This window comes from Alcaligenes sp. (assembly GCF_050255915.1).
In the GTDB taxonomy this organism is placed as follows: domain Bacteria; phylum Pseudomonadota; class Gammaproteobacteria; order Burkholderiales; family Burkholderiaceae_B; genus Alcaligenes; species Alcaligenes aquatilis.
In genome coordinates this window covers 115,343-228,050 of the sequence record NZ_JBFWIQ010000006.1, presented here as the reverse complement: position 1 = coordinate 228,050, position 112,708 = coordinate 115,343, and the positions used below count along the sequence as shown (strand labels likewise).

The following is a 112,708-nucleotide window of genomic DNA, read 5'->3' as shown; positions in this document are numbered from 1 at the left end:
CCGGACACGGCCCAGCGTGCCCGGGTGATTGGCGGCTGGTCCTCCTTCAGCGCACTGGCCCTGGTGCTGGGCCCGATTCTGGGCGGTGTGCTGGTTGATGTGGCCGACTGGCCTGCGATCTTCAGCCTGAACCTGCCACTGGGTCTGCTGACCTTGGGCTTGGGCCTGTGGGGCATTCAGGAATCGGCCAACCCCGAACACGCGGCCTTCGACCCGATCGGCCAGTTGCTAAGCGTTATCTGGCTCGGTTCCCTGACCTACGGCCTGATCAGCGCGGGTGAACAAGGCTGGCACGCCACCGAGACGCTACGCTCCCTGGGCGTGGCCGCGGTCACTTTCGTGACGTTTATCTATGCCCAAACCCGCGTCGCCCGCCCCTTGCTGCCGTTAAGCCTGTTTCGGGACTACCGCTTCAGCACCGCCAATATCGCCTCCTTTGTGCTGGGTTTTGCCGCCTACAGCAATGTGTTTTTCCTGTCTCTGTTCTTCCAGAACGCCTTAGGCTGGAGCGCAACCCAAACCGGCTGGGGGCTGGCCCCGCAGTTCATCAGCATGGCCGTGCTGGCCTCCCGTTTCGGTGCCTTAAGCCAACGCTTTGGCTTGAAGCTGATCCTGACTACGGGTTTTGGCCTGATGGCAGCCGGTTCCTGGTTCATGATGTTGTTGCAACCTAGCACTTCCTACTGGATGGCGGGTGTCGCTTTGGCCGTACTGGGCATAGGCATGGGCTTGTCTGTTCCGGCATGCAGTACCTTGGTCATGAATCTGGTGCCGCGTGAGCGTTCCGGCATGGCATCGGCCACTACCAACGCCATCCGCCAAACCGGCATGACCTTGGGCGTTGCCCTGCTGGCGTCCTTGATGAGCCAGGGCGCCGTCAGCTCTTTGTCCAGCCGCCTTGATCCGGTCAATCCCCTGCTGGAGCAGGCTCAGCACATCATTAGCTCCGGTCAGGTAAATCTGCCTGCCTCGGCCGATCCCGTGTTCTGGATGCACGCCATCCAGCACGCCTGGGCGGACGGCTTCCACCGCGTCATGTTCTGGGCCGGATTGCTGGCCGTCTTCAGTCTGATTCTGCTACTGCGTCTGCGTTTGCCTCGTGTGCAGGCAGCGCCTGCCGCTGCGGTGGAACTGCATTAAGCCCAGCTATGACAGACTGGATTTACAATAACGCATGGACAAATTACGACTGGATAAATGGCTCTGGGCAGCGCGCTTTTACAAGACGCGCAGCCTGGCTTCTGAGGAGATCACCAAAGGACGGGTTTTGCTGAATCAGCAAAGCACCAAGCCTGCCCGCGAAGTCTCCATTGGTGATGTGATTACCCTGCGCAAAGAAACACCGGCCATGGAAGTTCACGTCACCGCATTGAGCGGCGTGCGTGGCCCAGCCCCGGTTGCGCGCCAGTTGTATCAGGAAACGGAAGAAAGCAGCACACGGCGCGCCCAGGCCGCCGAACAACGCCGTCTGGCCCCCGAGCCTGCACTGGATTTTGATGCCGGGCGTCCGACCAAAAAAGATCGTCGTCAGATGCAGTTGCTGCGAGGTAAATAGACCGCTCGCTGCGCATACTTCGCACGACTGAAAAAGCCCTGCCACGCTGTCCTGCTTGGCAGGGCTTTTTTGTGAACCGCTCTTTTGGCGCGTCTATCAACCACGTTTCACAACGATCTGGACAGGAAGTAAAACCAACCACTGTTTGCCTTTTCCCCGCTGATCTTCCGACCTACTCAACAAGCCCCTGTGCTGCTGCTAAACAGCGTACAAAGCGTCTGCTTCCCGTCCTCCAAAAGATTTTCTTATCCTGCAAGCCCTCCCCCGAGAAGCTAGCCACGCACTCCAGAAATTCGTTTTTGATATATCAGATTACGAGTATATATATCAATTAAATCAAGGGTTTACACCATTGATTGCGTTTGCGACAAAAAGCTATAAATCTAAAACAATTACATGCAAACGCATTCAAAAAAGTGTGAGGAGACAGGAAAATGAAGATCACGGCCGTACGCGCCATTCCCTTGAACGTGCCTTTTCAGTTCGATAGCGCGGGCATCAAAAAACCCACGAATCTAGCCATCTGTCATGTCGAAATCGAGACCGATGAAGGCATCACCGGCTATGGACTGAGTGCCATTACCGAGGAGCACCCCGTTGCCAGCACCATCAACGATATTCTGGCCAGCGACCTGATCGGGCAAGACCCCTTGAACACCGAGCGCCTGTGGGACCGCATGTACTGGAACGTGTGCCCTCGGGGCCAGACAGGTTATGCCATGCACGCCATCTCGGCACTGGACATCGCTTTATGGGACATCAAGGGCAAAGCCTTGGGTTTGCCAGTGTGGAAACTGCTGGGCGGTGCTCGTGAAAAAGTCCCCGCCTACGCAACCTTCGGTTTTGCTTTCCTGGGCGAAGAAGAGTTGGTCAAGGTCGCTCAAGGCTGCGTGGATCAAGGCTTTCAGGGTTTGAAAATGGTAGTAGGCCATCATGGTCTGCAACGTCGCGACGAACCGCGTCCCCTGGCCGAGCTGATTCGTCAGGACATGCGCCGCATGAGCCTGGTACGCGAGGCCATTCCCGCCGACATGTCGCTATACATCGACGGTAACTGCAGCCTGGACTATGTGCATGCCAAAGCCATCGCCCGTCATGCCCGCGATCTGGACGTCGGTTTTTTTGAGGAACCCATTACCCAGAACGACACGGGCCGCCTGCGTGAACTGCGCCAAAGCACAGGCATCACCATTGCCGCTGGCCAGAACGAAGGCCAATCCTATCGCTTCCGTGATCTGCTGATGCAGCAAGCCGTGGACATTCTGCAACCCAACGTGCTGATTTCCGGCGGCTTCACCCAGTCCCGCAAGATCTTCGCCCTGGCAGAGAGCTTCAACGCTTCGGTCGCCAATGGCGGGGCTTTCCCCTCCCACAACGGTCACCTGCACTGCGGCCTGTTAAATGGCGGCGATGTGGAATGGCACCTGGCCGCCAGCGCCATGATGGCCGAGATCTACACCGGCCTGCCCCAGCCCGAACAAGGCTGGCTGCGCATGCCTGACGCCCCCGGCCTGGGGCTGACACCACGACAGGATCAAATCGACAAGCTGCGCAGCAACCCCGGCAGCCTGGGCTCTGGCAAAGGCTGAAACCAACAACTACCGAGGAGGTAAAAAAACATGAAACCCTGGTCCCGTGTTGTACTTGCCCTCAGTTTTATCTTTGCTGCCGCGCCCCAAAGCTGGGCAGCGCCCCCCGCCTGGGCCGAGCGCCCGGTGCGGCTGATCGTCCCCTCTGCCGCAGGCGGTTCGGGCGATACCCTGGCTCGTCCCCTGGCCGAAGCCTTGGGCACTGAAATAGATCAAACCGTGGTTGTAGAAAATAAAGGAGGCGTAGGCGGCGTGCTGGGTGCCAGCATGGTGGCCAACTCCAGCCCCGCAGACAATCAGCTTTTGTTTGGTGCCGTGCATCACATGATTGCACCTGCCGTGTTGAAGAACTTCCCCTACGACACCCGTAAAGACCTGAAAGCCGTCACCCTGATTGCCGCCATGCCCAATGTGCTGGTGGTGAACGCCAATTCACCCTATCGCAGCGTAGACGACCTGCTGGCCGCCGCCAAACAAGGGGCTGGCGTGAACTATGGCACCAGCGGCGTGGCCACCATGCTGCATCTGATGGCGGGCAAGCTGGAAAAGAGATCCGGCACCACCATGACCGCCGTGCATTACAAAGGCAGCGGTCCGGCAGTCATGGCGCTGATCAGTGGCGATCAGGTGGACTTTATGTTCGAGACCATGCCATCTGCGGTGGCGCAGATACGCAATGGCCGCTTGCGCGCCTTGGCGGTTTCCAGCCCCGAACGTGCCCCTGCCCTGCCGGATGTGCCGACCCTGAAGGAGCTGGGCATGGATGAAATCAGCGCCCAGACCTGGTACGGAATTTTCATGCAAGGGGACGTGCCGGACACCACCGTACAAAGCGTGGCAGACCGCATTCACCGGGCCTTGAATACCGACAAGATCAAGGAAATCTGGGAGGGGAACGGAGCAACTCTGGTCACCAATAGCCCAGCCGAGTTCACCGTGTATGTGGATCAGCAGTTGAACTATTGGGCCGACTCGGTCAGTGATCTGGGGCTGAGCAACTTCTAACTCTACAAGCGTCAATTCGCTTTAAGGGCTGCCACTGGCGGCCCTTTTTCTTGAGCCTGTCCTGCCCCTGCTGCTTCGCGTTATGCTGTGGCACCATCTACAGCGAACCCTAGCCATGTCCAGCCTGTTCCACCCCTTTGAAGGGCTTGCCGCCCAACTCTTACCCCACAGCAGCACCAGTCACAACGACGGCTCTCACGACCAATCGCACTTGCAACGGGTCTGGAAGAACGTCTGTGCGATTCAGGAAAAAGAAGGTGGGGATCTGCGGATTTTGCTGGCCGCAACGGTGCTGCACGATTGCGTTGCAGTGGAGAAAAGCTCGCCTTTGCGCTCTCGTGCATCCACCCTGTCGGCCGAACAAGCGCAGCATATTCTGGGGGCGATGGGCTGGTCCCAGCAAGACTGTGAAGCCGTCGGTCAAGCGATTCAAAGCCACAGTTTTTCAGCGAACATAGCGCCAGCCAGTCTGGAGGCCCGCATCTTGCAGGACGCAGACCGCCTGGATGCCATTGGTGCTTTAGGAATAGCTCGCTGCTTCTACACAGCGGGACGAATGGGATCCAGCTTGTATGAGCCGGAAGATCCACAAGCAGAACATCGCCCTCTGGATGACAAGCGCTACGCGCTGGATCACTTCCCGGCCAAATTATTCAAATTGGCCGAGGGTTTTCAGACAAAGCGTGGGCAAGCAATCGCGCGTGAACGACATGAACGAATGGAGCGGTTTGTAGAGGAAATGCTGGGGGAGCTGTAAGCCCTAGCTTCTTTCACAACTCCGTATATTTCTTGTTCGTCCCCCGCACCTTATCGGCGGGGTATTTCTGGGCGTTTTTCACCAGCTTGTTGGTGACCGCCTCATTCATATCCACCCCCAGAACGAAGGCCAGACGGCTCAGGTAGATCTGCACGTCAGCCAGCTCATCGCGCACAGCTTGGGCGGTTTTCGGATCGTTACCAACCTCGCGGGACTGGTCTTCTGTCAGCCATTGGAAGATTTCAATCAATTCGCCCACTTCGTTGGTCAGGGCCATGGCCAGATTTTTGGGGCTATGGAATTGGTCCCACTCACGCTCACGCGCAAACTGGGCAACGGCCTCGTTCAGGCCAGTCAAAGTCATCAGGGGGCGTTTTGAGTCTGTCATTCGGTACGTCACTTAAAAAATCTCAATCCAGCGACAGACTCACACAAGGGCCGGGGGATGGCAAGTCTGTTTACGATCTCGCCGCCGCTTTCAGGCTCATCATCAGGCGGTCCAGTGCATTGGCAAACTCGCGCCGGTCAGCCTGGCTAAAGGGGGCCGGGCCTCCGATATCCACGCCGGTGCTGCGCAGTTCTTCCATCATGTCGCGCATGGCCAGCCGCTCGCCGATGCTGTTGGCATCCAGACGTTCCCCTCTGGGGGTCAGGACCAGAGCTTTGCGCTCCAATACCTGTGCGGCCAGGGGAATGTCGGCAGTAATCACCAGGTCTCCGACGCTGGCATGCTGGACGATGTAATCGTCTGCCACGTCAAAGCCCCGTGCCACCTGCACCGCCCGCAGCCAGGGCGACGGCGGGGTACGTAACATCTGGTTGGCCACCAAGATCACGTGGCGGCTCCAACGTTGCCCGGCACGGTAAAGAATTTCTTTGATAACCACCGGACAGGCATCGGCATCGACCCAAATCTGCATGGATTACAGGTCCAGGGCTTGGGCCAGCAGGCGGTCAATCACTTCATGGGTCGATACGCCTTGCTCGGCAGCACGAGCCCGCACGGCATCAATAACAGGTTGAGTCAGCTTCACGGGAAAGGACACCAAACCAGCAGCCTGATCCAGGCGACGCTGTTCGCGCCGATCAGTTGCCGCAGAATCACCTGCAAAGCGTTGTGGCGTACCCGCTTTTTTTACATTGCTCAGCAGTTTGACGGCGCTGAGTTTTTCCATATCGGTGCGTTTCATGGGTTTTCTTTATAAGAATGGGCTGGTTCGCTCAAGGTAAGCGAACAATACGGCAACAAGACCGTTAGCCAGTATGGCTGGCATACTGCGCAGCTTGCGGGAAAATGTCCAGGTTTTTTATGTATACGCCCTGATAATCAAGGTATTAGCTTTTATAAGCAGGCCTGTTTCACCAGGAAAGAGACAAAAAAGCAGCCTCTTTATCGGGTGCCACATCAGTTTTAAGGGCTACTCAATGCTTGCCTGGCCCGTCAGCCTCAGAAACCGACAAGTCCGGCTCCTAATCAATAGCCACCAGTTACCAGAGCCCAGCATGCACAAAAAAACCCGCCGAGGCGGGTTTTTATTGGCCTGATCGTATCAGTCCTGACGTGCAGTCACTTCTACCAGGTGGTAGCCGAACTGAGTCTTGACGGGGCCTTGTACAACGCCAACAGGGGCGCTGAACACAACCTGATCGAACTCGGGCACCATTTGGCCACGGCCAAATGTTCCCAGCTCGCCGCCCATGCGGGCCGATGGGCAGCTGGAATTTTCCTTGGCCACCTGAGCAAAGTCAGAACCACCTTCGATAGCGGTTTTCAATTCGTTCGCTTTCTCTTCGGTGCTGACCAGAATGTGGCGTGCGGAGGCTTGTGCCATGGTGTACTCCTTTTTTAGAAAATCGTTTGAGCTTAACCCAGAACCATGCCGGAAGCGAAGCCCCCGGCCCTGGTTCTACACCTGCTGTTTCAATTTCAGGCTTAGGCAGCTTTCTTGCGCTTGGCCGCAGCAATGCCATGACCCAAAACAACGATCAGCAAGGCACCCGCCACTTCCGCAGCCAACTTGACCGTGGAGCTAGGCTCACCGAAGTACTCGATGTATTTAACATCTGTCACCAGCATGCCACCTGCAATCCAACCCAGCAAAGCGGCACCCAATGTCACAACCATAGGGAAACGGTCGATCAGTTTCAGCACCAAGGTGCTGCCCCAGATAATAATAGGCACACTCACGACCAGACCAAAGACAACCAGACCGATCTGATGATCCGGATCGGCAGTTTGAGCCGCACCCGCAATCGCGATCACATTGTCCAGACTCATTACAAAGTCGGCAATAATGATGGTCTTGATGGCTTTCCACAAGGTGGCACCACCCTCAACATTGCCGTGCCCATCTTCTTCAGGAATCAAGAGCTTGACGCCGATCCAGACCAGCAGCAAGGCACCGACCACTTTCAGATACGGTACGGCCAGCAAAGTCAGGGCAAAGGCAATCAGGACAACACGCAAGCCAATTGCACCGGCTGTGCCCCACAAAATACCTTTCACGCGCTGTTGGGCAGGCAAATTACGGCAAGCCAATGCAATAACCACGGCGTTATCGCCCCCCAGCAATATATCGATCAAAATGATCTGAAATACTGCCGCCCAACTTATCGTCTGCAAAAACTCCATCATAGGTAAGACCGCCTTTTTATATTGTTTGATTGAACGCTGACGACCATCTTGCAGAACTGTACAACGAAAAAATGACGGGCGTTGTACAAAACAAAAATGGCCTGATCCATTAAGGACACAGGCCATCTCTTTGTGGAGGATGCACCTTGCCCGTTAATGGCAAGGTCTTGCTTGCAACCCTGAGATTGCCCGGGCACCGGGAATACGTGAAAAACACAAATTACCGTGATGACGATGCGCCGGAAAGTAAGCTACTCCCCCTGATAGTTCGCAAGTATAACGATCTTGCGTGAAACAACAAAGCTTTTCGCCGGACATAGCGTTTTTTCGAGGCAAGTTCCGGATCGACGTTGCACGCTCGCGTCACGCTCTGGTCGATCTGATGGGTCGCTACGACTTCAGCAAGCAGTTGACAGCCACCTTGAACATCAACAATCTGTTCAAGCGCAAATATCTGAGCGCACTGGATCAGACCTTCTACACCGGCTATTACGACGCACCGCGTAATGCCATGCTGAACCTGCGTTACTCCTTCTAAGCTGCACAGGGCCAAATAGCAACAACGGCTCCCGAGCTCTGGCTTGCCTCCAGGCATCGGGAGTCGTGTTCAACAAGGCCACCCTGTTATTGCACAGCCGGGGTCAAAGGCATTTCAAGGCGCTTAAATCGCCCGTGTACGGAAAGCGCAGCTCTTCATAAGCGAAGGGCTGAAAGTGCACGGTCAGGCCGTCTGCATTGGGTAAGATCACCGCATAGCTGGCCGGCTCAAACGTGGACGTGGCCGCCCCTTCGCGTTCCAGATCCAGCTCGTGCTGGTGATTGGTGCCGCTGACCGTCACAAAATGCAGCCCATTCCACACGCCGCTGGCGCAGCGATGCACATGGCCGGAGAACAAATGCACGGGTGCGGGATGCGCTTTCAACACAGGCAAGAGCTCCGGCGCATTGCTCAAACGCAGCCAATCCATGGACGGGTACTGCAGGGCCGGCAAAGGATGGTGCGAAAACAGCATCACCGGCCCACTATGCGCGGCCAGTTCCTGCTGCAACCACTCCAGACGACGTGTACACAAATAGCCGTTGGTGTAGCCATCTTCCAAAGTATCCAGATAAATCAGACGCCAATCCCCCCTGGTGTCGGCATGCTGCACAAAGCCGGGCAAATCGGTTGCGGCCTGTGGAAACACGCTGTGAAACGCGCTGCGGCTGTCGTGGTTGCCCATCAACAAACGCACAGGTGGAATCAAGTCCTGCAGGCCTTCGCGCAGGCGCTCATAAGCACGTGGGTGACCGGCATGGGTCAGATCACCGGTCAGCACACACAAGTCTGCATCAGCATGATGGCGGTTCACGTGCTGCACACAGCGACGCAAGCGATCCAGAGGGTCCGAGCCAAACAACAGGCCATCGGGCGGGGTAATGTGCAGATCCGAAAACTGGATGATCTTCATCAGAATTCCTTAACGAATGCCGGCGCGTAAAAAGGCCTGCATGAACTGCTTTTGAAACAGCAGAAAGCCCAGCAACAGCGGCAAGATAGTCATTAATGTGGCGGCACTGATCAGAGAGATGCTGACACCACTTTCCGGTGCGCCAAACAGGGATAAACCCACTGTCAATGGCCGGGTGTGGTCAGAGCTGCTGATCACCAAGGGCCATAGAAAATTGTTCCAGTGCGTGGACACCGACACCAGGGCATACGCCAGGTACACAGGCTTGACCAGCGGCACATAAACACGCCAGAGCACACCCAGACGGCTGCACCCTTCCAGACGTGCCGCGTCCTCCAGCTCACGCGGCACTTGTTTGAAAGCCTGACGCAACAAGAACACACCAAAGGCACTGGCCATATAGGGCACACCCATGCCCCAGACCGTGTCCGTCCAGCCCAGCAAGGCCACCATGCGGTAGTTTTCGACAATCAGCACTTCGGGTAGGATGAACAACTGCAAAAGCAGCAGCATGAACAGAAACTGGCTGCCAAAGAAACGAAAGCGGGCAAAGGCGTACGCGGCCAAGGTACACAATACAAATTGACCGACCAGAATGGTCACGACCAGTACCGTGGTGTTGAAGATGTAGCGCAGCCAGGGCGCACGGTCCCAGGCGGCGGCAAAGTTATCCAAAGTCCAACCTGCGCTCCAGTCAAAACTCAAGGCGGCGGACGGGTCACGAAACGCAGCCCAGCACGCGTACAGCAAGGGAGCAATCCACAGCAAGGCCAAAGCGTGCGCCCCCACTGTGTCCAAAGATGGCAAACGCAGCGGGCGGCCAGGAGCAGTCAAAACGGTGTCCATGTTCATCACTGGTAATGCACGCGTCGTTCAGCGTAGCGGAATTGAAAAATAGCGACGGCGCCCAGCCCCAGCAAGAGCACAACCGTCAGAACGGCGGCGCTAGGCGTATCCATATAGGCAAAGGCGGTTTCCCAAATCCAGTACAGCATCAGCTTGGAGGCGTTATTGGGGCCACCTTTGGTCAAGATAAACAGGTGATCAACCAGCTTGACCGAGTTGATCAGCGCATTGATCAAAATGAACAAGGTTGTCGGTGCCAGCAAGGGCAGGAGTACGCGACGGCCATACTGCCAGCGCGTCGCCCCTTCCAGGCGGGCAGCATCACGCAGTTCGGGCGGAATGGTTTGCAAGGCCGCCAGATAGAAGATCATGAAAAAACCGGCCTCTTTCCAGATCGTCACCACCATGACTGCCCCCAAGGCGGTTTGAGGCTGGCCCAACCAATTGGTGGCCCCACCGCCAAACAGCTTGGCAATCTGGTCCAGCAAACCCAGATCCGGCGTGTAGAAAAACAGCCATAGGTTCGCAGCGGCAATCATGGGCAACATGGTGGGCGTGAAATACGCGCAGCGCACCCAGGCCCGCATACTCATGGCCCGGTTGGCCCACAAGGCCATCAACAAGGCCAGTGCCATGGATACCGGGATCACAATGGCGGCGTACCAAAGATTGTTCTTCAAAACCAACCAAAAGGTCGGGTCTGCCAGCATGGCATCGTAGTTATCCATGCCCACAAACTGGGCGGGACGACGAGCCGTACCTTTGCTCAACAGGCTGGACCAGAACGTGTGCAGCGCCGGGATAAAGGCAAACACGCTTAGCAGCACAAACAGCGGCGTCAACAAGAGGTAAGCAAATACCCACTCTTTACGCAGCACACGTAATGGTTCAGCCATTCCTGCACCTGCTTAGTTGAAAGGACGCAGCAGACGGTCTGCGGCAGTCTGGGCTTGATCCAACGCGTCCTTGGGCGTTTTGGCATTGGTCAACACGGCTTGCACGGCATTGGACAGCAGCTCACGAACACGTGCTGTCTCGTAAGTGGCAAACTCGGGCGAGGCCACGGCCAGTTGATCACGGGCGACCAGTGCCTGCGGGAAGGTTTTGGCGTATTCGACCAAGGCCGGCGTTTCGTAAGCGGCGGGGCTCACACCCACATAGCCCGTGGCCATGGACCACTTGGCAGCACGCTCGGGGGCCGTCATCCAGCGCACAAAATCCAGAGCCGCTTTTTTCTGCTCGTCGTTAGCGCCCTTGAACAGGTAGAAGTTGCCACCGCCAGTAGGCGAAGCGGCTTTTTCCTTGGCAGGCAGCATGGCAACGCCAAAGTCGAACTTGGCTTCATTCTTGACGGCTGTCAGGTTGCCCGTGGTGTGCCACATCATGGCCGTCTTGCCCTGAACAAAAGCCTGACGCAGCGTGCCCCATTCGATGGTGCCGGTGGGGCTGACTTTGTGCTTGTAGGCCAGGTCATGGAAGAACTGCAAGGCTTCTACCGACTTGGGGTCATTGAAATAGACCTGGGTGCCTTCTTCATTCATCAACTGACGGCCATTTTGCAAGGCCATGGCCTGGAACATCCAGTAGGGGTAGCCAGTCGAGGGGATCATCAAACCGTGGTGCTGATCGTTGGTCAGCTTCTGGGCGGTTTGCACCAACTCGTCCCAGGTTTTAGGTGCTTGATCGGGATTCAGGCCCGCTGCGCGGAACATATCCTTGTTATAGAACATGACGATGGTAGAGCGCTGGAACGGAATGCCCCAGACCTTGCCTTCCAAGGTGCCATTGGCCATCAAGGCAGGATAAAAGCTTTTCAGCCAATCCTGGCTGGAGGCGTCCTGGGCCACATCGCTAAAGGCTTCAACCAGACCTTGTTCCACCAGATCATGGGTGTCCAGTGCGCCCAATACAGACAACTGCACCGGCTCGCCTGCGCGCAGGGCCGACAAGGCGCGCACACGGGTTTCATCGTAGTTGCCGGAGTACACGGCCTTGACCGTGACTTCCGGATTTTGGGCCTGGTAGTCCTTGATCATGCCATCGACCACATCGGTCAATGGACCACCCACGGCAATGGGGTAATACATGGTCAATTCCACTGCGCTATGGGCAGTAGCGCCCAGGCTCATCAACAAGGCGCTGGAGGTAGCAAGCAAACAATTCTTCAACATGGGTAGACTCGCAGTACGTTTAGGGAAGAACAGCAACAGGAACAGCAGTCAGAGCATCCGCAGACGGTGTCGGCAGGCGAGCCCCGCTGTCCTGGTTAAAGTAAAAAGCGTGAACGGGATTCCAGCTCAAACCACAGCGAGCGCCCGCCTGGACGCTGCGGCTGTGCGGCGCGCGCACGATCAGGGTATGGCCGTCATCAAGCTGCACATACACATAGGCATCAGCCCCCTGAAACTCCTGATGCACTACGGTGGCGGCCACATGCTGTTCGCCCGCTTCGTGCAAATTCAGGTTTTCGGGGCGCACGCCCACCAGCACACGATGTGGCTGGTCGTACTGACGACGCGACGGCCACAGTTCCACGGGAACGTGGTCGCTGTGAATCATCATCATGGGCGGGCTGCCAATAAAACCGGCGGTAAAGACACTATTGGGCTGGCCGTACAAATCCTGGGCACTGCCCTGCTGCTCGATATTTCCAGCATTGAGCAACACCACGTGATCGGCCATGCCCATGGCTTCGGTCTGGTCATGAGTAACGTAGACCACGGTCAGACCCAGGCGCTGCTGCAAGGAGCGAATTTCATGGCGTACGGTATGGCGCAGCTTGGCATCCAGGTTCGAGAGTGGTTCGTCCATCAAACAGATGCGATGACCCGACACGATGCTGCGTGCCAGCGCCACACGTTGCCGCTGTCCGCCCGAGAGCTGACCCGGCTTGCGCTCTTCCAGCCCCTCCAGATTGGTCAAGGCCAAGGCTTCGCGCAGACGCTCTTTTTGTTGTTGACGATCGGCACGCCGTACTTGCAGACCGAACAGGATGTTGTCGGCCACATTCAGATGCGGGAACAAGGCGTAGGACTGGAACACCATGCTCAGGCCACGCTTGGCAGGCTCCATATAGGTGGCATCCTGACCATTGATCAAGAGACGACCCTGATCGGGTGTTTCCAACCCAGCAATGATGCGCAGCAAAGTGGATTTTCCGCAGCCCGACGGCCCCAGCAAGGCCGTGAACTTGCCTTCCTGAATGGACAGATCCATCTGCTTGAGCACGGCCTGCTCACCCCAGGCTTTGCCTATGCCTTGCAACTCGATAGCGGCGCGACTCATGCCTGCACCTCATCGGCAATCACCACCTGAACGCGCGCCGGAATCTGCTCGCGGTAAGGCTCGGGAATAGGCTGGTCACTGACCAGAATATCGACATCATCCAAAGAGCCGCTACGCACAGGCGCACGACGGCCAAACTTGGTGTGATCCAGCACCAGGATCCGCACCCGGCAATTACCGCGCAGGGCTTTGTGGCAATCGGACTCGGCCATATCAAAGTCCAGCAAGGCACCGTCCGAATCAAAGCCCCCTACCCCGGACACGCCAAAGTCGGCCTTGAAGCTGTTGAACAGGCGCTCGGCACCGGGGCCCAGAATTTCAGGATTGGGTTGACGCAGCTCACCGCCTGTCAGCACCACGCGGTGGCTCATATTGTGAGACAGGGCCAGGGCCGCGCTGATGTTATTGGTGACCACGGTTAAGTCACGATGATCGGCCAGCGCCAAGGCAACTTGTTCAGGAGTGGTGCCAAAACCCAGCAGCAGACTGGCACCGGGAGGAATCAGTTGGGCAACCGCTCGCCCGATACGGGCCTTGGCTTGCAAATGGGTAATGCGTCGCGTCTGAAAAGGCGCATTGCGCTCGACCACGTTCAGCTCGGCACCACCATGACGGCGGCGCACCAGATCGGCTTCATACAAGTGGTTCAGGTCGCGCCGTATGGTCTGGGGCGTCACCCCGAAATGTGCGGCCAAGCCATCGACTGACACGGCCCCTTGGGCGGCCAGCAAATCCACAATAATGCTTTGCCTGACAGATAGGTTCATAACACGGCATCTAGGTTTCGTTTGAATACCCGGCAGTGTAAGAACGCGACGTTACGACTCGGTGACGCTCAGATGAAAGTTTTATGACGCCAAAATGTTCATATGAACATTTTGGCGTCTGAACCGGGCAGCCTGGCTGCCCGGATGTCTTGCCTGCAAACGGCCTTACTCCATACCCTGCAGCAAGGCGCCCATTAACAACTCCGGACCATGACCATGATCCGTCGAGCCCGCCTCATGAGCCTGATGCTGCCACTCATTCAAAAAGCGGGAAATCATCTCTCCAGTCTGTAACTGGCTAAGCCGTTCGCCCTCTGAGGCTGCGCCCTGCTCATAGATCAGTTTGCCTCGCTTGATCGTCTGAATGACCTCCAGGGTCGACAACTGCTCGGGATCAACCGCTGTCGGATCCTGAGACAGAACCACAAAGTCCGCCAACTTACCCGGCTCAATCGAGCCTTTCTCCTTTTCCTCAAAATGCTGGTACGCCGGCCAGATCGTCATGGCTTTCAGTGCCGTTGGCACATCCACCCGCTGATCCGGGCCCAGGATGTCTCCGGATCGGGAACGACGCGTGACCGTGGCTGACAACACACGCATCGAATTCGGAAAGGCCACCGGGGCATCATGATGCGAAGAGAACATCAGGCCGTGCTCGCGCACCCAGCCAGTGGGAGAAATATTATCGGCATTGACCGGCCCCACCGTGCGGTCACGGTGCCAGTCCCCCCAGTAAAAGGTGTGCATGGGAAACAAGGACGGAAACACATCCAGCTCGGCAATGGTCGCCACCTGATCCCGACGCAAGAACTGCCCATGAATCAGTACTGCACGACGATCCTGCGGGCCGTATTTCTCGCGTGCGGTTTTAATTGCCGCCAGCAGCAGATCTGATGCTCCCTCGCCATTGGAGTGCGTCAGAATCTGTATTCCATTCTTAAACGCCCAATCCACCGATTCAAACACCTGATCAGGCGTTGCGGCCACGTAGCCCCGATAATCGGCACGGTAACCGGCAGGCGGGTTGTAGTAAGGACGATCACGATAGGCGGTAAAGCCTTGTGGCGAGCCATCAATGGTCAACTTGGCACCGGCCACCCGAAATCCGTCGGTGTACTCCCGCGATGCGTTGCGTAGAATAAAATCCCGATCCTGCAAGATATCCACATACGTGGCGACATCAATATCAATCTTGCCGGCCTTGGCTGCCGCTTGCATCAAAGGAACGATGCTGGAGGTTGCCCGCCCTTCCTGCCCGGTTGTATACCCATAGCGTTTGAGCAGATCGGTTCCGGCCACAAACAAAGCCTGAGCCTGCTCTGGCGTGAGCTTGCCCATCTGACTGGCCACCCCGGAGAAAAACGCCATTTCCTCCAGCACCCCATTCGGTTGCTGACTGCCCTCTTCCCGACGGATCACGCCACCCTCCGGATTAGGGGTCTGGGCCGTAATACCCGCCATTTCAAGTGCCTTGCTGTTCAACACCCCAATATGACTGGACTGGTGAATGATGACGATGGGCAATGACTCAGAGACCGCATCCAGATCATGACGGGTGGGATGCCGCTGCTCCGCCAATTGGGCATCGTCGTAGCCAAAACCCAGAATCAGCCCGACTTGCCGGGTCTGGCTTTGTTCATCAAGCCACTGCTTCAGCGTTTCCTGCAAACTCTTGATGTCTTTCACTTGGCCGTCGGGGGCCGCCAACAAATTGGCTGACATAGCTTGCACGCCAATCATGAACGCATGCCCATGCGCATCGACAAAACCCGGCAGCAATGCCTTGCCTTGCAAGTCAATCGTATCCGTCCCGGTGCCTTTGTAAGCCTGCATCGCCTGCAGTGTGCCTACATCCAGAATACGGCCATCTTTGATCGCCACCGCCTCTGCGGTCGGCTGATGATCGTTCATCGTCAGCACCGGCCCCCCCATCCAGATTTGATCAGCGACTTGCGCCGACCAGACCGGTGCACTCAGCAAGACGCTCCCGGCTAGGACATGTACTTTCAATCTGCGTTTGAACGACATGCGCTCCCCTTTTTTGCTTAGCAAAAGTTGTCGATTCTTTTAATTTGCCACAAAAAGCTACATACCGTCCTGCTTTATCTTCACGCAGCGACACATTCGATAGGCATCGAACACCCGCAATAAACCATCTGTTGCCATGACCCATTGCCTGAACAAGGTCACCCTAGAAAGCCTTCTCGCCCTCCCTCAAAGCGCAATACGGCCATGCCTTCACAACCGAACCATGAACGTATCAAACTCACGTAAAAAGGCCTGAGCGCGGTGCAATACCGGACTCAGGCCTTCGGACCTTGATGTTCAAACGGCCCAAGCTCTTGAGATCAGTTCAACAGCAAGGGTTTATAAAGCCAGTACAACCATTAAGAAGTTCGGATCCGTGTCCGCACCAGGTAAGCCCCGATCAGGATCAGCAAAAACGGCACTCCAAACAACAGGGTGTAATGGAAGATATCGATGAACCAGGTCGTCACCAAAATCGCCACAATGCCGATCAGACCCAACAAGGTGCCAATCGGATAGGCGGGCATACGAAAGCGTAGTTGCACACCATCCTGAGCCACACGACGGCGAAAGAACAGATGGGTCAGGAAAATCATGCCCCAGGTGAACAAGGCGCCAAACATGGACAAGGCAATCATCACCGGAAAGGCAGTTTCCGGATTGTAGGCATACACCACTGCAGCCACAGCCACACCACTGGCCGACAAGGCCAGCGCATTCAAAGGCACACCATTGCGAGCCACTTTACCCAGCGCCGCAGGCGCATCACCGGCACGCGACAGGCTGAACATCATGCGGGTCGAAATGTAGAGCATGCTGTTCATGGCCGACAAGGCCGCAATGATCACGATGAAGTTCAAGATGCTGTCGGCATAAGGGATGCCCACGGACTGCATCACCGTAATGAAAGGACTGGTGGTGCCCTCTGCAACCAGCACCTGCCAAGGCACCAGCATCACGATCAGAGACAAGGACAGCAGGTAGAAAATGATCAGGCGCCAGATCGTGGCCTTGAAGGCCTGGCGCACGGCTTGCTCGGGGTTTTCGGCCTCACCCGCCGCCACGGCAATCATCTCGATACTCAGATAACTGAAGATAGAAATAATCACACCCACCCACACCCCATACCAGCCATTGGGCATGAAACCACCCTGGCCGAACAGGTTTTCCTGCACCTGCGCGGGCTTGTAATAACCCGTCAACATACCGATGGCCAGCACGATGAACGCAATAATCGCAAACACCTTGATCAGGGCAAACCAATACTCCACCGAGCCAAACGCCTTGACGCTGTAAGCATTGACCGCAATCAGCACAGCCGAGAAAAAGACGATCCAGATCCAGGGCGAGACGTCCGGGAACCAGAACTTCATATAGTCCGCCACCGCCGTTACCTCGGTGCCCACCGCCAGAACAATGCAGGCCCAATAGCTATAGCGCACCAGAAACCCGGCCAGCGGATGAATGTAGAACTCCGCATAGGCCCCAAAGGAACCCGATGTGGGATGTTCCACGGTCATCTCGGCCAGGCAACCCATCAGGACCAGCGCGATAAAGCCGCCAATCACATAGCTCAACACCACACCGGGACCGGCAAAACCAATAGCAAATTTGCTGCCCAGGAACAAGCCGGTACCAATAGCGCCCCCGATCGCAATCATGCTCATTTGACGGGCGCTCAGTTTTTTATGCAGCCCGGCTTCGCGCGATTGAATTTGCTCAAATCGACTCATGTCTCCTCCTTATGATTATTTTTCTGTCGTCGTCATCAAGTCACCTTGGAGCGTGTTTTGTAAGCCGGCTTGTCCCATTCCTTATTCGCAAACACGGCCTTGATGTGTTGCACGGCCTGCCAGATATCCACAAACGACAAATACAAAGGCGTGATTCCAAAGCGCATGACTTCGGGCTCGCGGTAGTCCCCAATCACGCCACGGGCGATCAGGGCCTGGATGGCGGCATAGCCTTGCTCGTGCGCAAAGCTGACATGGCTGCCACGGTAGTGATGATCGCGTGGGGTCACCAGACGCAGGCCAAACTCGGCACATTCCTGCTCCACCAGAGCGATGAACAAGTCTGTCAGGGCCAGGGATTTACGGCGCACGGCTTGTAAATCGGTTTGCAGGAACACATCCACACCACAAGCGACCAGGCTCAAGGACACAATGGGCTGAGTCCCGCACAAAAAGCGCTCGATACCATTGGCCGCTTCGTACGAAGGGCTCATCGCAAAGGGGTGCTTATGCCCCCACCAGCCAGACAGAGGCTGGCTGATCTGGCTCATCAGCTCAGGGTTCACCCACAGCAGGGCCGGTGCGCCCGGACCGGCATTCAGGTACTTGTAGGTGCAGCCAATGGCAAAGTCCGAACCGCTGTCTTTAAGCTCGATCGGCAAGGCGCCCGCAGAGTGGCACAAGTCCCAGATCACCAGCCCCTGGTGCTCGTGCACCAGCCGGTTGGTCGCCTGCATATCGTGCAGGTAACCCGTACGGTAGTTCACGTGGGACAGCACGACCACGGCTGTTTCAGCATTGACCGCGGCTTGCAGCTCTGCCGGCTCATCAATCAGCTCCAGCCTATAGTCTTTGCCGAAGAAGGCGTTAAACCCTTCAATGATGTACAGATCGGTAGGGAAAGAGTCGCGCTCGGCCAGAATCACTTTCTTTTCCGGATGGCGTTCTTTTTGCAAATTGACGGCGGCAGCCAGCACCTTGAACAGGTTCACGGAGGTGCTGTCGCTCACGATGGTTTCGCCTTGACCGGCACCAATCAGGGGCGACATCTGATCGCCCAGACGCACCGGCAAGGTCCACCAGCCTGCCTTGTTCCAGCTATTGATCAGGTCGGTGCGCCATTCCTGGCCAATCACTTCCTGGGCGCGCTCCATGGCATGCCGGGGCATGGCCCCCAGGGAATTTCCGTCCAAATAAATCGTATTGGGCGGCAGGTCAAATTTGGCCTTAAAGGCAGCCAGCTCATCGGCTTGATCCCACTGCTCACATTGCGGCAAAGTAATCATGTTCATGCTCCTCGATTCTGCTTTTTACGTCATTTAGTCTAGCATCGAGGCCCTGGCGAATTATTCCAAATCAATCAGGATTATGCTTAAATCTGGAAGAAAATTCGATTCTAAAAACACATAAACATAGATAATTCTAAAACATGAGACTAGACGAGACAGACTTGAAAATCCTGCGCCTTTTGCAGGGCAACGGCAGGCTTAGCAACCAGGAGCTGGCTGACCTGATCGCCCTTTCTCCGTCCTCCTGCCACCGGCGGGTAAAGATTCTGGAGCAAGAGGGCTTGATCGAGAGCTACAGCGCCAATCTCAGTGCGAGCAAGCTGGGTTTTGCCATTGAGGCCTTTGTGGAAGTCAATATTGCGCAGCTCAACGAGAGCGAACATCAGTACCTGAGCAAGGCATTAGCCAACATGGATGAAGTGCTGCATGCCTACATCGTGACCGGGCAGGCGAACTACATGCTGCACATCCGCACGCGCAACTTCGAGACCTTCTCTAATTTTGTGGTCCACAAGCTCAACACGCTGCGCGGCGTCACCAAAATCCATTCACAGATTGTGCTGTCTTGCATCAAGGCCAAAGGGCAGCATTTGCCTGTGTAAACCGCAGTACCGACAAGGTCTGGGTTGGCACCAGCACCGGATTTCAGATGTAGTTCAATTTGAAGCGTCGTTTGAAATGCTCGCTGCGCCACCAGCCCTTGCCACTTTGCACCGGCTTGCCATCGGTATCGAACAAGTCGATACGCTGCACGATCACGGCCTGGTTTTCCTTGATCCACAACTGCTTGGCCATCTCCGCCGACGCATTGGCCATACTGATCTCCTCTTGGGCATGCTGGATGGGCACAGCCAGCACGCAGGTCAACATCTCCACCATGGTGCGTGTTTCCAGTTCCTGCACCGGGATGCGTTCGCCGATCGAGCGCAGCAAGTAGTTTTCCGCCCAATACAGAGGAACAGCCGACTTGTAGCGCACCGCCTGCAGCTTGTAGACCGGTTCATCGGACGCAAAGAACTCGGCAATCTCGGCAGGGGGGGCCACCAAGGACCAGTTGGCAATACGGGTGGTAGTGTCTTTGCCCAGTTGCACCAGATCATTGATGGAGCCTAACTCCCAGGAGCCCGTCTGTTTGCGCTCCAGCACAAAAGTGCCACGGCTGGCAAAGCGTTCAATCAAACCGTTGCGCGTCAGTATCGCCAGACCTTGGCGAACCGTAATTCGGCTGACGCCAAACATTTCGCCCAACTCCGCTTCGGTCGGCAAACGGTCCCCCGGTTTCAGACGACCGTTCTGGATATAACGGGTCAGCTTGTCGGCAAGCTGTTCATAAAGTGGCTTTGTACTCACTGTCTGATCTCGTTCTTATAGATGGCAAGGCGCTGCTGCTTGGCATCCCGATGCACTGCGTTCAGCAAGCATCAGGCCCGTTGCTTGGCGGCCCGCAAGCAACATCGTTTACGCCCGCTCCAAGAGCCCCTTGATCAAGAACATTTCAGCCTCATGCACACAAGAGATTTGCTCCCACGCGGCATCGCTCTGCGTCGCCAGCCTCCAGGTCAACAGGCTCACCACACATTTGTCCGCGCCCAGTTTAAGGACCTCTCCCGGAATCACACGCGACATGTTCCGAAACTGCATGCTTTCCTTGCTGGTGCCGACGTCGTAATCAACCTGGAAACGCTCGGTATCTACATTCAGACGCACATACGTGTCCTGACCGTTAAAGACCGATGTGCCCTTGAACAGGCCCGGCTCCACCTCAGTGCGATTGGCACTGCCCCAGGCCCACTGACCTTGCTGGATGCCATCGGACATGATGGCAAACGCGATTGGCGCGGACCGCTCAACCAGGATGCTGCTGGAATGACAATGTGGATCTTTCATTTACTGTCTCCTGTGGTGTTTGACTATTGTTATGACAATAGAGACATTGTCATGCCAATACTGACGTGAAGCCAGACGGGAAAACACGTAGGTACTCACTCACTCGTCCTGGGTAGCCCAAAAAACCACTCACTTTCCCGAAGGACAATCAGCGGTTGTAGAAGCAGGCGACACCTCAGGTCGGCAGAAGAACACCATCTGGCGCCCCAATTAATTGGGCGACACCCATTTCTGGGTAACGGCATGCAGCCCCCATGCAAGCGCAGGACAGGATATTGCTCTGCGATCAAGCCCAGCAAAGGCATTAACTCGGCAGGTTTCCCTGACTTATTTCCATTAATTGGTCAGACCATTCAATAAAGAAAAAACCAATTAGTCTTAAATTATTAGGGTAAACACTGAGATTCAAGCCAATAAACCCGTGGATACAATGCGCTCTACCCTTGACGATCTCAAGAAATGGTCAGACCAATTCGCTGACCTTCAGGTTCGCTTGCGTTACAAGCGCCTCCCCTTTGCTCCTGCGGAGATAGAACAAACATGCAACAAGCGTGGCTGCAGCAATACGATCCCACCGGCAATATCTGGCTGTCGGCACTGATCGCCCTTATTCCAATCATCTTTTTTTTCCTGGCCCTGACCAAGTTGCGCATGAAGGGCTATCTGGCGGGCACGATTACGGTGCTGCTGGCTCTGGGCGTTGCCCTGTTCTTCTACCGCATGCCGGTTTCTGCGGCGCTGGCCTCGGTGGTCTATGGCTTTTTCTATGGTCTGTGGCCCATTGCCTGGATCATTGTGGCCGCCGTTTTCCTGTACAAAATCTCGGTCAAGACTGGCCAATTCGACGTGATTCGTGCCTCCATCCTGTCCGTCACACCTGACCAGCGTCTACAGCTGATTCTGGTCGGTTTTTGCTTTGGCGCGTTCCTGGAAGGGGCGGCCGGTTTTGGTGCACCCGTTGCCATCACCGCGGCCTTGCTGGCAGGTTTGGGTTTCCGCCCCTTGTACGCTGCCGGTCTGTGCCTGATTGCGAACACCGCTCCGGTTGCTTTCGGTGCCATGGGTATTCCTATCATTGTGGCCGGTCAGGTATCGGGTATTGATCCCTTTGAAATCGGCCAGATGGCCGGTCGCCAGCTACCTTTCATGACTATCATCGTGCTGTTCTGGCTGATGGCCATCATGGACGGCTGGCGCGGCATCAAGGAAACCTGGCCTGCGGTGCTGGTCGGTGGTGGCTCCTTTGCGATTGTGCAGTTCCTGACGGCCAACTACATTGGCCCCGAACTGCCGGACATTACCTCGGCCCTGGTTTCCCTGGTCGTGCTGACCTTGTTCCTGAAAGTGTGGCAACCCAAACGCATCTTCCGTTTTGAGACGCAAGAAGGCACGGCCCCCCAGAACAAGACTGCCGAACAGGCCCCTGCAGCACTGACCACAGGCCGCATCCTCAAAGCCTGGTCGCCCTTCATCATCCTAACTGCCATGGTCACGATCTGGAGTGTGCAGCCCTTCAAAGTGCTGTTTGCCGCCAACGGCCCGCTGGCTTCGACCATCGTGAACATTCCCGTGCCCTTCCTGCACAATCTGGTCGAAAAAGCACCACCCGTGGTCGCCTCGGCCACACCCTATGGCGCGGTCTACGCCTTTAACTGGTTGTCTGCGACCGGCACGGCCATTTTGCTTGCCGCCTTGCTCACGATTATCTTCTTGCGCATGAAGCCCGCAAAAGCGGTCGAGACCTTGGGTGAAACCTTCAAGGAGCTGGCTGTACCTATCTATTCGATCGGTATGGTGCTGGCCTTCGCCTTTATCGCCAACTACTCGGGCCTGTCTGCCACCCTGGCACTGGCCCTGGCCCACACGGGCAAAGCCTTCACCTTCTTCTCGCCGTTTCTGGGCTGGATCGGTGTATTCCTGACCGGTTCCGACACGTCTGCCAACGCCTTGTTTGGTGCCTTGCAGGCAACCACGGCGCAGCAGTTGGGCCTACCTGAAGTGCTGATGGTGGCCGCCAATACCACTGGGGGCGTCACCGGCAAGATGATTTCGCCCCAATCCATTGCCATTGCCTGCGCCGCCGTGGGACTGGCTGGTAAAGAATCCGATCTGTTCCGTTTTACCGTCAAGCACAGCCTGGTCTTTGCTGTCCTTGTCGGCCTGCTGACGACCTTGCAAGCCTATGTGTTACCTTGGATGATCCCCTAAGGGCCCGCCCTCATCCTTTATCAGCAAGGTGCACAGACTCGCGCCTTGCTGATTTATCTTTTCGCTACTTTCAAGAACTATGCGCCTCTCTGATCACGTCGCCCAACAACTACTGGCGCTGATTCAATCCAGCGATTTCAAGGCAGGGCAACGTCTGCCCGCCGAGCGTACGCTGGCAGCTCAATTGAACGTGTCGCGTGCTTCGCTGCGCGAGGCCATTCAGCAACTGAACACCCAAGGCATTTTGCGCAGTCAGGTTGGCTCGGGCACCTACCTGACTTCCCAAACGTCTCAATGGACGCAGCGTTCTGTAGACCCGCTGGCCGCCTTGATGCTGTCCGATCCCCAGTACCGCTACGATGTGCTGGAAGCGCGCATTGCTCTGGAAAGCAGCACCACCTGGCACGCCGCCCTGCGCGCCTCCCCCGACGACAAAGACAAGATCCTGCAGTGCTTCGAGCAAATGATTCGCTACCAGCAAAGTGGCGACACCGAGCAATCTGCCCGGGCCGATGCCCAGTTTCACCTGGCCGTTGCCGAAGCCTCCCACAACCTGGTGCTGGTTCAGGTCATGCGAGGACTGTTCGACCTGGTGCTCAGCAGTGTGACCCAGAACCGGGACATCATCATGTTTGTGCACGACTCGCCCGAAACCATCACACATCTGACCGCGCAGCACGAGGCCCTGGTCAAAGCCATTATTGATGGCGATGCGGCCCGTGCTCGCCACGTTGTCAATGAACACCTTGGTTACGTACGCAACACCCTTATTCAGGCCGACGAAGATCTTGCTCGCCGCGAACGAGCCGCGCGCTTGCAGACACTGCCCTCGACCTTAACGGACTCCGCCCTGCCATGATTATTTCCTCCTCGACCGACTACCGGCGTGCCGCCCAAAAACGACTGCCTCCTTTCCTGTTCCACTACATTGACGGCGGTGCCTACGCCGAGCACACCCTGCGCCGCAATGTGGATGATCTGGCCAATGTCGCCCTGCGCCAGCGTGTGCTGAAAGACATGAGCCAGTTGGATACCAGCATTGAACTGTTTGGTGAAAAGCTGTCCATGCCGGTGGCCCTGTCCCCGGTGGGTCTGACCGGCATGTATGCGCGTCGAGGCGAAGTACAAGCGGCCCAGGCGGCCGATGCACACGGCATTCCCTTTACCATGTCCAGCGTGTCGGTCTGCCCGATCGAGGAGGTGGCCCCACGACTGACACGGCCCATGTGGTTTCAGTTGTATGTGCTCAAAGACCGTGGCTTCATGCGCAATGCGCTGGAACGGGCGCAAGCCGCTGGCTGCAGCACTCTGGTCTTTACCGTGGACATGCCCGTACCCGGCGCACGTTACCGTGATGCCCATTCAGGCATGAGCGGCCCGAACGCCGCCCTGCGCCGCTACGCACAGGCCGTCATGCACCCGCGCTGGGCCTGGGATGTGGGTCTACTGGGCCGTCCGCATGATCTGGGCAATATCTCGCGCTACTTGGGCAAGCCGACGGGCCTGGCCGACTATATGGGCTATCTGGGTGCGAACTTCGACCCTTCCATTTCCTGGAAAGACCTGGAATGGATACGCGAATTCTGGAAAGGTCCCATGGTCATCAAAGGCATTCTGGACCCCGATGACGCGCGCGATGCAGTACGTTTTGGTGCCGATGGCATCATCGTCTCGAACCACGGTGGCCGCCAGTTGGATGGCGTCCTGTCCTCGGCCCGCGCCCTGCCCGCCATTGCCGATGCCGTCAAAGGCCAGATCAAGATTCTGGCGGACTCTGGTGTACGCAGCGGGCTGGACGTGGTGCGCATGATTGCCCTGGGTGCCGATGCTGCCATGCTGGGCCGCGCCTACATCTATGCACTGGCCGCCGCCGGACAATCCGGCGTCGATCACCTGCTTGGCCTGATTGAAAAAGAAATTCGGGTCGCCATGACGCTGACCAGTGTCAGCAGTATTTCCCAGATCAGCTCTGACCTGCTTGTACAGGAGTCTTGACCATGTCAGTTTCCACCGGCGCTGCGGATTTGTTGCAGCAATTGCGCGCTATTGTCGGCAACCCCCACGTCCTGACGGACGACCGCAGCACGCGTCGTTACCGCAAGGGCCACCGTACGGGTGAAGGCAAGGTGTTGGCCGTAGTGCGGCCTGGAACGCTGCTGGAACAATGGCGCAGCCTGCAAGCCGCTGTCGCTGCCGATTGCATCGTGATCATGCAAGCGGCCAATACCGGACTGACGGGCGGCTCCACCCCCGACGGTGACGACTACGACCGTGACATCGTGCTGATGAACACCATGCGCCTACAAGGCATACAGGTCATTAACGATGGCGAGCAGGTTGTCTGCCTACCCGGTGCCACGCTCGATCGTCTGGAACAGACCCTGGCCCCGCTGGAACGTGAACCCCATTCGGTGATTGGCTCCTCGTGTATCGGTGCGTCTGTGCTGGGCGGTGTTTGCAACAACTCCGGCGGTGCACTGGTGCGACGCGGCCCGGCCTACACGGAATTGACGTTGTACGCGCAAGTGCTGGACGATGGCACCTTGCAACTGGTCAATCACCTGGGCATCCATCTGGGGGATACCCCGGAAGAAATTCTGAGCCGCCTGGAACAAGGCAAGTACAGTGTCGCGGACATCATCAACGACCCGGAACGCAAGGCCAGCGACCCACGCTACGCCGAAGCTGTGCGCGATGTGGATGCCCAGACCCCAGCCCGTTTCAATGCCGACCCTTCACGCCTTTACGAAGCCTCCGGCTCGGCCGGCAAGCTGTGCATTTTTGCCGTACGTCTGGATACCTTCCCCAAAGAGGCCAGTACCGTTTTCTACATCGGCACCAACGACCCGGACGAGCTGACTGCCGTACGTCGCCACCTGCTGACGGACCTGCCCCGCCTGCCTATTGCGGGCGAGTACATCCATCGCACCGCCTACGATATTGGCGAACAATACGGCAAAGACACCTTCTTGCTGATCGACCGTTTTGGTACGGCCAAAGTGCCGTCCGCCTTCGCTATGAAAAGCCGTATCGATGGTTTTTTTGAACGCTTTGGCTGGCGCGGCGTCACCGATCGCGTGATCCAGGCAATCATGAACCGCCTGCCCAGCCACCTGCCGCCGCGTATGCGTGAATGGCGTGATCGCTTCGAGCACCACCTGCTGCTGCGCGTCTCCAACGACACCGCCCAGGCCACGCGCGAATTTCTAAGTCAGCAATTTGAAGGCAGCCAGCAAGGTGCCTATTTCGAGTGTGATGCTGAAGAAGGCCGCAAAGCCTTTCTGCATCGCTTTGCCATTGCCGGTGCCGCCATCCGCTACCGTGAGTCGCACCCCAACAGCGTGGAAGATATTGTGGCGCTGGACATTGCCTTGCGCCGCAACGACAAGGAATGGGTGGAGCAACTGCCGGACGATATGGAAAAAGACATCGTCCACAAACTCTACTACGGCCACTTCCTGTGCCACGTGTTCCACCAGGACTACATCGTCAAAAAAGGCGTGGTTCCTCTGGATATGGAACACCGCATGTGGAAGCTGCTGGATGAACGCCGTGCCGAGTACCCGGCCGAGCACAATGTGGGCCACCTGTATATCGCCAAACCTGCCCTGGCCGGGTTTTACCGCGAGCTGGACCCGACCAACACCTTCAACCCCGGTATCGGCCACACTTCGCGTCGCAAGTGGTGGACAGTTTGCTGCGGCGGCAAGCACGACTAAAGACCGCCTTTTCTTGAAGGCACCCACAGGCTGCCAGCCACTCTTTTTCTTGTCCTGCAGCCTGTCTCTTTCATGCCCCCTTCGTTGAGACCCGCAAGTCGCTGGCCTGCCCAACGGGCAAGCCTTACTCACTACACGGTAACCGTCACTGTGGCGGGAGCAGGAATAACGGTTGGCTGACCGAACTCGGTCGAAACCAAGTTTCTATTCCAAGCAACACAGCAGATGGATATCTTCCGGGTCCAGCTCAAACAAACGGGCATCAGGCTCTGGCGCGATTTCAAAACCATGCGCCCTATAGAAATCCACCGTATTCACTGAAGGCGTGGCCGAGGCATAGACCGCCTTCGCACCCCATTCCACAGCCTGTTTCTTGGCCTGATCCAGCAGCCATACGCCCATGCCCTGCCCTCGCAAGGACTGGCTGACGTGCAGAAAGAAAAGTTGACGCCAATCGCCTTGTGGCCCCAAAGGCAAGCTGTCCAGACCCACAGCAGCCAGCAAAGTCTCCCCCTTGAATACGCCCATGAACCAGGCGCCGCGATGAAAGGCGTCCTCATGTTCAGGGTGATATTTTTCCGGATCGCCCTCCGGCCAGCCGCGCAGATCAATATCAGCCGCTTGCTTGTGCAACACGCCATTACGCAACTCGTACAAGCCGTCAATTCGCTCGCTACGGTCTATGGACCACAGCAGGTTCAGTTCGGATTCTTGAAGGGGACGAAACGTGCAGCCGTCAGGCAGAGAAAGAGAGGAGTCAGGCACAGTATTCCATGCAGATGATGGGATAAAACAAGAGTTAAAACGCATAAGGCTCGATAGTAAACAATCGCCACAGGCGCTGCTATGCAGACATGGCCTGCTCAAGGCGTAAAAAACACACTCACATGCAGGTTCTGCACCTTCACTCCGCGTTTAAGCACCATACCGACAGCCTCATCCACCATGGAGGGTGACCCTGCCACATACACCTTCCAGCCATTCAGATCAGGCAGGTCCTGGCCCACCGCATCAGTCACCATGCCCCTTCGGTACGGTGCCACCGGCATCCCCGATAACACAGGCGTAAAGCTCAGATTGGGGTAACGTTCTTGCAAGGCTTTGAACTCGTCTTCGCAGTACAAGTCCCGCCGCTCCCGCACCCCAAAATACACATGAATAGGCTGGCTCATGCCCCAACCCAAGGCCGTCTCTACAATCGACTGGATCGGTGCCAGGCCTGTTCCACCGGCAATACAAAGCATCGGCCCGCCATAGCCATCGCGCAGATAGGATGAGCCTAGTGGCACCGTCAGGCTGACCGACTCACCTTGCTGCAAGACCGTATGCACATAGGCCGAAGCCACCCCACGCGGCACGCGGCGCACGTAAAAATCCAGCTCTGGCGCCCCCGGAGGATTGGCCATGGAATAACTACGCACCGGAGCCTGTCCAAACTTGATATCCGCGTACTGCCCCGCAAAGAAAATCAACGGTTCCTGACCATCCAAACGTATTCTCACCAGCCGGATATCGTGGGTCAGATCCTTGATACAGGACACGGTGCCCGTCAGTTCTCGGGACGGAATCAAGCCCCGAACATCATCGGTCCCTATCCAGCCCACCGTCACATCGGTTTGAGGAACCGCTCTACAGGCCAGAATCAGGCCCCTGGCCTTTTGTTCCTCGGTCAACGCAAAGCGGGAGTACTCCATCATCTCCACCCGCCCCTTGACCAGGCGCGTCTTACAGCCCCCGCATACCCCTGTCTTGCAGCCGTGAGGGTAAGAGATCCCGTGCTCCAGGGCAGCCTGCAAAATGGTTTGATGATCCTGTGCCTGAATGTGCTCTTGTCTCTGCTGGATAAGAATAGTTTTGCCAGCCATGCTTGCCTCTCCTCGCTCCTTTCGGGCCATAGTGCTGCACTCTTGCTCGAGAAGCAATCAGAAGAAACAGAAGTCATAAGCCGGTGCGCGGACCAACTTAACGATTCCGACGAGCCCGCTCCTGCACCACATTACTTTCCAGCACTAAAGCCGCCCGGCTGCTAATCCGGTCCAGCATGCTGCTCAGGGCCGTCATTTCTGCGGCACTCAGGTCCTGAAAGATCTCCTCGTTCAAGGAGGCCACAATCGGCATGACCTCCTTGTAACGCTGCATACCCAACTCCGTTACCGAGACATGCACCACACGCGTGTCTTTGGTATCGCGCGTGCGCTTTAACAAGCCCTTTTCACACAGAGAGCTGACCGCCCGGGAACAGCGTGCCGTATCCAGCGATACGGCCTCAGCCAAGGCCGTGCCCGTCAAGGCGGGGTGCATGCTGGCGATAGCCAGAATGCGCCATTCACGGCGCGTGATATTGAAGCGCCCCTCGCACAAGCGAATGAAAATCGGGTTGCCTGCTGACCAGGCCCGATACAACTGGAACATCATCATGGCCGGAAGCGTAGGAGCCGGAGCGGCGCTTGCCGGGGTAGAAGAAGACGGGGAGGGGCTGACCATAGAAGGACCTTTAGCCTTAAAGATACTTGATTAGAACAAGTATCAGCCCCCTTGGTAAGCTGCGGTAAAAACTGATGGAAATCAAAAAAAGGAGACAAATCATGACCAAGAACCGCCTTCGCGCCACGCTAACAAGCTGTCTGCTGTCAGGGCTGTTGTTCACTGGCTTATCCCACGCAGCCACCCCCATTGAAGACCTGACCGTCGTTGTCCCTTATGCCCCCGGAGGCGCCTCTGATCGAGCTGCCCGCATTGTGTCAGACAGCCTGCACCAAAAACTTGGCATTCCCGTGGTGGTCGAGAACAAAACTGGCGCGGGGGGCCGAATTGCCGCCCAGTATGTCAAAAATACAGCGGCAGACAAGAATGTGCTGATCCTGGCCAATCCCGCCATCATGGTGGTCGCCCCCCTGGTTTTCAACGACATCCCGTACAAGCCCGACAGCGACTTTCAAGCGGTTTCCATGGTGACCGAATACGGCTTTGGGGTGGCTGTATCGGCAGACAGCGACATTAAAACCATGGATCAACTGATCACCTGGGCCAAGGAGCATCCCGGTGCTTTCAATATCGGGGTTCCCGCAACCGGCAGCCTGCCGCACTTCTTTGGCCTGATGCTGTCCCAGCAAATTGGCTCCAAGGGCGAGATTATTGGCTACCGTGGCTCGGCCCCTGTGATTACCGACCTGATCGGCGGCATTTTGCCCGTGGCTATTGATACGCTGGATGTGCTAACCGCCCAACACCAAGGCAAACGCATCCGCATTCTGGCTACTTCCGGCAGCGAGCGTGAAACCGCCCTGCCAGACGTCCCCACCCTAAAGCAGTCGGGTGTTGAGCTGGAAGCCTCGGGCTGGAATGCTTTCTTCGCCCCCGCCTCCATGCCTGCCAACAAAGTGACCCAACTGGGCGAAGCGATCAAGGCTGTCACCAGCGACCCGGCCCTGCAAGAGACACTGCTGAAAAATGAATTGATTCCTGTGTCTGCCAATGCAGAAGAAACCAGCGTCCGCATCGAACAATTCCGCCAACAATGGGCACCCGTTATTCAAGCCTCCGGCTTTAAAGTCACGCAATAAACCAGCAACACAAACAACATGACACAACGCAAGAACGTCCTGTTCATCATGGCCGATCAGCTACGCGCTGATCACCTGGCCTGCTACGGGCACCCTCATATTCGTACCCCCCATCTGGATGCACTGGCTGCCAAAGGGGTGCGCTTTGATCGCGCTTTCGTTAACTCCGGCGTTTGCGGCCCATCGCGCATGAGCTACTACACAGGCCGCTATCCTTCTACTCATGGTGCCACCTGGAACCGCGTGCCCTTGTCGGTAGGCGAGGTCACCATGGGCGAGTACTTGCGCGCCGGTGGGCACAAGCTGGTGCTGGCGGGTAAAACCCATATCATGGTTGACCACAAAGGACTGGAGCGACTGGCACTGGACGGCGGCAGCGAGCTGGCCCGCCTGCTGAAAACAGGTGGCTTTGAGGAAATAGACCGCTACGACGGCCATCACGAACCGGGCGAAGAAAGCGGCTACCCGGCCTACCTGCGACGTCATGGCTACCAGTCCGATGACCCATGGACAGACTTTGTCATCTCCGCACGCGGCCCTGATGGAAAGGCCGTCAGCGGCTGGCATATGCGCAATGCCCGCTACCCCTCTCTGGTGGAAGAAAAGCACTCGGAAACGGCCTATATGACGGATCAGGCCCTGTCCTTCATGGAGCGCATGGGAGACGAACCCTGGGTCCTGCACCTGAGCTACGTCAAACCCCATTGGCCCTATATTGCCCCCGCGCCCTACCACGATATGTACAGCACAGATCAATGCCTGCCCGTGGTCCGCAACGAGGCCGAACTTAGCAACGCGCACCCTGTGCTAGAAGCCTACCGCCAGCAAGAAGAATGCGTCAGCTTTGCCAGTGACACCTGCGTGGAGACCGTCCGACCCGCCTACCAGGGGCTGATCACCCAATTGGACGACCACCTGGGTCGCTTGTTCGACTTCATGTCCCGCAATGGCCTGATGGACAACACCCTGATCATCTTCACCGCCGATCACGGGGACTTCCTGGGCGATCATTGGCTGGGCGAGAAAGAGCTGTTCTACGACACCGTGCAGCGCGTGCCTTTCATCGTCTACGACCCGTCTCCGGAAGCGGACGCTACGCGTGGAACCGTCGATGACAGAATGGTCGAAGCCGTGGATGTACTGCCCACCATGCTCTCCTGGCTGGGCCTACCACCGGCCCCGCACCGCATTGAGGGACGAGACCTGCTGCCCCTGCTGCGTGGTGCCCAGCCCCCGTGGCGCGACTGCGTGTTTTCCGAACTGGACTACAGCTATCGACTGGCGCGCGTGCTACGTGACAAATCACCGTCCAATGCCAGAGCCTGGTCCCTGCGCAGCGACCGTTGGCGTTATGTGTATTGGCTGGACGAGCCCGAGCAGCTTTACGATCTGCATGCAGACCCAGAACAGTTCAACGACCTGGGCCAATCTGCCGAGCATGAGCACATACGGGAAGAATGCCGAGAACGCTTGCTGCAATGGTTTACCAGCCTGAAACGCCGTACTACCGTGACCGAAGAAGAAGTCGAACGCGGCACCAATGCGTATAAAAAGGCAGGGGTGTTTTTTGGGCAGTGGTAAAGCCTAGAAGCTTGCTTGGCTTGGCGCTGTCAGCCTGAAGTCTGAAAGCGCCAAGCCACCGTCTTTCTACAGGTCAAGAGCAAGCAACCAGGAGCCGCTATCGTCAAAGGACAGAGATCCCCCAGGCTCCCAACCCCGCCAAAAGCACCACCACGACAGGAGGCACCCGCCCTACCGTCAGCAAACCGAACAAAAGCAAAGCCAGCGCAACATCTGCCCGACTGTGAATGGCACTGGTCCACACCGGGTCATACAGAGCCACACCCAGAATGCCGACCACACCTGCATTCACACCGGCCATCGCCGTCCGCATCCCTGCCCTATGCCGCAAACCCTGCCAAAAAGGCAAAACACCAATCAGAATCAAGACCGCCGGTATAAAAATCACCACCAATAAAACCAGTCCACCCAGCCATCCGTGCAAGGGCCCTTGAGCCATCGCCCCGATATACGCCGCAAAGGTAAACAAGGGTCCCGGTACCGCTTGAGCGGCACCATAACCCACCATCAAATCCGCATTGCTGACCACCCCGCTCGGCACCACCGAGGCCTGCAATAATGGCAACACCACATGCCCACCCCCAAACACCAAGGCCCCGGAGCGATACACCCCTTCCAGCAACTGCGCCGTAGACGAACCCGTCGCCGCTGCCCAAACAGGCAAGGCAATCAGCAGACCCGCAAACAGCAGCAAAGCCACTATCCCCACCTTGCGCGACACCGGATACGCATGGGCCTGCGCCGCACCTGCCTGAATGACATCCAACCTCCACCAGGCCAACAGGCCCGTGATCACAATAGCGGCCACCTGTCCGAACGCAGAGGGCAGCAAAAGACTCAACAAAGCCGCCAGAATCGCCAAGGCCGCTCTGGCGCGATCAGGACATAAAGAGCGAGCCATCCCCAGCACCGCCTGCGCCACAATCGCAACAGCCACGATCTTGAGACCATGCACCCAAGCAGACTCGGCAACCCCCTGGAACCCGGCCAAACTCAAGGCAAACAGAATCAACACCATCGCCGAAGGCAAGGTAAAACCCGTCCAGGCAGCCAGTAAACCCAGCCAGCCCGCACGCCCCAAACCAATCGCCATCCCCACCTGACTGCTGGCCGGCCCCGGCAAGAACTGACACAGGGCGACCAGATCCGAATAACTGCGATCATCCAGCCAGCGACGACGCTCCACAAACTCCGCACGGAAATAGCCCAGATGCGCGATCGGCCCACCAAATGAGCTCAGGCCCAGTTTCAGGAAGGCCCAAAAGACCTCCAGAGGCTTGCCTTGTTGAATCGCCGCCTGCTGCGCTAAAGGCGTATTCCTAGAACCATTCATCGCTGTTAGCCCCCCCCGAAAGTCGTCAAATGCACTGACACATTGCGCCTGAGTCTACTTGTCTTTCGTTATAGCTATGTGAGGTTTCAGGCAGTGAGCGCAGTTTTTATGCACCATGAACGGATCTACCCACCAAATGAACGGTGCCATGGTACGAGGCAAGCTTAAAGGAGTGGTGTACGAAGAAACGGCAGGCAAAAGAGATGACCCAGGAGGGCCACCCAATCTAGCCGAGATCCTGGAGCACTTACAAGGGAACTAAGGTCACAACAACCCGTACGACTCCTGATCCACGGCCCAGCCGCCCTATAGGCAACCATACAATGCCATGGGCAATACCTAGGCAGGCACGTAAAAATACTTAAGCGGTACTAATTGCTTGGTCACCGTGTCCGTATCCTGATAATTAGCCATTAGTGCCCTTGCCAACTCTTCCAGAGTCCAAAGCATCAACGGCACATTAGCCCGATCAGCTTCGTAATAGGCATCTTTAGTAAAACCGCCGGTACTGACAAAGAGCCCTCTATCATCCTTATGGCGGCCTCCTAGGAAACTACGTATTTGATGACTGGAAATACGACCATTCCGGTGCTTGACTTCAACGACGATACGAGGCTGTTGGAACCCGAATCCGTCCGGGGACGCCAAGATATCTTTACCCCTGTCTGCACCACTTGAGGACACCGTTGTTTTATAGCCCATAGCACGTAATATGCCAGCGACTAGCTCCTGCATGTCCTCCCAACCCAATCCATTGATTTGATCCTTGATGCGCTCAAATGCAATATCACTAAGCCCTTTCAATGGATCATCCAACTGCTCATCATTCAGCTTCTCAAGCACTGGCTTAACGGTGCTTGGCTTACCTGACACAAGAGCCAGCAGCTCCTGACGAGCAAAGTCAGGGACCTTGAAAACGGTAAGCGTAGAACCCAAGCTATTTTTACTGGCGACACTCAGAGAGTCTCGATCAAGCTCTGTCGGCTTCCACTCGACCAGCCGAGTTAAAGCCATACCGTCGTCCAAACCGCCAGGATTATATTGAGCAGGGCCTTTAAACTTTCCAATCAAATAGGTCCGTGTCGCTGGCGAATAAGTGACCACATCATCATCTTCTTTAACTTCATTCACAAAGCGAAAAACCTGTGAGGCCCCTGAGATAGCAGTACCTTCTTTGATCCCAGGCTCTGCCGCCAAGTAGGCTTGGGTCAGAGCCTGACGGGAAACACCTGGCTTAGCGCGTTCGGCAATTTGCCCCCAGCCAATTGCCGCCCTGCTTTGCTCACGAAAATCGTCGTAAAGACGGCCCGCGTCTCCTCGAATCATCCACATGGTTTTCATAAAGTGATGTGCCCTTTCAATGACCTCATAACAACAAACCGCTGCACAACCGTCCCCAGCCCAGATTTTTAGGTCAAACCCGTAGCCTTTCCCCGTTTTCCCTCAGCCACAAGCGACACTCTAGATAATCGGGCATCACCCGCGCCACTTCCTTCCAAAATACAGGCGAATGATCATGGCGAATAAGATGACAAAGCTCGTGAATCACCACGTAATCCACCATCCTGTTCGGGGCCATAGTGATCTGCCAGTTGAACTCTAGCTTGCCGTGGGCGGTACAACTTCCCCAACGGGACCGAAAGGTTTTAACGCCTACACCATTAGGGAGGACGCCTACGATAGGCGCAAAACGCGCTACTTTTTCTGACAGCTTTTGTGCTGCTTGCCGCTTGTACCAACGCACCAAAGCATTTCGTACCATATGCGGCTGCTCACTACCTTGTGGAGCACGGACAAGCAGCCTGCCTTGTATCAGGCGCACAGGAGCAAAGTTGCCGTGCTCCACCTTCAAACGGTAATTGCGCCCCAGGTAAGGAAAGGCCTCCCCAGAGACAAATGCTTTGCCATTAGCAGGTGCTATCTCTTGATATAGCGCCAACTTCTCTTTAATCCAGGGCCGTTTTTTCGCCAAAATCTGATCGATTTTATCGACGCTAACATCGCGGGGAACCACAATGGAAACAGCACCGTCCTCGACACGCAAATCAGCCGTTTTCTTCCGATCTGTACGAATGACTTCAGCTATAAACCCGTCACCGTCACGAAACTCACCTTCTGCGTTGTTATTAGTATCGATCATGACGCAAACTTGGTTTTTGCAAGTTCCATAAACCGATCTTGAAGCACACTTACCAAGGCTCTATCGTTAAACGAACAATCCATAAGCGCACGTTTAATTTCTTTTTTCATGCGCTTGATCTCATCCGGTTTCCGAAAAAAATCCACAATACGGGTCGCTTCCTCAAAAACACCCACCAGTGCCTGGCTTTTCAGCTTGATTTCGTCATTCACTGTCTCGCTAACCGTATCCTCACCCAAAAGTTGCGTTACTTCCGCCATCAAAATGTTGTAGAACGCATACTCAGTTGGGTTTAAACCCAGAGCCTCAGCCGCCTGCTGGTGGTCGGTCTTCATGGTGCCAACCATATGCAGCAGCAACTCCAACTGCTGCTCCCACTTACCATTTGTTTGCTCAATAATGTCCCGTAAGCGCAGGCTCAGCGACTTATAGTATTCGGGGTCTTCATCCAGATTCACGGTGATATGGTGCTTGATGGCACTTTCGATTTCTGATGCCCGTGACTCCAGCGACTTGGTTTCGTCGATACTTTCCTTGAAGTTTGCATCCATCAAATCTATAGGCGGGATCTTCGGGTCAACGCCGGTACTGATGATATGTTCATCCACCAGCTTGCGTACCTTAGCTCCCGCATCATGCAGATTTAGACCCGGGTCGTAATACCTGTTACGAGCGGCATGCTGCACTTTGCCCCATAGTCGAAGGTCCGCTAAAAAAGGTTTAGCGGCTGCATCAGGCAAAACAACGTCCATCTGTTTTGCAAACTTCTTAAAGGCCATATCAAACTGTTGACGAATTTCCTCATCTTTGAGGTGCAAAACATAGTCATCAACATCGTGACCCTGTACCGTTTTAAAGATGGCTGCCACTCGAGTATGAGCGGCCTCCAACTTAGGAATCTCGTCGCGCAAGGTCACATAACTACCTTCCACATCGTCGCTGCTAAACAGATCCAATGCCTGCGTCAAATGATCCGATAGCCCGTAGTAATCCACGATGAAACCGGCTTGTTTTCCTTTATAGGTACGATTGACGCGTGCGATGGCCTGCATCAAGGTGTGATCTTTCAGGCTACGGTCGATATACATCACTTGAGCGATCGGCGCATCAAAACCCGTCAGCAGCATGTCCTTCACAATGAGCAAAGCGGTCGGGTCTTCATCCAACGGCTTGGTGAAGTCCTTGATAATGGACTTCTGACGCGTGCTATCGGTGTACTGCGCCAGATAGGCCGGGTCGTTATGACTACCCGAAATAATCACTTCACTTGGCGGTGCACCCAACTCATCCAGAGTCTTTTTAAAGACAGTCGCAGCATGGCGACTGCCGACAACGATCATGCCTTTAAAGCCGTTAGGCAGGATATGTTCTCGGTAATGCTTTAAAAGGTCGATGCAAACCCAACGAATCCGTGCTGGTGCTTCACGCACAGCACGCTCAACACCATATTTCTTCTTGATCGCTCGCTTGTATTCCTCGCTGTAGTCTTGAAAATATTCTTCAAACAAAACGTCCAGCGAATCACCCACAACATCGGTTTTCACCTGACGCCCTTCATAGATGATGCGCACCGTAGCACCATCCTCAACAGCTTCATTGATCTTGTACTGATCGATATAACCGCCAAAAGCCTGATCCATTTTCTGGGTCTTCAGCAATGGTGTACCCGTAAAACCAATCTTGGGCGCGTTGGGCAGAGCGGCATTAATAGTCATGGCTAAGCCACCAAACTGCGTCCGATGTGCTTCGTCTGCCAGCACAATAATCTTGTCGCTGATGTTCAGCTTGCTAAAGTCGCCTTCTTGTTCAGCTTCCTGAAACTTCTGCACCATGGCCGTCACAATGTCGGACGCATCCTTTTGCAGCAAGCAGCGTAGATCAGCCACTGAATCCGCGTTATGAACTGTCTCGTTTTGCGCATTACGAAAAGTCGTGGACAGTTGGCTGTCTAGTTGAGTGCGGTCAGTCACAAACACCAGCTTGTATTGCTTCAAGACCGGATCGCGCCGCATCTTCACCGCCAGCATAACCATCGTCAGGCTTTTACCTGACCCTTGGGTATGCCACACCACGCCCGACTTTTCTTTACGGGTGGCTCCATTCTTCAGACGGTCAATAACCTTGTTAACCGCTCGATACTGTTGATAGCGAGCCACTTTCTTGATCAGACGACCATCAATCGGCTCGTAGATCACAAAGTTTTGAATAATGTCCAGAAAGTGCGAGCGGTAAAACATACCCGCTAGCAGGCACTCTTGTGCGGTAATCGCGGCAGGTGCACTGTGGGCACGCTCTGCAGGGCGTGTCGCAGTGATGAGATAAGGAGCTGCCGACATATCGCTAAACTGGGTAGATAATGTGTCGTCGGCGATTGGCGCCTCCAAGAGATCACGAACCTGGCCGACAGTCAGCGGATAAGCATCCTTCCAATCGGCGTAATGCGACATGCCTGAACTAATCGTTCCTACCTTGGCTTGATCGCGGCAGGTAGACACCATCAACTGGTTGTACCAGAACAGTTTCTGCGCGCCCTCTTCGGCTGATGGCTCACGCAAATTGGCATAACGGTGCAACTGATCTATGCCCTGCGCCACTGCATCTGCAATGTAAGGCGATTTGCACTCGATCACGGCCAAGGGCAAGCCGTTCACGAAGCAAACAATATCGGGAATGATCTTCTGGTTCGGGCCTTCGATTTTGAACTGAGTGGTACAAAGAAAATCGTTATTGTCCGGGGTGTCGAAATCAATAATCTTGACTGTCTGGCCCTTGCGCCCTTTCCCAAGGTCTTGCTCGACAGACACATAATTAACCAGCATTTGCCAAAACGCTTGGTTGTACTCCATCAGCCCGGCATGGATCGGATGCGTGATGTCACGCAGCACCTTACGTAGATTCTCCTCGCTAACCCATGGGTTTAGGCGTTGGATTGCCCGCTCCAAGCGATTGGCTAGTACGACATCGCGGTAATAGGCCCGCTCAGCTTTTTGGCCGTATTGGGTCGGCGCATCAGGCGTGAGCAGCGTGCCAGGAACATACGTCCAACCTAGACGCTGCAGCAGTTCAATGGCGGGCTGTTCAACTTTCTGGATTTCGTCTTGGAACATGGCAAAGGGCGGCAACGCCTTAGGCGGCTACAGTTTCTGGGGAATCTACCTTGACGCGGACTTTGCCGGTTAGGAGGTCTTGCATTAGGGATTTTTTCAAAATTTGGAGAGTCTCTAGATAGTTAATGGAGTTTTGCAACCGTTTATCAAAAGATTGCAACACCTCACAGACCCTCCGTTGTTCATGGATGGGGGGAAGCAAGACAGGAAAAGCTTTTAATTGGGTAGAGTTCAAGCTTGCCAGGTTCGTCGTCTGCTTCGCACATCCCAAGTAATACTTTTTCCCGTATTCACTACCTGACAGGTAATTAAAAAAAATAGGTAGAAGTTTGGATTTTTCTGTTCTAACCACGAATACATGATTTTGATGTACGCAGGGCGAAATTTGATTGTGCCAAATAAACCCTCGTCCTAGTTTGTCGATATCTCCCCCTTCATTGACAAGTACATCTTCATGACGGAGCAAGAAGCGGTTAAGCCTAGATACCTCGAGAGAAATTGTTTTTATCTCCCTTAGGTCCAAGTATCCATCCTGAACGTTTGCTACCCTTAGGTAAGGAACCTCAATCAAATTTCCTGTGATTTTTCCATTCTTAGCTATGCCTGTCTGTATTACCGCAACATCCTGAAGAAGGCAACATGACCAACTCGCTGGAATTCTTCCTACCTGAGAATCCTTGAATTCTGTATGCCCAATCCCTTGTGTCAGCAAGTCCTGCATCATGCCGGTTTTCAGCTCTTTGAGCTTGTCGATTTGGGCACGCGTTTTTTCGATCACGTTATCAACAGATGACAGGATGGTGGCGATTTTTTGTTGTTCGGGGAGGGGGGGGGCTAAAAACCTTATCTCTCTCATATCTGATTGATTTAGCTTGGCCCGCGTTCCACCATTAATAAACTTTAGAATATTTTTGTGAACAAGGCTGTAGTGTAAAAACCTTGTGCTGTAATTAGGTTTTGCTTTCAGAATATGGGCATGATTATTAACCCAAAACCTACCAGAAACTAAGTAAGAAATTGGTCGACTCTCCCATTCATCGAAATAGCCTCCATCCTCTGCTAGCAAAAGATACTCACCATCAAATATGAAGCTGTCAATGTACCCTTGAACACCATTAGCACCGTAGTAAGGATACTGACCTTTTCGGCTCATCCTTTCTTGTGAATTTAAGGGTATACGCTGTGAGTCATATATATCACAGCTCAAATTTATATCGACGCTTGCCCAACCCTTAGGACTCTCCTCACTCATACCCCAACTCCTTCAAATACCCACGCATCACCTTCTCTGCCTCAGCCACCTGCACATCTAGCTCATTCAGCGACACGCGATATTTATCCCACCAGCGCTCTAATTGAGTGATCACCTTGCTATCAACATCCCCCACCGCTTCCCGAATCTGCTCTTTCGTCTCGATCTGCGGTTTGAACTCGTAATACGCATCGTCGCGCTTTACAAATACAGCCGACACATCAAAATTCTCCAGAATTTCCTCACGGATGTATTCGCTTTCGACCTCACGCACAGGAATGCCGCCATGCAAGATAGCCCGCACATCAAAAATCTCGGGAGGGGGTGATGTATCCGCATACCGACGAATATTCAAGTTGTAGTCGTTCTGAGCGATCTCTTCCAAAGAAACGATTTCCGAGTACCGTTTGATCCGGGTATAGCCCTCAAACGTACTGACAATCTTGTCGATATCGATATCACGCAGCTTGTTCTGGTTTTTGCCTTCTTCGTATTCCAACTCGCCGTTAATAAAAAGCACCTTGCCTTGGCGCGATACCGGTTTGTTCTTGTTGATAATCAATAAGCAAGCCGGAATGCCTGTGCCATAAAACAAACCCGCAGGCAGTCCAATGACGGCTTCGAGCAAGTCACTGCCCAAGATGCCTTTACGAATTTCTTTCTCGCTGGAGCCACGAAACAAAACACCGTGTGGCATGACCACACCCATCACGCCATCCGCATTCAAGCTGGCGATCATGTGCTGTACAAAGGCCAGGTCACCAGCATCTTTGGGCGGAGTACCGTAGGGGAAGCGGCCAAAGGCATCGTTGTCGGCTTCCTCTTTACCCCACATTTTCAAGCTGAATGGCGGGTTGGCGATGACCCGATCAAACGTCATCAACTCACCCTGATGAGTGTGTTGCGGTTCGCGCAGCGTATCGCCCTTACGAATATCGGCGCTATAGACCCCGTGCAAGAACATGTTCATCTTGCAGATGGCCCAGGTATTCAGGTTCATTTCTTGGCCGAACAAGGACAGGTTCGCGGGGTTCTCACCGTGACTGGCCAGGTAGTTACGCGTCTGGATCAGCATGCCGCCCGACCCGCAGGTGGGGTCATAAACACGCATCCCGGCGGTAGGTTTAAGTAGAGACACCAGAAGCTGTACCACTTCGGATGGGGTATAAAACTCACCGCCCTTTTTGCCAGCACTGTCGGCGAACATCTTAATAAGATATTCGTAAGCCGTGCCTAGCAAGTCAGTGCGCTCGAAGTCTGCATTGCGCAGCCGGTAGCGACTGAAATGGCTAAGCAAGTCGCGCAGCTTTTTATCGGACAACTTGTTCTTGATATTGAAATCAATAGAGACCAACACGCCTTCCAGGGTGGTGTTGTATTCTTCGATCGCTTCCGTGGCTTTATTAAGTTCCGCACCAATATCATGCTTCAGCTCTTTTAGCGCGTCCCAACGGGCCACAGGAGGGATGTAGAAAGCCCTGTCGTACTCATCCTCATCATCGGCCAGCTCATGAGCCTCCGCCTTCGTTTTACCTTTATCCAGGTAGTACTGAATTACGCTGTCCCGAGCTTCATCGAACGCATCAGACAGTCGTTTCAAAAACATCATCCCGAAGATATAGTCCTTGAATTCAGATGCATCCATGTTGCCGCGCAAAATATCGGCGGCGTCCCAGAGAAAGGATTCAAGTTGCTGGAGGGTAATACGTTGGGTCATGCTAGAAATTCCGAGGGATAGATCAACGGCCTGAATACGCCGTTCACGGCATATCAGCGTGCAAGCGTCTACCGCGAGCTGCGCAATGATTGTGTGATGTTCTTGTCTTAGCGTCAAACTTAGATACAGGCACGACTGTACGTAAAGACGCACGGGTGCACCAAGGCTGTACCTAAGCAAACTTTGAGGAAAATCCCCCAGTACTGGGGCTAAGACTTGAATCGCGCTAAGTGCTTGTGAACACTAGGGATTTTTGAGTGGTGCCCGGGGCCGGAATCGAACCGGCACGCCTTGCGGCGGGGGATTTTGAGTCCCCTGCGTCTACCAATTTCACCACCCGGGCTAGGTATGGCAACCTGGGAATCCAGGCTTGGAAGGAAAGATTGTTATTATACGCAGATTCCTGGGGGTTTTGGCAAGTGCTGCTGCAATTTTTTTAAATTTAGCCGGCGCCCGCACAGATTGCCGTCTAAAACCTGCCTGAAATCGCGTTTTCCGCCTGCTTTGTCACAACTGCTTAAGCAATAACAGGCCGTTCTAAGTGGGCAGAAAGCACGCTCATTGCTGCCCCTACTCCAGCCAGAACCTCAAATAAAAAACAGGCCAGGTACATTGCCCTGGCCTGTTCTATTTCTTGCTCTGTATACAGGGGCTAGTCCCCTGCTACCGCCTGTCCATTACGAATCCACTCGCGCCAGATGGCGACCAGCAAGGCCATCAGGACCGGGCCGATGAACAAGCCTACGATGCCCATTGTTTGCACACCGCCCACCAAGCCAAAGAAGGTTGGAAGGAATGGCAGTTTTACCGGGCCGCCGACCAGTCGTGGTCGAAGGGTTTTATCAACGATGAACAGCTCGATCGCGCCCCACAGGAATAGGCTGACGCCTGCAACCAGGTGACCAGAACCTATCAAATACAAAGACACCATGGTGAATGACAGAGGGGCACCCCCTGGGATCAGCGCCATGAAGCCGGTAATCACCCCCAACAGGACGGGCGATGGAACACCTGCAATCCAATAAGCAATCCCCAGAACAACGCCCTCGCCCAAGGCGATCAGGCCCATCCCGGTGACGGTGGAGTTAACCGTAGCTGGCACGACACGGGAGAATCGCTGCCAGCGGCCTGGCAAGATTCGCTCGCCCACAATGTCCAATTGCACCAGCAGTCTGTCGCCGTCTTTGAAGATGAAGAACAGCGTGATCAGCATGAACAGCACAGTCAGCAGCAGGTGGAATACGTTGCCGGTCGCGGACAGGACCATGCGGTAGATATTGCCCAGATGCTGGCCGCTGACCATCTCGACCAGTTCACCCAGCGCGTGGGGCTCACCCAGATAAAGCTGCCAATAGTCTGTCAGGCGTTCGCCCACTAAGGGCATGGCCTTAATCCACTCCGGGGTGGGTGTGCCGTATCGGTTGGCGGCTAGCGCCCAGGTGATGAAGCTGCTGGCTTCCTGAATGGCGAAGGACAGGGCGAGTGATAAAGGCACCACCAGCACCACGATCACGACAAGCAGTGCCAGTGTGGCCGCCAGGGCATGGCGGCCATTGCAGCGTACGACCAGTCGTTTATAAAGGGGCCAGCCGGCCAGTCCTATGATCAGCGCAGCCAGAACAGGGACCAGAAATCCCTTCAAGAAGTAAACGCCTGCGGCCAGCAAAAGCAGTAATAGCCAGCGGGCAATTAAAAATGCGGGTAAGACGGGTTGCATAAACGATGGAGACCCTCGTGTCTATTGGGTGGGCATGGGTCGGTGCCCGAAAGTTTTTTGACAATAGCATGATCATCGCCCAAGGAATACCCGTTTCTAAGCGCAAACCGGGCAAGTTGTTGAGCCCAGAAAATCAGCACTCTACAAAACGGGGAAGGGCACTAGACCGTGGCCATCCAGAACACGGGTTCTGGTTCGGCGCCCTGTTACTTGCCATTTCAACAGAACTCGGCATGTCAGGGCGTTTATATCTTACGCCCTTCTGCTGGCGGATACCGCTAGCGTGCTCCGTCATCAGCGATGCACTCAGCCCTGTCAGCGCCTGACCCAAGGTCGCGCCCTGTAAAGGGCATTGGGCAAGCTCGGTTTGTGACAAAAGCGGCAACACCCCCGCTTATCAACGTGGCGGCTGTCTGCCAAGGCATCGGTCAAGTTTATTGCCCCATCCAAAAGCACCTGAACCACACCCACAGGTAAACCCCAGTTTTTTTTAATTTTCACATACGTAAAATATTTTTCTCACACAGGAAATTAAAATATGGAAAAACCATCTTGGATTGTTAGCCCGGACGATGTGCTGCCCTACTCGCCGGCCAACCACACGGGCACGGTTAATCGCCGTTTGATCAGCCAGGCCAATGTAGGTGCCAAGCATGTAGAAGTGCTGTTGGGTGTCATTGAAAAAGATCAGGGCGCCCTACCCCATGCGCACCCTGGTATTGAACAGGTCTGCTATCTGCTCAGCGGTACAGCCGATGTGGAGGTTGATGGCGAGCGCGGCCAAATGAATGCAGGCGAATGCTGTTACTTGCCCCCCGACAAAAAGCATGTCTTTACCGTTACCAGTGACGAGCCTGCCCGACTGCTGGTGATTTACTCCCCCCCTTACGAAGAGCATCCCGACCGGGTCATTCGCTGACCCAGGCGCGTTTGCCAGCTTGGCTCACCGTACCAAGCCCATCCACCACCAGGAGACACCCATGACTTTCAAGAAAAAAAACCGTTTGCTATCCCTGCCCGCACGCCTCAAGACTATTCTGGCCGGCAGTGCGGCCATGCTGCTGCTAACCGGCAATGCCTTGGCTCAATACCCTGATCGCCCCATTACGCTGATCGTGCCTTTTCCGGCCGGTTCCGGCACCGATGCCGTAGGCCGAATTTTTGCAGAAGAGATTGGCAAACGGGTCGGGCAAACCATCATTGTGGAAAACCGCCCCGGTGCCAATGCCACCATTGCGGCCAACTACGTCAAACGTGCCGCCCCCGATGGCTACACCTTGTTTGTGACCACCAATACCTCGCATTCAGCCGCACCATGGTTAATGAAGAACGTCCCCTACGACCCGGTAAAGGACTTCACCCCGATTGCTCGTGGCGGCAACCTGCCATTTATTCTGGTCACCAATCCTGATCGGCCTTACAGCACGGTCGAACAAATGCTGCAATACGCCAAGGACAACCCCGGCCAAATTACCTACGCCTCGGGCAACAGCACCGGTATCGTGGCCGGTGGCACACTGGATTTCCAGACAGGCATGAAGGCCTTGCACGTTCCCTATAAAGGTACACCTCAAGCATTAACCGATCTGGTGGCCGGACAGGTGGATTTCATGTTTACCGATGTCACTTCCGGGCTGCCTTTTATCAATAGCGGCCGCCTCAAGGCCCTGGCCGTCTCCACGGCCAAGCGCAGCGCCTTGCTGCCTGATCTGCCTGCGATGGAGGAGGTTGGTTTGTCGGACTTTGATATCACCTCCTGGAATGGTTTTTTCGGTCCGGCAGGCATGGACCCGGAACGAGTTCGATTGCTCAACCGCAGCATTAATGAGGTCATTCAGGACGACGCCGTACGCCAACGACTGGCTCAATTGGGGTTCGATGCCTTCAGCGGCCCACCAGAAGAGTTTGCACAATTTGTTCAAGAGCAATACACGCTGTGGGGCAAATTAATTACCGACGCCAAACTTGGCCCTCAATAGTTGCCCAGGCACCTGCTATGACAGAACACAAGAAGGACAATGTAGGGCCATTAAGCGGTATCCGCATTCTGGATCTCAGCTCGGTGGTGATGGGGCCCTTTGCCACCCAGATCCTGGCGGATCTGGGGGCCGACGTGATCAAGGTGGAGTCCCCTAGCGGGGACACCATGCGGGCCGTCGGCCCGATGCGCAACGCGGCGATGGGGGCCTTGTTTCTGCACCTGAACCGCAATAAACGATCTGTGGTGCTGGATTTGAAAACCCCAGCCGGTCAACAAGCCTGCCTGCAACTGATCCAGGAATCGGATGTGCTGCTCTACAATCTACGCCCGGCCGCCATGGCACGTCTGGGCCTGGATTACGAGCGCGTCGCCGCTGCCAACCCAGCCATTGTGTATGTCGGCGCCTACGGCTTCGGAGAAGATGGCCCCTACGCGGGGCGCCCCGCCTACGATGACTTGATCCAGGGCATGACGGGACTAGGCCATCTCTATCAGCAGCAATCCGGTGATGTCCCCCGCTACACACCTTTGACATTATGCGACCGCACCGTGGGTCTGCATGTGGCCGTAGCGGTGCTGGCTGGTGTCATTGAGGCTCGCCAAAGTGGCCAAGGCCAGGCCATTGAAATCCCCATGTTCGAGGCAATGGCGCATTTTGTATTGGGTGACCACTTGGGCGGCCATTCTTTTAAACCAGCACTAGGTTCCACCGGCTATGCCCGTCTGCTGGCCAAAGAGCGCAAGCCCTATCAAACCAGTGACGGCTTTCTGGTGCTGTTGATCTATAACGACAAGCATTGGACCAACTTTTTTTCCCTGATCGGCCAACCCGAACTGCAACAGGACCCACGTTTCAGCTCGCACTCGGCCCGTGCCATGCATATTGGCGAGGTCTATGATTTTGTGGCCTCGCAGATCAAGCAAAAGGACACGGCATATTGGCTCCACGCCTTGCACCAGGTCGACATCCCGGCCGCCCCCTTGTACTCCATCGAACAACTGATCGATGATGAGCATCTACAAGCGGTCAAACATCTACAGCATATGGATCACCCGACCGAGGGGCCTATCTGCACCCCCTCTCCCTTGGGCAAGTATTCGCGCACCCCGCTCAGCATTCGACACCATGCACCCAGTCTGGGCGAACACACGGCCCAGGTTCTGGCAGAGCTGGGCTACAGCGAACAAGACATACAAGCCATGCTGGCCAGCGTCCCCCCCTCACCCCGAGAACAGATCGTATGAATATCGAATTAAGCGAAGATCAACGCGCCTTGGTCCAGGCTATTGAAGCCGTTTGCCAGCAGTTTGATGACGAGTACTGGCTGGCCCGTGACCAGGACGGCGTCTACCCCCATGACTTTCATCAAGCCCTGGCAGACGGGGGGTGGTTGGGCATTGCCATGCCAGAGCACTACGGCGGAGCGGGCCTGGGCATGATGGAAGCGGCCTTGATGATGCACACCATCTCGCGCACAGGCGCCGGGTTTTCAGGGGCCTCTGCCGTGCATATGAATATTTTTGGTCTGAATCCGGTCGTGGTGTTTGGCAACGACGAGCAGCGTGCTCGCTTTCTGCCGCCCTTAATTCAAGGCAAGGACAAAGCCTGCTTTGGCGTCACCGAACCCAACTCCGGACTAGATACCAGCAAGCTGGAAACCCGTGCCGTTTTGCAGGGTGATCACTATCAGGTTCATGGGCGCAAAATCTGGATTTCCACGGCACAAGTGGCCAACAAAATCCTGCTACTGGCCCGCACGACCCCGCTATCAGAAGTCAAAAAACCAACAGATGGCCTATCGCTGTTCTATACAGATCTGGATCGCAGCACTATTGAAGTGCGTCATATCGACAAGATGGGGCGCAACGCGGTGGACTCCAACATGCTGTTTATTGACGGACTACACATCCCTGTCGAGGATCGCATCGGCGAGGAAGGCAAAGGCTTTGGCTATTTGTTGCACGGGCTCAACCCTGAGCGGATTCTGATCGCCTCCGAGGCCATTGGCTTGGGTAGAGCCGCTCTGGAAAAAGCCACCCTCTATGCCAAAGAACGGCACGTGTTTGGGCGGCCAATCGGACAGAACCAAGGCATACAACACCCGCTGGCTCAAGCCTGGATGCAACTGGAAGCCGCCGATCTGGTCACTTTGAAGGCGGCGGCTTTGTATGATGCGGGCAAGCCTTGCGGGGAGTACGCCAACGCCGCCAAATACCTGGCCGCCGAAGCCGGTTTCCAGTCTTGTCAGACCGCGATTCAAACCCTGGGAGGCATGGGGTATGCCAAGGAATACCATGTAGAACGCTATCTGCGTGAAAGCTTTATTCCGCGACTGGCTCCCGTCAGCCCGCAGTTAATCATGTGCTATATCGCGGAAAAAGTGCTGGGACTACCCAAATCCTATTGAGCAGCCTGCTAGGCCTCTTCAATAAAACGGCAGGCTACACGCAGACGCTCCGCGTAATTTTGCAGGTTCTGCTCAATACGATAAACAGGACCTGCAATCGAAATGGCATACACCCCGCCCGAGATCCGTATCGGCCAGGCAATACCGCCCACATCGGACATGGACTCACCCATATTGCCGTACCAGCCGCGCTGCGCGGCAGTCTCCAGGTCAGCATTCAAACTGTCCAGGCTGGTCAAGGTCTTGCTGGTAAAGGCTTCCAAAGGCCCATCACCCAAAAGCAGGGAACGCTCTTGCGGTGTCATCTGGGACATCAAGGCTTTACCAATGGAGTTGGCATGCACGTGGCGCTGGGTGCCCGCCACCGCCACATAGCGAATGGGGTGCGGGGAAGAAATTACCTCCACATAGACCACTTTCTTATCCAAATCCAGCTTGCCGAACACCACGGTTTCCTGCGTGGTGTCGCGCAATTCTTCCAGGCTGGGGCGGACTTTTTCCAGTATCGGGTCTGCTTGAGAAATGCGCTGAGCCATCGCCAGCAAACGGCCCGTCGGGTAATAACCTTGCCGACGTCCCGTCTCGTAGATATAGCCCTGCCGAGACAAGGTACGCAGCAAAGCCAGGCAACTGGACACAGGCGCATCCAGCAAGCGAGCCATTTCCGAAAGTGCCAATGGCCGCGTCTCGCGTGCAAACAGCTCGATGATCTCAATGACGCGCAACGCCGTTTTGACATTGCTCTCGGCAGGTTTGGCACTCATGGTCAGGGCGCCACCGGTAACGCACGTTTATGGGCCGAAGCACGGAAAGTCTTGATGATGATCTGCGCAGCTTCATCCGCAATGACCTTGCCCTCCAGGAAATCATCAATCTGATCGTAGCTGACACCAAAAGCGTCTTCGTCAGGCTTCAAAGGAGTCAGGCTTTCCAGATCAGCGGTGGGAACTTTGAACACCAGGGCGTCGGATGCGCCCATTGCAGTCGCCAGGGCGCGCACGCGTCGTTTATTCAAGCCCGCCAAGGGGGTAATATCAGCCGCGCCATCACCGAACTTGGTGAAAAAACCCATCAAGGCTTCAGCAGCGTGGTCGGTGCCAACCACCAAGCCCCCATTCGCCCCTGCAATCGCATACTGCGCCACCATACGCTGACGGGCTTTGATATTACCCATCAGGAAATCCTGTTGCGCCGCGTCGCGGAACGTCAGGCCGCCGGCCAGCAGTTGATCCATCATGGCATCAGAGGCGGGCTTGACGTTAACGACCAGAATCTGGTCGGGATTGATGACCTTCAGGCCATCTTGGGCGTCTTTCTCATCAGCCTGTTCACCATAAGGCAAACGCACCGCGATAAATTGCGCCGAATGACCTTGCGCACGCGCCTGCTCGACGGCTCGCTGCGCAAGACACCCGGTTGTCAGTGAGTCCACGCCACCGCTAATGCCCAAAACCAGGCTGCGGCAACCAGTACGCAACAGATAATCACTTAAAAAGCGGACGCGATGTTCGATTTCTTGCTGAACATCAAAATGATCCTTTACGTCCAATTCCACACGGATACTGGCTTGCAAAGCGCGTTGATCATCAGTCATGGCGCAGGCTCTCTACACAAAGTGAACAATAATCCGATTGTAAGGGACGGGCACAGTTGTGGGATATGGGATCCTTATTTATAAAAAATGGATTCTGTATATAATCGTCGATCAAGAAAAACGAATTCGCCCTTACTGAGACAAGCCCTGTTACCTGCCGATGAGATCCTCAACCGAAATCGCAGACGAAATCCTTAGACGTATTCAGTCCGGCCACTACCGGCCCGGCGACTCCCTGAGTCAATACGAGCTTGCCGAGGAGTTTCAGACCAGCCGCACCCCTGTTCGGGAAGCCTTGCGCTTTCTGGAGGCGCGCCGTGTCACGTCACTGACCAAGACCGGGCGCACGATTGTGGCTATCCCTTCTGCCAAATCAATCCGCGAAGCGTTTCAGATTCGAGCCGAGCTGGAAGGTTTGGCGGCGCAACTGGCAGTGGACTGGATCAAGGACTCGGACCTGGAGGTCTTGATGCAGCATCAATCCGACTACGCCCGCACCTTGCGAACACGTGTACGCAGTGAAGAAGGATCGGAATGGTTGCAGCACAACCGCTCTTTTCATGACCTGATTACGATCACCAGTCACAACGAGCGCCTGCACGAGCTGATTCAGGAGCTCCAAAACGATAGCGTCTCCAGTGCCTTGAGTTTCGCCTCCAAAATGCCGCCGCGCCTGATGGAAGAAAATATTCTGGAGCACGAGGCTATTATCGCTGCGCTGGCCGATCGCAATGGCACCGCCGCCCGAGAAGCGATGACCGAGCACGTTGCCAAGACCATGAATCTGGTACTGGACTGGCTGCCAGAGCGCTAAAAAAAACGGTGTCACCCGCAAGGAGAGGTGACACCGCACAATCAAGGTGCTTGGCAATTTCCCAGACAAAACCACCCGATTGCTAAAACCGCAGCCTGCGCACTTGCAGGCAATCCTCGACCCGTTGGGCAAGGTCTACCAACCATTCATCCTGATACAGCCCCGCCACCATCTGCAGCCCCACGGGCAAGCCAGAGGCGCTGACTCCAGCCGGCAAGGAAATGGCGGGCTGCCGCGTCAAATTAAAGGGATAGGTATAGGGATTCCAATCCAGCCAATTTTGCGAAGCGGCGTTGGCCGGAGCGTCACGGCCCGCTTCAAAAGGCAATATCGGCACGGTAGGCGTCAAAACCAGATCAAACTGCGCAAAATGCCTAAGCATGGCCTCCCCCAGTTTCTGTCTGCCTATCAAAGCCTGGTAATAGTCCGACAAGCTGTTCGTCTCGCCCTTGCTGGCAACCTGGCGCAAACCTTTATCCACCAAAGGGCGCTGCTCAGCAGCGACCTGATTCACCAGCCAGGCGGTGCCGGCTTCCCAATGTGCGGTAATCAGCTCTTTCGCACCGGTCAGGGGTAGCTCGGTCAAAACAATATGCGCCCCCTGTTCTTGCAACTTGTCCGCCGCCGCCTGGATGATGGCCCTGACCTCGGGGCTGCATTGTTGATCCAGATGCAGGCCAATACGCAGGCCCTGCAATGTATCGGCAGAAGGCCGCACATGACGCGGCAAGGGCACCGAATTCCAGTCGCGTGGATCGGCTTGCATCATGACATCCAGCAAGCGTTTCAGGTCCGCCACAGATCGGGCCATAGGGCCGACATTGGATAGAGTCAGTAGCGGTCCGGCAGGCCAGGCAGGTACGCCTCCAAACGTGGCTTTCATGCCGGTAACACCGCAAAAGCTGGCGGGGATCCGGGTGGAGCCCCCCCCGTCAGTGCCGATCTGCAACGTCCCCATACCCGCCGCCAATGCCGTGGCTGCACCGCCGCTGCTCCCCCCGCTGGTTAAACTGAAATCCCAAATATTGCGCGTGACTCCTGTTAAAGGGCTGTCTGCCGTCCCCTTCCAACCAAACTCCGAGGTCGTCGTTTTTCCGACCAGGACGGCACCGGCCTCACGCATCCGTGCCACCGCTGGCGCATCATCCTGGGCGGCATCGGTGATCCGTGCTGCGCTTGAGCCATAGCCTGTAGGAAGTCCACGCACCAACAGCAAATCCTTAACGCCGTAGGGTATGCCATCCAAAGGACCTCGTGCAGTACCGGCCATCCAGCGCGCTTCGGACTGGGCCGCTTCATGCAAGGTCAAGGCTCGGTCCAGATAACAGTAGGCATTAACAAGGGGATTCCAGCGGTCGACCGCATCCAGCGTTGCCCGTGCCACGTCCACTGGAGACACCTGCTTGCTTTGGTACAGGCGGTACAGTTCGTCAACGCTGGCGTAGATCAGATCCCTAGGACTTGACAATGCCATACCCATGCGGCTCTCCGGCTTGTCGATAGATTCGGACGTTTGCGAGCCAGACATCATGCTGAAGCCTCCATTAAACGAACCAGCACCAAAGAGATATCAGGCACATACGCCAAAATGAGCAGAACAATGATGGCCGTGATCACAAAGGGCATGACACCTCGCACCACAACTTCGTAAGGCTGACCAGATACAGAAACCGTTGTGAACAGATTCAAACCAAAAGGCGGTGTAAAGAAACCCACCACCAAATTGACGCAGAACACCACGCCCAAATGGATAGGATCCACCCCCAATGCAATACCGATAGGAACCAGAATCGGGGCCAGAATAACAATACTGGCTGCCACATCCATCACACAACCGACCAGCAGCAAGAACACCACCAGCAAGGCCAGATACACAAACTGCGTATCCAGCAACGGGGTCAGTTCCGTCACCATCAACATGGGAATACGTGCCGAGGCCAGAATCCAGCCAAAAATACCGGCTACGCCCAGGATAATCCCGACCATGGAGGCGGTATCCACTGAGCTTTTCATGGCCTGCCACAAGGTGCTGAGGGTGAACTGCCGATAACACACCCCCAGCACCAAACTGAACACCACACCTACGGCGGCGGCCTCGGTTGGCGTGAATACACCGCCATAAATACCACCCAAAATCACTACGGGCATCATCAAGGACGGAATCGCCCTTAATGCAACCAGCACCATTTCTTGTGGGGTATAGGCGCGTGCGGCAGTTTTGGGCACCTTCAGTTTTCTGGTCAACAGTGCATGAGTCAGCATGAAAGCCAGGGCCATCAACAAACCCGGCAGAATATTGGCTACAAACAGCTTGGGTATAGAAACATTGACGGTTGCGCCATACAGAATCAAGGCGATGCTGGGTGGAATGATATTGCCCAAGGCACCGGACGAGGCTGTTATCCCGGCAGCCAAGGAAGCCGGATATCTCTGCGCGATCATCGCGGGCATCATGATGGCACCAATCGCCGCCACGGTAGCCGGCGCCGAGCCGGTCAAGGCACCAAACATGGCACACGCAATCACCGTCACGTAACCCAATGCGCCATGCACCCGCCCGACCAGCATGTCGACCAAATCAATCAAACGCTTGGACAGGCCCGCTTTCTCCATCAAGTTTCCCATCAGGATGAACAGGGGTACCGCCAGCAGGGGAAAGGAATCCAGCCCCGCCATCACGCGCTGCGGCACAACAATCAACGGCCTCATGCCGGTCAAGAGCAGGAACAGTACGCTGCATAACAGCAGAGCAAAAGCGATAGGAATACCGGCGATGAACAGCGTGAACATCAGGCTAAAGAGCAGGAGAGCTTCTTGCATTTACACGCCCTCCAACTGGCAAGCAGGCCGGTCCCGATACCCGTCCAGCAAGGCATTCACACACTGCACGGCGATGATGGCACCGCCCACCGGCAAAGCTGCATACACATAGGCCATGGAGATGCGCAGGGCAGGACTGAGTTGCTGATAAACGATAGCAATCAGTTGCACGCCCTGCACCAGCAAGACCAGCGCACACGCCAGCATGGCGATCTGCACCATGCCCTTGTGAACGCGGCGGGCTTTGCCCTTCAGGCGCATGACCAGCAGGTCAATCACCGCATGGCCATTGCTTTTAACCAGCACCGCAGTACCCAGCATAATCATCCAGATAAAGCTGTGTCGTGTGATTTCCTCAATCCACGGTGGCGAGTACCCCATAAAATAACGCCCGGCTACCTGCACAGAAGCCGCCAGCACAATCAGCCCCAAAAACACCGCTCCAAAAATTCTGCATAGCGTATCCAGGCAGGTACTGACTCTATCGGCCCAATCGAGCAAAGAGTGTTTCATGATGGATGTCCGCCGAGGATTATTGAGACAGTGCCAGCGCACGGGCAACCAGATCGGGATCAATCACCGTTCTGTACTTTTCATAAATAGGTGCAACCGCTTTGCGAAACTGTGCCCTATCCACATCCGCATTGATCGACACACCCGCATCCAGCAGTTTTTTCTCAACCTGCGCTTCGCTCTGGATCAGGAACTGGCGCTGCTCCTGCACCGCTTGCGTGGCCGCCTGTTGAAAGATCGCTTTTTCATCGGCAGACAAGGTATCCCAGACCCGTCCGGAAATCACAAGAGGAATTGCGTTATAGACGTGCTCTGTTCTGGACAAATAGGGAGCCGCTTCATAAAAGCGACTGGTATGAAAAAGCGCCGTTGGGTTCTCTGCACCATCAACCGTCTTTTGTTGCAGACCGGTAAATAGCTCCGGATACGCCATCGGGGTGACATTGACACCCAAGGCCCGCCAGGTATCCACATAAATGGGGCTTTCCGGCGTACGCACTTTCATCCCGCTTAAATCCGACAAGCTACGGATGGCCTGCTTGGAGTTGTACAGATTACGGAAACCGCCATGGCCCCAGCCCAGAATTTTCAAGCCCGATTTTTCCAGATCAGCCTCAATCGGATCCGTGAAGCTGGAATCCAGGGTTTTGAATGCAGTCTGGTAGTCCTTGAACAGATAAGGCAGGTCTATCACCATCGCTTTTTTCTCGAAGGAGCCTAGTGTGAAACTGGCCAGCAGGCTCATATCCACCGTACCCAACTGCATACCCTCGGCCACATCGCGCTCGCCGCCCAACTGGGCACCGCCCAGCACTTGCACCTTGATTCCACCCTTGGTTTGCTCCTCCACCCGCTTGGCAAAGTTCGTTGCCAAGTAGTGGTACATATCTTCGCTCTGTTCTACCGAAACGTGGGCAAGCTGTAGCGTTCGTGGGCCCTGGCTGTCATTGTGTGCCGTGTCGCCCGATCCACCTTTGCCACATGCGCTCAGCGCACCCAGCATCACCAGAACCGCGATCCCCACTTGTGTCATCCGTTTCATTATTAGTCCCCCTGCATCCTGTGGTATTGAATTTCTGTTCAGTTCTATTCGTTTTCCAAGCCAGCCCTGATCGGGCTTTTTTTGCTTGTTGATGCTGCCCACGCATTCCGGCATGAGCAGCTTTCCTGTGGCTCGCTATCCAAGCGGCACCGCTTACACCGCTCTGGATTCTTCCTCTAGGGAACGGCGGGTTTTCATATTGAAGCGGCCTTCATAAATAGCCGGTTGGCGGGTCGTTGGCCCCATGTACTGCACGTACAGAATCTCGCCATCTTCCAAAGTGGTCAGTGCATGCTCAAAGTGCGGATCGGGGTGAAACACCATCGTGCCTTCGCCATACACCACACCATTGATCTCGAACTTGCCGGCCAGGATGTACCAGATCTGGGCAAAGTAATGGCTGTGCAAAGGGTGGCCAGACCCCTTCAAGTACTTCACCACCCCGGCGTTGGGAACGGTAGGGTCGTCCTTGGTGGGGTGAAACATCATCTTGGTGAACTGCCCTTCGTAGCGCAGATTGTCCCAGTCCAGATCGTCCCGATGTTTGACCGTCATTTCCCGGTGAGCCGCTGTCAAAGGGCCACCTATCCCTCCCGGATTAAGAATCGGAGCCAAGGTAATTGGATCTATTTCACTCATCACTTCCTCCTTAAAAAACCAAATTAACAAAACGGGATCCCATTTTGGATAAAACGGATTCTATCAGGACGATAGGGATGGAATATTCGTATTTACCCGATACGTTTGTTCCGGACATAAAAAAACCCCACCTGCCAAAGGCAGATGGGGTTTTGACGAACTGGGCTAGTGCTTAGCGATCCAACTGTGACACGTCGCGCACGGCACCACGGTCAGCCGACGTCGCCAAAGCGGCATAGGCTTTCAGGGCTTGGGACACAACGCGCTCGCGGTTCACGGGCTTCCAGGCCTTGGAACCACGCGATTGCATTTCCGCACGGCGCGCCGCCAATTCTTCATCGCTGATCGCCAAGTGGATACGACGGTTGGGGATGTCGATCTCGATGGTGTCGCCATCTTGTACCAAGGCGATGTTGCCACCTTCAGCCGCTTCGGGCGAAGCGTGACCGATCACCAAACCAGACGAGCCGCCGGAGAAGCGACCATCAGTAAACAAGGCCGAGCTTTTGCCCAGGCCCATGGATTTCAGGTAGGAGGTGGGGTACAGCATCTCTTGCATACCCGGGCCACCTTTGGGGCCTTCGTAACGAATGATGACCACATCGCCCGCCTTGACCACGCCGTCCAGAATGGCGGCGACAGAATCGTCCTGGCTTTCGTAAACGCGAGCGGTGCCGGTGAAGGTCAGAATGCTTTCGTCCACGCCAGCGGTTTTAACGATACAACCGTTGATGGCCAAGTTGCCGTACAGCACAGCCAAACCACCGTCTTGTGAGTAAGCATTCGCCTTGTCGCGGATACAGCCTTTAGCACGGTCGCTATCCAGATCCTGATAGTAACGGTCTTGGCTGAACGCCACTTGAGTAGGAATACCGCCGGGGGCCGCGCGATAGAAGTCGCTAATCGCTTTAACGTTGTCACCCTTGATGTCCCAACGCTTGATCGCTTCACGCAAGGTGCCACTGTGTACGTTGCCTACATCCAGGTTCAACAAGTTGGCACGGCCCAGCTCGGCCAAAATCGCCATGATGCCGCCCGCGCGGTGCACATCTTCCATGTGGAATTCGGGGGTAGCGGGGGCCACTTTGCACAGGCAAGGCACGCGGCGCGAAATCTTGTCAATATCGGCCATCGTAAATTCCACACCGGCTTCCTGGGCTGCCGCCAGCAAGTGCAGCACGGTGTTGGTGGAACCGCCCATGGCCACATCCAGGGTCATGGCGTTTTCAAAAGCCTGGAAGGTGGCGATATTACGTGGCAGAACGGAGTCGTCGTCTTGCTCGTAGTAGCGTTTGGCCAGATCCACGATCAGGCTGCCAGCACGCTCGAACAAGCCTTGGCGACGCGCGTGGGTGGCAACAATAGTGCCGTTGCCGGGCAGGGACAGGCCCAGCGCCTCGGTCAGGCAATTCATGGAGTTGGCAGTAAACATGCCCGAACAGGAACCACAGGTAGGGCAAGCGCTACGCTCAACCGCTTCAGCCTGCTCATCGGTCACGTTAGGGTCAGCGGCTTGAATCATGGCATCCACCAGATCCAGCTTCTGCACCACGGTTTTGCCGTCTGGCGAATAGACCTTGCCCGCTTCCATCGGCCCACCCGACACAAACACCACAGGAATGTTCAGGCGCATGGCGGCCATCAACATACCGGGGGTGATTTTGTCGCAGTTGGAGATACACACCATGGCATCCGCACAGTGGGCATTGACCATGTATTCCACCGAGTCGGCGATCAGTTCGCGCGAAGGCAGGGAGTACAGCATGCCGCCGTGGCCCATCGCAATACCGTCGTCCACCGCAATGGTGTTGAACTCTTTCGCCACACCGCCGACCGCTTCAATTTGACGGGCAACCAGTTGGCCCATGTCTTTCAGGTGTACGTGACCCGGTACGAATTGCGTAAAGGAGTTCACCACCGCAATGATCGGTTTGGAGAAATCCTCGTCTTTCATACCGGTGGCGCGCCACAGGGCACGCGCGCCGGCCATATTACGACCGTGGGTCGAGGTACGGGAGCGATATTGGGGCATGACTACTCTCTGAACAGGAAAATTATGTAAAGATACCTATCATAAACGTCCCAAGGCGCTTTGTGCGCGTCAAGATCGGGCAGGCGTCTTACCGTCGGGCGGCTACCGATCTGGCACCCCGAATCCTTTGCAGCAAAACCCCTTAGTTCACAGGAGATATCTTATGCCGCAGGCCGTGCCTGACCTTTCCAACCTGCTCAGACAGGACATCCGCTTTCTGGGCAAGGCCCTGGGAGAGGTGATTCGTGATAGCGAGGGAAAGGCGACCTTCACGCTGATTGAAGCCCTGCGCCGGGCTGCTGTCAGTTTCAGACGTGAACACGATCCGCAACAAGCACGGATTCTGGAAAAAGACATTCCCAAGCTGAACGATGCACAGGCCCGCTCCGTGGCCCGTGCCTTTGCCTACTTTTTGCACCTGTCCAATATTGCCGAGGACCGCGACCAGAACCGTCGCCGCGAAGAGCAGGACCCCGAGCAATTGCTGGGCAGCCTGCAACACGCTATTCAGACCTTGATGGATCAGGGCCTGAGCGCCAAGAAAATTCGCCGCTATTTGCAAGAAGCGTGTGTGATGCCGGTGCTGACGGCCCACCCTACCGAGGTCCAGCGCCAAAGTACGCTGGCCGTGCATATGGCCATTGCCGATGAGCTAAACGGTCTGGATCACAAGGCCAGCGCCACACAATCGGCCCGCACCCAGGAAAAGCTGACCGGTCTGGTGTCCCTGCTGTGGCAAACCCGCATGCTGCGCGATCACAAGCTGACCGTGATGGACGAGATCGACAATGCGTTGGCCTATTACGGGTCCACTTTTCTGCCTACGATTCCCCAGCTCTACCACGACCTGGACCGCTTGCTGGAGCCCGGCAAGAAAAGCCTGCTGGATCAGAAAACCCGCGCTTTGCCCGCCTTTTTGCGCATGGGCAGCTGGATTGGCGGTGACCGCGACGGCAACCCCAATGTAGGCCCTGAAACGGTTGAGCAAGCCGTGCTGCGTCAATCGACACGCGCGCTGCAACACTATCTGGAGCAGATTCGTTTGCTGGGTACGGAAATCTCCGTATCGGACGCATTGAACCGCGTCAGCAAAGACCTGGCGGCCTTGTCCGCCAGCAGTCAGGACCCGTCGCCACACCGCGTAGACGAGCCTTATCGCCGCAGCTTTATTCATCTATACGCCCGTATGGCTGCCACGGCGCAAACCTTGCTGGGCCGTGATCTGGCCGATCGCCCCACTTACACCGCCCCGCCCTACACCAGCCCACAAGAGTTCAAGGCTGATCTGCAAATCATTGCCGATTCCCTGGCAGAGAACAAAGGTGGCGCCATTGCGGGCCTGCGCTTGAATGAATTGATTCAAGCCGTGGAGGTTTTTGGCTTCCATCTGGCTACCTTGGATCTGCGCCAAAGCTCGGACGTACACGAGCGCGTGCTGGACGAGCTGTTCCGCGTAGCAGGCACTCTGTACAAGGACGAACCCGTCAATTACCGCCAGTTGTCCGAAGAAGACCGCATCAGCCTGTTGCGCTCAGAGCTTCGTCACCACCGCCCTCTGGTATCACCCTGGTATCGCTACTCGGAAGAAACCGAGAAAGAGCTGTCTATTCTGCGCAAAGCCGCCGACTGCCGCCGCCGCTTTGGTGCACGCGCGCTGGAGCAAACCATTGTGTCGCACACCGAAACACTTAGCGACTTGCTGGAAGTGCTGGTGCTGCAACAGGAAACCGGCCTGATCGTGCCCAACTCCAACGAGCCGGAACACCAAGGTCTGATGGTCGTGCCCTTGTTCGAGACCATTCCTGACTTGGAGCGTGGCCCGCAAATCATGCAGGAATGGCTGGACATGCCTGAAATCCGCCAGCGTGTGCGTCACGCCCAAAACAGCGTACAGGAAGTAATGCTGGGCTACTCGGACAGTAACAAGGACGGTGGCTATCTGACCTCCAACTGGACGCTGTACCGTGCTGAACGTGAGTTTGCACAGGTGTTCTCGCGCCGGAAAGTACGTCTGCGTCTGTTCCACGGCCGTGGCGGCTCGGTAGGCCGAGGCGGTGGTTCCAGTTTCGACGCCATTCTGGCGCAACCTCCCGGCACCGTGAACGGCCAGATTCGTCTGACCGAGCAAGGCGAGATGATTCAAGGCCGCTACAAAGATGCGGACGTGGGTCGCTGGCATCTGGAGCTATTTGTCGCCGCCACGCTGGAAGCCAGCCTGGGTTCACGCAAAGGCTCGCCCAATGACGACGAACACCTGGCAGCCTACGGTGAGGCCATGGCCTGGATGTCCGAGCAGGCACACCAAAGTTATCGCCAGTTGGTCTACGGGACGCCAAACTTTGACCAGTACTTCTTCCAGTCCACCCCTATCAAGGAAATTGCCGGCCTGAATATCGGCTCGCGTCCCTCGTCACGCAAGGCGACACAAAGCATTGAAGACCTGCGTGCCATCCCCTGGAGTTTTTCCTGGGCGCAATGTCGTCTGCCTATTCCAGGCTGGTACGGCATGGGCACGGCCTTGAACCGCTATCTGGAATCAGGGCTGCCCAACGACGGCCTGAACCGCAAAAAACGCTTGGCCCAACTGCAAACCATGGCGCGTGACTGGGCTTTCTTCCGTACCCTGCTGTCCAATATGGAACAGGTACTGGCCAAGACCGATCTGGATATCGGCCTGAAATACGCCGGCCTGGTCGAAGACGAGGAACTACGCGAAGGCATCTTCACGCAAATCCGGAACGAATTCGAGCTGACACACCGACTGTTCCGTGAAATTACCGGCCACGAGCTGCTGGCACACGATCAGGCCTTGCAAGATGCCCTGGCCGAACGCTTTGCCTACATTGACCCGCTGAACCACTTGCAGGTGGAGCTGCTGCGCCGCCATCGCCGTCAAGGTGACAAAGCCAGCAAACCGACTCGCAGCGGTGTCAACAAGCAGCACGTCATTCACCTGACGATCAACGGTATTGCAGCTGGCCTGCGTAACTCGGGCTAACGCAAAACCATAAAAAGCTTGTCCGTTAATTACTTTTATACATAAGCTAATTTCCAAAAGAAGTTAGGAGAGTACAATAAGCCATTACTACGCTTTTTGAAAAAGGCGTGATCCCCACCGGGGTCACGCCATCTGGCTTATGGCACTCGCAATTATTCTAGGAATTCTGACTGGCCTGTCGCTGGGTCTGACAGGCGCGGGGGGCGGCATTTTGGCCGTGCCCGCTCTGGTGCTGGGCATGGGTTACACCATGACGGCGGCCACGCCTGTGGCCTTGCTGGCGGTGGGTGCAGCCGCCCTGGTGGGCGCACTGGATGGTTTATACAAGCATATCGTGCGCTATCGGGCCGCCCTGTTTATGGCCGTCACGGGCGCTTTGGTGACGTCCTTGGGGGTACGCATCAGCCATGCCTTGTCGGAAAAAGTACTGGTGACCTTGTTTGTCGTCATCATGCTGTGGATTGCCACCAAGATGCTGCGCCGTCCTACGGACACAGTACATACCCATACACCCTGTTGCCTGAATCCAGAAACCGGCCGCCTGCGCTGGACACCAGTGGGCACAGCCACCCTGGCCTCCATCGGAGCGGTAGCGGGTTTATTTTCAGGCATGTTGGGCGTGGGCGGCGGCTTTCTGATCGTGCCTGCCTTAAAGCGTTTCAGCGACCTGTCCATGCACAGCATTGTGGCCACATCACTGATGCTGATCGCCTTGATTTCCTTAAGCGCCTCGGCCATGAGCCTGGCACACGGGGCGGTGATTCCCGTGAGCGGCTGGGTATTTGTTACCGCAGCGATGGTTGGAATGGTAATAGGCCGAAAACTGGCCCCTCATATCCCTCCCCTACGTTTGCAACAAGGCTTCAGCATTCTGACCGTTGTTGTGGCCCTGTCCATGCTGGCACGCACTTATCTGTTTTAAGCCGAAATGCGGCACGCACAATCCCGCTCCAACAACATCGGATACCTCGTTGAGCCAAGCACAGCACTTGGCTCAAAACTGAACACGCTTTATTCGCAGATACTGCCACCACCGTCCTGCGGGTTCAGGCGGTAATCGCTGAAAGAGCCACCTTCACGCGGGCGCACCGCCACAATGCGCTGAACAATATGGTCCGGATCAGCCCGGAAACCATGCTCATACGCCACGATATCCAGCTCTGCACACCAACGCAGCAACTCACCTGCTTGCAATAGAAAATCCGGGTTACGCGGCGTGTTGTACTGCTCGTTGCCCACCCCAAAGGTTTCGTAAACCAGCACCCCGCCCGGCTCCAGGCTTTCCAGCAAGGTAGGCATCAAGGGACGCCACAAATACTTGGTCACCACCAGGGCATTGAACTTGCGCCCGGCAAAAGGCCAGGGACCGTTTTCAATATCAGCCTGGATGATTTCCCCATAAGGTGATGTCGCTGCCACGGCTTCCGGATCCCGATCCACGCCAATCACGGTATTGCCGCGCTCGGCCAACCAGCGGGCATTGCGCCCCCGGCCACAGGCCACATCCAGGACCGTGCCCGGATTCGGAATCAAATGGGCCCAAGCCTGTAACCAGGCGCTGGCCTGTCCCCTGTCGTTCATCCCCACCCCTTTGCTAAACAGACAAAACGCTCATGGTAACGCAGCAGTGAGCAAGCTCAAGCACGCCACTGGCCTGGGCTACAATTGGCCCCGGTTCCACGCTATTTTTTGAGGGTGTATGAAAGTTCTGCTGCAAAAACCCATATTGCTGATGGCCGTTCTGTGCCTGCCTTTATGGTTTATCTACGGCAACTTCATCCTGGCCGCTGTCACCTCCATCCTGACCGGGATGCTGGTGGGCATGATCCGCACCCTGCATCAAGTGACTGAGGCCAAAAAAGCCAGCGCCAAGAGCGCCACCCCGGCTTCTTCCGAGACACCTAACGACGAGCCCAACTGACGCCATGAACGTACTGTCTGCCCCTGCCTTGCCACACGGTTTACCTCCCCTGTCAGACGAGCTGAAAGAACATGTCGCGCAGGTCAACCATTATTTGCTGGATCGCATTGAGGATGAAGGCGGTTTCTTGCCTTTCGATCAATGGATGCACCATGCTCTGTACGCCCCGCATCTGGGCTACTACAGCGGCGGCAGCACCAAGTTTGGCAGCACCCTTCCTACTGGTGACTTTACGACGGCACCTGAACTCTCTCCCCTGTTCGCCCAAACCTTGAGCCGCCAGGTGATGGAAGTGCTGGAAGGCAGCCAAACGCTGACCATTCTGGAATTTGGCGCGGGCAGTGGCGCTTTGGCCCAAGCGCTGATTACCGAGCTGCGCCAGCAAGGTATCGAGCCGCAATACTCGATTCTGGAAGTATCGCCTGACCTGCGTGTGCGTCAGCAAGAGCGTCTGGCGCCCCTGCAAGCGCAAGTGCAATGGCTGGACAGCACACCACACAGCTTCAAGGGCTGCGTGGTGGCCAATGAGGTTCTGGATGCCATGCCAACCAGCCTGTTCACTTTTGATGTGGAAGGCAAGGTGCTGGAGGTGGGTGTTATTGCGGCGGACGACAGCACAGCCCACGGCCTACCGGCGCCTTTTTATCTGGCCACTCGCCCGGCACCCGAGCATCTGGCCACGCTGGTGGCCGAGCGTGTTCAAGCCCAGCCTTTTTACCTGTCGGAAATCAATCTGCAGGCCGAAGCCTGGGTGCGCGGCATAGGCTCTTGGCTGAAACGAGGTGCAGCAATTTTGATTGACTACGGTTTTCCGCAGCGCGAGTACTATCACCCGCAGCGTGACAAAGGCACCTTGATGTGCCACTTTCGACATTTTGCCCATGCCGAACCGCTGGTTCTGGCTGGCTTGCAGGACATCACCGCCCACGTGGATTTCACGGCCATGGCAGATGCCGCATTGGAAGCCGGATTGGATGTGCTGGGCTACACCAGTCAGGCACGCTTTCTGATGAACTGTGGCATTACCAATTTCCTGGCCTCGCCCCCAGAAGACCCATCACCCGCCGTCCAGCAGCAATGGGCGCAGACCATGAGTGCCGCCAACAAGCTGCTGTCCGAAGCAGAAATGGGGGAACTGTTCAAGGTAATGATCATTGGGCGTAATGTTTCTGCCCCTATGCTGGGCACGATGAGCGGAGACCGACGCGAACGTCTGTAAGTACATTGCCTGTTTCGGGCGACGGCCACGCTACAAAGGGAATTGTGCCGATCACCCTTCACCTTGCCTGGAAGGCAAGACAGCAAGCTAAATGGCCTATCCACTTCATAACCTAAAGCGGGAACACGCACACGGCCTCAAACGAAGGAGCAAAAGATAAGCGGCCAATAGGCCGCTTATCTACTTTTGAGCTATCGGTAGCACACAAAACTAAACCGACTGCTCCAGGGCAGCCAATCTAGCCGCACGCACCGCTTCCCGAATTCTGCCGGGTTCAGCCTTGAACTGCGCGGCAACGGCACCGGCATCCACACTGGCCATGACTGCCCGCAATTGATCCCACTCACGCTCTGGAACCGGCCTCAGACAGGCCGCCGCACTGATCAACTGCATGAAACGCTCAGGCTTGCGCAAGGCATCCAGCGACTCCATGACTTGCAAGGCAGACTCCACGTCGGCACGAGGCTGCAGCAAAGCAGGGCTGGCCAACAGCACAGGCAATAAGCGAGCCTGATCCCGCCATTCCGAAGGAGCGCGAATCTGCTCCGCCACCTGCGCAGGTGCTTCCGAGAGATGGCACAGAACAGCAAAGCAGCTTGCCAGATCCAAGCGTCTGTCTTTGGCGATCTGTACTTGCTGACCTACCTGATCGTTGTAATTCAAGCCAGGCATGACACGCTCCAGCGCGCCCACTTCCCGCAGCACGTCGAACATGCGAGCGGGCTGCTTGGCAGACAAGCCTTTGCTTACTTCCAGATAGATGCGCTCGGGCACCAGTTCGTCCACTTCACCCTGCTCGACCAGTTCACGCGCCAGGGCCCAGGTCTCGTTGGCCACAGTGAACTCGGTAAAGCGGGCCGCAAACCGCGCCAGCCGCAGCAAGCGCACCGGGTCTTCGCTAAACGCCACGCCCACATGACGGAACAGCCGAGCCTGCAAATCCGCCAGACCATTCAAGGGGTCGTGCAAATTCCCTGCCGCATCCACGGCCATCGCATTAATGGTCAGATCACGGCGGCGTAAATCATCCGCCAAGCTCACGTCTGTACCGGTGTAAAAGGTAAAGCCCTTGTAGCCACGGCCAGACTTGCGCTCGGTGCGGGCCAGCGCAAACTCTTCTTTGCTATGAGGATTCAGAAAGACCGGGAAGTCACCGCCCACAGGCACAAAACCTCGGGCAGCCAATGCTTCGGGCCTGGCTCCCACAACAACCCAGTCCTTGTCGCCCGCAGGCAAACCCAGCAAGGCATCGCGCACCGCGCCACCCACCACATAGACCTGCAAACCTTCCAAAACAGGATCTGGCGGCCCCATCAGGGCCGCCAAGGCTGTTTGCTGTCTATCATCAAGCATGGACGAATTCATCAAGGCGAAATCGTACCCAAACGCCCTTTCAGGGACTGCGGCCGACCACTGAACATCATGGAGTAGTAAGTCGCGTTAGAGAGCACATTCTTTACGTACAAGCGTGTTTCGGTAAAAGGGATGGTTTCGGCAAAAATGGCCCCTTCAACCGATCCATTCAAACGCGAGCGCCACTGCCGGGGGCGACCTGGACCGGCGTTATAACCTGCCGACGCCAGCACCTGGGAGCCATCCAACTGTCCCAGCACGATGTTCAGGTAGTTGGTACCCAGCACCGTATTGACCTCGAATTCGTTCACACGAGACGGCGAGAAATCGTGCATATCAATCTTTTTGGCGACCCATTTGGCCGTTGCAGGCATCAGTTGCATCAAGCCCGACGCTCCTACACCCGAACGCGCATCGGTAATAAAGCGCGACTCCTGGCGGATCAGGCCATAGACCCAGGCTGGATCCAGATTGATGGACTGGGCCTGCTCGGTCACACGACCTTCAAAAGGAGCGATAAAACGCTGGCTGAAATCAATCTCGTTCTTGGTCAACAAGGAGGTATTCACCACCCGGTCGTAAATATGCTGCTCACGGGCGAACTCGGCGGCGGCCCGCAACTGCCGGTCGTTCATGCCGCGCAAGGCAAAGTTCCACTCCGGTACGGCCTCTGGACGCCAGCCCAGCTTGAACAGTTCCACCGCGCGCAGCAAGCCCGCATTGGTACGCGCATCCTGCATATCCAAAGGCGTCAAAGGCTGTGGCTGAGGAGGCAAGGACGGGGTCAGACCCAATTCTTCTGTTGCCAACTGACCATAGAAGTTCAAATCACCCACAATGGACTGGAACTTGGCACGAGCCTGATCTGTGTGACCCAATGCCTGATGCGCACGCCCCGACCAATACACCCAGACTGGCTCAGCCTTTTGCGCATCGTTCATCTTGTCGATAGCGGCAGAGACATGCTTCCAATCAATGGTGGCCTGGCGCAATTCGGCGCGCACTTGCCAGGCATTGTTGTAGTCCGTCATGGGAGTGCGGCCAGAACGTCGATACCATTTAGCCGCGTCATCTTCTACCCGCAGGGCACTGATCAGACCGAACTGGCCCCAGACCCAGTTCAAGTTTTCCTGAGGGATTTTGCCAGCCCAGGTACGGTCAATATACGCCGCTGCGACATCACGCTGACCACGGCCCAGACGGGACAAGGCCAAGGACACCAGCTCCGGATTGACCGAGCTGTTGTTTGCGTTGCGATCCAGCCACTTCTGCGGCGAGGCCATCAAAGCGGTGTAATCCTTCATTTGCGACGCCGTGAAGATAATCGCAGCCAGACGACGCGCCTGGGCTGTACGGTTACTTTCCAAGGCATCACGCATCAGGTCGCGGACTTGATTCTTGCTGACCACTTTACGGTCATACAACTGATCCAGTGCCGACCAGCAAGCCTGGCTGGGTGAGAAAGACGCCAACAAGTCCTGCACATCCACAGCTTGCCCTGCCGCATTCTGCGCCGAAGCCACTGCACATTTCACGGCCGAAGAGGGGGCGTAAACCGGAGCCAGCTCACGCACCAGCGCATAGTTGCCGCTACGTGCAGCCGCCACAATCCAGTCGGACTTCAAACGGTTTTCCAGGTATTCGTCTTGATTGCTGCTCAGGAACAAACGAACTTGCTCATCGGGCACGGGGGTGGTCGTATCTTGCAAAATCCGTCGCAAGCGCCAGTATTGGGCATAAGAGCCCAAGACAGGGTCATTGGCCGCAATCGGAGCCAAGGCATCCAGCGTCGACCAGCGCTTGGCCTGCATGGCATCGCGAGCGTCAATCAAAGCCTGACGAGCAGTTGGCGGCACAGGCGGGACGCGGTCCCAGCGACGTACGGCCTCTTTGGCTGGCTGCAAGACAAGGGCTGGCTTGGCGACGACGGGATCCGGGGAATGAGTCTGGGCTTGAGGAGACTGAGACCCCGCACAGCCGACCAAACCCAGTGCAAACACCATCAAGGCGCTCAAGGACGGACGAGGCAGCGCGGGCACCATGCCCCAAGCTGGTGTTTTCTGGTACTTTAGCTGGTTGATACCCATAGTGACGGCCTTTAGAAAATCACCCATGATTCAGAACGTAGAGCATAACGCAGCCGCGCTGCGCACGCGACTAAAAGACCTGCGTGCAGGACAGCCTGCCATCGACACCAACCGGGGCGCTTTGCTGATCCGGGGCCGTCTGTTCACCTGGCTGGCCACCAATCGCAGCCGCCTGCGTGAACAAGGCCGTACCGAACCGACCACCATTGCCGCTTTCTGGCCTATGGCCGAAGAACCGGACCTGCGCCCCTTGCTGCTTCAATGGGTGGAAGAAGAAGGCATCAATGTCTGTCTGCCTGTAGTTAAAGAGGCCGATGCCCCATTGAGCTTTGTCGAATGGACACCCGAGACCAACATGGAGAAGGGACGCTACGGCATCGAAATCCCGATTTCCAACAAGACCCTGCAACCGGACATTGTCCTGGTCCCCACGCTGGGCTATACCCGCCAGGGCGATCGCCTGGGCTACGGCAAAGGATACTACGACCGGACTTTGGCGGCGCTGAAAGAACAGAACCACACGTTTACCAGCATTGGGATTGCCTGGGCCGTGGGCGACTTGTCGGGCCAGTCCTACCAGCCCGCCCCGCACGACCAACGCCTGGACAGTATTCTGACCGATAAAGGCTGGGCAGTGCCCGCGCCGGAACTGTAAATCTTCTTTCCTGGCAGCCCAGCGTTGGGGCACCGTGCTGTTCCGCCCGAGCGGCTCTGGCCCGCAGATACCGGACAATCGGCATGCGCTGGCCTTCGAATAAACGATCAGTTCTATCACGTCCCAGTAAAAAACCCGCCAAGGTATTGGCGGGTTTTTATTGAACACCAGCGGTGACTAACGCCAGGTCAGATTTGGCAAGATAGCCATGCTCGCGTCTGCCCCATTCAGGGTGTACATGTGAATACCCGGCGCCCCGCCATCGAGCAGGTCCTGGCACAAGCGTGCCACCACATCGATCCCAAAAGCACGAATCGACGCGCGATCATCACCAAAGTCAGCCAGACGCAGACGAATCCAGCGCGGTACTTCTGCACCGCACATGGTCGAGAAACGCAGCAACTGGGACGAATTGGTAATGGGCATGATGCCCGGAGTGATCGGAATCGTAACGCCTTGGGCCTGGGCCCGTTCAACAAAGCTGAAGTAGGAGTCCGGGTTAAAGAAATACTGCGTGATCGCCCCGTGCGCCCCCGCATTGACCTTGTTCACAAAGTGAGCCAGATCATCCCCAAAACCTGTGGCCTGGGGGTGCATTTCAGGGTAAGCGGCCACTTCGATATGGAAGTGCTCGCCGTAGTTTTCACGAATGAAGGCCACCAGATCGCTGGCGTAGCGCAGCTCGCCTGCATCCCCCCCCATCCCCGAGGGCAAATCACCGCGCAGGGCCACGATACGTCGTATGCCCTGGTCGCGGTAATTGTCCAGCATCTCGCTAAGCTGTGCGGGTGCCGTACCAATGCATGACAGGTGCGGCGCCACATCAAAACCCAGTTTTTGCAGCAATGCCACCGCATCGACTGTGCCAGCCCGCGTGGAGCCACCGGCTCCAAACGTCATGCTGACATAGGCGGGGTTCAAGCCCATTAAGGTCTTGGCGGTACGCACCAGTTTTTCCTGCGCCGCGATGTCTCGCGGCGGGAAAAACTCCAGGCTCAAGGTTTGCTTGTTACTCATTTAATTAATAGTCCCGACAGCAGCCCGGAGACCAGACTGTAGACGATAGCCCCAATCACGGCCCACCAGAATCCCTCAACCTGGAAACCTTTGAGGATAGAGCCGGCAAACCAGAACACTAAAGCATTGAGCACCAACAGGAACAAACCCAAAGTCACAATGGTGATGGGCAAGGTCAGCACAATCAACAAGGGTTTGACCAGGGTATTGAGCAAGCCCAGTACCAGCGCAGCTATCAGGGCCGAGCCAAACGACGCCACGACAATGCCGGGCAGAATGTAGGCAACAACCAGCAAGGCAACAGCATTCAGGATCCAGACGAGTAGCAAAGTCATAATAGGGCTCCAAGAAGTGGCGTCCGAAGACGCCAGTGCGTTTTAGTAGCGGTAGTGCTCGGCCTTGAATGGTCCTTGCACAGGCACGTTGATGTAATCCGCCTGCGCCTGGGACAAGGTCGACAAATTCACACCCAATTTCTTCAAGTGCAAACGAGCGACTTTTTCGTCCAGGTGCTTGGGCAGTACATATACTTTACCCGTTTCATAGTGATCACCACGAGTGAACAGTTCAATTTGTGCAATGGTCTGGTTCGTGAACGAAGCCGACATCACAAACGAAGGGTGGCCAGTGGCGCAGCCCAGGTTCACCAGACGACCTTGAGCCAGCAAGATGATGCGCTTGCCGTCAGGGAAAATAACGTGATCAACCTGAGGTTTGATCTCTTCCCACTCCAGATCCTCAATGGAGGCCACGTCGATTTCGTTATCGAAGTGACCGATGTTGCACACGATCGCCTGGTCTTTCATACGCTCCATGTGCGAGCGGTCAATCACGTGGTAGTTGCCGGTAGCGGTCACGAAGATATCGGCTTTGTCAGCGGCTTCTTCCATGGTCACCACGCGGTAGCCTTCCATCGAGGCTTGCAGGGCGCAGATAGGGTCAATTTCAGTCACCCAAACCTGGGCACGCAAGGCAGCCAGTGCCTGGGCACAACCTTTACCCACGTCGCCAAAACCGCACACCACGGCGATCTTGCCAGCGACCATCACGTCGGTCGCGCGCTTGATACCATCGACCAGGGACTCGCGGCAGCCATACAGGTTATCGAACTTGGACTTGGTCACCGAATCGTTGACGTTGATGGCAGGGAAAGCCAGCTCACCTTTATTGGCCATCTGGTACAGACGGTGCACGCCGGTGGTGGTCTCTTCGGTCACGCCCTTGATTTGGGCCAGACGGGTGGAGTACCAGGTTTTGTCATTTTGCAAACGGGCACGGATGGAGGCGAACATGACGCGCTCTTCTTCGCTGCCGGGTTTGTCCAGAACGGACAGATCTTTTTCAGCACGGGCACCCAGGTGCAGCAACAAGGTTGCGTCGCCACCGTCGTCCAGAATCATGTTGGCCTGCTCACCGGGCCAGTCAAAAATGTCGTGAGCGTACTGCCAGTACTCTTCCAGGGTTTCGCCCTTGACGGCGAACACAGGCACGCCAGAGGCAGCAATAGCCGCAGCAGCGTGGTCTTGAGTGGAGAAGATGTTGCACGATGCCCAGCGCACTTCAGCGCCCAGGGCCGTCAGGGTTTCAATCAGAACCCCGGTTTGAATCGTCATGTGCAAACTGCCGGCAATGCGCGCGCCCTTCAAGGGCTGGGAGGCAGCAAATTCCTCGCGAGTGGCCATCAGGCCAGGCATTTCGGTCTCGGCAATGGTCAGCTCGCGGCGGCCCCATTCAGCCAAGGAAATATCGGCAATTTTGTAATCGGTAAAAGTCACAGTCGGGCTCCGTTATACGGCACGCAGACTGCACGGAGAGCAAATGAATTCTCACCAGCAGCCCGCCATGCAGGTCGTGGTGAGCGTCGTTCTCCAAGGTGGATACCACCTATCCATGCCCCGAGCCTGGCAAGACGAGTGTCTTGTCGCAACGCCCCTCGAGGATGGCAAATTAATGTGGGTGATTGTACCCGTTTGGATCGTCTTGGGAAGACGGCTCCAGGGGTAAAAATCATAATTTCTTCTTGCGAGACGGGCCGGGGCCTGCCTCTTTCAGCGTTGCGGGCAGCCCGGTTTTCCGGCCCCGACAACGCTGTATCACTGCTGCAAAACGCCGCTCGCAAGCGGCCTTTGCACACTGCTTAGATAGCCTGACGCAACGCCTGGGCCTTGTCCGTGGCTTCCCAGCTGAACTCGGGCTCGCTACGGCCAAAATGACCGTAGGCAGCAGTCTTGGTGTAGATGGGACGCTGCAGATCCAGCATTTCGATGATGCCGCGTGGGCGCAGATCGAAATGTTGGCGCACCAGCTTGGCGATCTCGGTATCCGAAATCACGCCGGTGCCTTCGGTGTAGATGGTGATATTGATTGGCTCAGCCACACCAATGGCGTAGCTCAACTGCACTTGACACTGACGGGCCAGACCGGCTGCCACAATGTTCTTGGCGACATAACGAGCGGCGTAGGCTGCGGAGCGGTCCACTTTGGAGGGATCCTTTCCGGAGAACGCACCACCGCCGTGAGGGCATGCGCCACCGTAGGTGTCCACAATGATCTTGCGGCCAGTCAGACCACAATCGCCTTGAGGGCCACCAATCACGAACTTGCCAGTGGGGTTCACGAGGAAGCGGGTCTTTTCGGTCAGCAGGTCCGATGGGAAGCATGGACGAATGATGTGTTCGATCACGGCTTCGTGAATGTCTTTCTGGGACATTTCAGGAGCATGCTGCGTGGACAGAACCACGGTATCCACTTCGGTAGGACGGCCATCCACGTAGCGGAAGGTGACTTGAGATTTGGCGTCAGGACGCAACCAGGGCAGACGACCATCTTTACGCAGTTCGCTCTGACGCTGCACCAGACGGTGGGCGTACCAGATAGGAGCCGGCATCAGATCAGGCGTTTCGTCGCAGGCGTAGCCAAACATCAGACCCTGGTCGCCAGCGCCTTGGTTCAGCAGCTCTTCAGGGCTGCGGTCCACACCTTGGGCGATATCGGGTGATTGCTTGTCGTAGGCCACCAGCACAGCGCAAGACTTGTAGTCAATGCCGTAATCGCCATTGTCATAGCCAATGCGCTTGATGGTGTCACGGGCCACCTGGATGTAATCCACATTGGCGTGCGTGGTGATCTCGCCAGCCAGCACCACCAGCCCGGTATTGCACAAGGTCTCGGCAGCAACACGCGCCTGAGGGTCTTGCTCGAAAATAGCGTCCAGGATGGCGTCGGAAATCTGGTCGGCAACCTTGTCGGGATGGCCTTCAGAGACAGATTCGGAAGTAAAGAGAAAGTCGTTGTTGCTCACAGCGTAGCTTCCTTGAATAAGGGCTGATAATCAGCACGAGGTTGAACAAACTGCGTTGCACCTCGAAGCCAGCGATGTGGATACGATAGACGGGGCGCGACGCTTTAGCGGTTTATAGTGGGCAGCTCGCTGCCTGATCGCTCCGCAAGTTGTCGTTTAACTCAGCGATACAATCTATTTTAAGCGAAAATACATATTTGTTTCAGCAAAACTTCACACTAAAGGATTGCCTGGCCCATGCTAGTGGCTCTTTTGCGCTTGATGGCTCGCCTGCCCTTACCCGTCCTGCATGGCCTGGGTAGAGCCGTAGGCCGACTGATTTACGCCTTTCCCGGACGCTATCGCCGTCGTCTGCAAAGCCACTGTCGCCAAGCGGGCTACGATTCGCCCGCTTTCTTTCGGCAAGCTGCCGCAGAGACTGGCGCCATGATTATGGAAACCCCGCGCGTCTGGCTGTATCCACAAGCCTGTCTGGATCGCTGCACGATCGACAACCTGCCCCTGGTCCAGGAAACGCTGGCCGAAGGTCGCGGCATACTTTATCTGACCCCGCACCTGGGCTGTTTTGAAATGATCGCGCGCTATTTTTCCGGCGTGGATCCGATGACTGTCATGTTCCGCCCGCCTCGCCAAGCGTTTCTGGAGCCCTTGATGGTCGAGTCCCGTGAGCTACCAGGCCTGCATGCCGTACCGGCCAATATCAAAGGCGTGCGCGAACTGGTCCGTGCTTTTCGCCGAGGCGAGTCAGTTGGCATGCTGCCCGATCAAGTCCCTAGTGGTGGCGATGGTGTATGGGCACCTTTTTTTGGCCGCCCCGCGTTGACCATGACGTTGGCCGGCAAACTGGCCCGTCAGTCCAATGTGCCCATCATCGTGACAGCCGCCGAGCGTTTGCCCAAAGGTCGTGGTTTTCACATTCACACCCTGCGCCTGCCCGAGCCTTTGCCCGAGGACCCCACAGAGCTTGCCACCCTGATTAACGCATCCATGGAAATCATGATTCGGCGCTTTCCAACCCAGTATCTCTGGGCCTATAACCGCTACAAGATTCCGCATGACGCGCCCCCTTTGCCTGGCGATGCCACACCATGAGTTTTAATTCTTATCCACTGCTCAAATCCGTTTTTACCTACTTTGGCCGTGCCTCGGTGCGCTCGCGCCAGCGTTGGGGTGCCGTGTTGGGCGCACTGGTGCATCGCTTTGCCTCCCGCCGCCGTCACATTGTTCGTACCAACCTGGATTTGTGCTTTCCCGACACACCCGAAAGCACCCGGCGTGAATGGGAAAAGCAGCACTTTCGCCTGCTGGCTCAATCCTATCTGGATCGGGGCCTGCTCTGGTTTGGTCTGCCCAGCACCATTCTGAACACGCTGCACCTGACGGGCGAAGAACACATTACCCAGGCGCTGGAACAGGGCCGCAAGGTCATGCTACTGGTGCCTCATTTCCTGGGTATGGATGCCGCTGGCACACGGCTGTCCATGTCCATCTCGCCTTTGGTCGCTTTTTACACACCGCAGCGCGATCCTCATGTAGATCGCCTGATGTATGAAGGCCGCAGCCGCTTTTCCTCGGTCCCGCTGATTTCCCGCAAAGACGGGATCCGTGGCCTGATGCGCGCGCTGCAAAAGGGCCAGCCAATTTATTACCTCCCTGATATGGACTTCGGCGCCAAGGGCTCGGCCTTTGTGCCCTTTTTCAATGTCCCGGCCGCCACCCTGCTGTCCACTGCCCAGATTGCCCGCAATCAGGATGCGCTGGTCATTCCCGTGATTTCCCGCTTGGATGCCCAGACGGGCCACTACCATATTCAGGTGCTCGAACCCATGACTGACTTTCCCGGCGAAGGCACTCTGGAAGAGGCCACCGAGCGCATGAATGCCCTGATCGAAAAATATGTGCGCGAGGATCCGCCGCAGTATTATTGGGTACATCGACGCTTCAAAACCCGCCCTGAAGGTCAACCTGGCATCTACTAGACCCATCATGCACAGTCCCACCGCCCCCCAGCCCGTTTCCTCCCTTTGGCGTTTCAGCAAAATGCACGGAGCGGGCAATGACTTTGTCATGCTCGACGGTGTGACGCAGCCTATTGAACTGACACCGGAACGCGCCCGCGCCCTGGCAGATCGCCACTTCGGAATTGGTGCCGACCAGATCTTGCTGGTCGAGGCCGCCACCGACACAGAGGCCGACTTCCGCTATCGCATCTTCAATGCAGACGGCAGCGAGGTTGAACATTGCGGTAACGGTGCTCGTTGTTTTGTCCGCTTTGTACACGAACAAGGTCTGTCATCAGCCAACCCTTTACGGGCGCAGATCCGTACCGGCATCATCAGCCTGTATAACGACCCACAACGCGGCGTGGACGTCATGATGGGCACCACCCGCTTTGCGCCAGCCGATGTGGGTTTTGACCATACCGGACTGGAAACGCGCGACCAAGGCGACGACACCTTGTGGCTCTTGCCTGTGCCCGGTCAAGCGGCCCCCGTGGCCTTGTCGCTGGTCTCGATTTCCAACCCGCATGCCGTGCAGGTCGTGGACGATGTAAAGCAGGCGCCGGTTGCTACGGTAGGCCCCTTCATCGAATCCCACCCTCGTTTTGCCCACAAAGTGAACGCGGGTTTCATGCAGGTGATTGATCCCCACCACATCAAGCTACGCGTCTACGAGCGCGGGGCCGGTGAAACCCTGGCCTGCGGTACAGGCGCGTGTGCGGCTGTGGTAGCGGGCATACGGCGGGGATTGCTCCAAAGCCCGGTTGTCGTTGATACTCGTGGAGGCAGTTTGCGCATTGAATGGGACGGGCAGGCGCTACGCATGAGCGGCCCGGCCCAAACTGTCTTTACCGGACAAGTCGATATCGATGCACTGTGTGCATCCTTAGCCAGAAAGGAAATCTTCTAGACATGGATACCCCCAACAGCCTTAGCGCCGTGGAAGTGGCCCAGTTTTTGAAAGCCAACCCTGATTTTTTCGACGCACACGCCGACGTTTTTGCCAAACTGATGGTGCCTCATCCACACCAAAGCCGCGCTATTTCCCTGGGCGAGCGCCAGATCATGTTGCTGCGCGAGCGCGGCAAAAAAACCGAGCGTCAACTGGCTACGCTGGTCGCCAATGCCCGTGGCAATGAAAAGATTTCCCGCCAACTGCATCAATGGAACTGCCAGATGCTGGCCGAGTCCGATCCCGACGCCCTTCCCGCCCTGATTTGCAGCAGCCTGGAGCGCATTTTTGAAATGCCCGTGGTGCGCCTGCACTGCTGGAACCCGGACGAAGTCCTGGCCGATGACGCACTGGCCAGTTGGGCTCACACCTTGATCACCCCCTATTGCGGGGCCCGACGCGAACAGGAATTTCTGGCCGATTTGCAACAAGACGCGCAATCGGTAGCCATCGTGCCTTTGAAATCCCCCGAGTCAAACATCTTGTTTGGTCTGCTGGTTTTGGGCTCGCCCGAAGCCACGCGTTTTACTGCCGATATGGGTACGGATTTCCTGGAAGGCGTTGGTGAGTTGTGCAGCGCCGCCCTGCAGCGCTTACACAAACCCAGCAGCGTTAATCAAAGCGAATGTCCGGCCTGAAGAAACAAGACCGCCCCCCCGCCGGGGAAAAGCCCAAAAAGCAGCCAGCCGTCTCCCCGGCCCTCAGCCCGGCCATGCAACGCTGGCTGCATCAACTAAGCCACGAAAAACGCTATTCGGAACACACACTGAGTGCGTACCGCAATGACCTGCGCCATTTGCTGGCGCAGTACCCAGGCACCGACCCCGACACACTCAATCAAAGTCAGTTGCGACAAGCCGCCGCCCGTTTACATGCCCAAGGCCTGGCCCCACGCAGCCTGGCCCGCATTCTGGCGGCCTGGCGTGGCTACTATCAATCGCGCACCAAAGAACTAGGCTGGCCCTTGAACCCGGCTGCCAGTCTGAAAGCACCCCGGATAGGCCGCCCGCTGCCCAAGGCCTTGTCTGTGGACCAGACCCAGCAGCTACTGGACCGCTCTACGGCCCCGATTCAGGACGATCCGGTCAGTTGGCGCAATCAGGCCATGTTTGAATTGTTTTATTCCAGCGGGCTGCGTTTGGCTGAGCTGGTCAGCCTGGACACACACTATCACCAGGATCCGCAATACCAGTCTAAAAGCTGGTTACTGCTGGATGATCGTGAACTGGTGGTGAGCGGCAAAGGCGGCAAAACACGCCGCCTGCCGGTAGGCGAGAAAGCCTTGCATGCCTTGCAACAGTGGCTGCAAAAACGCCCGGCCCTGGCCTCATTGACGACCAGCGCCGATGCCAGTGCAGCACTGTTTCTGGGAGCCCGTGGAGCCCGTATTCACCCGCGTGTTGTGCAGCAAGAGCTGGAAAACTACGCCCGAGCCAGTGGCCTACCTGTGCATGTACACCCGCACAGCCTGCGCCACAGCTTTGCCAGCCATTTGCTGCAATCGGCACAAGATTTACGGGCGGTGCAGGAACTATTGGGCCACACCAATATTTCCACGACCCAGATTTATACCCGTCTGGATTTCCAGCATCTGGCCCAGGCTTACGATCAGGCCCATCCTCGGGCACAACGCAAGAACCGGGCCAGTGACAAGCCGGATGAATGAATCAGGGCTGTAAAGCCTTGATCAGTTGATCGGTATTCGAGCGCATCATACCCAAATAGGTATCCACGCCGGATCCGGGCACACCCAAGGCGTCGGAATACAAGGTGCCGCCCACTTTCGCACCGGTTTCCCGAGCGACTTGCTCAACCAGTTTTGCGCTGACCGTGTTTTCGACAAAAATGGCCTGAATCTGCTCGCTGCGCGCTTGCTGGATGATCTGTGCAATATCGCGTGCCGAAGGCTCCGCCTGACTGGACACACCCACCAAAGGAATAAAGCGGATGTTGTAGGCCTTGCCCATGTAGGAGAAGGCATCGTGCGAGGTAATGACCTTGCGCTTGTCTACTGGCACCGCTTGCAGGCGGGTTTTAATGGAGTCGTCCAGTTCCTGAATGCGCTGGGCATAATCCTTGGCACGGCCCTGGTAGTACTGGGCATTGGCCGGATCAGCTTGCTCAAGACCTTTGCTGATATTGCGAACATAGATCTGCGCCAGATCCAGACTTTGCCAGGCATGCGGATCCTGACTGCCATGCTGATGGCTGTGCTCATGGCCGCTGTGGTCTTTCTCGGGCGCGTGTTCATGATCCTGGGCGTGGTCATGCGCAGGCTCATGGTCATGGTCATGGTCGTGGTCGTGGTCGTGGTCGTGGTCGTGGTCGTGGTCGTGGTCGTGGTCGTGGTCGTGGTCGTGGTCGTGGTCGTGGTCGTGGTCGTGGTCAGCATGATCGTCAGCCCCGCCTTCAAACGCCAAAGGCGTAATGCCTTCCGTCGCCACGACCTGCGGGCCCTTATAGCCCGCCGCCTGCTGCAAGCGCGGCAGCCAGGATTCAAACTCCAGGCCATTGACCACCAGCAACTGCGCCTTGGCCAAGGTCTTCGCATCGCTGGGACGCGGCTCAAACGAGTGCGCATCCCCATTGGCAGGCACAATCGTGCTGGCCATGACCTTGTCGCCCCCAATCTCCTTGACCATATCGTTCAGGATCGAAAAGCTGCTGACCACTCGCAAGGGTTCAGCCTGTACCGACAGGCTGGCCGCCAACAAACCCAGGGCCAACACCATGCGGCCTGAATACATGCCTCGCATTTTCATCAATCGTGCTCCAAGAGAGAGGCCATGCGCCGACGCCGTGCACGCCATTGGGAATAAGCACGCAGCAAACCGCCTTGGGGGCCAAAGGTGATAGAAAGAAAATAAAACGCGCCCGCCGCCAGGATAATCGCGGGCGAAGCCGGAACGTTGTAGTAATACGAGAACAGCAGCCCCAGATAGGCGCTGATCATGCCCAACAAGGCCGCCACCAACATTTGTCGACCTACGGAATACACCCAGAACCGGGCCGAGGCGGCGGGCAGCATCATGATCCCCACCACCATCAAAGTCCCCAAAACCTGGAAGCCAGCCACCAGCGTGATGACCAGCATGAACAAAAACAGCATGTGAACCACGGAGCCGCGCCCACCCTGGGTACGCAAAAAAATGGGGTCCATGCACTCCAACACCAACGGTCGGAACACCAGAGCCAGAATAAGCAACGTAATCGTTGTGCTGCCGGTAACCAGCAGCAAAGACGCATCATCCAGCCCCAGCACCGTGCCAAACAGCACATGGATCAAATCCATATTGGAGCCACGCAACGAAACCAGCAGCACTCCCAGCCCCAGCGACACCAGATAGAAGGCCGCAAAACTGGCGTCCTCGCGTTGTGGTGTCAAACGAGCAACCAGCCCGGCCAGCAAAGCGACGACCAGGCCGGTAATCATGCCGCCTATGGCCATCGCACTTAAGGACAAGCCCGCCGTCAAAAAACCGACTGCCACACCAGGCAGGATGGCATGGGCCATCGCATCACCCATCAGGCTCATGCGGCGCAGTACCAGAAATACACCCAAGGGCCCTGCCGCTGCGGCCAAAGCAAAAGACCCGGCCAGCGCGCGCTTCATGAAACCGAAATCGATGAAGGGGCCAAACAGCACATCCATCAGCGCCATCATAGGTAGTCACCCGCACACAAATGGCGAGCCAGATGCAGGTTCTCCGGCGTCAGCACTGCTTCGGTTTGCCCCCAACCCACTACTTGTCCGGCAAGCAGCACGGTTTGCGGAAAACAGCTACGCACCATATCCAGATCATGCAGCACGGCCATCACGGTACGGCCCTGCTTGTGCCAGTCCAGAATCAGGTTCATCAACTCATCCGAGGTTGCGCGGTCCACCGCAGCAAAAGGCTCGTCCAGCAAGAGGATTTGGGCATCCTGCATGATCATGCGAGCAAACAAGGCGCGCTGTAATTGCCCACCCGACAAGGTACCAATGGAGCGACGCGCAAAATCAGCCAGCCCCACCTGCTCCAGCGCATGGCCAAGGCGTTCATGCTCTGCTTTGGGAAAGCCGCCCCAGGCGCCCACGCGCTTCCAGGCCCCCATGGCCACCAGATCATGCACCGTCACCGGAAAGCTTTTATCCAGATCGCCCATTTGCGGCAGCAAGGCCAACTGATCCAGAAAGCCACTATCGACAGCAATGCGCCCTTTCAGGGGATTGATCTGTCCGGTCAGCCCTTTGAGCAAGGTGGATTTACCGGCTCCGTTAGGCCCGACAATGGCGGTCAAGGAGCCTCGGGTAAAACAGCCGCTGATATCACGCAGGGCGATTTTGTCTTTCCAGCCCAGCGCCACATGATCCAGCTCGATCAAGGTTTGAGTGGAGGTCATACCCTTACCACGCGCCCAATGCCCAGGCAGTTAGCAGCCACAGGGCTGCTGCCACGCACAAGGCGCCCAGTACGCGCTGCCCAGCCGAGGCCAGCAAAAGCGAACGGCGCGGCACCGGACTACGGGAAGTCGAGGAAAATTGAGAACAGGACATGAAACAGGGATAATGCGGCTAGATTGGGAATTTAATTTTTTCCAAAGATGTTATAACATAACAAACAGCCTATCAAGCGCCATGCCTGTACATATTCTTACGCCCAACGCTATTGAAGATCAGCTCGCTATCGCTGAACAGCTTTGTCTGGAACGCGGTAAACGGCTGACCTCCATTCGCCGTCAGGTACTGGAAATCCTGATTCAGGCTCAGCGCAGCTTGCGCGCCTACGAACTGCTGGATCTGGTTCGCGAATTTCAACCCGGCGCCAAACCCCCTACCGTTTACCGCGCCCTGGACTTTCTGACTGAAGAAGGGCTGATCCACCGCCTGGATGCCGTCAATGCCTGGACCGCCTGTGTCGATGCCGGGGGCCACCCCCACGACTTGCTGATTGTCTGCACTCAATGCGGCACCGTGGTGGAACTGTGCGCTCCGGACTTGAGCCAAAGGCTGGCTGACTGTGTACGCGGAGCAGGCTTTGCCCTGTCCGGCCACGAGACCGAGTTGCGCGGCCTGTGCCAACGTTGCGTTGCCGCTAAAAACGAGCGAAAACCCTTATCTGCCCCCTAAAACGTGGTATTTTGCCGCCAATCGGTATATATTCCCCGATCTATTGGCAAACCTCTGTGAATTTTTACAGATCACCGTTTGCCCAACAGGCAAGGCTGTGATGTAATCGCACGTTGTTTTCGTGCGGAGCAGATGGGTGCAGGAAGCCGCGGTTGGTGCCGTGCCTTGTACCTTTCGCCCGCCACTGCGAGGCATGTTTATGAACGCGGCATCAGATCTGAACAACATGGTTCCAGTCACTGTGCTGACTGGTTTTCTGGGCGCTGGTAAAACCACGCTGCTCAAGCGCATCCTGAGCGAATATCACGGTCGACGCATTGCCGTCATCGAAAACGAGTTCGGGCCTGAAGGCATCGACAACGAATTGTTGGTGCAAGACTCCCAGGAAGAAATCGTCGAGCTGAGCAACGGTTGTGTGTGCTGCACCGTGCGCGGCGACCTGATGCGCACCCTGAACGATTTGCGCGTTCGCCGCCAAGCGGGCGAGCTGAAGTTTGAGCGTGTCATCATCGAGACCACCGGCATGGCTAACCCCGGCCCGGTCTGCCAGACCTTTTTCATGGACGATGATATTGCCGACTACTATCGGCTGGACGCGGTCATTACCGTCGTGGATGCCAAACACGGCATGGCTACGCTGGACCAACAAGAAGAAGCCCAAAAACAGGTTGGCTTTGCTGACCGCTTGCTGATCTCCAAAAAAGATCTGGTCAACGATGTAGATTACGAGGCCCTGCGTGCCCGCCTGATCCGCATCAACCCGCGAGCCACCATTACACCGGTTCACTTTGGTGAAACGGACATCAAGGATTTGCTGGAAGTCAGCGGTTTCAACCTGAACTCTATTCTGGACATTGATCCGCAATTTCTGGCAGAGCAACACCCCGATGCGGCGGACGGCCATGATCACCACCACGACCATGGCGATGACGGCGAGTGTGGTCCGAGCTGCGGACACGATCACCACCATCATCACCACGAGCACGCCGCTCACAATGACGAAATCGGGGCTTTCGTGTTCCGCTCGGACCGTCCTTTCGACCCCGAGCGACTCGAAGACTTCCTATCGGGAATTGTCCAGGTATTTGGACCAGATCTGATGCGCTATAAGGGCATTTTGTATCTGAAGGGCATCAATCGCCGTATGCTCTTTCAAGGCGTACACATGATGATGAGCGCCGAGCCTGGCAATGCCTGGCTGGCCAAAGATAAAAAAGGCACCAAGCTGGTCTTTATTGGCCGCAAATTGCCACAAGACATATTCACCCAGGGCCTGGAGAATTGCCTGGTTTGAATTAATAATTATTCAGTAAATGCGGAGCGATTGCGCGTGACGACAGTTACAGGCTCCCAGACGTCAACAAGAGGTAAGCATCATGGCAACTAAGTCACATGACAGTACTACAACCCTGCTGACCGAGCAGGAGCTTTTGGCGATGCCTGAGTCAGACTACATGAACGCCGCCCAGCTGGAGTTTTTCAAGCATCGCTTGCGCCAGCTAGAGCAAGACATTCTGGCCAATGCGGGCGCCACAACGGAAAACCTGCGTGAAACCCAGTTCGTTCCTGACCCGGCTGACCGTGCCACGATCGAAGAAGAACACGCTCTGGAGCTGCGCACCCGCGATCGTGAGCGCAAGCTGCTCAAGAAAGTGCAACAGTCCATCGCCCTGATCGATTCGGGCGAATACGGCTGGTGTGAGGAAACCGGCGAGCCCATCGGCCTGCCCCGTTTACTGGCACGTCCCACGGCCAACCTGTCTCTGGAAGCCCAGGAACGTCGCGAGAAGCGCCAAAAAATGTTTGGGGATTAAACCTCTGACACCCGCGTTTGAAGTACGTAAAACCCTCCCGTAAGCAAATAGGCAATGGGAGGGTTTTTTACTTCCTGGACCACGAGTCGCTTCATAACAATGCACGTTATCGCCTGGCCTGCGTCGCCAGTCATCTCGATGGAAGAAAGAGAGCCCAAGCGCCAGAACTGAACAAAAAACTGTTCGGCTACACCAGCTGCATCAACAAATTTACAGGCTTGCATATTGATCCTTGAAATTTCCTGCCGGGCCCCCAAATGGGAACCTTAAAGGAAGGAAATCATGGAACAATTTCACGCCACTACTATTGTCTGTGTACGCCGCGGAGATCAGGTCGCCATTGGCGGCGATGGTCAGGTCACCCTGGGCAATGTTGTCATCAAGGGCACAGCCCGCAAGATTCGCCGTTTGTACAACGACAGCATCCTGGCCGGCTTTGCCGGTGCGACGGCCGACGCATTCACTTTGCAAGAGCGCTTTGAAGCGAAGCTGGAGAAGTACCAGGGCAACTTGCTGCGCGCTGCCGTCGAACTGACGCGCGATTGGCGCACCGACCGCGTTCTGCGCCGTCTGGAAGCCATGCTGCTGGTGGCGGACAAGGAACACACGCTGGTGCTGACCGGCAATGGCGATGTGCTCGAACCCGAGCATGGCTTGGCTGCCATTGGCTCGGGCGGCTCCTACGCACAATCTGCAGCGCTAGCGTTGCTGCAAAACACCGATATGGCTCCTGCCGAGATCGTTAAAAAGTCCCTGGAGATCGCAGGCGACCTGTGTATCTACACCAACCAGAACCATATCGTCGAAACACTCTGACAGCCGGATACCCCACCATGTCTACACCTAATATGACTCCCGGAGAAATCGTCTCCGAACTGGACAAGCATATCGTTGGCCAGGGCAAGGCCAAGCGTTCTGTCGCCGTGGCCCTGCGCAATCGCTGGCGCCGCCAGCAGGTTACCGAGCCTTTGCGCAGCGAAATCGTACCCAAGAACATTTTGATGATCGGCCCCACCGGCGTGGGCAAAACCGAAATCGCCCGCCGTCTGGCCAAACTGGCCAATGCGCCTTTCATCAAGGTCGAAGCCACCAAGTTCACAGAAGTGGGCTATGTAGGCCGCGACGTTGAAACCATCATCCGCGATCTGGTGGATATTTCGGTCAAGCAGACCCGCGAGATCGAAATGCGCCGTGTACGCACCCAGGCCGAGGAAGCCGCTGAAGACCGCATTCTGGACGTGCTGGTGCCCCCTTCGCGCGATGCCCACGGCCAGCCCCAACGTGAGGATAACTCCGCACGCCAGGTATTTCGCAAGCGCCTGCGTGAAGGCAAGCTGGACGATACCGAGATTGAAATCGAAATGGCCCAGGCCATGCCTCGCATGGAAATCATGGCCCCTCCCGGCATGGAAGAGATGACCGAGCAACTGCGTGGCATGTTCTCTGGTCTGGGACAGGAAAAAACCAAGGCTCGCAAGCTGACCGTCAAAGAAGCCTTCAAGCAACTGACCGAAGAAGAAGCGGCCCGTCGCGTCAATGAAGACGATTTGCGCACCGCTGCAGTGGCCAACGCCGAACAGAACGGCATTGTGTTCCTGGACGAAATCGATAAAATCACTGCCCGTGGCGAGAGCCAAGGCAGCGGTGGCGACGTGTCCCGCCAAGGTGTGCAACGCGATCTTCTGCCTTTGGTGGAAGGCACCAGCGTCACCACCAAATACGGTGTGGTGCGTACTGACCACATCCTGTTTATTGCGTCGGGTGCCTTTCACTTGTCGCGCCCATCCGATCTGATCCCTGAACTGCAAGGTCGTTTCCCTATCCGCGTGGAACTGGAATCGTTGAGCGCCCAGGATTTCGTACAGATTCTGTCGACCACCGATGCCTCCCTGACCAAGCAATACGCGGCTTTGCTGGGCACCGAAGACGTCAAACTGGATTTCCGTCCCGACGGCATTCAGCGTCTGGCCGAACTGGCTTTCGATGTCAACGAGCGCACCGAAAACATTGGTGCTCGCCGCTTGTACACGGTCATGGAAAAACTGCTGGAAGAGCTTTCCTACAGTGCTGGCAGCCACGGTGAACAAAGCGTGGTCATTGATGCAGACTACGTGAACAAACAGTTGCAGGAAACAGCGGCCAGCCAGGATCTGGCACGTTACGTGCTGTAAGTTCAGCACTAGACTCAAGGCTTATTCCGCTTGTTGTCGGACACGAAAAAGGGGCAGAAAAATCTGCCCCTTTTTCCATTCTTGTTCGGATAAGAACCAACACCGTACCAAGCAGACGACTGTACCAAGTTTTCAACAAGCTCTGGCTTGGCAAAACGAATCAGGCTTACTGATCGCCAGATCACCAAACAATTCCGCCGACCAGAGCATACTGATAGCTCCCCTGTATAAGACATAAAAAAACCGGGCGAACCCGGTTTTTCTCCACTTGCTGAATCCGCCTTATTTGCTGATCTTGGTGACCACGTAATCACCCCCATCGCGCTTGGCAGTAAATTTCACCTTGTCACCCGGTTTGATATCGGCCAGCAAGGCAGGATCAATTTTGTACACCAATGTCATGGCGGGTAGCTCCAGGTCGCTGATCTCACCATGCTTGATGGTAATTTTGCCGGCCTCGGCGTCCAGTCGACGCACTTCACCGGACGCACTGGCTTCCTGAGCCTGGGCAACCACGACATATGCCGAGCCAGCCACCATACCCAAGGTCCCCAACGCCAAGGCCGTGCCTCGTTTCGTCCACGTCATTTTTCACTCCTGCAAATTGTGCAGAGCCAGACAATTAGCTCATAATGCCTACTTTCGGACGCCTGATGCGTCTGTTTCCGATCAAGCATAACGCTAAATCTTTGCAAAAGCATGAGTGAATTTATTAAAGGGTATGTGCTGCGCCCAGCCACCCCCGCCGATATTCCGACCATTTTGGGTCTGATGCGCGACATGGCCGCCTTTGAGAAACTGGAGCATATTTTCAAGGCCAGCGCCGAGTCGCTGCGCAACAGTTTCTTCTCCGACGCCCCCAGCGCCTACTGCCTGGTGATCACGCCACAAGACCAGCCCAACACAGCAATCTCTTACATTATGTGGTTTTACAACTACTCCAGCTTTCTGGATCGCCGTGGCATCTATCTGGAGGATTTGTATATCGACCCCGCCCACCGCAAACACGGTCTGGGCGCTGCTGCCCTGCGTCATCTGGCTCAGTTGGCTGTCGCCCAGGGCTGTGGCCGCCTGGAGTGGGTGGTGCTGGACTGGAACCAGAACGCCATCGACTTCTACAAACATCAAGGCGCGCAGGTACTGGATGACTGGCGCGTGGTGCGCGTCACGGGCGAGGCCTTGCTCAACATGGCCCAAGGCACTCCTGTTCCTGCTGAGATATAAAACCCATCATGTCCACACGACTTTCCATTATCAGCACCCGCACCGGCGACGACGGCACCACGGGCCTGGGTGATGGCAGCCGCCTGCCCAAAACCGCTCCCCTGATCCACGCTCTGGGAGATGTGGATGAACTGAACAGCCATATCGGTGTCTTGCGCAGCATGACGCTACCAGAGGATGTCGATACCTTGCTGTCCGACATCCAGCACGACTTGTTCGATATGGGGGCCGAATTGTGCATTCCTGGTCATCAGGTCATAGACAGCACGCATGTGGAACGTCTGGACCAGGCGATTAGTCATTACAACGAACCTTTGGGCATACTCCAAGAGTTTATTTTGCCTGGCGGCAGCCCGGCAGCGGCGCAAGCGCATGTACTGCGTTGTGTAGCGCGTCGAGCAGAGCGCAGTGTTGTTGCGGTGCCCGCAGAGACACTGCCGCAGGACGGTCCGCGCTTGTATCTGAATCGCCTGTCGGATTTGTTGTTTGTATTGGCGCGTACCTTGAACCGTTACGCAGACCGCTCTGATGTGCTTTGGGAGCCCAAGCGCAACGCCCAGCACAAAGGCTGATTACCCACATCACGCCTGCCATGACCGCGACAAGAACAAGGCCCTGCTTGGCAGGGCCCTATTTTTTCAAACAAGGTCAATGCGGGTTGTGTCCGCAAACCTGAACACAGGCTGATCCGTAGGATCTTCGTACACCTGCCATTTCAAGGACAAGCTACCTACCTGGATATCCACGGTCGCCAAGGTGTTTTCCCTGTCACTGTCGTCAGGGTCACAACGCCAGATCGGGAACCTTGCATGGTGCTGATCCGCCAGGACTTTTAAAGGATCAAGCTTGGCACCGGCTTGCGCCAACAACTCATCGCCTCGCTCCTGCCGCAGCTCGGACGAACGAGTCAGACGCTGTTCAAAGCCTTGCATGGCCTCATGCACAGCATGGTTGGCATGCAAACGGTTTTGCTCAATCGTTTGCACGGACACGGCCTGGGCACTGAACTCCACGCTCAGCAAACGCGGATCACCTCGTTGGGCCAAACTCAGATGAAATGCACCAGAACGGGGGTGATCCTGCAAAATGCTCACCGCCTGATCCAGATCGGGCTGATCGAGCATGGCACGGGTCAGAACCATGCGCGGCACGCCTGGGGCCACGTGGCGCGCTCGCACGTTATTGACCGTCATGGCCAGGCCTGCCTGTGTCACCGCAAAGCTGTGGCCCGGTAAAGAGGCGGGATACAGAAAGGAGACAAAAGACATGCCACTATCGGGGATGAATTTAGCCACCCCGCAGTACCCGGCCAGCCCTGGATCGCCGTCCTCGTTATGCACCAGGCGGGGCTCCCCTTGATCAGGCATTTGCACGGTTGTGCAACCATCAGGCGCCATGGCCCATAAGTCGCCACGGCAATTCCACAAGAACACATCCTCAAATGGGAGCTCCAGGCCTAATGCCAGACCCTGGAGCTCGGTCCATATTCGGGGAAAATAACGCTCGGTGTACTGGGCCAGCTGACTGGCTACAGCCGTTCCTTTTGATTGCATGATGCCCTGCCATGCTGTTGAGTTCAGCAAATAGGCATGCACTGCAGAGGCTCCGAAACGTCCCAAAGAATGGCCAATTTCTTTGGGACCACCACTTAACTCCAGATAGGACAACTTAGCCATTGCGTCTATTTCCAGTAGGCACCGGACTGGTGCAATTGATTTTCAAGCAACTCGATACCGCTTACCGCACGACTGCCCGCCTTGGCCAGAACCTGCTCCAGCAACACCTCCACCAGTGCCTGTGCAGCAACTAACGAAGGGAAAAAAGACGGACTGTCGGTTCCAAACAATAATGTGGCATCTGCCTGCTGCGCAATAGGGGCAAGCAAGCTGTCGCAAATCGCCAGAATGTGTGCATCTGCCCGCCGAGCAGCCTGATGCACCAGTACGGCTTCTTGCGAATACGGCGCAAAACCGAACAAAACCAATACATCGCCCTTTTGCAACGCCCGCACATCCATATCCAGGGTCCCTGACTCACCACGCAGCAAGACAATGGAGGGTCGAAACAAACGGTACTGATAATGAAAAGAAAAGGCAGGCGCAAAAGAGGCTCGAAACCCGGCCACAAAAACCCGCTTTGCCTTGGCAAGCAGGCTGATAGCCTGCGGAAGACGGGCTTCGTTCACCTCGCGCAACAGTGCCAGATTATCCATTTGCGCTGCCAGAACCTGTGCCTGGCGATCTTCTTTGTTTCGGTTACGAACCACCGCCCGAGCCTGATCGGCATAGCGGCGGGCACCCTGGCCATGCAGAGCCTGGGTGAAGACGGCCTTGAATTCTGCCCAACCGCCAAAGCCCAAAGACTGTGCAAAACGCAGCAAAGTGGCAGGCTGTACCTGCGCCTGGGCTGCCAACTGACGCATGGACAGCAAGGGCACCTGATCAGCGTGATCAAGCACATAACGTGCGCTTTGCTGGAACTGGGGCGACATGGCGGCAAACGCCGCTTGAATACGCTCCGTCAGGTTACTCAAGGAGTTCATGGGCCAACGCGCTTTTAAAGGGGACACCAAGTATATATCGGCCGCAAATGCTGCCAAGACGCAACAGTGCGATCTTTATCCATCTGTACCGACCACCCAATGATGATTTATTTGTTGAAAGTATTATTATATATTCAACATACGTTGAAAATATTTTGGGACTACTTTCTGGATCTGCGCCATGACACATGTTTTTCATCGCAACCCCAAGCACATGCTGCCCTATGCCGTTAAAGGGGATGGCATCCGCATTGTGGACAAGGAAGGCAAATCGTATATAGACGCCAGTGGCGGGGCGGCCGTGTCCTGCCTGGGCCATAGCCACCCTGCCGTCATTGCCGCCATCAAGCAGCAACTGGACCAGATTGCCTACGCCCATACCTCTTTTTTCAGCAGCCAGGCTGCCGAAGATCTGGCGGATTTTCTGACCAGCCGATCCCCTGGAGATCTGAATCACGCTTACTTTCTATCCGGCGGCTCTGAAGCAGTAGAGGCCAGCCTGAAACTGGCTCGACAATACTTTGTAGAAATTGGCCAGCCTGAGCGCCATATCTTCATCGCCCGCCGTCAGAGCTATCACGGCAATACGCTGGGTGCCTTGGCCATTGGTGGCAATGAATGGCGCCGCAAACCCTTTTTACCGCTGCTGGCACCAGCCCAGCACGTTTCCCCTTGCTATCCCTACCGCGATCAGCGCAGCGATGAAAGCGCCGAGCAATACGCGGACCGTCTGGCCCAGGAGCTGGATGACACGATTCAAAACCTGGGCCCCCAACATGTTGCTGCCTTTGTCGGCGAGACTGTGGTGGGAGCCACCGCCGGTGCCTTAGCCCCGGTAGGCGACTACTGGAAGAAAATCCGCCAGGTCTGCGACAAGCATGGTGTGCTCCTGATTCTGGACGAAGTCATGTCCGGCATGGGGCGCACCGGCTATCTGTTTGCCTGCGAAGAGGACGGCGTGGTGCCGGACATCATGGCTATTGCCAAGGGTCTGGGTGCGGGCTATCAGCCGATTGGGGCCATGCTGGCCAGTGACCGGATTTATCAAGCCATCCTGAATGGTTCGGGCTTTTTCCAGCACGGCCACACCTATATGGGCCACGCCACGGCCTGCGCCGGTGCGCTTGCCGTGCAGCAAGCCATTGAGCAGGACCAGTTGCTGGAAAACGTCCGCCAGCGTGGCGAACAATTACGCCAGGAACTGCATCAGGCATTGGACAGCCACCCCAATGTAGGCGATATACGCGGTCGAGGACTGTTTGTTGGCGTCGAGCTGGTACAAGACAAGACCAGCAAGCAAGCCCTGGACCCGAGTCTGAAAACCCACGCCAAGATCAAACAACATGCATTTTCCCAAGGTCTGATGCTCTATCCTATGGGTGGCACGATAGATGGGGTGCATGGCGATCATATTTTGCTGGCGCCGCCCTTTATCTGTACCGAGTCCGACATTCAGGAAATCGTGAAACGTCTGACGCACACCATAGAGCACATCCTGCCCCGTTAAATCCCATCTTGCCGAGCAATGAGCGGACAGCCAGCATGGGCTGCCCTCCTCAGGAATGCCCCGCTGATCGTCCTGCGGCAAACCAGCCGCAAGAAGCACCGCCATACATAAAGGAGAACCATGGCCCGCCTACCTTATGCTGACCTGAACGCCCCCGAAGCCGCCCCATTGGTAGAACAAATCATTGCAGAGCGCGGCAGTGTCTTGCACCTGTACCAGATGCTGCTGCACAGCCCGCCCATTGCAAAAGGCTGGCTGAATCACCTGACGGGCATACGTCACAACAGCAGCCTGCCGGGTGATCTACGCGAGCTGGTCATCATGCGTGTAGCCTTGTTGAATCGTGCCCCTTACGAGGCCGATCAACATGCCCCTATCGCTCTGGCTGAAGGCCTGAGCCAGGCTCAACTCGATGCCCTGCCCGACTGGCAGAATTCGGATGCGTTCACGCCCATCCAGTGTGCGGTACTGGCCTACACCGATGCCATGACCTTGAAGGTGCAAGTGGAACCCGCCGTTTTTCAGGATGTACGTCAGTATTTCGATGAGCGCCTGACTGTCGAGCTGACCGCTACCATTGCTACCTACAATATGGTGTCGCGCTTTCTGGAAGCCTTGCACATCCACTCAGACGACTCGCGTTAAACCGGCACCCTAAGTACATTCGTCCTGCTGCCTCCCAAGCGCCCCGCCAGAAACTCCACAAACAAACGCAGTTTGGGAGGCAGATGGCGGGTGGGCGGATACAAGGCCCACAAGGCACCACAATATTGAGTGCGGAACTCCCAATCGGCCAGCACACGTACAATGCGCCCTTCCTGCTCGGGCTCTCTGGCCACAAAACAGGGCAAACTGCCTATCCCCAAGCCACGCTCGACCGCATCCAGACGCACACCCGTATGATTAGCCGCGTAACGCCCACTAACCGACACATTCAGCACCCGCCCTCCTTTATTGAAGCGCCAGCGTGAATCGCTGGGCGCCTCGCCCAGATAAATGCAGCTATGTTCGCGCAATTGCTGTGGATGCACGGGCAGGCTGTGCTCGGCCAGATAAGCGGGGCTGGCATACAAGCCATGTCGAATATCGGTCAGATGACGGCCCATCAAACCCGGTGGCGGCTGATCGGTGATTCGTATCGCCAGATCCAGTTGATCGTCGATCAGATCGGCGTAGCGATCATCCAGATTCATCAGGACATTCACCTTGGGATGCGCCGCCAAGAAGTCCGGCATATGAGGATGGATCAGAAAATGCCCCACTGCTTTGGGAACACTCAAGCGAATCTGCCCCTCTGGCTCGGTCTGGAACTGTCCCGAAATTTCCATCGCGGCCTGGGCGCAAGACAGCATGTCACGCGCATGCTCATAAATTGCCTGCCCACTATCACTTAAGCGCAATTTGCGTGTCGTGCGCTGCAGAACGCGCGTTCCCAGACCTTTCTCCAAACGCGCAATGGAACGGCTGACCGCCGACGGGGTATAGCCAAGCTGGCGAGAGGCTTCGGAAAAACTGCCTGTCTCCACCACTTTGACAAAAACCACCATGTCACTCATCAGGGAAGTGAGATTACTTGTGCTCATAGGGAATAAATCATTTCAATGAATTGCAATTACCAGGACTGCTGACAATGCCTACAATGCTTTAAAGCCAATCGACCGATAATAAAATGCAAGATAAATTATATTTGACCAGCCACAGCCTTACCTGCACAGCGGAAATCCTGGAGGGTTATCACTCCGAGAATGAACGCTACGCTGTCAGGCTGGATAAAACCTTATTTCACCCTCAAGGTGGTGGTCAGCCCTGTGACAAAGGCACGATAAATGGGAACGAGGTTCTGCACGTGGCGCAAAACCGCGATGGCCATGTCCTGCACTACCTGCACAAGTACCTGCCTTTGGGCCCAGTGGAACTACGTATCGACGGCAACCATAGACGGGAAAACGCTCGCTTACACACCGCAGGCCACATGATCGGTCATCTGCTGGAGCGCATTGGTTGGCAAGCGGTAAAGGCGCATCATTGGCCGGGTGAGTCGCGTGTCGTGTTTCGCAGCTCCGCAAATGCCCTGCCCCCACTTCTGGATGATTTGTCGAACCACTGTGCCGAACAAATCCAACTGGCCCAAGCTATCTTCATCAGTTTCCAGGCTGGCCGACGCCAAGTTGCAATTGGCAATCTGGGTCAATACCCATGTGGCGGCACCCATGTTGAAAACACATCTGAATTGGCTGGATTGAAAATAATTCGCATCAAAAACAAAAAGGATGAACTGAGTGTTCACTATGAAATGATGACCGAATAAACAATAAAAACCAGGATAGTTGATTAGCACCGTCTATCAATGGGAAAAGACAAGAGCCTTTTAAAAACACCAAGAACATGAGGGATGTATTGAGAGGCTGAACGATTACAGATTGGACATATGCAGTCCCTGCAAATAGCGAACTTCTGGCTACCCGACGTTCCCGCTGCATTGATGCGTCCACCTCACAAAAGCTGGGCGACGCTATCCTCGCCCAAAACGCCCTCGATCACTACCCGCCCAGCAACCCGCAAGGGCAACGTAACAATGGCCAAGCCGGAAGGAGAGCTGCAGAGCATCTCGTCACCCCAAGCAAGGGCAACTTGCGCCTGAGCCCGTCTTGCCTTGTGGGATATCGCAGACCTGCCATGCCGCTGATTTTTTGGAGTGAATAGTGTTGCAAACCTATTGGCCAGAGTTCACTACTCTGGCGTTGATTCATTTTTTGGCCGTGATTGCCCCTGGGCCTGACTTTGCAGTCACCATCCGCCAAAGTGTGCGGCTGGGCCGCCAGGCCGGCATTGCCACCGCTATTGGCATCGGGGCGGGAATTTCCGTTCATGTGATCTACACCTTGTTGGGCGTAGGCGCTTTACTGCACTCCACCCCCTGGCTGATGAGCGTGGCCGAAATATTGGGCGGCGCTTACCTGCTGTACATAGGCTGGGGATTTTTACGACAGGCCAATTCTCCCATGGAGGTAAGCCTAACCGAGTCCAGCAATGGCGAACCCGCTGCCGTCAGCGTGCGTCAGTCTCTGGCGCTGGGCTTTATGACCAATGCCACCAACCCCAAAGCCACCTTGTTCTTTCTGGCAGTATTTACATCAATAGTCAGTGCCAGCACCCCGCTCAGCACCCAAATGCTCTACGGCGTCTGGATGTGCCTAGTCAATGCGGGCTGGTTTATTGTCGTTAGTCTGATCTTCACCAATCCTCGCGTGCGCCAGCGTTTCTTACGCATGGGAACCTGGTTTGAACGGATAACAGGCGTCTTGCTACTTGGTTTTTCACTGCGCCTGCTGGTGCATGCCGGGCAGCGTCTTTTGATCTGAGCAGACAAAAGCCGAACAGTGTCAAAGATCGCAGCTCACCTTTGCACTCTGGCCTGCATAAGCGATAAATAGCAGCAAGCATGATTGCTCTAGCGCCATAAAAAAATCGCCCCGCCTTGTGAAAAGGCGGGGCGATTTTTCATTAGACCATGGACTGGCCCGTCTTACGGGCTCTGCGCCAATCCCGGATCAGGTTGCCAACCAGCAAGACTAAAATGATGGCCGACATGACAGGCCAGATCATAAAGTAAATCGTCATCAACATAAGATTCTCCTTTGCTTTTTTCTATCGTGAGTTCAAGCGCGGGCCGAAACCGGCTCACCTTTCACTTCACGCTGTTTCTTGCCCGGTACGGGAGTCTCGTCATAGTGAAAAGACTGCACGCGCTCGGCCAGGACGGAAAAATCAAAACGTTCCTGACTACGCAAACTGATGGCTACACAAACCACAGCGCTAACGCCGTAAGCCGTCAAGGACCCCAGCAAAACAATGTACTCACGCAGAAAACCAATGAAGTTGGGAAGCAAGATAGCGGTCGCAATCACACCAATCGCAATGGCAATACGGCTGCGGAAAAACGCAAAGGTCATCAAACCAGCAACAACACCACCGCCAATCGATGCAGTCACTTCGTAGAACAAGGCCACCACACCCTCGATAGGGATCAGCTCAAAGCGGACGATCGTAAACAGCACAACAGCGCACAACACCGACCAAGTAAACGCTTTGTTGGTAACACGATCCCAGTAAAAACTGACAATGACCGGGAACACAATCGCGCCCCACAAAGCACCGACAAACACTAGCATCACCAAAATATCCAGACGCAAACTGGCGAAGATCACCCCCACCATCGTGGCAACGACCATCGTGACACGGCCCCACCACAGCATACGAGCGGGTTTTGGGCGACCACGAGCAATGTTCTTGGCGTAAATATCCGTCATCACGATCGCTGACAAGGCGGCCAGGTCCGAGTCCGCAGTGGAAGACAAGGAGCCCACCACCAGAACGAAAAACAAGGCAATGCCAACGGGTGGCAGATACGTAGACGCCATCTGCGGGATGATGTTGTTCATATTGCCATTCACAGGCTGCAAGCCGGTGAACAAAGCCAGCAGACCCAACATACCCAAACCAATGACAACGGCACCGTAACCAATCGTGGCCGTCAGGAAAGTGGGCTTGATCAGATCCTCTCGCACTGCAAACAGGCGTTGGGCAATCGTCTGGTTACCAATCGCGTAAGCCAGTACAGCCACAAAGTACGGCGCACCTTGCTCCAAAATGGCCTTGGTCGAATAGAAGTTGGCTTGCTCGGAATCCAGACGCCACCAATTGGCCTGAATCATCTCTGTGCCACCAGCATTAAAGAAGATCAGCGGAATAATGACGACGGCTGACAAAATCATGGCAACCAGTTGAGCAAAGTCCGTCATCACCGAGGCGCGAAAACCTGACCACAAGGTGTAGGACAGCACCCCCAGACCCGCAATCAGCACACCTTGAATAAATGTCAGAGGGCTAAGGATCGAGACCAACGCACCCGCGGCGGTGAAGTTCACCATCAGGCTGATGCTACTGCCCACCACGTTGGAAATCGCCATAATCATCTGACTGGACGAGCCGTGCCGTGCGTGCAGTACCTCGGCCAGCGTATGTGCCTGCGGGGCCAGTTGGCGAAAACGTCGCCCAAAGGGGTAGATGAACAGAATCATCAAAGCACCCCATAGCCCGTAATGTAGAGGGCCTGATAGCCCATATTTAAAACCCGAGGTCGCGCTGGCATAAAAGGACGCGGCCCATATCCAGGTGGCAATCATGCTGGCCGCTGCAAGGCCAAAACCCACTGCACTGTTGGATACCATGTATCCATCCACGTTTTCTTTCTTTTGGCCAATCACGAGCGACATCAGAAATGTCGCACCATAAAAGCCAACCAGCAACAATATGGCCGTTGTGGTTGAAAGCGTAAAAAACTCCGCCTCTTGCATGTCTTTCCCTTTCTCTTCTGCGCGATGGCCGCTTGCAAAACAGCTCTCACTCGCATGCGTGCCGATTCCGCAGTAACGCGCTGGGCGGCACCGATCCCAAGATCAGAACCGAAACACCTGAACCGAACGCGCGCGCACGCGCCTTCGCCCTTGGCCAGAGCCAAAGCGAAAAAAAGCAAGACACAGCGCAAAGTGCCTCACATTACGGCAAGTCTGCGGGCCTTACAGCAAATAAACATGGCCAGAGACAAGCCGCTCTGTTGCAGGCCGAAGTCGTGTGAGACCGTCGGCTGGTTGTTCCGCGACCCAAAGGTCGGGCAAGGTGTTTCGGGCTAAAGCCGGGTTGTTGTGCAACAACCTGTTGAAGAACGGACCGCCATTTTTTATGCAATTTTGTCGCACCTGAACGGCCTGTTCGAGAAGCTGATTCAAAGAACCAGAGCGACCAATTATACATATTTAAAATTTTAGGGTCTATATCATGCTGTTTCAGCATCGAGAAAGGGGTTTTCAGGCCTTTTCAATACACTCGTAGACCTCATCAGTACTCAAGCTGGCACGTGCCAGTTCTTGGCAGGCAGCAGGCACTTTGCCTACAAAAGCGTAGCCCTCCCCTCGCACCGAGCGTATGGGCAGTTCCTCTCCGATCGCCGTTATTTTACGTTTCAAGCGACTGATCAAAACGTCCACAGAACGGGCAGTCGACTCCCGCCCTTCTTCCGGAGGAAACAAACGATCACGCTCTACGGTTTGAGGACTGACCGCAAAAAGAACCTGCACAATACGTCGCTCACCACGCGTCAACAGGACCGAGTGACCTCGTGGCGTGAGCAAAGTCCAACCGTTCTCCATCAAGTCCCATCGTTGCAGCTCCGGCTCCAACTCTGTTTTGTGAGGCAACAGCCCCGCACTGACGGGTTCTGCCAAATCAGTTCGCAAACTTTGCTGCAAGGCATAGCCGCGACGCCGCAAGGCCTGCACGCAAGCCACCACTTCCACCGGCAAAGCATCCTGGTCAAAGCAGGCATCAGCCCCGGCAAGCAACAAATGTCCTCGTTCCAGGCCAGCCATCTTGTCGCGCCGCACAACAAGGACACCTGCAGCAGGAAATTCCATGCGTAAACGATTGATATGCCAAAAAATCTTCTCTGCCTGACACACGAGAGCAAATACCATCTCCGCCCCGATTGAATGCGCTAAGGACAGGCATTGCTCTATCGTCTCTACCGTTTTTATCTTGACACCCCACTGCTCCGACTCCAAGGCAATCTGCTGCAGACTGGCCTTGTCGTTATGTAACAGAAACATTCGTTCTACCGTCATAGTCCTTACCCTTATGGGTCCACACTAGGCAATTGATGTTTTTTACCCCTGGACTGGCCGGCAAATTCGCCACTGGCTGCCTTGACCAGGAACGCGGCTATCAAGGAATCCATGTTGGGATCAGGACTCAGAGTCTCTGGAACCGTCCCGCCCATTTGTTTTAGAGTAGTCTTGCGGACCGCAGCCAAAGAAACAGTCTCGCCAGAAATCAGATGAAAAAGGAGGTACGGTGCCGCAAAGGCACGACCTGCACCCATTCCAGCACAAGCCTGGCTGTCGCCAATGCCGCCGCAGCGGTATGTAGTACGCGTCTTGGGGTTTTCCGTAACTGCCATCAATGTTGTCGTTTTCTCGTTTCAAGCCAACTTATAAATGCTGTTCATAATCTGTCCGCTTATAAAAGAAATTAGCCAAAATTTGCTCTGACCCTCTTGTATTGCACTGACATAACCGAGTTTTCGGGTGCAATACCTCCTCGCCCCGTCATGACGATAATTTGAATGTTTTCTCAAGAAACCCTTACCGAAATTTCATCCCTATTCGGTTTTTTTTATTTTCTTACCATTTTTTTATAATTGCTTTTGAATTTTTACAAAACCTGTTTGAATCACTGCAAACAAACACCCTAATAAACCGTTTATTTCACTTTTGTTTTAAATATTAGGATTTTTGTGCTGTCGGTAAACCGAGGGAGACAGGCCGCTGTATCGACGAAATGCGGTGGCAAAATTGGCCGGATTGAGATAGCCGGACTCGGCCGCCACGTTAGTGATGGCCATATCCGTTTGCCTGAGCAAGTGCATGGCATAACGCATGCGGCTGGAATACACAAAATCGCGCACCGTTAAACCACCACTCTCTTTAAAGAGCTCGTTCAAGCGGCGAGCGGTCGTCCCGAACATCTCGGCCAGACTGTCGACCGTCAAATAATCCGACAGATTGTCCCGCACGTGCTGCTGTACTGCATCGACCAGGCAATGCTGAGCGGATGAACTAGAAAACCCCTTCCCCCCCTTATTAGCACTGCTTTCTTCTCTACTTCCTTCCATCTCCCTCAGGCCCAGATGCAGGCGAATACGCTCGATCACTAATTGCACATGGGTTTGGTACGCAATGAAATCGCGAGCGCCGCTGCGTAAAGCCATGAGCTGACTATCCGCACATAAAACCGCTGACAGGAACACCACCGGAATAGAAGCGGTTTGGGGATTGGCACGCAACATCCGCATAAAAGTGTCGCCCCGCAAACCAGGCAAGTTGTATTCACTCAACACAAAATCAGGCTGCAGGGACTGGCAACGCGCCAAGCCCTGCTGAGCATCCAGCGCAAAACTAATACGAGCAAAACTAGTGCGTAACAAAGCCAGTAAATCGGCTATGCCGGCAGGTTCTGGAGCAATAAGCAAAATATGAGCTTCAGACGAGACATGCATAAGCAATCCACCTATGGGGACAAATAAGTTTGTTTTGTTCCAAGCCGACGCTAATTCTAATAATTAAAAACACTTCCAAATAATTCTCTTATTTTCCCGGCCTTTACATTTCCATTTATTTCCATGAAAACAGTTACATTATTTCATTTCATTTCTTTAAAAAGCAGTAAACTCCTCTTTTGAATGCAAAGATCCGAAAACAAAGCTCCATTACGCTCAAATATTTTTCTTTTGTTTCAAATGAGTAAATTAAGATTCAAAACAATACTCAAACACACAAACAGACAAATAAAAACCCCGCCGTAGCGGGGCTCATCGGTAAAGCAGGGCAAACCTCAAATCAGCGATTATGCGTTGCTGGCATAGCCCGCCCGCGCCAGAACGCCCAACGGGCCGATCTGGCGTACCACATCAATTTGTTCGGGAGTGCGCACATAAATGCAGCCGGCATAAGAGAGGGCATTGACCGAAATACCGTCAACCAACTCCATGCTGCGCGGCACCACCAGCATCCATCCCTGCCCAGCCAGCATATTATGTGGCGGCAGCAAGCCATCTTCTGCGGGTTCCAATCCCAACGCATTGCAGGCAGTTCGATACGAATGCAAAAGACTGGCTGTTAAGACCTCCGGCTCCTGCGCATCCTGCAAACGCACAAAACAGTGCTCAAAAGCCAGCGCGGGATGTTGATGCGCACTGCCTGCAGCAGCCTGGGTGGGGAGCTTGTCCAGATACAGGGCCAGCGAGCCGTTGCTGGCCGCCTGCGGAATCCATTGAGTATGTTTATGACGCTGACTGGCCCCAGCCGGGCCACCGCCGTTATAAAAGCCCAATCCCCCCTGCACGGCCAGAAAGTCCGCCAGAATTCGGAAATCAATATCACGCAGCGGGCTGAGCTGTTCGGAAAACACCTTGTCGGCCAGTACCAGATGCAAGTCACAGACGGCAAACTTGTTCAGCACTATATTGTGTGTGCTGCTGACATCATCCACCGTCAAGGCAGGGGCTGGCGGCAAGAAAGGATTGAAATTGGGGTCGCGCGGCCCACCTGGAATCGAGACGTTGGCAGCATCCTTGGCCGCCAGAGTGGATACCCACCGCACAAAAAATGTCAGCCCTTGATCCCGCATCAGCTGCTCTTGAGCTTGCACGGGCAACAAATCACCACTGGCCAGCGCGGCCCGGCTTAGTTGGTCCAGGCGTTGCAAAATTTCCTTGCTCACGTCGTCTCGCTCCTCATTTGAAGTTGTATAGTGACGCCTTATTGTAGGCAAGAGACGCGAATAAACGCGCATGCTGCCTAATGCGAATTTTCCACCACCTCTATCAGGAGTACTCCATGTCCGGTATCCGCCGTATTGCCAGCCCACTGCCACTGCCCTTCTCACGTGCCACCATGGCTGGCGGTTTTTTGTTCTTGTCCGGCCAGATCCCCTATGATGCCCAAGGTGAAGTGGTGCGTGGCTCCATCCAGGACCAGACCCACGCTGTGTTTGACCGCCTGATCGAAGGTCTGGCTCTGGCTGACGCCACCTTGGCTGATGTGGTCAAAGCCACTGTCTGGCTGTCCGATATGGCCTTGTTTGCCGACTTCAATAAAGTCTATGCCGAGCGCTTTGGCGACACCCTGCCTACCCGCTCGCTGGTTGAAGCCAAACTGGCCAAAAGCGTGGACGTAGAAATTGAAGTTCAAGCCTGGCTGGGCGATCGCGCCTAAGCAGTCTTCAGACCGACGGGTCGTCACACAAATTCACGCTACCAGGCCTTGGATATGGCACACTGAATTCCTCGAGTCCAAGGAGAACTCTGATGCGTTTTTTTGCTTCGGCCCGTCACACTTTACTGGCTTGTTCTGTCTTAGGTCTGGGCACCAGCATCACCGCCTACGCAGCCACGACTGAGAAAGCCGCAGAACCGACTGCGATCAAACGCTTTCTGGGCGATTCGGACCTCCCTTTTTCCCGCGCCGTGCAAGCTGGGGACTTTCTATTGCTGTCCGGACAAATTCCATTGAACGAGAAAGGCGAGATCGTGCGCAGCGGTATTGAAGATCAGACCCATGCCACGCTGGACCGAATTGAAGAGACGCTGAAATTGGCCGGCGCAGACCTTAGCCATGTCGTCAAAGTGACGGTTTATCTATCTGATATGGCCTTGTACGATCAGTTCAACAAAACTTATAAAGAACGCCTGGGCAGCAACTTTCCGGCACGCTCGTTGGTACAGGCCAAACTGGTGGGTGGTGTGGACGTAGAAATCGACGTTCAGGCATGGACAGGCACTAAAACCGGGCCAGCCAAGCATTGATACCGGCCCCTTGCCATAGCCGATCCCTTATAAGCGGCACGCTTACTGCCTGACTGTCTTGTATGGCACACTAGCACCCTTAGCCAGACCTTTTACCCGCGCCAGGCTTACCGCCTGGCGTTTTCGTTGCCTTTACGGACTCTCTCATGATCTACGCGATTACTGCCCTTTTCGCCTTTCAGTTAATCGGCGAAATTCTGGTGCAGACACTCTCTTTGCCGCTGCCAGGGCCTTTGGCAGGCATGCTGCTTCTAGCTGCAGCCTTGCTGATTCGTGGCGGCGTACCGGCCTCGTTGGAAAGCACAGCCAGTGTCATGCTACAGAACCTGATGTTGCTATTCATCCCCGCCGTGACCGGCGTGATGTTGTATTTTGATCGGGTGGCCCAGGAGTGGCAGCCCTTCTTGATCGCCACTTTGGGCGGCACCGTCATCACCATGGTGGTCACAGCCCTGGTACTGAATCGTCTGCTTAAAAACCGCCAGGAAGAAGAATAATGACGGACGGACTTTTTCAAATCTGGGTCTTTCTGTCCAGCTCGCCCCTGCTGTGGCTGACCTTGACCTGCTCGGTCTATGCAGGCTCGGTCTGGATGTACCGCCAATCAGGCAGTAGCCCGTTTTTGCTGCCGATTCTGGTCTCGGTTCTGGTGATTGTGTCCCTGCTCTTGCTGACCCGCACGCCCTACCCCGTCTACTTTGAAGGGGCCAAGTTCATTCACTTTCTGATTGGCCCTGCCACGGTTGCCCTGGCTGTGCCGCTCTACAGCCAGCTGCGTCAGTTGCGCAAGATCTGGAAGCCGCTAACCATTGCCCTGCTGATTGGCTCGGTGACCGCTATTTTCAGTACGGTGCTGATTGCCTGGGCCTTGGGTGGCTCATTTGAAACCATCATGTCGGTGGCACCGCGCTCGGCCACCATGCCAATTGCCATGGCTTTGGCAGAACAATTTGACGGGCAACCTTCCTTGGCGGCTGTCGCTGTTGCCATTACTGGGATCGCGGGCACCATTATGGCGCGCCCGCTGCTGAACGTGCTGCGAATTGATCGCCCCGAAGCCCGTGGCTTTGCTGTGGGCGTGACGGCACACGCCATCGGCACCGCCCGCGCCTTGCAGGTTCATGAAACGATTGGCGCGTTCTCTGCCATTGGCCTGAGTCTGAACGGGATCATGACCGCCGTACTGGTGCCCTTTGTTCCTATTATCTTGCGCTGGTTAGGTGTGGCCTGAGCCAGGCGGGACAGGCTGGCTCTAGCGCCACTCGTCTCGATAGACGAAACGGGGCATCTGCCAATTGCGGTGCAAAGCCAACATACGGAAACCCAGACCGATAATCATGGGGCCCAACAGGGTGACATACGGGTTCCAATCCAGATGCTGGGCACCCAAATACAAAGCGCCAGTCAGCATGGATACACTGGCATACATCTCCTTGCGTAGCAGCAAGGGGATGTCATTGCACAAAATGTCACGCAGGACGCCACCTGCACAACCGGTAATCATGCCGCTGAGCAGCACCACCGTAATCGGCAGCTTCATCTCCAGCGCAATCTGGCAGCCAATCACGGTAAAGACCACCAGCCCCATGGCGTCGAGCAGCAGGAACAGGCTGTGCAAGCGCCGCATGATAGGGGCGATCAAAGCCGTAAGGATAGCCGCACCTGCCGTAATCCACAGATATTCAGGATGCTGTACCCAGGTCAGCGGGTAATGCCCCAACAGCACGTCCCGCACCGAGCCACCACCCAAAGCGGTGACACAAGCGATGGTGCACACCCCCACCCAGTCCATGTCGCGACGGCCTGCGGCCAGCGCCGCGGTCATGGCCTCGGCGGTGATGGCAATAATGTAGAGAACAAGTAAGAGCATGATATTTTTTAAGCATCAAGCTGTTGAAGAAGCCCCCGATAGCAACGCAGCATCAGCAAGCCAGGCACAGCAATAAAGACGGTACAAATAAAAAAGCCCGGCCAGCCCAGGGATTCGACCAGTACAGGTGTCAAAGGCCCAGCCAGATACGTACGCCCCACTGCCGACAAGGCCGACAAAAGAGCAAATTGAGTGGCGGAATAAGTCCGATTGCACAGGGCCATCAGCAAAGCGACAAAGGCTGCTGTGCCTAGACCGCCGCACAGATTTTCCAGACCGACCACCATGCCCATCAACCACATGGACGGCGCGGTTTCAATCGCAATCCACCAATAGCCCAGGTTGGAGACAGCCTGCAACACACCAAAGATCATCAAGGCCCGGTACAGGCCCAGACGAGCCATGATTGCCCCGCCCATCAAGGCCCCAACCACCGTCGCCGCCAAACCAAACACCTTGTTGATCGTGCCAACCTCGGACAGCGTAAAACCGGCCGCACGAATCAAAAAGGTGGTGGACAAGGCACCGGCAAAGGCATCGCCCAGCTTGTAGAGCACGATCAGCGCCAGAATACTCCAGGCGCCAGGGCGCGAGAAGAAATCTGCCAACGGTGCCACGACCGCCTCAGACAAGCTACGGGGCGGACGGCTTTGTTCCTGTGGTTCTGGTGAAATCAAGGTCACCAGCGCACACAGTGCCATGAAAGCACCCATCAGAAAATAGGTATTGGACCAGCCCAACCAGCGATCCGCCAGAATCAAGGCCAGACCACCGGAGACGATCATGGCGATGCGGTACCCCATGACCTTGACCGCCGCCCCGGCCGCCCGCTCCTGCGCTTGCAGCACATCGGTGCAATAGGCATCGAAGGCAATGTCCTGCGTCGCTGACAAAAAGGCCACCCACACGGCCAGCAAGGCCAACGCAGTCAGGTTTACGGAAGGAGAAAACAAACCCATGGCCGCAATCGAGGCGGCCAGCAGCAATTGGGTCAACAATATCCAGCCGCGCCTGCGCCCCATGAACGGTGGTGCATAGCGGTCAATCAGGGGGGCCCACAGAAACTTCAGCGTATAGGCCGAGCCGACCAGCGTCAAAAAACCGATCTCGGTCAGCGAAATATTTTCAACCGTCGCCCAGGCCTGCAAGGTGCCTGAAACCAGGGCCAGAGGCAGGCCGCTGGCAAACCCCAGAATCAGCAAAGGCAAGACTCGGGGACTGGTATAGACACGTGACACGTCAGGCCTTATTAGCGCTAAGCAGCAAGAAAATGGGGAGACTCAAAACGATACATGGCCAAAGTACTGCGCCAGCCCGGCAAAAAACGCACCGTGTCGCGACCATTGAATGCGGCACGATCAAGAATACGTACCCCCACCGCCTGGGCTAGATCTTGAAAGTCTTTCATGGTGCACAAATGGATGTTGGGCGTGTTGTACCACTGGTAAGGCATTTCGCCGGTGACCGGCATGCGTCCACGCAAAATGCTCCAGCCATGCGGCCAATAACCGAAGTTAGGAAACGAGACGATACCATACCGCGCCACCCGCGCCATCTCGCGCAGAATGTGCTCGGTATGGTGCATGGACTGTAAGGTTTTGGACAGCACAACGGTGTCAAACTGCTGATCGCTAAATAGCGCCAGACCCTCTTCCAAGTCCTGCTGAATGACATTGACGCCACGACGCACCGAAGCGATCACGAACTGGTCGTTCAGCTCTACGCCTGTGCCAACGACCTGGCGCGTATCGCGCAGATGCGCCAGCAAAGTGCCATCGTTACAGCCCAGATCCAGCACACGCGAACCTGGCTCAATCCACTGCGCAATGCGCAGCAAATCCGGTCTTAACATGACATCATCCACCTGTGTTTGCGGCTTAGTCATTCTGCCAGCACCCCTGTCGTGCGCGTGCGCGCAGGCAAGCCCAAATTAGCGGCGATCTGGTCATAGTATCCCTGCACAACGGCATGATAACGAGGGTCTTCCAGCAAAAAAGCGTCGTGCCCGTGCGGGGCATCGATTTCAGCATACGTTACCTGGCGCTGATTGCGCAGCAAGGCCTGCACGATTTCGCGCGAACGCTCGGGCGAGAAACGCCAGTCCGTGGTGAAGGACACCAGCAAGAACTTGGCTTGCACCTTTTCCAGTGCCTTGACCAGGTCCCCCTGAGATTGGCGCGCAGGGTCAAAGTAATCCAGCGCACGAGTGATGATCAGGTAGGTATTGGCGTCAAAATAACGCGAGAACTTCTCGCCTTGATAGCGCAAATAGGATTCGACCTCGAATTCCACGCCGTAGTTGTAGTGGTATTCGCCACCTTGGGCTGGCGCACGCTGATTACGACCAAATTTTTCGGCCATGGCCGTATCAGACAAATAGGTGATATGACCTACCATGCGGGCAACGCCCAGACCCGCTTTAGGCACCACACCATGCTCGTAGTAATTCCCACCGTGAAACTGCGGGTCGGACAAAATGGCGCTGCGGGCCACTTCGTTAAAGGCAATGTTCTGAGCCGACAGGCGCGGGGTGCTGGCAATAACCACACAGTTCTCCACACGCTCGGGGCAACTGATGGCCCAGCTCAGGGCCTGCATGCCACCCAACGAGCCCCCCATGACGGCAGCAAACTTGCGGATGCCAAAGTAATCGGCCAAGCGGGCCTGAGCACGAACCCAGTCTTCTACCGTCAGCACGGGAAACTCGGAGCCCCACGGTTTGCCAGTGGCAGGATTGATACTGGACGGGCCGGTCGAGCCAAAGCAGGAGCCGATATTGTTGACGCCGATGACAAAGAAACGATCGGTATCCACTGCTTTGCCAGGGCCGACCATATTGTCCCACCAGCCTATGCTTTTAGGATCGTCATCGTAATACCCGGCGACGTGGTGCGAGGCATTGAGTGCATGGCACACCAATACTGCATTGCTGCGTTCGTCGTTAAGGGTGCCATAGGTTTCGACTGCCAGCTCGTAACTGGGCAGCACTTGCCCGCTGCGCAGATGCAGGGGCTCGTCAAAGGCGATGAGTTCGGCTTGTACGGGGCCCACGGAACCTTCGGGGATCAATCCGCAGGATGGGCTAAGGGCGCCAGTGTCGGCGCTAGGGACGGAATCAGTGGCCATCAGGACCTCTTTAGCTGGATTTATGGAGCGCCCGCAAGCGGATCAGGCAAATCGGCGCAAAACGTATAAGATAAAATTCTAGCATCGCTGCAGCGCGGCGTCCAAATCGACCAGCCGGGATCGATTCAGAACTCTGGGCAACGGTAGCGTCAGAGAAAAGACAATGCTTTGATTTACATCATTATTTTCATACACATTTGTCTGCCAGCTAAGCTAAATTTGAGTACATTGGCCCGACGTTTACCACGAATGCATGAGGAATGGCTTTACCGTGACGCACTTAACTTCACGCGAACAGTCCTGCCTGAACTGGGCTGCCCATGGCAAGACCAGCTGGGAAATCAGCATCATCCTGGGCATTACTGAGCGCACGATCAACTTTCACTTCCAGAACGCCTACGCCAAGCTTGGCGTCTATAGCCGCCAAGCGGCCATTACCCTGGCCTTGCAGCGGCGTCTGATCAGCGGCGACCCAGCTAGCGAGCTAAGCCGTCAAAGAAAACCTTTGCCTGAGCCGCATCCGGAGCCTTACCGGAATCCGTCATAACAAAGCCCTGCACTATCCAGCCTGGCTCCATACGGATCATGGCCTCCAGCCGCAAGGCGACGCCCCCCACATCGCGCGTCATGAAAAACACCTGACCTGGCGGTGGCAGTTGTATCTGGCTTTTCTCGCTGACCTGCCCATCCGGTATGAATTTCCCGCGCAAAGAGTCATGCAGTGCCTCGTACAAGCGCTGGCGGGCGGTCTCGTCCTGTTGCAGCTCCGTGGGCAAAATCACATGACCCACGGTGTAGCTTTGTCCACCCGCCGTGGCGGTCGTCAGATAAAAATCCAGTTGATACTGCTCGAAATCCAGCAATCGGTGACTGGTGGTGGGCTTACCGGGCAACATGGCCGACAGGCCAGTGTGTTCAAGCTGAACCTTGCGCCAGTTAAACTCCGGACTGCAGGCGGCCAAAGTCAAGAAGGCCGCCAGTATCGCAATAATGCGCCTGATCATCATGGTGCTAATCCCGTATCCCGTTTCATGCTTTTCATCGACTGGCTGAACAGCCGCCTTATACTCGCCCTGCCCGATACGCCTTTTGGCGCAACTTAACAAAGCAAGTGTGGTCGGACTACTATTTATAGACGGGGCCAGGCCCCTTTGAACAGTCCCGTATCTTGCACCCGATTTCGAAAGTGGGAAACACCACCATGAACACCAGCCACGAACGCCGCCTTGCCCTGCAACAGAATCCCGAGATTTTGCAGGGAATCTTGCGCGGCATCGAAAAAGAAGGACTGCGCGTCGATGCGCTGGGCCAATTGGCAGCGACCCCCCACCCTAAAGCCATTGGGTCGGCCCTGACCAACGGCCACATCACCACCGACTACGCCGAGGCCCTGCTGGAGCTGATTACTGAACCGCAAGCCCGAGTCGAGGACGTGCTGCAAGAGCTGGCTGACATCCACACATTTGTGGCTGGCAAGCTGGATCAGGAAATGATCTGGAACCAGTCCATGCCTGCGCTGCTGCCTGCCGAAAAGGATATTGCCATTGCCTGGTACGGCACGTCCAACACGGGCATGCTCAAGCATGTGTACCGCCGTGGTCTGGCCGAGCGCTACGGCAAGCCCATGCAATGTATCGCCGGGGTGCATTACAACTTCTCTCTGCCAGATGGCATCTGGCCCTTGCTCAATGTCTGTGGCGACAATTTGCAAGACCAGCGCTCCAACGGCTATTTGGCGCTGATCCGCAACTTCACGCGCTACTCCTGGCTACTGATGTACTTGTTTGGCGCCTCACCCGTACTGGATGCGAACTTCCTGCAAGGACGCAGCAACAGTCTGGACAAGATCGACGAGGACACGCTGACCATGCCCTGGGCGACCAGTCTGCGCATGAGCGATCTGGGCTATCACAACAAGGAAGCCCAGGCCGAGCTTCAGCTTTGCTACAACGACCTGGACACCTTTGTGATGCGCATGTATCACGCTGCCGTCACCCCTTGGCCAGATTACGAAAAGCTAGGCACCCACCGCAATGGCGAATGGATTCAGCTCAACACCCATATTCTGCAGATTGAAAACGAGTACTACTCCAGCATTCGCCCCAAGCGCACCACCCAGCGCAGCGAGCGTCCGGCCACCGCTCTGGCCCAGCGTGGTGTGGAATATATCGAGGTGCGCTGCCTGGATATCGACCCGGAATCGCCCACCGGCATTTCCGAGCAAACCTGCCGCTTTCTGGATACGTTCCTGCTGTTCTGTACCGTACAAGACAGCCCCTTCTTCCCGGATGGCGGTTACTGTCAGGACAGCAAGAACAACTTTGCGACCGTCGTACGTGAAGGCCGTCGCCCCGGCCTGATGCTGACCAATCAACAAAAGGAAAGCGTCAGCCTGCAAGACTGGGGCCATGAGATTCTGGAATCCCTGCTGCCTTACGCGCAAATGCTGGACCAGGCCCTCAATACCCACGGTCACACAGAAGCTGTGCAGGCCCAAATCCGCAAGCTGGACAACCCAGAGCTGACTCCTTCTGCCCAGTTGCTACACCATTTGCGTGAAACCGGCTTGAGTTTTCACGACTACGCATTGCAACGCAGCCGCGAGCATCACGAAACCTTGCTGGCCCATCCTTTGTCTGCCGACAAGCAAGCCGCCTTCGAGCAACAGGCTAAAGAGTCTCTGCAAGCCCAGATTGATATCGAAGCGCAAGATCAAGAGTCCTTTGAGGACTACGTCCATCGCTACGAACGCAACCTGATTCCTCCTGCGGTGGAGAACAGTTAAACCCCATCGTGATGCAATGCCGCCCGCAAGGGCGGTTTTTTTTTTGCCGCCGGGCCGCCCCAAGGCAAAACCTCTCCCCGGGGGACAGCAAGCCGAAGTCGTCGCGAAGGTTTTTTTGTCGCCGGGCCGCCTCACGGCTCGGCGCCCCCGGCAAAAAGTCCTCCTAGGGCGGCAACAAGCCGAAGGCGTCGCGTGGGGGCTTTTCTTGACCGTCTTCTGCACACGAATGGGAGACCGGGCTCACATTGATCCACACACCCGACAAGCTCTCTTTTCCCCTTCCCTCAAAAAGTTTTTCCCTCTATTTTGAAAAACTATTGTTATGTTATAACATCCGAAAATTAACAAACCGGAAGATGAGATGCGTTTCCAACCCCGTCCCTTGCCACTTGCCCTGGCGCTGCTTTTGTGTGCCTCTGCCCAAGCCAATGAACTTGAAGAACCTGTCCCTGAGCTGGCCCCTATCCGAATCTCCGCCAGCCCCCTGGCCTTGCGACAAACCGAACTGGCCACCGCCAGCACGGTCCTGCAAGGCCCCAAACTGGATTTGCGCCGCAGCAGCACCTTGGGTGAATTGCTGGACGGTGAGGTCGGCATTCATGTAGACAGCTTCGGTAGCGGTGCCAGCCGCCCCGTCATTCGTGGTCAGACCGCGCCCCGCGTCAAAGTCCTGAGCGATGGCGCAGAGGTCATGGATGCGTCGGCCATCTCGCCCGATCACACCATCACGGTCGACACCTGGCAGGCAGACCGCATCGAGGTGCTACGCGGCCCATCAGCCCTGCTGTACGGCGGTGGTGCCATTGGCGGTGTCGTCAACGTATTGGATCGCAAAATCCCCACAGCCATCCCCGAAAAGGGGTTTGAAGGTTCGGTGCGCGCTCAGGGTTCCACCGCTGACCGTGGCAGGATCGGCGCAGTGGAAATGACAGCAGGCGAAGGCAATATCGCCTTGCACGTCGAAGGTGCCTCACACCGCAGCCGCGACTATCGTGTTCCCAACTGGACCGACAGCCGTGTCAAGGACTCGGACTCCAGCACAGATACTGGCAGCATCGGTCTGTCCTTTATTGGCGACCGTGGCTACATAGGCGCGGCGTACTCTTACCGCGAGGGCAGCTACGGCCTGCCCGGTCACAGCCATGAATATGAGGACTGCCACCCACACGGTGCCACCCTGCATTGTGGCGGCCATGGTCATGACCACGGTCATGATCACGATCACGGACACGATCATGACCATGATCATTCAGCCACGGCTCACCTGCGCACCGAGCGTTTTGATATACGCGGCGAACTGCGTGATCCTTTACCCGGCTTCAAGCGTGCTCGCCTGCGCGCCGGGGCCACCGACTACCAGCACGTCGAAAAAGATGGGGATATAACGGGCACCCGCTTTACCAATCGCGGCTACGACACCCGCCTGGAGCTGGAACACAATCCTTGGGGGCCGTTTGAGGGCGTTATCGGCCTGCAAACCAGCCAGTCTGATTTTGCTTCCCGCGACGGCACGGAAAACTTCATCCCGCCCACCCGGACTCGCAGCCAGGGCTTGTTCCTGCTGGAAAGCGTGAACTGGGACGACTGGCGTCTGGAACTGGGCGCTCGTCAGGAATGGCAAACCGTCACACCCGACTCGCAAACCCTGGAGCGCCGCAAAGGCACGGCCACCTCCTTCTCCTTGGGCACCGTCTGGGACTTTGCCCCTGAATACGCCGCCAGCCTGTCCATCTCCCGCTCGCAACGTCTGCCCACGGCTCAGGAACTGTTCGCCAAAGGCGTACACTTTGCCACGCTCAGCTATGAGCGCGGTGATCCTAACCTGGATCGTGAGACCAGCCATACTGTCGATCTGGGCCTGCAAAAACACCTGGGCGATCTGCGCTTTGATTTGCGTACCTTCTACACCCGCAGCTCGAACTATATTTATGGCCGCAGCCTGGACCGTCACGAAGACTTCCAGCTGATTCAATACAGCCAGGACAAAGCTCAATTCTGGGGCCTGGAAGCCGAGGCCTCCTACCCGGTCACGTCCTGGGCCTCGCTGAGCGTCTATGGCGATCTGGTGCGCGGTAAACTGCAAGATCCCGGCCGCAACCTGCCCCGCATGCCTGCCGCCCGCCTGGGTATTCGCACGGATGTGAACTGGCAGAACTGGTCCGGTTTTGTGGGTTACACCCATACCTTCGCCCAAAATCGCGTGGCTGAACATGAAGAAGGCTCGCCCTCCTTCGGTTTGCTCAGCATGGGTTTAAGCTACCGCCTGCATATGGACCAAAACACCTACACCCTGTATCTGAGAGGAAATAACTTGCTGAACAAGTTGGCCTACCGCCATACCTCCTTTATTGCCCGTCAGGCCCCCTTGATGGGACGCAACATCCTGGCCGGGATACAGGTGGAATTTTGAGCAAGACTGCCCTACACACCGGTAGCCGTCTCTACCAGATCGTGGCCGACATGCAGGGCGAGCGCCCCTGGGGCAACGTTCTGGATGCCGGCACCGGCAAGGGCTCGTTGCGCTGGCTGCTGACACTGGACACCGAACGCTGGACGGCCATTACGGCCTCACCAGGCATGGCCGAGCAAGTAACACAAGAGCTGGGGGATCAGAAACGTCCCGAGGACCGCCTTCTGGTGGGCAACTGGAGCGACCCGGAGTTTCTGCAAGGCGAACGCTTTGACACGGTTCTGGCGGATTATCTGCTCGGTGCCATAGACGGCTTTGCCCCCTACACCCAGGACCAGTTGTTCAGCCGCCTGCGACCGCTTACCAGCCAGCGTCTCTATATTATTGGTCTGGAACCTTACGTGCCCTATAGCAGCACGGACCCGGCGGGCAAATTGATTGTGGAAATAGGCCGTTTACGCGATGCCTGCCTGCTGCTGGCCGGCGAGCGCCCGTATCGCGAATACCCGATGGACTGGGTACTGCGTCATTTGCGGCAATCCGGCTACCGTTGTGTGGATGCACAACGCTTTGGCATTCGTTACGGCGACAGCTTTATCCACGGTCAACTGGATATGTGTGACGGGCGCCTGCGCCGTCTGAAGGACCGTAATCTGGCCTTGGCCTTGTCCGAGCATGTCCAAACCTTGCGTAAGCAGGCCCTGGCCTTGAATCAGACCTTGGGAGGTCTGCGTCATGGTCATGACTATGTGATTTGTGCCGAAGCTATTTAAAACCAGAAAGCAACACAGGAAAAAGATAAAGGGGCCTTGTCAGCCCCTTTATCTTTTCCAATACACCACTGCTTCACACCGTGTCGCAGCAAGGCCCCCGAAGCACCGCCTGGTTCCCTATTCTTATCAGGCACTGCCCTGCTTGTTTCAAACATTATCCCTAGCTGATTGACCTGAGAACACCTTGCCCCGCCTCCAGGCAAAGGCTGAACACAACCATACAGATGAAATTAACTATTTTGTCCTAGGTCAAATGATCGAGATCAATAGTTAGCCAACCTCATCCGGATCTTTCTTGGAACCGTATTTTGGCAAACAGCAGACACAAAAAAAGCAGCCATAGGCTGCTTGCATTACGACGCGTTATAACTGAAAACTCACACCAGACCTTGAAAAACAGCCCTAAAGGGCCGTATAAACAAGGAATTCTGGCGCGTCCGACAGGAATCGAACCTGTATCGAGGGCTTCGGAAACCCTAATTCTATCCATTGAACTACGGACGCCAAGCTGGCTATTGTAGCGCGAGTTTGGAGTTTTTTTCAGCATCTATCGGGCAATTATGAGTGTGCCAAATCAAGAGTCAGATACAAGAGCGATACACTCCGCTATAATCCATGGTTGCGCGATCTGGGTCGGTGGCTTGGTAGACACGTCCTTGCGCACACCCATTAGGTAGGCGCAAGCCTTTATTGGTGGCCGTCAAAGGCCCTCCCGTCATTTCTTGTACGAACTCGCAGGATCCGATAATGAGCAACACGGAACAAAAACCCGAAGAACACAACGAGGGTCACTCAGCCATGATCAAAACCCCTAAACAATTGCTTGTGACCGTGGCTCTGGCTTTCTTGGTGCCCATCGCGATTATTGTCATGCTGGTCAGCCTGGTTACCTCCACCATGGGTGCTGGTGCTGGCTCCGCTGCCCTTTCCCCTGAAGCCATTGCTGCCCGCATTCAGCCGGTTGCTGGTTTCAAACTGGTTGACGCCAATGCCGTCAAAGAGCTGAAAACTGGCCAGAAAGTATACGAAACCACCTGTACCGCCTGTCACGGCACCGGTGTGGCCGGTGCTCCCAAGTTTGGTGATCAGGCTGCCTGGGGCGAGCTGCTCAAACTGGGCCAGGACGAGCTGATCAAGAATGCCATTCACGGCATTCGAGGCATGCCTGCCAAGGGCGGCAACCCGTCACTGGACGATATCGAAGTGGCCCGTGCCGTTGTTTACATGGCCAACGCAGCTGGCGCTGACTTCAAAGAGCCCGAAGCGCCTGCCCCGGAAGGTGAGCAAGCCGACGCCAAACCTGAAGCCGCCGCTGCTGCTGCAGATACCCAACCCGCCGAGGCCCCCGCTGCGGAGGCCCCTGCCGCAACACAAACGGCTGCCGCTGACGACAGCAAAGTCGACCCGGCAGGCATCAAACTGTACGACACCATTTGCTTTGCCTGTCACGCTGCCGGTGTCGCCGGTGCGCCCAAGTTTGGTGATCAGGCTGCCTGGAAGCCCTATATCGAATCCGGTATGGACACTATGCTTCAAAAAGCGATCCACGGTGTTGGCGCCATGCCTCCACGCGGTGGTTCGCAAGCCTCTGACGACGAACTTCGCGCTGCTATCCAACACATGGTTAACGCCGCCAAGTAAGCATTGCATCAAGGCTCTGTCCTGGCACAGAGCCTGCAAATACAAAAAGCCCGATGAATACTCATCGGGCTTTTTCTTTGCCTGAACCTGTCGACAAAGAAGCGATACAGAAACAGCCCCTTACACCAATAAAAAAGCCTGAGTCCGGTGTCATCCCGAACCCAGGCTTACTCATCGCCTTGTTGACGGCTCTGCCTCTAGAACGCTTTATAAAGCCTCATAACGCGTCCAGAAAAGCAATCTGAGACGCTTACTGCGCCTTGCACTGCGCCAATGCCGTCAAGGACATGCCCAATTGCACACGGCGTTGCAACCAAGGGCTGGCGCGGTAACGCATATCACCCGTGACCGCTTGCAGCGTGTTCAGCACATCCAGCAAATCACGCGAACCAACGGCATCGCCCATGGACAGCGGACCATTGTGCGGGTAACCCAGACCCAGGCGCACGGCAGCGTCGATATCCGACGGTGTCGCAATCTGCTGCTGAGCGATATCGCTGGCGATGTTCACGATGGTGGCCACCAAACGCTGGGCCACAAAACCGGCGGAGTCCTCGATCACGCTGACAGCCGTACCATCGCTGGCCAACATGGCCCAGGCTTGATCGCGCCATTCTGGTGTGGTCGCCGCCGAGCACATCAGCACACGGCGACGGCCTTTTTCCAGACCAAACAAGGTATCCAGCGCCACGGTGCGTGCAGGGTCCAGGCCGTGCAGGGACACCAAAGTCGCCACGTCTTCACCGTAAGGCGTCAATAGAATCAGAGCATCGGCAGGTGGCTGGTCACCTTCCACCACGTTCAC

General features: G+C 55.9%; 108 protein-coding genes, 2 tRNA genes, 1 pseudogene and 2 riboswitches (2 of these 113 cut by a window edge). Of the genes and pseudogenes, 48 read left to right on the top strand and 63 right to left on the bottom strand.

Annotated elements, in window-relative coordinates; all coding sequences use genetic code 11:
- From AB7E06_RS09935 to AB7E06_RS09915, 5 genes are all read left to right on the top strand, one after another.
- On the top strand, nt 1–1,140 hold the 3' portion of the coding sequence (locus AB7E06_RS09935) for a DHA2 family efflux MFS transporter permease subunit (protein WP_427956667.1). It extends 369 nt beyond the left edge of the window; 1,140 of the gene's 1,509 nt are visible here — the last part of the coding sequence; its start codon lies off the left edge, out of view; its stop codon occupies nt 1,138–1,140.
- A gap of 34 nt (nt 1,141–1,174) precedes the next feature.
- Complete coding sequence (locus AB7E06_RS09930; protein WP_026484973.1) at nt 1,175–1,555, top strand: RNA-binding S4 domain-containing protein; 381 nt, start codon at nt 1,175–1,177, stop codon at nt 1,553–1,555.
- Between the two features lie 434 nt (nt 1,556–1,989).
- On the top strand, nt 1,990–3,144 hold the full coding sequence (locus tag AB7E06_RS09925) for a mandelate racemase/muconate lactonizing enzyme family protein (RefSeq protein ID WP_427956664.1): 1,155 nt from the start codon (nt 1,990–1,992) through the stop codon (nt 3,142–3,144).
- Between the two features lie 30 nt (nt 3,145–3,174).
- Nucleotides 3,175–4,149 (top strand): tripartite tricarboxylate transporter substrate binding protein, encoded by a 975-nt coding sequence (locus tag AB7E06_RS09920; protein ID WP_346549009.1) that lies wholly within the window; start codon nt 3,175–3,177, stop codon nt 4,147–4,149.
- 115 nt (nt 4,150–4,264) lie between these two features.
- Nucleotides 4,265–4,906 carry an HD domain-containing protein gene (locus AB7E06_RS09915; protein WP_427956660.1) on the top strand — a complete coding sequence of 214 codons (642 nt, stop codon included), beginning with the start codon at nt 4,265–4,267 and terminating at the stop codon, nt 4,904–4,906.
- A 13-nt stretch (nt 4,907–4,919) separates the two neighbouring features.
- On the opposite strand, the gene AB7E06_RS09910 is transcribed toward AB7E06_RS09915, so the two are convergent.
- From AB7E06_RS09910 to AB7E06_RS09890, 5 genes and pseudogenes are all read right to left on the bottom strand, one after another.
- Nucleotides 4,920–5,294, bottom strand: coding sequence for a nucleotide pyrophosphohydrolase (locus tag AB7E06_RS09910; RefSeq protein WP_108728172.1), 375 nt, complete (start codon nt 5,292–5,294; stop codon nt 4,920–4,922).
- Between the two features lie 70 nt (nt 5,295–5,364).
- Entirely contained in the window at nt 5,365–5,826 is a 462-nt protein-coding gene (locus AB7E06_RS09905; RefSeq protein WP_094195524.1) for a YaiI/YqxD family protein, read from the bottom strand.
- 3 nt (nt 5,827–5,829) lie between these two features.
- Nucleotides 5,830–6,096 carry a hypothetical protein gene (locus AB7E06_RS09900; protein ID WP_094195523.1) on the bottom strand — a complete coding sequence of 89 codons (267 nt, stop codon included), beginning with the start codon at nt 6,094–6,096 and terminating at the stop codon, nt 5,830–5,832.
- A 360-nt stretch (nt 6,097–6,456) separates the two neighbouring features.
- A pseudogene (locus AB7E06_RS09895) lies at nt 6,457–6,741 on the bottom strand (peptidylprolyl isomerase); the annotation flags it as partial.
- Nucleotides 6,742–6,839: 98 nt separating this feature from the next.
- Nucleotides 6,840–7,541: a TerC family protein gene (locus AB7E06_RS09890; protein WP_108728174.1), complete on the bottom strand. Its 702-nt coding sequence runs from the start codon at nt 7,539–7,541 to the stop codon at nt 6,840–6,842.
- A 289-nt stretch (nt 7,542–7,830) separates the two neighbouring features.
- Between AB7E06_RS09890 and AB7E06_RS09885 the strand changes: the two genes are divergently transcribed.
- A complete protein-coding gene (locus AB7E06_RS09885) occupies nt 7,831–8,079 on the top strand; it encodes a hypothetical protein (RefSeq protein WP_427956655.1) in 249 nt (82 codons plus the stop codon).
- A gap of 103 nt (nt 8,080–8,182) precedes the next feature.
- Here AB7E06_RS09885 and AB7E06_RS09880 read toward each other — a convergent pair whose 3' ends face one another.
- The 9 genes from AB7E06_RS09880 to kynU all read right to left on the bottom strand — a co-directional run bounded on the left by AB7E06_RS09880 (nt 8,183) and on the right by kynU (nt 18,937).
- The gene (locus AB7E06_RS09880) at nt 8,183–8,992 is read right to left on the bottom strand and encodes a phosphodiesterase (RefSeq protein WP_230018963.1); all 810 of its coding nucleotides are present in this window, start codon (nt 8,990–8,992) and stop codon (nt 8,183–8,185) included.
- A 9-nt stretch (nt 8,993–9,001) separates the two neighbouring features.
- Nucleotides 9,002–9,844, bottom strand: a complete 843-nt coding sequence (locus AB7E06_RS09875) for a carbohydrate ABC transporter permease (protein WP_094195519.1) — start codon at nt 9,842–9,844, stop codon at nt 9,002–9,004.
- Complete coding sequence (locus AB7E06_RS09870; protein WP_094195518.1) at nt 9,844–10,734, bottom strand: carbohydrate ABC transporter permease; 891 nt, start codon at nt 10,732–10,734, stop codon at nt 9,844–9,846. Before AB7E06_RS09870 ends, AB7E06_RS09875 begins: the two co-directional genes overlap by 1 nt.
- 12 nt (nt 10,735–10,746) lie before the next feature.
- On the bottom strand, nt 10,747–12,009 hold the full coding sequence (locus tag AB7E06_RS09865; RefSeq protein WP_230018961.1) for an ABC transporter substrate-binding protein: 1,263 nt from the start codon (nt 12,007–12,009) through the stop codon (nt 10,747–10,749).
- 19 nt (nt 12,010–12,028) lie between these two features.
- Nucleotides 12,029–13,123 carry an ABC transporter ATP-binding protein gene (locus tag AB7E06_RS09860; protein WP_321278031.1) on the bottom strand — a complete coding sequence of 365 codons (1,095 nt, stop codon included), beginning with the start codon at nt 13,121–13,123 and terminating at the stop codon, nt 12,029–12,031.
- Complete coding sequence (locus tag AB7E06_RS09855; protein ID WP_094195515.1) at nt 13,120–13,890, bottom strand: DeoR/GlpR family DNA-binding transcription regulator; 771 nt, start codon at nt 13,888–13,890, stop codon at nt 13,120–13,122. The genes AB7E06_RS09860 and AB7E06_RS09855 overlap by 4 nt, the downstream gene beginning before the upstream one ends.
- 165 nt (nt 13,891–14,055) lie before the next feature.
- On the bottom strand, nt 14,056–15,918 hold the full coding sequence (locus tag AB7E06_RS09850) for an amidohydrolase (protein ID WP_230018958.1): 1,863 nt from the start codon (nt 15,916–15,918) through the stop codon (nt 14,056–14,058).
- A 359-nt stretch (nt 15,919–16,277) separates the two neighbouring features.
- Nucleotides 16,278–17,651: an amino acid permease gene (locus tag AB7E06_RS09845; protein WP_125277396.1), complete on the bottom strand. Its 1,374-nt coding sequence runs from the start codon at nt 17,649–17,651 to the stop codon at nt 16,278–16,280.
- Between the two features lie 35 nt (nt 17,652–17,686).
- Complete coding sequence (kynU, locus tag AB7E06_RS09840) at nt 17,687–18,937, bottom strand: kynureninase (RefSeq protein WP_108728763.1); 1,251 nt, start codon at nt 18,935–18,937, stop codon at nt 17,687–17,689.
- A 143-nt stretch (nt 18,938–19,080) separates the two neighbouring features.
- On the opposite strand from kynU, the gene AB7E06_RS09835 reads away from it, so the two are divergent.
- Nucleotides 19,081–19,542, top strand: a complete 462-nt coding sequence (locus AB7E06_RS09835; protein ID WP_094195511.1) for an Lrp/AsnC family transcriptional regulator — start codon at nt 19,081–19,083, stop codon at nt 19,540–19,542.
- A gap of 43 nt (nt 19,543–19,585) precedes the next feature.
- On the opposite strand, the gene AB7E06_RS09830 is transcribed toward AB7E06_RS09835, so the two are convergent.
- Together AB7E06_RS09830 and AB7E06_RS09825 are read right to left on the bottom strand one after the other, a co-directional pair.
- Entirely contained in the window at nt 19,586–20,290 is a 705-nt protein-coding gene (locus tag AB7E06_RS09830; protein WP_094195510.1) for a GntR family transcriptional regulator, read from the bottom strand.
- Between the two features lie 108 nt (nt 20,291–20,398).
- On the bottom strand, nt 20,399–20,827 hold the full coding sequence (locus AB7E06_RS09825) for a hypothetical protein (RefSeq protein WP_108728178.1): 429 nt from the start codon (nt 20,825–20,827) through the stop codon (nt 20,399–20,401).
- Nucleotides 20,828–21,367: 540 nt separating this feature from the next.
- On the opposite strand from AB7E06_RS09825, the gene lldP reads away from it, so the two are divergent.
- From lldP to dld, 4 genes are all read left to right on the top strand, one after another.
- Entirely contained in the window at nt 21,368–23,035 is a 1,668-nt protein-coding gene (gene lldP / locus AB7E06_RS09820; RefSeq protein ID WP_094195508.1) for an L-lactate permease, read from the top strand.
- Nucleotides 23,036–23,114: 79 nt separating this feature from the next.
- Nucleotides 23,115–23,894, top strand: coding sequence for a transcriptional regulator LldR (gene lldR, locus AB7E06_RS09815; RefSeq protein ID WP_108728179.1), 780 nt, complete (start codon nt 23,115–23,117; stop codon nt 23,892–23,894).
- A complete protein-coding gene (lldD, locus tag AB7E06_RS09810) occupies nt 23,891–25,030 on the top strand; it encodes an FMN-dependent L-lactate dehydrogenase LldD (RefSeq protein ID WP_108728180.1) in 1,140 nt (379 codons plus the stop codon). Before lldR ends, lldD begins: the two co-directional genes overlap by 4 nt.
- A 2-nt stretch (nt 25,031–25,032) precedes the next feature.
- On the top strand, nt 25,033–26,754 hold the full coding sequence (gene dld / locus AB7E06_RS09805) for a D-lactate dehydrogenase (RefSeq protein WP_427956645.1): 1,722 nt from the start codon (nt 25,033–25,035) through the stop codon (nt 26,752–26,754).
- 204 nt (nt 26,755–26,958) lie between these two features.
- Here dld and AB7E06_RS09800 read toward each other — a convergent pair whose 3' ends face one another.
- From AB7E06_RS09800 to AB7E06_RS09790, 3 genes are all read right to left on the bottom strand, one after another.
- Nucleotides 26,959–27,519, bottom strand: coding sequence for a GNAT family N-acetyltransferase (locus AB7E06_RS09800; protein WP_427956642.1), 561 nt, complete (start codon nt 27,517–27,519; stop codon nt 26,959–26,961).
- Nucleotides 27,520–27,617: 98 nt separating this feature from the next.
- Nucleotides 27,618–28,619, bottom strand: coding sequence for a 2Fe-2S iron-sulfur cluster-binding protein (locus AB7E06_RS09795; RefSeq protein WP_427956639.1), 1,002 nt, complete (start codon nt 28,617–28,619; stop codon nt 27,618–27,620).
- Between the two features lie 97 nt (nt 28,620–28,716).
- Complete coding sequence (locus AB7E06_RS09790; RefSeq protein WP_125277392.1) at nt 28,717–29,238, bottom strand: MarR family winged helix-turn-helix transcriptional regulator; 522 nt, start codon at nt 29,236–29,238, stop codon at nt 28,717–28,719.
- A 101-nt stretch (nt 29,239–29,339) separates the two neighbouring features.
- On the opposite strand from AB7E06_RS09790, the gene AB7E06_RS09785 reads away from it, so the two are divergent.
- Both AB7E06_RS09785 and AB7E06_RS09780 read left to right on the top strand, forming a co-directional pair.
- Nucleotides 29,340–30,317 carry a tripartite tricarboxylate transporter substrate-binding protein gene (locus AB7E06_RS09785; RefSeq protein WP_427956636.1) on the top strand — a complete coding sequence of 326 codons (978 nt, stop codon included), beginning with the start codon at nt 29,340–29,342 and terminating at the stop codon, nt 30,315–30,317.
- 18 nt (nt 30,318–30,335) lie between these two features.
- Complete coding sequence (locus AB7E06_RS09780) at nt 30,336–31,898, top strand: sulfatase-like hydrolase/transferase (RefSeq protein ID WP_427956633.1); 1,563 nt, start codon at nt 30,336–30,338, stop codon at nt 31,896–31,898.
- Between the two features lie 103 nt (nt 31,899–32,001).
- On the opposite strand, the gene chrA is transcribed toward AB7E06_RS09780, so the two are convergent.
- The 8 genes from chrA to AB7E06_RS09740 form a co-directional block, all read right to left on the bottom strand.
- The gene (chrA, locus tag AB7E06_RS09775; protein WP_427956630.1) at nt 32,002–33,231 is read right to left on the bottom strand and encodes a chromate efflux transporter; all 1,230 of its coding nucleotides are present in this window, start codon (nt 33,229–33,231) and stop codon (nt 32,002–32,004) included.
- 339 nt (nt 33,232–33,570) lie between these two features.
- Complete coding sequence (locus AB7E06_RS09770; protein WP_094195498.1) at nt 33,571–34,572, bottom strand: restriction endonuclease; 1,002 nt, start codon at nt 34,570–34,572, stop codon at nt 33,571–33,573.
- Between the two features lie 73 nt (nt 34,573–34,645).
- Nucleotides 34,646–35,371 (bottom strand): M48 family metallopeptidase, encoded by a 726-nt coding sequence (locus AB7E06_RS09765; protein WP_376913343.1) that lies wholly within the window; start codon nt 35,369–35,371, stop codon nt 34,646–34,648.
- Nucleotides 35,368–38,478, bottom strand: coding sequence for a type I restriction endonuclease subunit R (locus tag AB7E06_RS09760; RefSeq protein ID WP_427956626.1), 3,111 nt, complete (start codon nt 38,476–38,478; stop codon nt 35,368–35,370). The genes AB7E06_RS09765 and AB7E06_RS09760 overlap by 4 nt, the downstream gene beginning before the upstream one ends.
- 19 nt (nt 38,479–38,497) lie before the next feature.
- Nucleotides 38,498–39,730 carry a restriction endonuclease subunit S gene (locus AB7E06_RS09755; protein ID WP_427956623.1) on the bottom strand — a complete coding sequence of 411 codons (1,233 nt, stop codon included), beginning with the start codon at nt 39,728–39,730 and terminating at the stop codon, nt 38,498–38,500.
- Nucleotides 39,723–41,447: a type I restriction-modification system subunit M gene (locus AB7E06_RS09750; RefSeq protein ID WP_427956620.1), complete on the bottom strand. Its 1,725-nt coding sequence runs from the start codon at nt 41,445–41,447 to the stop codon at nt 39,723–39,725. The genes AB7E06_RS09755 and AB7E06_RS09750 overlap by 8 nt, the downstream gene beginning before the upstream one ends.
- A gap of 258 nt (nt 41,448–41,705) precedes the next feature.
- A tRNA-Leu gene (locus AB7E06_RS09745) sits at nt 41,706–41,790 on the bottom strand.
- A 309-nt stretch (nt 41,791–42,099) separates the two neighbouring features.
- Nucleotides 42,100–43,164: an AI-2E family transporter gene (locus AB7E06_RS09740; RefSeq protein ID WP_094195494.1), complete on the bottom strand. Its 1,065-nt coding sequence runs from the start codon at nt 43,162–43,164 to the stop codon at nt 42,100–42,102.
- A gap of 538 nt (nt 43,165–43,702) precedes the next feature.
- Here AB7E06_RS09740 and AB7E06_RS09735 point away from each other — a divergent pair.
- From AB7E06_RS09735 to AB7E06_RS09720, 4 genes are all read left to right on the top strand, one after another.
- On the top strand, nt 43,703–44,083 hold the full coding sequence (locus tag AB7E06_RS09735) for a cupin domain-containing protein (RefSeq protein WP_427956617.1): 381 nt from the start codon (nt 43,703–43,705) through the stop codon (nt 44,081–44,083).
- A 61-nt stretch (nt 44,084–44,144) separates the two neighbouring features.
- Complete coding sequence (locus AB7E06_RS09730) at nt 44,145–45,143, top strand: Bug family tripartite tricarboxylate transporter substrate binding protein (protein ID WP_427956614.1); 999 nt, start codon at nt 44,145–44,147, stop codon at nt 45,141–45,143.
- Nucleotides 45,144–45,160: 17 nt separating this feature from the next.
- The gene (locus AB7E06_RS09725) at nt 45,161–46,390 is read left to right on the top strand and encodes a CaiB/BaiF CoA transferase family protein (RefSeq protein ID WP_427956611.1); all 1,230 of its coding nucleotides are present in this window, start codon (nt 45,161–45,163) and stop codon (nt 46,388–46,390) included.
- Nucleotides 46,387–47,553, top strand: a complete 1,167-nt coding sequence (locus tag AB7E06_RS09720; protein WP_427956608.1) for an acyl-CoA dehydrogenase family protein — start codon at nt 46,387–46,389, stop codon at nt 47,551–47,553. Before AB7E06_RS09725 ends, AB7E06_RS09720 begins: the two co-directional genes overlap by 4 nt.
- An 8-nt stretch (nt 47,554–47,561) precedes the next feature.
- On the opposite strand, the gene AB7E06_RS09715 is transcribed toward AB7E06_RS09720, so the two are convergent.
- Nucleotides 47,562–48,317: an IclR family transcriptional regulator gene (locus tag AB7E06_RS09715; protein ID WP_427956605.1), complete on the bottom strand. Its 756-nt coding sequence runs from the start codon at nt 48,315–48,317 to the stop codon at nt 47,562–47,564.
- 2 nt (nt 48,318–48,319) lie between these two features.
- Nucleotides 48,320–49,147 carry an ammonia-dependent NAD(+) synthetase gene (gene nadE / locus AB7E06_RS09710; protein WP_094195489.1) on the bottom strand — a complete coding sequence of 276 codons (828 nt, stop codon included), beginning with the start codon at nt 49,145–49,147 and terminating at the stop codon, nt 48,320–48,322.
- Between the two features lie 160 nt (nt 49,148–49,307).
- On the opposite strand from nadE, the gene AB7E06_RS09705 reads away from it, so the two are divergent.
- A complete protein-coding gene (locus AB7E06_RS09705) occupies nt 49,308–49,961 on the top strand; it encodes a GntR family transcriptional regulator (protein ID WP_086059780.1) in 654 nt (217 codons plus the stop codon).
- Between the two features lie 82 nt (nt 49,962–50,043).
- Here the strand turns inward: AB7E06_RS09705 and AB7E06_RS09700 are convergent, their stop codons facing one another.
- The 6 genes from AB7E06_RS09700 to ilvD form a co-directional block, all read right to left on the bottom strand.
- Entirely contained in the window at nt 50,044–51,492 is a 1,449-nt protein-coding gene (locus AB7E06_RS09700; RefSeq protein WP_427956600.1) for an amidase, read from the bottom strand.
- Complete coding sequence (locus AB7E06_RS09695) at nt 51,489–52,781, bottom strand: TRAP transporter large permease (RefSeq protein ID WP_094195488.1); 1,293 nt, start codon at nt 52,779–52,781, stop codon at nt 51,489–51,491. The genes AB7E06_RS09700 and AB7E06_RS09695 overlap by 4 nt, the downstream gene beginning before the upstream one ends.
- Entirely contained in the window at nt 52,782–53,294 is a 513-nt protein-coding gene (locus tag AB7E06_RS09690; RefSeq protein ID WP_249461004.1) for a TRAP transporter small permease, read from the bottom strand.
- 19 nt (nt 53,295–53,313) lie between these two features.
- The gene (locus AB7E06_RS09685) at nt 53,314–54,336 is read right to left on the bottom strand and encodes a TRAP transporter substrate-binding protein (protein WP_427956596.1); all 1,023 of its coding nucleotides are present in this window, start codon (nt 54,334–54,336) and stop codon (nt 53,314–53,316) included.
- Between the two features lie 153 nt (nt 54,337–54,489).
- On the bottom strand, nt 54,490–54,975 hold the full coding sequence (locus AB7E06_RS09680; protein ID WP_094195485.1) for a cupin domain-containing protein: 486 nt from the start codon (nt 54,973–54,975) through the stop codon (nt 54,490–54,492).
- Nucleotides 54,976–55,147: 172 nt separating this feature from the next.
- Nucleotides 55,148–57,007, bottom strand: a complete 1,860-nt coding sequence (gene ilvD / locus AB7E06_RS09675) for a dihydroxy-acid dehydratase (protein WP_094195484.1) — start codon at nt 57,005–57,007, stop codon at nt 55,148–55,150.
- Between the two features lie 163 nt (nt 57,008–57,170).
- On the opposite strand from ilvD, the gene ppc reads away from it, so the two are divergent.
- Nucleotides 57,171–60,005, top strand: a complete 2,835-nt coding sequence (ppc, locus tag AB7E06_RS09670; RefSeq protein WP_094195483.1) for a phosphoenolpyruvate carboxylase — start codon at nt 57,171–57,173, stop codon at nt 60,003–60,005.
- A 139-nt stretch (nt 60,006–60,144) separates the two neighbouring features.
- Nucleotides 60,145–60,927, top strand: a complete 783-nt coding sequence (locus AB7E06_RS09665) for a sulfite exporter TauE/SafE family protein (RefSeq protein ID WP_427956591.1) — start codon at nt 60,145–60,147, stop codon at nt 60,925–60,927.
- Between the two features lie 89 nt (nt 60,928–61,016).
- Here the strand turns inward: AB7E06_RS09665 and AB7E06_RS09660 are convergent, their stop codons facing one another.
- Nucleotides 61,017–61,586, bottom strand: coding sequence for a class I SAM-dependent methyltransferase (locus AB7E06_RS09660; protein WP_230018928.1), 570 nt, complete (start codon nt 61,584–61,586; stop codon nt 61,017–61,019).
- A gap of 118 nt (nt 61,587–61,704) precedes the next feature.
- Between AB7E06_RS09660 and AB7E06_RS09655 the strand changes: the two genes are divergently transcribed.
- Entirely contained in the window at nt 61,705–61,926 is a 222-nt protein-coding gene (locus tag AB7E06_RS09655; RefSeq protein WP_427956588.1) for a hypothetical protein, read from the top strand.
- 4 nt (nt 61,927–61,930) lie between these two features.
- A complete protein-coding gene (locus tag AB7E06_RS09650) occupies nt 61,931–63,145 on the top strand; it encodes a class I SAM-dependent methyltransferase (RefSeq protein WP_427956585.1) in 1,215 nt (404 codons plus the stop codon).
- A gap of 210 nt (nt 63,146–63,355) precedes the next feature.
- Here the strand turns inward: AB7E06_RS09650 and AB7E06_RS09645 are convergent, their stop codons facing one another.
- Both AB7E06_RS09645 and AB7E06_RS09640 read right to left on the bottom strand, forming a co-directional pair.
- Nucleotides 63,356–64,498 (bottom strand): CCA tRNA nucleotidyltransferase, encoded by a 1,143-nt coding sequence (locus AB7E06_RS09645; RefSeq protein ID WP_427956582.1) that lies wholly within the window; start codon nt 64,496–64,498, stop codon nt 63,356–63,358.
- An 11-nt stretch (nt 64,499–64,509) separates the two neighbouring features.
- Nucleotides 64,510–66,612 (bottom strand): transglycosylase SLT domain-containing protein, encoded by a 2,103-nt coding sequence (locus AB7E06_RS09640; RefSeq protein ID WP_427956579.1) that lies wholly within the window; start codon nt 66,610–66,612, stop codon nt 64,510–64,512.
- On the opposite strand from AB7E06_RS09640, the gene AB7E06_RS09635 reads away from it, so the two are divergent.
- Nucleotides 66,611–67,240 (top strand): 5-formyltetrahydrofolate cyclo-ligase, encoded by a 630-nt coding sequence (locus AB7E06_RS09635; RefSeq protein ID WP_094195478.1) that lies wholly within the window; start codon nt 66,611–66,613, stop codon nt 67,238–67,240. The two genes, AB7E06_RS09640 and AB7E06_RS09635, sit on opposite strands and share 2 nt — an antisense overlap.
- A 177-nt stretch (nt 67,241–67,417) precedes the next feature.
- Here AB7E06_RS09635 and metF read toward each other — a convergent pair whose 3' ends face one another.
- The 4 genes from metF to metK all read right to left on the bottom strand — a co-directional run bounded on the left by metF (nt 67,418) and on the right by metK (nt 71,558).
- Entirely contained in the window at nt 67,418–68,257 is an 840-nt protein-coding gene (gene metF / locus AB7E06_RS09630) for a methylenetetrahydrofolate reductase [NAD(P)H] (protein WP_108728208.1), read from the bottom strand.
- Nucleotides 68,254–68,592, bottom strand: coding sequence for a phage holin family protein (locus AB7E06_RS09625; RefSeq protein WP_094195476.1), 339 nt, complete (start codon nt 68,590–68,592; stop codon nt 68,254–68,256). The genes metF and AB7E06_RS09625 overlap by 4 nt, the downstream gene beginning before the upstream one ends.
- 42 nt (nt 68,593–68,634) lie before the next feature.
- Nucleotides 68,635–70,032: an adenosylhomocysteinase gene (ahcY, locus tag AB7E06_RS09620; RefSeq protein ID WP_094195475.1), complete on the bottom strand. Its 1,398-nt coding sequence runs from the start codon at nt 70,030–70,032 to the stop codon at nt 68,635–68,637.
- A 74-nt stretch (nt 70,033–70,106) separates the two neighbouring features.
- Nucleotides 70,107–70,198: riboswitch (S-adenosyl-L-homocysteine riboswitch) on the bottom strand.
- Nucleotides 70,199–70,394: 196 nt separating this feature from the next.
- Entirely contained in the window at nt 70,395–71,558 is a 1,164-nt protein-coding gene (metK, locus tag AB7E06_RS09615) for a methionine adenosyltransferase (RefSeq protein ID WP_108728209.1), read from the bottom strand.
- Between the two features lie 237 nt (nt 71,559–71,795).
- On the opposite strand from metK, the gene AB7E06_RS09610 reads away from it, so the two are divergent.
- From AB7E06_RS09610 to AB7E06_RS09590, 5 genes are read left to right on the top strand one after another with little or no spacing between them, the layout of a single operon-like run.
- Entirely contained in the window at nt 71,796–72,650 is an 855-nt protein-coding gene (locus AB7E06_RS09610; protein ID WP_264672361.1) for a lysophospholipid acyltransferase family protein, read from the top strand.
- The gene (locus AB7E06_RS09605; protein ID WP_094195472.1) at nt 72,647–73,537 is read left to right on the top strand and encodes a lysophospholipid acyltransferase family protein; all 891 of its coding nucleotides are present in this window, start codon (nt 72,647–72,649) and stop codon (nt 73,535–73,537) included. Before AB7E06_RS09610 ends, AB7E06_RS09605 begins: the two co-directional genes overlap by 4 nt.
- 7 nt (nt 73,538–73,544) lie before the next feature.
- On the top strand, nt 73,545–74,468 hold the full coding sequence (dapF, locus tag AB7E06_RS09600) for a diaminopimelate epimerase (protein WP_123050935.1): 924 nt from the start codon (nt 73,545–73,547) through the stop codon (nt 74,466–74,468).
- A gap of 2 nt (nt 74,469–74,470) precedes the next feature.
- Nucleotides 74,471–75,148 carry a DUF484 family protein gene (locus AB7E06_RS09595; protein WP_094195470.1) on the top strand — a complete coding sequence of 226 codons (678 nt, stop codon included), beginning with the start codon at nt 74,471–74,473 and terminating at the stop codon, nt 75,146–75,148.
- A complete protein-coding gene (locus AB7E06_RS09590) occupies nt 75,136–76,176 on the top strand; it encodes a tyrosine recombinase XerC (RefSeq protein ID WP_108728211.1) in 1,041 nt (346 codons plus the stop codon). The genes AB7E06_RS09595 and AB7E06_RS09590 overlap by 13 nt, the downstream gene beginning before the upstream one ends.
- Before the next feature lies 1 nt (nt 76,177).
- On the opposite strand, the gene AB7E06_RS09585 is transcribed toward AB7E06_RS09590, so the two are convergent.
- From AB7E06_RS09585 to AB7E06_RS09570, 4 genes are read right to left on the bottom strand one after another with little or no spacing between them, the layout of a single operon-like run.
- Nucleotides 76,178–77,272: a metal ABC transporter substrate-binding protein gene (locus AB7E06_RS09585; protein ID WP_427956570.1), complete on the bottom strand. Its 1,095-nt coding sequence runs from the start codon at nt 77,270–77,272 to the stop codon at nt 76,178–76,180.
- Nucleotides 77,272–78,171 (bottom strand): metal ABC transporter permease, encoded by a 900-nt coding sequence (locus AB7E06_RS09580; RefSeq protein WP_094198243.1) that lies wholly within the window; start codon nt 78,169–78,171, stop codon nt 77,272–77,274. The genes AB7E06_RS09585 and AB7E06_RS09580 overlap by 1 nt, the downstream gene beginning before the upstream one ends.
- Nucleotides 78,171–78,893: a metal ABC transporter ATP-binding protein gene (locus tag AB7E06_RS09575; protein ID WP_094195467.1), complete on the bottom strand. Its 723-nt coding sequence runs from the start codon at nt 78,891–78,893 to the stop codon at nt 78,171–78,173. The genes AB7E06_RS09580 and AB7E06_RS09575 overlap by 1 nt, the downstream gene beginning before the upstream one ends.
- A gap of 4 nt (nt 78,894–78,897) precedes the next feature.
- On the bottom strand, nt 78,898–79,047 hold the full coding sequence (locus tag AB7E06_RS09570; RefSeq protein WP_162988085.1) for a hypothetical protein: 150 nt from the start codon (nt 79,045–79,047) through the stop codon (nt 78,898–78,900).
- 81 nt (nt 79,048–79,128) lie between these two features.
- On the opposite strand from AB7E06_RS09570, the gene AB7E06_RS09565 reads away from it, so the two are divergent.
- The 5 genes from AB7E06_RS09565 (at nt 79,129) to hslU (ending at nt 83,605) form a co-directional block, all read left to right on the top strand.
- Nucleotides 79,129–79,620 carry a Fur family transcriptional regulator gene (locus AB7E06_RS09565; protein WP_094195466.1) on the top strand — a complete coding sequence of 164 codons (492 nt, stop codon included), beginning with the start codon at nt 79,129–79,131 and terminating at the stop codon, nt 79,618–79,620.
- 199 nt (nt 79,621–79,819) lie between these two features.
- Nucleotides 79,820–80,914, top strand: a complete 1,095-nt coding sequence (locus AB7E06_RS09560) for a CobW family GTP-binding protein (protein WP_094198242.1) — start codon at nt 79,820–79,822, stop codon at nt 80,912–80,914.
- Nucleotides 80,915–80,996: 82 nt separating this feature from the next.
- Nucleotides 80,997–81,434 carry an RNA polymerase-binding protein DksA gene (gene dksA / locus AB7E06_RS09555; RefSeq protein WP_026484112.1) on the top strand — a complete coding sequence of 146 codons (438 nt, stop codon included), beginning with the start codon at nt 80,997–80,999 and terminating at the stop codon, nt 81,432–81,434.
- A gap of 282 nt (nt 81,435–81,716) precedes the next feature.
- Complete coding sequence (gene hslV, locus AB7E06_RS09550; protein WP_094195464.1) at nt 81,717–82,250, top strand: ATP-dependent protease subunit HslV; 534 nt, start codon at nt 81,717–81,719, stop codon at nt 82,248–82,250.
- Between the two features lie 17 nt (nt 82,251–82,267).
- Nucleotides 82,268–83,605 (top strand): ATP-dependent protease ATPase subunit HslU, encoded by a 1,338-nt coding sequence (hslU, locus tag AB7E06_RS09545; protein ID WP_094195463.1) that lies wholly within the window; start codon nt 82,268–82,270, stop codon nt 83,603–83,605.
- 282 nt (nt 83,606–83,887) lie between these two features.
- On the opposite strand, the gene AB7E06_RS09540 is transcribed toward hslU, so the two are convergent.
- Nucleotides 83,888–84,145 carry a copper-binding protein gene (locus tag AB7E06_RS09540; RefSeq protein WP_234354420.1) on the bottom strand — a complete coding sequence of 86 codons (258 nt, stop codon included), beginning with the start codon at nt 84,143–84,145 and terminating at the stop codon, nt 83,888–83,890.
- Between the two features lie 159 nt (nt 84,146–84,304).
- On the opposite strand from AB7E06_RS09540, the gene AB7E06_RS09535 reads away from it, so the two are divergent.
- Nucleotides 84,305–84,829 carry a GNAT family N-acetyltransferase gene (locus AB7E06_RS09535; RefSeq protein WP_094195461.1) on the top strand — a complete coding sequence of 175 codons (525 nt, stop codon included), beginning with the start codon at nt 84,305–84,307 and terminating at the stop codon, nt 84,827–84,829.
- An 8-nt stretch (nt 84,830–84,837) separates the two neighbouring features.
- Nucleotides 84,838–85,401, top strand: a complete 564-nt coding sequence (locus AB7E06_RS09530; RefSeq protein ID WP_108728216.1) for a cob(I)yrinic acid a,c-diamide adenosyltransferase — start codon at nt 84,838–84,840, stop codon at nt 85,399–85,401.
- Nucleotides 85,402–85,467: 66 nt separating this feature from the next.
- Here the strand turns inward: AB7E06_RS09530 and AB7E06_RS09525 are convergent, their stop codons facing one another.
- The gene (locus AB7E06_RS09525) at nt 85,468–86,505 is read right to left on the bottom strand and encodes a C45 family autoproteolytic acyltransferase/hydolase (RefSeq protein WP_094195459.1); all 1,038 of its coding nucleotides are present in this window, start codon (nt 86,503–86,505) and stop codon (nt 85,468–85,470) included.
- A gap of 5 nt (nt 86,506–86,510) precedes the next feature.
- Nucleotides 86,511–87,371 carry a MurR/RpiR family transcriptional regulator gene (locus AB7E06_RS09520; protein ID WP_427956561.1) on the bottom strand — a complete coding sequence of 287 codons (861 nt, stop codon included), beginning with the start codon at nt 87,369–87,371 and terminating at the stop codon, nt 86,511–86,513.
- 181 nt (nt 87,372–87,552) lie between these two features.
- On the opposite strand from AB7E06_RS09520, the gene AB7E06_RS09515 reads away from it, so the two are divergent.
- Nucleotides 87,553–88,878 (top strand): aspartate aminotransferase family protein, encoded by a 1,326-nt coding sequence (locus AB7E06_RS09515; RefSeq protein WP_249460995.1) that lies wholly within the window; start codon nt 87,553–87,555, stop codon nt 88,876–88,878.
- Nucleotides 88,879–88,998: 120 nt separating this feature from the next.
- Nucleotides 88,999–89,523, top strand: coding sequence for a carboxymuconolactone decarboxylase family protein (locus AB7E06_RS09510; protein WP_230018915.1), 525 nt, complete (start codon nt 88,999–89,001; stop codon nt 89,521–89,523).
- On the opposite strand, the gene AB7E06_RS09505 is transcribed toward AB7E06_RS09510, so the two are convergent.
- A complete protein-coding gene (locus AB7E06_RS09505; protein WP_125277370.1) occupies nt 89,520–90,461 on the bottom strand; it encodes a LysR family transcriptional regulator in 942 nt (313 codons plus the stop codon). The genes AB7E06_RS09510 and AB7E06_RS09505 overlap by 4 nt on opposite strands.
- Before the next feature lie 86 nt (nt 90,462–90,547).
- Between AB7E06_RS09505 and AB7E06_RS09500 the strand changes: the two genes are divergently transcribed.
- Nucleotides 90,548–91,186 carry a threonine--tRNA ligase gene (locus AB7E06_RS09500; protein WP_125277369.1) on the top strand — a complete coding sequence of 213 codons (639 nt, stop codon included), beginning with the start codon at nt 90,548–90,550 and terminating at the stop codon, nt 91,184–91,186.
- 394 nt (nt 91,187–91,580) lie between these two features.
- The gene (locus tag AB7E06_RS09495; RefSeq protein ID WP_321267539.1) at nt 91,581–92,240 is read left to right on the top strand and encodes a LysE family translocator; all 660 of its coding nucleotides are present in this window, start codon (nt 91,581–91,583) and stop codon (nt 92,238–92,240) included.
- A 142-nt stretch (nt 92,241–92,382) separates the two neighbouring features.
- Here the strand turns inward: AB7E06_RS09495 and AB7E06_RS09490 are convergent, their stop codons facing one another.
- From AB7E06_RS09490 to AB7E06_RS09465, 6 genes are all read right to left on the bottom strand, one after another.
- Nucleotides 92,383–92,505: a putative transporter small subunit gene (locus AB7E06_RS09490; RefSeq protein WP_094195454.1), complete on the bottom strand. Its 123-nt coding sequence runs from the start codon at nt 92,503–92,505 to the stop codon at nt 92,383–92,385.
- 32 nt (nt 92,506–92,537) lie between these two features.
- Complete coding sequence (locus AB7E06_RS09485) at nt 92,538–94,235, bottom strand: sodium:solute symporter family protein (protein WP_427956555.1); 1,698 nt, start codon at nt 94,233–94,235, stop codon at nt 92,538–92,540.
- Between the two features lie 510 nt (nt 94,236–94,745).
- Nucleotides 94,746–95,558, bottom strand: a complete 813-nt coding sequence (locus AB7E06_RS09480; protein WP_094195452.1) for a winged helix-turn-helix domain-containing protein — start codon at nt 95,556–95,558, stop codon at nt 94,746–94,748.
- A gap of 11 nt (nt 95,559–95,569) precedes the next feature.
- Nucleotides 95,570–95,893, bottom strand: a complete 324-nt coding sequence (locus AB7E06_RS09475) for a hypothetical protein (protein ID WP_094195451.1) — start codon at nt 95,891–95,893, stop codon at nt 95,570–95,572.
- 318 nt (nt 95,894–96,211) lie between these two features.
- Nucleotides 96,212–96,991, bottom strand: coding sequence for a response regulator transcription factor (locus AB7E06_RS09470; protein ID WP_094195450.1), 780 nt, complete (start codon nt 96,989–96,991; stop codon nt 96,212–96,214).
- 347 nt (nt 96,992–97,338) lie between these two features.
- Complete coding sequence (locus AB7E06_RS09465) at nt 97,339–98,214, bottom strand: ATP adenylyltransferase family protein (protein ID WP_094195449.1); 876 nt, start codon at nt 98,212–98,214, stop codon at nt 97,339–97,341.
- Between the two features lie 116 nt (nt 98,215–98,330).
- Here AB7E06_RS09465 and AB7E06_RS09460 point away from each other — a divergent pair, with 116 nt between their 5' ends.
- The 4 genes from AB7E06_RS09460 (at nt 98,331) to AB7E06_RS09445 (ending at nt 100,529) form a co-directional block, all read left to right on the top strand.
- Nucleotides 98,331–98,708 (top strand): RidA family protein, encoded by a 378-nt coding sequence (locus AB7E06_RS09460; protein WP_094195448.1) that lies wholly within the window; start codon nt 98,331–98,333, stop codon nt 98,706–98,708.
- A 92-nt stretch (nt 98,709–98,800) separates the two neighbouring features.
- Nucleotides 98,801–99,298, top strand: coding sequence for a RidA family protein (locus AB7E06_RS09455; protein ID WP_094195447.1), 498 nt, complete (start codon nt 98,801–98,803; stop codon nt 99,296–99,298).
- Nucleotides 99,299–99,444: 146 nt separating this feature from the next.
- Nucleotides 99,445–99,795, top strand: coding sequence for a CidA/LrgA family protein (locus AB7E06_RS09450; RefSeq protein WP_094195446.1), 351 nt, complete (start codon nt 99,445–99,447; stop codon nt 99,793–99,795).
- Nucleotides 99,795–100,529 (top strand): LrgB family protein, encoded by a 735-nt coding sequence (locus AB7E06_RS09445; RefSeq protein ID WP_094195445.1) that lies wholly within the window; start codon nt 99,795–99,797, stop codon nt 100,527–100,529. The genes AB7E06_RS09450 and AB7E06_RS09445 overlap by 1 nt, the downstream gene beginning before the upstream one ends.
- A 21-nt stretch (nt 100,530–100,550) precedes the next feature.
- Here AB7E06_RS09445 and AB7E06_RS09440 read toward each other — a convergent pair whose 3' ends face one another.
- From AB7E06_RS09440 to metX, 4 genes are all read right to left on the bottom strand, one after another.
- Nucleotides 100,551–101,168 (bottom strand): trimeric intracellular cation channel family protein, encoded by a 618-nt coding sequence (locus AB7E06_RS09440; RefSeq protein WP_094195444.1) that lies wholly within the window; start codon nt 101,166–101,168, stop codon nt 100,551–100,553.
- 8 nt (nt 101,169–101,176) lie between these two features.
- Nucleotides 101,177–102,406: a muropeptide transporter gene (locus tag AB7E06_RS09435; protein ID WP_427956547.1), complete on the bottom strand. Its 1,230-nt coding sequence runs from the start codon at nt 102,404–102,406 to the stop codon at nt 101,177–101,179.
- Nucleotides 102,407–102,423: 17 nt separating this feature from the next.
- Complete coding sequence (metW, locus tag AB7E06_RS09430; RefSeq protein ID WP_094195442.1) at nt 102,424–103,053, bottom strand: methionine biosynthesis protein MetW; 630 nt, start codon at nt 103,051–103,053, stop codon at nt 102,424–102,426.
- The gene (gene metX / locus AB7E06_RS09425) at nt 103,050–104,294 is read right to left on the bottom strand and encodes a homoserine O-succinyltransferase MetX (RefSeq protein ID WP_427956544.1); all 1,245 of its coding nucleotides are present in this window, start codon (nt 104,292–104,294) and stop codon (nt 103,050–103,052) included. The genes metW and metX overlap by 4 nt, the downstream gene beginning before the upstream one ends.
- A riboswitch (SAM riboswitch) is annotated at nt 104,284–104,362 on the bottom strand. (Overlaps the previous gene by 11 nt.)
- Before the next feature lie 203 nt (nt 104,363–104,565).
- Here metX and AB7E06_RS09420 point away from each other — a divergent pair.
- Entirely contained in the window at nt 104,566–104,841 is a 276-nt protein-coding gene (locus AB7E06_RS09420; RefSeq protein WP_094198239.1) for a response regulator transcription factor, read from the top strand.
- On the opposite strand, the gene AB7E06_RS09415 is transcribed toward AB7E06_RS09420, so the two are convergent.
- Nucleotides 104,771–105,301, bottom strand: a complete 531-nt coding sequence (locus AB7E06_RS09415) for a hypothetical protein (protein ID WP_125277362.1) — start codon at nt 105,299–105,301, stop codon at nt 104,771–104,773. The genes AB7E06_RS09420 and AB7E06_RS09415 overlap by 71 nt on opposite strands.
- A gap of 194 nt (nt 105,302–105,495) precedes the next feature.
- Here AB7E06_RS09415 and gshA point away from each other — a divergent pair, with 194 nt between their 5' ends.
- The 3 genes from gshA (at nt 105,496) to AB7E06_RS09400 (ending at nt 110,262) form a co-directional block, all read left to right on the top strand.
- On the top strand, nt 105,496–107,079 hold the full coding sequence (gene gshA / locus AB7E06_RS09410; RefSeq protein WP_427956540.1) for a glutamate--cysteine ligase: 1,584 nt from the start codon (nt 105,496–105,498) through the stop codon (nt 107,077–107,079).
- A 361-nt stretch (nt 107,080–107,440) separates the two neighbouring features.
- Nucleotides 107,441–109,489, top strand: a complete 2,049-nt coding sequence (locus tag AB7E06_RS09405; protein ID WP_427956537.1) for a TonB-dependent receptor domain-containing protein — start codon at nt 107,441–107,443, stop codon at nt 109,487–109,489.
- Nucleotides 109,486–110,262: a class I SAM-dependent methyltransferase gene (locus AB7E06_RS09400; RefSeq protein ID WP_094195437.1), complete on the top strand. Its 777-nt coding sequence runs from the start codon at nt 109,486–109,488 to the stop codon at nt 110,260–110,262. The genes AB7E06_RS09405 and AB7E06_RS09400 overlap by 4 nt, the downstream gene beginning before the upstream one ends.
- A gap of 429 nt (nt 110,263–110,691) precedes the next feature.
- On the opposite strand, the gene AB7E06_RS09395 is transcribed toward AB7E06_RS09400, so the two are convergent.
- Nucleotides 110,692–110,766: transfer RNA gene (locus AB7E06_RS09395), tRNA-Arg, on the bottom strand.
- Nucleotides 110,767–111,009: 243 nt separating this feature from the next.
- On the opposite strand from AB7E06_RS09395, the gene AB7E06_RS09390 reads away from it, so the two are divergent.
- Nucleotides 111,010–111,903 (top strand): c-type cytochrome, encoded by an 894-nt coding sequence (locus AB7E06_RS09390; RefSeq protein WP_125277359.1) that lies wholly within the window; start codon nt 111,010–111,012, stop codon nt 111,901–111,903.
- A 250-nt stretch (nt 111,904–112,153) separates the two neighbouring features.
- On the opposite strand, the gene AB7E06_RS09385 is transcribed toward AB7E06_RS09390, so the two are convergent.
- A protein-coding gene (locus tag AB7E06_RS09385) for a 3-hydroxyacyl-CoA dehydrogenase (protein WP_427956533.1) crosses the window boundary here: on the bottom strand, nt 112,154–112,708 show its end. It continues 981 nt past the right edge of the window; only the last 555 of its 1,536 coding nucleotides appear in the window; its start codon lies beyond the right edge, outside the window; the stop codon is at nt 112,154–112,156.

What these genes read in the sequence shown, in the direction of transcription:
- AB7E06_RS09730 (WP_427956614.1), top strand. Translation starts at nt 44,145, where the DNA reads ATGACTTTCAAGAAAAAAAACCGTTTGCTATCCCTGCCCGCACGCCTC.
- AB7E06_RS09750 (WP_427956620.1), bottom strand. Translation starts at nt 41,447, where the DNA reads ATGACCCAACGTATTACCCTCCAGCAACTTGAATCCTTTCTCTGGGAC.
- AB7E06_RS09440 (WP_094195444.1), bottom strand. Translation starts at nt 101,168, where the DNA reads ATGCTCTTACTTGTTCTCTACATTATTGCCATCACCGCCGAGGCCATG.
- AB7E06_RS09860 (WP_321278031.1), bottom strand. Translation starts at nt 13,123, where the DNA reads ATGAGTCGCGCCGCTATCGAGTTGCAAGGCATAGGCAAAGCCTGGGGT.
- AB7E06_RS09645 (WP_427956582.1), bottom strand. Translation starts at nt 64,498, where the DNA reads ATGCTTGATGATAGACAGCAAACAGCCTTGGCGGCCCTGATGGGGCCG.
- ppc (WP_094195483.1), top strand. Translation starts at nt 57,171, where the DNA reads ATGCCGCAGGCCGTGCCTGACCTTTCCAACCTGCTCAGACAGGACATC.
- metW (WP_094195442.1), bottom strand. Translation starts at nt 103,053, where the DNA reads ATGACTAAGCCGCAAACACAGGTGGATGATGTCATGTTAAGACCGGAT.
- nadE (WP_094195489.1), bottom strand. Translation starts at nt 49,147, where the DNA reads ATGACTGATGATCAACGCGCTTTGCAAGCCAGTATCCGTGTGGAATTG.
- AB7E06_RS09795 (WP_427956639.1), bottom strand. Translation starts at nt 28,619, where the DNA reads ATGGCTGGCAAAACTATTCTTATCCAGCAGAGACAAGAGCACATTCAG.
- AB7E06_RS09535 (WP_094195461.1), top strand. Translation starts at nt 84,305, where the DNA reads ATGAGTGAATTTATTAAAGGGTATGTGCTGCGCCCAGCCACCCCCGCC.
- dapF (WP_123050935.1), top strand. Translation starts at nt 73,545, where the DNA reads ATGCACAGTCCCACCGCCCCCCAGCCCGTTTCCTCCCTTTGGCGTTTC.
- AB7E06_RS09590 (WP_108728211.1), top strand. Translation starts at nt 75,136, where the DNA reads ATGTCCGGCCTGAAGAAACAAGACCGCCCCCCCGCCGGGGAAAAGCCC.
- metF (WP_108728208.1), bottom strand. Translation starts at nt 68,257, where the DNA reads ATGAGTAACAAGCAAACCTTGAGCCTGGAGTTTTTCCCGCCGCGAGAC.
- AB7E06_RS09515 (WP_249460995.1), top strand. Translation starts at nt 87,553, where the DNA reads ATGACACATGTTTTTCATCGCAACCCCAAGCACATGCTGCCCTATGCC.
- AB7E06_RS09930 (WP_026484973.1), top strand. Translation starts at nt 1,175, where the DNA reads ATGGACAAATTACGACTGGATAAATGGCTCTGGGCAGCGCGCTTTTAC.
- AB7E06_RS09445 (WP_094195445.1), top strand. Translation starts at nt 99,795, where the DNA reads ATGACGGACGGACTTTTTCAAATCTGGGTCTTTCTGTCCAGCTCGCCC.
- AB7E06_RS09635 (WP_094195478.1), top strand. Translation starts at nt 66,611, where the DNA reads ATGATTCAGAACGTAGAGCATAACGCAGCCGCGCTGCGCACGCGACTA.
- dksA (WP_026484112.1), top strand. Translation starts at nt 80,997, where the DNA reads ATGGCAACTAAGTCACATGACAGTACTACAACCCTGCTGACCGAGCAG.
- AB7E06_RS09925 (WP_427956664.1), top strand. Translation starts at nt 1,990, where the DNA reads ATGAAGATCACGGCCGTACGCGCCATTCCCTTGAACGTGCCTTTTCAG.
- AB7E06_RS09760 (WP_427956626.1), bottom strand. Translation starts at nt 38,478, where the DNA reads ATGTTCCAAGACGAAATCCAGAAAGTTGAACAGCCCGCCATTGAACTG.
- AB7E06_RS09485 (WP_427956555.1), bottom strand. Translation starts at nt 94,235, where the DNA reads ATGCAAGAGGCGGAGTTTTTTACGCTTTCAACCACAACGGCCATATTG.
- AB7E06_RS09525 (WP_094195459.1), bottom strand. Translation starts at nt 86,505, where the DNA reads ATGGCTAAGTTGTCCTATCTGGAGTTAAGTGGTGGTCCCAAAGAAATT.
- AB7E06_RS09585 (WP_427956570.1), bottom strand. Translation starts at nt 77,272, where the DNA reads ATGAAAATGCGAGGCATGTATTCAGGCCGCATGGTGTTGGCCCTGGGT.
- AB7E06_RS09905 (WP_094195524.1), bottom strand. Translation starts at nt 5,826, where the DNA reads ATGCAGATTTGGGTCGATGCCGATGCCTGTCCGGTGGTTATCAAAGAA.
- AB7E06_RS09690 (WP_249461004.1), bottom strand. Translation starts at nt 53,294, where the DNA reads ATGAAACACTCTTTGCTCGATTGGGCCGATAGAGTCAGTACCTGCCTG.
- AB7E06_RS09715 (WP_427956605.1), bottom strand. Translation starts at nt 48,317, where the DNA reads ATGAGTGCCAAACCTGCCGAGAGCAATGTCAAAACGGCGTTGCGCGTC.
- kynU (WP_108728763.1), bottom strand. Translation starts at nt 18,937, where the DNA reads ATGATTACTTTGCCGCAATGTGAGCAGTGGGATCAAGCCGATGAGCTG.
- AB7E06_RS09850 (WP_230018958.1), bottom strand. Translation starts at nt 15,918, where the DNA reads ATGTCGTTCAAACGCAGATTGAAAGTACATGTCCTAGCCGGGAGCGTC.
- metX (WP_427956544.1), bottom strand. Translation starts at nt 104,294, where the DNA reads ATGGCCACTGATTCCGTCCCTAGCGCCGACACTGGCGCCCTTAGCCCA.
- AB7E06_RS09785 (WP_427956636.1), top strand. Translation starts at nt 29,340, where the DNA reads ATGACCAAGAACCGCCTTCGCGCCACGCTAACAAGCTGTCTGCTGTCA.
- AB7E06_RS09505 (WP_125277370.1), bottom strand. Translation starts at nt 90,461, where the DNA reads ATGAGCACAAGTAATCTCACTTCCCTGATGAGTGACATGGTGGTTTTT.
- lldD (WP_108728180.1), top strand. Translation starts at nt 23,891, where the DNA reads ATGATTATTTCCTCCTCGACCGACTACCGGCGTGCCGCCCAAAAACGA.
- AB7E06_RS09500 (WP_125277369.1), top strand. Translation starts at nt 90,548, where the DNA reads ATGCAAGATAAATTATATTTGACCAGCCACAGCCTTACCTGCACAGCG.
- AB7E06_RS09920 (WP_346549009.1), top strand. Translation starts at nt 3,175, where the DNA reads ATGAAACCCTGGTCCCGTGTTGTACTTGCCCTCAGTTTTATCTTTGCT.
- AB7E06_RS09605 (WP_094195472.1), top strand. Translation starts at nt 72,647, where the DNA reads ATGAGTTTTAATTCTTATCCACTGCTCAAATCCGTTTTTACCTACTTT.
- chrA (WP_427956630.1), bottom strand. Translation starts at nt 33,231, where the DNA reads ATGAATGGTTCTAGGAATACGCCTTTAGCGCAGCAGGCGGCGATTCAA.
- AB7E06_RS09450 (WP_094195446.1), top strand. Translation starts at nt 99,445, where the DNA reads ATGATCTACGCGATTACTGCCCTTTTCGCCTTTCAGTTAATCGGCGAA.
- AB7E06_RS09875 (WP_094195519.1), bottom strand. Translation starts at nt 9,844, where the DNA reads ATGAACATGGACACCGTTTTGACTGCTCCTGGCCGCCCGCTGCGTTTG.
- AB7E06_RS09610 (WP_264672361.1), top strand. Translation starts at nt 71,796, where the DNA reads ATGCTAGTGGCTCTTTTGCGCTTGATGGCTCGCCTGCCCTTACCCGTC.
- hslV (WP_094195464.1), top strand. Translation starts at nt 81,717, where the DNA reads ATGGAACAATTTCACGCCACTACTATTGTCTGTGTACGCCGCGGAGAT.
- AB7E06_RS09725 (WP_427956611.1), top strand. Translation starts at nt 45,161, where the DNA reads ATGACAGAACACAAGAAGGACAATGTAGGGCCATTAAGCGGTATCCGC.
- AB7E06_RS09390 (WP_125277359.1), top strand. Translation starts at nt 111,010, where the DNA reads ATGAGCAACACGGAACAAAAACCCGAAGAACACAACGAGGGTCACTCA.
- AB7E06_RS09755 (WP_427956623.1), bottom strand. Translation starts at nt 39,730, where the DNA reads ATGAGTGAGGAGAGTCCTAAGGGTTGGGCAAGCGTCGATATAAATTTG.
- AB7E06_RS09685 (WP_427956596.1), bottom strand. Translation starts at nt 54,336, where the DNA reads ATGAAACGGATGACACAAGTGGGGATCGCGGTTCTGGTGATGCTGGGT.
- AB7E06_RS09570 (WP_162988085.1), bottom strand. Translation starts at nt 79,047, where the DNA reads ATGTCCTGTTCTCAATTTTCCTCGACTTCCCGTAGTCCGGTGCCGCGC.
- AB7E06_RS09825 (WP_108728178.1), bottom strand. Translation starts at nt 20,827, where the DNA reads ATGAAAGATCCACATTGTCATTCCAGCAGCATCCTGGTTGAGCGGTCC.
- AB7E06_RS09910 (WP_108728172.1), bottom strand. Translation starts at nt 5,294, where the DNA reads ATGACAGACTCAAAACGCCCCCTGATGACTTTGACTGGCCTGAACGAG.
- AB7E06_RS09880 (WP_230018963.1), bottom strand. Translation starts at nt 8,992, where the DNA reads ATGAAGATCATCCAGTTTTCGGATCTGCACATTACCCCGCCCGATGGC.
- AB7E06_RS09705 (WP_086059780.1), top strand. Translation starts at nt 49,308, where the DNA reads ATGAGATCCTCAACCGAAATCGCAGACGAAATCCTTAGACGTATTCAG.
- AB7E06_RS09770 (WP_094195498.1), bottom strand. Translation starts at nt 34,572, where the DNA reads ATGAAAACCATGTGGATGATTCGAGGAGACGCGGGCCGTCTTTACGAC.
- AB7E06_RS09460 (WP_094195448.1), top strand. Translation starts at nt 98,331, where the DNA reads ATGTCCGGTATCCGCCGTATTGCCAGCCCACTGCCACTGCCCTTCTCA.
- hslU (WP_094195463.1), top strand. Translation starts at nt 82,268, where the DNA reads ATGTCTACACCTAATATGACTCCCGGAGAAATCGTCTCCGAACTGGAC.
- AB7E06_RS09490 (WP_094195454.1), bottom strand. Translation starts at nt 92,505, where the DNA reads ATGTTGATGACGATTTACTTTATGATCTGGCCTGTCATGTCGGCCATC.
- AB7E06_RS09575 (WP_094195467.1), bottom strand. Translation starts at nt 78,893, where the DNA reads ATGACCTCCACTCAAACCTTGATCGAGCTGGATCATGTGGCGCTGGGC.
- lldR (WP_108728179.1), top strand. Translation starts at nt 23,115, where the DNA reads ATGCGCCTCTCTGATCACGTCGCCCAACAACTACTGGCGCTGATTCAA.
- AB7E06_RS09540 (WP_234354420.1), bottom strand. Translation starts at nt 84,145, where the DNA reads ATGGTGGCTGGCTCGGCATATGTCGTGGTTGCCCAGGCTCAGGAAGCC.
- AB7E06_RS09790 (WP_125277392.1), bottom strand. Translation starts at nt 29,238, where the DNA reads ATGGTCAGCCCCTCCCCGTCTTCTTCTACCCCGGCAAGCGCCGCTCCG.
- AB7E06_RS09530 (WP_108728216.1), top strand. Translation starts at nt 84,838, where the DNA reads ATGTCCACACGACTTTCCATTATCAGCACCCGCACCGGCGACGACGGC.
- AB7E06_RS09695 (WP_094195488.1), bottom strand. Translation starts at nt 52,781, where the DNA reads ATGCAAGAAGCTCTCCTGCTCTTTAGCCTGATGTTCACGCTGTTCATC.
- lldP (WP_094195508.1), top strand. Translation starts at nt 21,368, where the DNA reads ATGCAACAAGCGTGGCTGCAGCAATACGATCCCACCGGCAATATCTGG.
- AB7E06_RS09855 (WP_094195515.1), bottom strand. Translation starts at nt 13,890, where the DNA reads ATGAACCTATCTGTCAGGCAAAGCATTATTGTGGATTTGCTGGCCGCC.
- AB7E06_RS09720 (WP_427956608.1), top strand. Translation starts at nt 46,387, where the DNA reads ATGAATATCGAATTAAGCGAAGATCAACGCGCCTTGGTCCAGGCTATT.
- AB7E06_RS09595 (WP_094195470.1), top strand. Translation starts at nt 74,471, where the DNA reads ATGGATACCCCCAACAGCCTTAGCGCCGTGGAAGTGGCCCAGTTTTTG.
- AB7E06_RS09735 (WP_427956617.1), top strand. Translation starts at nt 43,703, where the DNA reads ATGGAAAAACCATCTTGGATTGTTAGCCCGGACGATGTGCTGCCCTAC.
- AB7E06_RS09865 (WP_230018961.1), bottom strand. Translation starts at nt 12,009, where the DNA reads ATGTTGAAGAATTGTTTGCTTGCTACCTCCAGCGCCTTGTTGATGAGC.
- ilvD (WP_094195484.1), bottom strand. Translation starts at nt 57,007, where the DNA reads ATGCCCCAATATCGCTCCCGTACCTCGACCCACGGTCGTAATATGGCC.
- AB7E06_RS09650 (WP_427956585.1), top strand. Translation starts at nt 61,931, where the DNA reads ATGAACGTACTGTCTGCCCCTGCCTTGCCACACGGTTTACCTCCCCTG.
- AB7E06_RS09835 (WP_094195511.1), top strand. Translation starts at nt 19,081, where the DNA reads ATGAGACTAGACGAGACAGACTTGAAAATCCTGCGCCTTTTGCAGGGC.
- AB7E06_RS09665 (WP_427956591.1), top strand. Translation starts at nt 60,145, where the DNA reads ATGGCACTCGCAATTATTCTAGGAATTCTGACTGGCCTGTCGCTGGGT.
- AB7E06_RS09560 (WP_094198242.1), top strand. Translation starts at nt 79,820, where the DNA reads ATGAACGCGGCATCAGATCTGAACAACATGGTTCCAGTCACTGTGCTG.
- AB7E06_RS09700 (WP_427956600.1), bottom strand. Translation starts at nt 51,492, where the DNA reads ATGATGTCTGGCTCGCAAACGTCCGAATCTATCGACAAGCCGGAGAGC.
- AB7E06_RS09520 (WP_427956561.1), bottom strand. Translation starts at nt 87,371, where the DNA reads ATGAACTCCTTGAGTAACCTGACGGAGCGTATTCAAGCGGCGTTTGCC.
- AB7E06_RS09415 (WP_125277362.1), bottom strand. Translation starts at nt 105,301, where the DNA reads ATGATGATCAGGCGCATTATTGCGATACTGGCGGCCTTCTTGACTTTG.
- AB7E06_RS09900 (WP_094195523.1), bottom strand. Translation starts at nt 6,096, where the DNA reads ATGAAACGCACCGATATGGAAAAACTCAGCGCCGTCAAACTGCTGAGC.
- AB7E06_RS09740 (WP_094195494.1), bottom strand. Translation starts at nt 43,164, where the DNA reads ATGCAACCCGTCTTACCCGCATTTTTAATTGCCCGCTGGCTATTACTG.
- AB7E06_RS09680 (WP_094195485.1), bottom strand. Translation starts at nt 54,975, where the DNA reads ATGAGTGAAATAGATCCAATTACCTTGGCTCCGATTCTTAATCCGGGA.
- AB7E06_RS09890 (WP_108728174.1), bottom strand. Translation starts at nt 7,541, where the DNA reads ATGATGGAGTTTTTGCAGACGATAAGTTGGGCGGCAGTATTTCAGATC.
- AB7E06_RS09765 (WP_376913343.1), bottom strand. Translation starts at nt 35,371, where the DNA reads ATGATCGATACTAATAACAACGCAGAAGGTGAGTTTCGTGACGGTGAC.
- AB7E06_RS09655 (WP_427956588.1), top strand. Translation starts at nt 61,705, where the DNA reads ATGAAAGTTCTGCTGCAAAAACCCATATTGCTGATGGCCGTTCTGTGC.
- AB7E06_RS09405 (WP_427956537.1), top strand. Translation starts at nt 107,441, where the DNA reads ATGCGTTTCCAACCCCGTCCCTTGCCACTTGCCCTGGCGCTGCTTTTG.
- AB7E06_RS09565 (WP_094195466.1), top strand. Translation starts at nt 79,129, where the DNA reads ATGCCTGTACATATTCTTACGCCCAACGCTATTGAAGATCAGCTCGCT.
- AB7E06_RS09455 (WP_094195447.1), top strand. Translation starts at nt 98,801, where the DNA reads ATGCGTTTTTTTGCTTCGGCCCGTCACACTTTACTGGCTTGTTCTGTC.
- AB7E06_RS09625 (WP_094195476.1), bottom strand. Translation starts at nt 68,592, where the DNA reads ATGACTTTGCTACTCGTCTGGATCCTGAATGCTGTTGCCTTGCTGGTT.
- AB7E06_RS09780 (WP_427956633.1), top strand. Translation starts at nt 30,336, where the DNA reads ATGACACAACGCAAGAACGTCCTGTTCATCATGGCCGATCAGCTACGC.
- gshA (WP_427956540.1), top strand. Translation starts at nt 105,496, where the DNA reads ATGAACACCAGCCACGAACGCCGCCTTGCCCTGCAACAGAATCCCGAG.
- AB7E06_RS09660 (WP_230018928.1), bottom strand. Translation starts at nt 61,586, where the DNA reads ATGAACGACAGGGGACAGGCCAGCGCCTGGTTACAGGCTTGGGCCCAT.
- AB7E06_RS09480 (WP_094195452.1), bottom strand. Translation starts at nt 95,558, where the DNA reads ATGACGGTAGAACGAATGTTTCTGTTACATAACGACAAGGCCAGTCTG.
- AB7E06_RS09510 (WP_230018915.1), top strand. Translation starts at nt 88,999, where the DNA reads ATGGCCCGCCTACCTTATGCTGACCTGAACGCCCCCGAAGCCGCCCCA.
- dld (WP_427956645.1), top strand. Translation starts at nt 25,033, where the DNA reads ATGTCAGTTTCCACCGGCGCTGCGGATTTGTTGCAGCAATTGCGCGCT.
- AB7E06_RS09870 (WP_094195518.1), bottom strand. Translation starts at nt 10,734, where the DNA reads ATGGCTGAACCATTACGTGTGCTGCGTAAAGAGTGGGTATTTGCTTAC.
- AB7E06_RS09915 (WP_427956660.1), top strand. Translation starts at nt 4,265, where the DNA reads ATGTCCAGCCTGTTCCACCCCTTTGAAGGGCTTGCCGCCCAACTCTTA.
- AB7E06_RS09640 (WP_427956579.1), bottom strand. Translation starts at nt 66,612, where the DNA reads ATGGGTGATTTTCTAAAGGCCGTCACTATGGGTATCAACCAGCTAAAG.
- AB7E06_RS09475 (WP_094195451.1), bottom strand. Translation starts at nt 95,893, where the DNA reads ATGGCAGTTACGGAAAACCCCAAGACGCGTACTACATACCGCTGCGGC.
- AB7E06_RS09470 (WP_094195450.1), bottom strand. Translation starts at nt 96,991, where the DNA reads ATGCATGTCTCGTCTGAAGCTCATATTTTGCTTATTGCTCCAGAACCT.
- AB7E06_RS09580 (WP_094198243.1), bottom strand. Translation starts at nt 78,171, where the DNA reads ATGGCGCTGATGGATGTGCTGTTTGGCCCCTTCATCGATTTCGGTTTC.
- AB7E06_RS09845 (WP_125277396.1), bottom strand. Translation starts at nt 17,651, where the DNA reads ATGAGTCGATTTGAGCAAATTCAATCGCGCGAAGCCGGGCTGCATAAA.